The sequence below is a fragment of the Pseudomonas sp. GW821-FHT09C10 genome (genome assembly GCF_059418085.1).
The window spans coordinates 1-113934 of sequence record NZ_JBWKPE010000012.1 but is presented as its reverse complement, the minus strand read 5'-3'; the positions used below and the strand labels follow the sequence as shown (position 1 = coordinate 113934).

109 protein-coding genes and 1 riboswitch (1 of these 110 only partly in view) are annotated in these 113934 nt (G+C 61.8%); of the genes, 86 read left to right on the top strand and 23 right to left on the bottom strand.

The features are described from left to right. On the bottom strand, nucleotides 1-184 hold the beginning of the coding sequence (purN, locus tag AC07OT_RS22065) for a phosphoribosylglycinamide formyltransferase (RefSeq protein WP_027603795.1). Its footprint begins 467 nt before the window's first position; the window shows 184 of its 651 coding nt (coding positions 1-184); the start codon lies at nucleotides 182-184; its stop codon lies beyond the left edge, outside the window. Next, nucleotides 184-1242 (bottom strand): phosphoribosylformylglycinamidine cyclo-ligase, encoded by a 1059-nt coding sequence (purM, locus tag AC07OT_RS22060; protein WP_014719398.1) that lies wholly within the window; start codon nucleotides 1240-1242, stop codon nucleotides 184-186. Before purM ends, purN begins: the two co-directional genes overlap by 1 nt. A gap of 357 nt (nucleotides 1243-1599) precedes the next feature. Between purM and AC07OT_RS22055 the strand changes: the two genes are divergently transcribed. From AC07OT_RS22055 to AC07OT_RS22035, 5 genes are all read left to right on the top strand, one after another. Then, a complete protein-coding gene (locus tag AC07OT_RS22055; protein WP_092486597.1) occupies nucleotides 1600-2640 on the top strand; it encodes a DUF2066 domain-containing protein in 1041 nt (346 codons plus the stop codon). A 42-nt stretch (nucleotides 2641-2682) separates the two neighbouring features. After that, the gene (locus tag AC07OT_RS22050) at nucleotides 2683-3756 is read left to right on the top strand and encodes an AI-2E family transporter (RefSeq protein WP_065940599.1); all 1074 of its coding nucleotides are present in this window, start codon (nucleotides 2683-2685) and stop codon (nucleotides 3754-3756) included. A gap of 203 nt (nucleotides 3757-3959) precedes the next feature. After that, nucleotides 3960-4664 (top strand): DnaA regulatory inactivator Hda, encoded by a 705-nt coding sequence (gene hda / locus AC07OT_RS22045; RefSeq protein ID WP_027603798.1) that lies wholly within the window; start codon nucleotides 3960-3962, stop codon nucleotides 4662-4664. 209 nt (nucleotides 4665-4873) lie between these two features. Then, nucleotides 4874-5503 (top strand): C40 family peptidase, encoded by a 630-nt coding sequence (locus tag AC07OT_RS22040; RefSeq protein WP_027603799.1) that lies wholly within the window; start codon nucleotides 4874-4876, stop codon nucleotides 5501-5503. 144 nt (nucleotides 5504-5647) lie between these two features. After that, a complete protein-coding gene (locus AC07OT_RS22035; protein ID WP_027603800.1) occupies nucleotides 5648-6184 on the top strand; it encodes a C40 family peptidase in 537 nt (178 codons plus the stop codon). A gap of 122 nt (nucleotides 6185-6306) precedes the next feature. On the opposite strand, the gene AC07OT_RS22030 is transcribed toward AC07OT_RS22035, so the two are convergent. Further along, on the bottom strand, nucleotides 6307-7620 hold the full coding sequence (locus AC07OT_RS22030; RefSeq protein ID WP_495109032.1) for a PQQ-dependent sugar dehydrogenase: 1314 nt from the start codon (nucleotides 7618-7620) through the stop codon (nucleotides 6307-6309). Nucleotides 7621-7719: 99 nt separating this feature from the next. Beyond that, nucleotides 7720-7976: riboswitch (cobalamin riboswitch) on the top strand. Between the two features lie 73 nt (nucleotides 7977-8049). Between AC07OT_RS22030 and cobO the strand changes: the two genes are divergently transcribed. The 14 genes from cobO to AC07OT_RS21960 all read left to right on the top strand — a co-directional run bounded on the left by cobO (nucleotide 8050) and on the right by AC07OT_RS21960 (nucleotide 19688). After that, nucleotides 8050-8661, top strand: a complete 612-nt coding sequence (gene cobO, locus AC07OT_RS22025) for a cob(I)yrinic acid a,c-diamide adenosyltransferase (protein ID WP_065924919.1) — start codon at nucleotides 8050-8052, stop codon at nucleotides 8659-8661. After that, nucleotides 8658-10007, top strand: coding sequence for a cobyrinic acid a,c-diamide synthase CobB (locus AC07OT_RS22020; protein ID WP_495109031.1), 1350 nt, complete (start codon nucleotides 8658-8660; stop codon nucleotides 10005-10007). The genes cobO and AC07OT_RS22020 overlap by 4 nt, the downstream gene beginning before the upstream one ends. Beyond that, the gene (gene bluB / locus AC07OT_RS22015; protein WP_495109030.1) at nucleotides 10004-10654 is read left to right on the top strand and encodes a 5,6-dimethylbenzimidazole synthase; all 651 of its coding nucleotides are present in this window, start codon (nucleotides 10004-10006) and stop codon (nucleotides 10652-10654) included. The genes AC07OT_RS22020 and bluB overlap by 4 nt, the downstream gene beginning before the upstream one ends. Beyond that, entirely contained in the window at nucleotides 10651-11559 is a 909-nt protein-coding gene (gene cbiB / locus AC07OT_RS22010; RefSeq protein ID WP_065924922.1) for an adenosylcobinamide-phosphate synthase CbiB, read from the top strand. Before bluB ends, cbiB begins: the two co-directional genes overlap by 4 nt. Then, nucleotides 11552-12541, top strand: coding sequence for a threonine-phosphate decarboxylase CobD (gene cobD, locus AC07OT_RS22005; protein WP_141155715.1), 990 nt, complete (start codon nucleotides 11552-11554; stop codon nucleotides 12539-12541). The genes cbiB and cobD overlap by 8 nt, the downstream gene beginning before the upstream one ends. Beyond that, on the top strand, nucleotides 12538-13989 hold the full coding sequence (locus AC07OT_RS22000) for a cobyric acid synthase (RefSeq protein WP_495109029.1): 1452 nt from the start codon (nucleotides 12538-12540) through the stop codon (nucleotides 13987-13989). Before cobD ends, AC07OT_RS22000 begins: the two co-directional genes overlap by 4 nt. A gap of 406 nt (nucleotides 13990-14395) precedes the next feature. Next, nucleotides 14396-14917, top strand: coding sequence for a bifunctional adenosylcobinamide kinase/adenosylcobinamide-phosphate guanylyltransferase (gene cobU / locus AC07OT_RS21995; RefSeq protein ID WP_092355238.1), 522 nt, complete (start codon nucleotides 14396-14398; stop codon nucleotides 14915-14917). Further along, a complete protein-coding gene (cobT, locus tag AC07OT_RS21990; protein WP_495109028.1) occupies nucleotides 14914-15969 on the top strand; it encodes a nicotinate-nucleotide--dimethylbenzimidazole phosphoribosyltransferase in 1056 nt (351 codons plus the stop codon). The genes cobU and cobT overlap by 4 nt, the downstream gene beginning before the upstream one ends. Continuing rightward, nucleotides 15966-16541, top strand: a complete 576-nt coding sequence (gene cobC / locus AC07OT_RS21985; protein ID WP_495109027.1) for an alpha-ribazole phosphatase family protein — start codon at nucleotides 15966-15968, stop codon at nucleotides 16539-16541. The genes cobT and cobC overlap by 4 nt, the downstream gene beginning before the upstream one ends. 2 nt (nucleotides 16542-16543) lie before the next feature. Beyond that, entirely contained in the window at nucleotides 16544-17272 is a 729-nt protein-coding gene (locus AC07OT_RS21980) for an adenosylcobinamide-GDP ribazoletransferase (protein WP_495109026.1), read from the top strand. Nucleotides 17273-17314: 42 nt separating this feature from the next. Further along, complete coding sequence (locus tag AC07OT_RS21975; protein WP_027603812.1) at nucleotides 17315-17719, top strand: MarR family winged helix-turn-helix transcriptional regulator; 405 nt, start codon at nucleotides 17315-17317, stop codon at nucleotides 17717-17719. Nucleotides 17720-17782: 63 nt separating this feature from the next. Continuing rightward, nucleotides 17783-18982, top strand: a complete 1200-nt coding sequence (locus AC07OT_RS21970) for an MFS transporter (protein ID WP_253494002.1) — start codon at nucleotides 17783-17785, stop codon at nucleotides 18980-18982. Continuing rightward, a complete protein-coding gene (locus AC07OT_RS21965) occupies nucleotides 18979-19101 on the top strand; it encodes a hypothetical protein (RefSeq protein WP_256221084.1) in 123 nt (40 codons plus the stop codon). Before AC07OT_RS21970 ends, AC07OT_RS21965 begins: the two co-directional genes overlap by 4 nt. Nucleotides 19102-19136: 35 nt before the next feature. Then, nucleotides 19137-19688: a glutathione peroxidase gene (locus AC07OT_RS21960; RefSeq protein WP_090400088.1), complete on the top strand. Its 552-nt coding sequence runs from the start codon at nucleotides 19137-19139 to the stop codon at nucleotides 19686-19688. Between the two features lie 65 nt (nucleotides 19689-19753). Here AC07OT_RS21960 and AC07OT_RS21955 read toward each other — a convergent pair whose 3' ends face one another. The 4 genes from AC07OT_RS21955 to AC07OT_RS21940 form a co-directional block, all read right to left on the bottom strand. Beyond that, the gene (locus tag AC07OT_RS21955) at nucleotides 19754-21037 is read right to left on the bottom strand and encodes an OmpP1/FadL family transporter (protein WP_027603815.1); all 1284 of its coding nucleotides are present in this window, start codon (nucleotides 21035-21037) and stop codon (nucleotides 19754-19756) included. Nucleotides 21038-21183: 146 nt separating this feature from the next. Next, nucleotides 21184-21666 (bottom strand): hypothetical protein, encoded by a 483-nt coding sequence (locus AC07OT_RS21950; RefSeq protein ID WP_495109025.1) that lies wholly within the window; start codon nucleotides 21664-21666, stop codon nucleotides 21184-21186. Nucleotides 21667-21945: 279 nt separating this feature from the next. Then, the gene (locus AC07OT_RS21945; RefSeq protein WP_010563939.1) at nucleotides 21946-22167 is read right to left on the bottom strand and encodes a hypothetical protein; all 222 of its coding nucleotides are present in this window, start codon (nucleotides 22165-22167) and stop codon (nucleotides 21946-21948) included. Between the two features lie 444 nt (nucleotides 22168-22611). Further along, nucleotides 22612-22917 (bottom strand): hypothetical protein, encoded by a 306-nt coding sequence (locus tag AC07OT_RS21940; protein ID WP_065940586.1) that lies wholly within the window; start codon nucleotides 22915-22917, stop codon nucleotides 22612-22614. Between the two features lie 457 nt (nucleotides 22918-23374). Between AC07OT_RS21940 and AC07OT_RS21935 the strand changes: the two genes are divergently transcribed. Together AC07OT_RS21935 and AC07OT_RS21930 are read left to right on the top strand one after the other, a co-directional pair. Beyond that, nucleotides 23375-23698: an SEL1-like repeat protein gene (locus tag AC07OT_RS21935; RefSeq protein WP_065940585.1), complete on the top strand. Its 324-nt coding sequence runs from the start codon at nucleotides 23375-23377 to the stop codon at nucleotides 23696-23698. Nucleotides 23699-23873: 175 nt separating this feature from the next. Further along, nucleotides 23874-25238 (top strand): DNA recombination protein RmuC, encoded by a 1365-nt coding sequence (locus tag AC07OT_RS21930; protein ID WP_368961348.1) that lies wholly within the window; start codon nucleotides 23874-23876, stop codon nucleotides 25236-25238. A gap of 62 nt (nucleotides 25239-25300) precedes the next feature. Here AC07OT_RS21930 and AC07OT_RS21925 read toward each other — a convergent pair whose 3' ends face one another. From AC07OT_RS21925 to AC07OT_RS21915, 3 genes are all read right to left on the bottom strand, one after another. Further along, nucleotides 25301-28771: a hybrid sensor histidine kinase/response regulator gene (locus AC07OT_RS21925; protein WP_495109024.1), complete on the bottom strand. Its 3471-nt coding sequence runs from the start codon at nucleotides 28769-28771 to the stop codon at nucleotides 25301-25303. Between the two features lie 119 nt (nucleotides 28772-28890). Further along, entirely contained in the window at nucleotides 28891-29274 is a 384-nt protein-coding gene (locus AC07OT_RS21920) for a YbaN family protein (protein ID WP_027603821.1), read from the bottom strand. A gap of 20 nt (nucleotides 29275-29294) precedes the next feature. Then, nucleotides 29295-29882: a UPF0149 family protein gene (locus AC07OT_RS21915; RefSeq protein ID WP_027603822.1), complete on the bottom strand. Its 588-nt coding sequence runs from the start codon at nucleotides 29880-29882 to the stop codon at nucleotides 29295-29297. Nucleotides 29883-30161: 279 nt separating this feature from the next. On the opposite strand from AC07OT_RS21915, the gene recQ reads away from it, so the two are divergent. Together recQ and AC07OT_RS21905 are read left to right on the top strand one after the other, a co-directional pair. Continuing rightward, complete coding sequence (gene recQ / locus AC07OT_RS21910; protein ID WP_495109023.1) at nucleotides 30162-32288, top strand: DNA helicase RecQ; 2127 nt, start codon at nucleotides 30162-30164, stop codon at nucleotides 32286-32288. Between the two features lie 121 nt (nucleotides 32289-32409). Beyond that, a complete protein-coding gene (locus AC07OT_RS21905; RefSeq protein WP_027603824.1) occupies nucleotides 32410-32844 on the top strand; it encodes a MarR family transcriptional regulator in 435 nt (144 codons plus the stop codon). Between the two features lie 20 nt (nucleotides 32845-32864). Here the strand turns inward: AC07OT_RS21905 and AC07OT_RS21900 are convergent, their stop codons facing one another. Beyond that, a complete protein-coding gene (locus tag AC07OT_RS21900; protein WP_281112514.1) occupies nucleotides 32865-35054 on the bottom strand; it encodes a patatin-like phospholipase family protein in 2190 nt (729 codons plus the stop codon). A gap of 84 nt (nucleotides 35055-35138) precedes the next feature. Between AC07OT_RS21900 and AC07OT_RS21895 the strand changes: the two genes are divergently transcribed. Continuing rightward, complete coding sequence (locus AC07OT_RS21895; protein ID WP_065924939.1) at nucleotides 35139-35426, top strand: Rdx family protein; 288 nt, start codon at nucleotides 35139-35141, stop codon at nucleotides 35424-35426. Between the two features lie 41 nt (nucleotides 35427-35467). Here the strand turns inward: AC07OT_RS21895 and AC07OT_RS21890 are convergent, their stop codons facing one another. The 3 genes from AC07OT_RS21890 to AC07OT_RS21880 all read right to left on the bottom strand — a co-directional run bounded on the left by AC07OT_RS21890 (nucleotide 35468) and on the right by AC07OT_RS21880 (nucleotide 37614). Continuing rightward, nucleotides 35468-35749 (bottom strand): hypothetical protein, encoded by a 282-nt coding sequence (locus tag AC07OT_RS21890; RefSeq protein ID WP_115486749.1) that lies wholly within the window; start codon nucleotides 35747-35749, stop codon nucleotides 35468-35470. A 131-nt stretch (nucleotides 35750-35880) separates the two neighbouring features. Beyond that, nucleotides 35881-36765: a DMT family transporter gene (locus AC07OT_RS21885; protein WP_495109022.1), complete on the bottom strand. Its 885-nt coding sequence runs from the start codon at nucleotides 36763-36765 to the stop codon at nucleotides 35881-35883. A 99-nt stretch (nucleotides 36766-36864) separates the two neighbouring features. Then, nucleotides 36865-37614 (bottom strand): helix-turn-helix transcriptional regulator, encoded by a 750-nt coding sequence (locus AC07OT_RS21880; protein ID WP_495109021.1) that lies wholly within the window; start codon nucleotides 37612-37614, stop codon nucleotides 36865-36867. 137 nt (nucleotides 37615-37751) lie between these two features. Between AC07OT_RS21880 and AC07OT_RS21875 the strand changes: the two genes are divergently transcribed. Then, entirely contained in the window at nucleotides 37752-38561 is an 810-nt protein-coding gene (locus AC07OT_RS21875; protein ID WP_065924942.1) for a UDP-2,3-diacylglucosamine diphosphatase, read from the top strand. 136 nt (nucleotides 38562-38697) lie between these two features. On the opposite strand, the gene AC07OT_RS21870 is transcribed toward AC07OT_RS21875, so the two are convergent. The 3 genes from AC07OT_RS21870 to phhA all read right to left on the bottom strand — a co-directional run bounded on the left by AC07OT_RS21870 (nucleotide 38698) and on the right by phhA (nucleotide 41144). Next, on the bottom strand, nucleotides 38698-39891 hold the full coding sequence (locus tag AC07OT_RS21870) for an amino acid aminotransferase (RefSeq protein WP_495109020.1): 1194 nt from the start codon (nucleotides 39889-39891) through the stop codon (nucleotides 38698-38700). After that, nucleotides 39891-40247, bottom strand: coding sequence for a 4a-hydroxytetrahydrobiopterin dehydratase (locus tag AC07OT_RS21865; RefSeq protein ID WP_010208721.1), 357 nt, complete (start codon nucleotides 40245-40247; stop codon nucleotides 39891-39893). Before AC07OT_RS21865 ends, AC07OT_RS21870 begins: the two co-directional genes overlap by 1 nt. A 105-nt stretch (nucleotides 40248-40352) precedes the next feature. Then, a complete protein-coding gene (phhA, locus tag AC07OT_RS21860) occupies nucleotides 40353-41144 on the bottom strand; it encodes a phenylalanine 4-monooxygenase (RefSeq protein WP_253491640.1) in 792 nt (263 codons plus the stop codon). A 257-nt stretch (nucleotides 41145-41401) separates the two neighbouring features. On the opposite strand from phhA, the gene AC07OT_RS21855 reads away from it, so the two are divergent. From AC07OT_RS21855 to yegS, 59 genes are all read left to right on the top strand, one after another. After that, nucleotides 41402-42964: a sigma-54-dependent transcriptional regulator gene (locus AC07OT_RS21855; protein ID WP_495109019.1), complete on the top strand. Its 1563-nt coding sequence runs from the start codon at nucleotides 41402-41404 to the stop codon at nucleotides 42962-42964. A 232-nt stretch (nucleotides 42965-43196) separates the two neighbouring features. Continuing rightward, nucleotides 43197-43937: a flagellar basal body rod protein FlgF gene (locus AC07OT_RS21850; RefSeq protein ID WP_495109018.1), complete on the top strand. Its 741-nt coding sequence runs from the start codon at nucleotides 43197-43199 to the stop codon at nucleotides 43935-43937. Nucleotides 43938-44009: 72 nt separating this feature from the next. Continuing rightward, entirely contained in the window at nucleotides 44010-44795 is a 786-nt protein-coding gene (flgG, locus tag AC07OT_RS21845; RefSeq protein ID WP_027603835.1) for a flagellar basal-body rod protein FlgG, read from the top strand. Between the two features lie 53 nt (nucleotides 44796-44848). Next, complete coding sequence (flgH, locus tag AC07OT_RS21840) at nucleotides 44849-45544, top strand: flagellar basal body L-ring protein FlgH (protein WP_027603836.1); 696 nt, start codon at nucleotides 44849-44851, stop codon at nucleotides 45542-45544. A gap of 27 nt (nucleotides 45545-45571) precedes the next feature. After that, complete coding sequence (locus tag AC07OT_RS21835) at nucleotides 45572-46660, top strand: flagellar basal body P-ring protein FlgI (RefSeq protein ID WP_033901075.1); 1089 nt, start codon at nucleotides 45572-45574, stop codon at nucleotides 46658-46660. 4 nt (nucleotides 46661-46664) lie between these two features. After that, complete coding sequence (gene flgJ, locus AC07OT_RS21830; protein ID WP_027603838.1) at nucleotides 46665-47933, top strand: flagellar assembly peptidoglycan hydrolase FlgJ; 1269 nt, start codon at nucleotides 46665-46667, stop codon at nucleotides 47931-47933. 10 nt (nucleotides 47934-47943) lie between these two features. After that, nucleotides 47944-49992, top strand: a complete 2049-nt coding sequence (flgK, locus tag AC07OT_RS21825) for a flagellar hook-associated protein FlgK (RefSeq protein ID WP_141155703.1) — start codon at nucleotides 47944-47946, stop codon at nucleotides 49990-49992. 14 nt (nucleotides 49993-50006) lie between these two features. Next, entirely contained in the window at nucleotides 50007-51608 is a 1602-nt protein-coding gene (locus tag AC07OT_RS21820) for a flagellar hook-associated protein 3 (protein WP_027603840.1), read from the top strand. Nucleotides 51609-51882: 274 nt separating this feature from the next. Then, complete coding sequence (locus AC07OT_RS21815; RefSeq protein WP_065924951.1) at nucleotides 51883-52812, top strand: ketoacyl-ACP synthase III; 930 nt, start codon at nucleotides 51883-51885, stop codon at nucleotides 52810-52812. Nucleotides 52813-53086: 274 nt separating this feature from the next. After that, the gene (locus tag AC07OT_RS21810; RefSeq protein ID WP_027603842.1) at nucleotides 53087-54511 is read left to right on the top strand and encodes a flagellin N-terminal helical domain-containing protein; all 1425 of its coding nucleotides are present in this window, start codon (nucleotides 53087-53089) and stop codon (nucleotides 54509-54511) included. 74 nt (nucleotides 54512-54585) lie between these two features. Continuing rightward, on the top strand, nucleotides 54586-54939 hold the full coding sequence (locus tag AC07OT_RS21805) for a flagellar protein FlaG (protein ID WP_495109017.1): 354 nt from the start codon (nucleotides 54586-54588) through the stop codon (nucleotides 54937-54939). Nucleotides 54940-55019: 80 nt separating this feature from the next. Continuing rightward, a complete protein-coding gene (fliD, locus tag AC07OT_RS21800) occupies nucleotides 55020-56414 on the top strand; it encodes a flagellar filament capping protein FliD (RefSeq protein WP_053133214.1) in 1395 nt (464 codons plus the stop codon). Nucleotides 56415-56555: 141 nt separating this feature from the next. Next, nucleotides 56556-56960 carry a flagellar export chaperone FliS gene (fliS, locus tag AC07OT_RS21795; RefSeq protein ID WP_065924954.1) on the top strand — a complete coding sequence of 135 codons (405 nt, stop codon included), beginning with the start codon at nucleotides 56556-56558 and terminating at the stop codon, nucleotides 56958-56960. Between the two features lie 41 nt (nucleotides 56961-57001). After that, nucleotides 57002-57298: a flagellar protein FliT gene (gene fliT / locus AC07OT_RS21790; RefSeq protein ID WP_495109016.1), complete on the top strand. Its 297-nt coding sequence runs from the start codon at nucleotides 57002-57004 to the stop codon at nucleotides 57296-57298. A 168-nt stretch (nucleotides 57299-57466) separates the two neighbouring features. Then, nucleotides 57467-58942, top strand: coding sequence for a sigma-54 dependent transcriptional regulator (locus AC07OT_RS21785; protein ID WP_065940566.1), 1476 nt, complete (start codon nucleotides 57467-57469; stop codon nucleotides 58940-58942). Nucleotides 58943-59052: 110 nt separating this feature from the next. Beyond that, on the top strand, nucleotides 59053-60264 hold the full coding sequence (locus tag AC07OT_RS21780) for a sensor histidine kinase (RefSeq protein WP_495109015.1): 1212 nt from the start codon (nucleotides 59053-59055) through the stop codon (nucleotides 60262-60264). A gap of 4 nt (nucleotides 60265-60268) precedes the next feature. After that, complete coding sequence (locus AC07OT_RS21775) at nucleotides 60269-61645, top strand: sigma-54-dependent transcriptional regulator (protein WP_141155698.1); 1377 nt, start codon at nucleotides 60269-60271, stop codon at nucleotides 61643-61645. A 128-nt stretch (nucleotides 61646-61773) separates the two neighbouring features. Continuing rightward, nucleotides 61774-62103 carry a flagellar hook-basal body complex protein FliE gene (gene fliE / locus AC07OT_RS21770; RefSeq protein ID WP_010208741.1) on the top strand — a complete coding sequence of 110 codons (330 nt, stop codon included), beginning with the start codon at nucleotides 61774-61776 and terminating at the stop codon, nucleotides 62101-62103. 16 nt (nucleotides 62104-62119) lie between these two features. Beyond that, nucleotides 62120-63898, top strand: a complete 1779-nt coding sequence (gene fliF, locus AC07OT_RS21765) for a flagellar basal-body MS-ring/collar protein FliF (RefSeq protein ID WP_027603850.1) — start codon at nucleotides 62120-62122, stop codon at nucleotides 63896-63898. Next, nucleotides 63891-64907, top strand: a complete 1017-nt coding sequence (gene fliG / locus AC07OT_RS21760) for a flagellar motor switch protein FliG (protein WP_017527617.1) — start codon at nucleotides 63891-63893, stop codon at nucleotides 64905-64907. The genes fliF and fliG overlap by 8 nt, the downstream gene beginning before the upstream one ends. 10 nt (nucleotides 64908-64917) lie before the next feature. Next, nucleotides 64918-65682: a flagellar assembly protein FliH gene (gene fliH, locus AC07OT_RS21755; protein ID WP_495109014.1), complete on the top strand. Its 765-nt coding sequence runs from the start codon at nucleotides 64918-64920 to the stop codon at nucleotides 65680-65682. After that, nucleotides 65672-67030 (top strand): flagellar protein export ATPase FliI, encoded by a 1359-nt coding sequence (gene fliI / locus AC07OT_RS21750; RefSeq protein WP_495109013.1) that lies wholly within the window; start codon nucleotides 65672-65674, stop codon nucleotides 67028-67030. The genes fliH and fliI overlap by 11 nt, the downstream gene beginning before the upstream one ends. Nucleotides 67031-67033: 3 nt before the next feature. Continuing rightward, complete coding sequence (gene fliJ, locus AC07OT_RS21745) at nucleotides 67034-67483, top strand: flagellar export protein FliJ (RefSeq protein WP_027603853.1); 450 nt, start codon at nucleotides 67034-67036, stop codon at nucleotides 67481-67483. Between the two features lie 95 nt (nucleotides 67484-67578). Continuing rightward, nucleotides 67579-67884, top strand: coding sequence for an STAS domain-containing protein (locus AC07OT_RS21740; RefSeq protein ID WP_141155697.1), 306 nt, complete (start codon nucleotides 67579-67581; stop codon nucleotides 67882-67884). Next, complete coding sequence (locus tag AC07OT_RS21735; RefSeq protein WP_092355184.1) at nucleotides 67881-69599, top strand: ATP-binding SpoIIE family protein phosphatase; 1719 nt, start codon at nucleotides 67881-67883, stop codon at nucleotides 69597-69599. The genes AC07OT_RS21740 and AC07OT_RS21735 overlap by 4 nt, the downstream gene beginning before the upstream one ends. Before the next feature lie 30 nt (nucleotides 69600-69629). Further along, nucleotides 69630-69974, top strand: coding sequence for an Hpt domain-containing protein (locus AC07OT_RS21730; RefSeq protein ID WP_065940558.1), 345 nt, complete (start codon nucleotides 69630-69632; stop codon nucleotides 69972-69974). An 86-nt stretch (nucleotides 69975-70060) separates the two neighbouring features. Next, nucleotides 70061-71398 (top strand): flagellar hook-length control protein FliK, encoded by a 1338-nt coding sequence (locus AC07OT_RS21725; protein WP_495109012.1) that lies wholly within the window; start codon nucleotides 70061-70063, stop codon nucleotides 71396-71398. A gap of 293 nt (nucleotides 71399-71691) precedes the next feature. Next, complete coding sequence (gene fliL, locus AC07OT_RS21720) at nucleotides 71692-72198, top strand: flagellar basal body-associated protein FliL (protein WP_065924962.1); 507 nt, start codon at nucleotides 71692-71694, stop codon at nucleotides 72196-72198. A 9-nt stretch (nucleotides 72199-72207) separates the two neighbouring features. Beyond that, complete coding sequence (gene fliM, locus AC07OT_RS21715; protein WP_027603859.1) at nucleotides 72208-73176, top strand: flagellar motor switch protein FliM; 969 nt, start codon at nucleotides 72208-72210, stop codon at nucleotides 73174-73176. A gap of 38 nt (nucleotides 73177-73214) precedes the next feature. Continuing rightward, on the top strand, nucleotides 73215-73682 hold the full coding sequence (gene fliN / locus AC07OT_RS21710; protein ID WP_098478955.1) for a flagellar motor switch protein FliN: 468 nt from the start codon (nucleotides 73215-73217) through the stop codon (nucleotides 73680-73682). Nucleotide 73683: 1 nt separating this feature from the next. Then, nucleotides 73684-74118 (top strand): flagellar biosynthetic protein FliO, encoded by a 435-nt coding sequence (gene fliO / locus AC07OT_RS21705; RefSeq protein WP_495109011.1) that lies wholly within the window; start codon nucleotides 73684-73686, stop codon nucleotides 74116-74118. Beyond that, nucleotides 74118-74861 (top strand): flagellar type III secretion system pore protein FliP, encoded by a 744-nt coding sequence (gene fliP, locus AC07OT_RS21700; RefSeq protein ID WP_065940555.1) that lies wholly within the window; start codon nucleotides 74118-74120, stop codon nucleotides 74859-74861. The genes fliO and fliP overlap by 1 nt, the downstream gene beginning before the upstream one ends. An 18-nt stretch (nucleotides 74862-74879) precedes the next feature. After that, nucleotides 74880-75149, top strand: a complete 270-nt coding sequence (gene fliQ, locus AC07OT_RS21695) for a flagellar biosynthesis protein FliQ (protein ID WP_003214552.1) — start codon at nucleotides 74880-74882, stop codon at nucleotides 75147-75149. A 4-nt stretch (nucleotides 75150-75153) separates the two neighbouring features. Then, nucleotides 75154-75939, top strand: coding sequence for a flagellar biosynthetic protein FliR (gene fliR / locus AC07OT_RS21690; protein WP_027603864.1), 786 nt, complete (start codon nucleotides 75154-75156; stop codon nucleotides 75937-75939). Nucleotides 75940-75942: 3 nt separating this feature from the next. Continuing rightward, the gene (gene flhB, locus AC07OT_RS21685; RefSeq protein ID WP_065946824.1) at nucleotides 75943-77079 is read left to right on the top strand and encodes a flagellar biosynthesis protein FlhB; all 1137 of its coding nucleotides are present in this window, start codon (nucleotides 75943-75945) and stop codon (nucleotides 77077-77079) included. A gap of 127 nt (nucleotides 77080-77206) precedes the next feature. Next, on the top strand, nucleotides 77207-78523 hold the full coding sequence (locus AC07OT_RS21680; RefSeq protein ID WP_495109010.1) for a YncE family protein: 1317 nt from the start codon (nucleotides 77207-77209) through the stop codon (nucleotides 78521-78523). 149 nt (nucleotides 78524-78672) lie between these two features. After that, entirely contained in the window at nucleotides 78673-78876 is a 204-nt protein-coding gene (locus AC07OT_RS21675) for a S1 domain-containing protein (RefSeq protein WP_495109009.1), read from the top strand. Nucleotides 78877-78917: 41 nt separating this feature from the next. Further along, a complete protein-coding gene (locus AC07OT_RS21670; protein WP_495109008.1) occupies nucleotides 78918-79121 on the top strand; it encodes a cold-shock protein in 204 nt (67 codons plus the stop codon). A gap of 224 nt (nucleotides 79122-79345) precedes the next feature. Further along, complete coding sequence (gene flhA / locus AC07OT_RS21665; RefSeq protein WP_495109078.1) at nucleotides 79346-81460, top strand: flagellar biosynthesis protein FlhA; 2115 nt, start codon at nucleotides 79346-79348, stop codon at nucleotides 81458-81460. A gap of 12 nt (nucleotides 81461-81472) precedes the next feature. Continuing rightward, entirely contained in the window at nucleotides 81473-82789 is a 1317-nt protein-coding gene (gene flhF, locus AC07OT_RS21660; protein ID WP_065940552.1) for a flagellar biosynthesis GTPase FlhF, read from the top strand. Nucleotides 82790-82894: 105 nt separating this feature from the next. Beyond that, complete coding sequence (gene fleN, locus AC07OT_RS21655) at nucleotides 82895-83728, top strand: flagellar synthesis regulator FleN (RefSeq protein WP_003192912.1); 834 nt, start codon at nucleotides 82895-82897, stop codon at nucleotides 83726-83728. Further along, on the top strand, nucleotides 83725-84465 hold the full coding sequence (gene fliA / locus AC07OT_RS21650; RefSeq protein ID WP_015885174.1) for an RNA polymerase sigma factor FliA: 741 nt from the start codon (nucleotides 83725-83727) through the stop codon (nucleotides 84463-84465). Before fleN ends, fliA begins: the two co-directional genes overlap by 4 nt. A 170-nt stretch (nucleotides 84466-84635) precedes the next feature. Beyond that, complete coding sequence (locus tag AC07OT_RS21645; protein ID WP_160385018.1) at nucleotides 84636-85010, top strand: chemotaxis response regulator CheY; 375 nt, start codon at nucleotides 84636-84638, stop codon at nucleotides 85008-85010. Nucleotides 85011-85028: 18 nt separating this feature from the next. After that, entirely contained in the window at nucleotides 85029-85817 is a 789-nt protein-coding gene (locus AC07OT_RS21640; protein ID WP_027603869.1) for a protein phosphatase CheZ, read from the top strand. 11 nt (nucleotides 85818-85828) lie between these two features. After that, nucleotides 85829-88054: a chemotaxis protein CheA gene (locus tag AC07OT_RS21635; protein ID WP_495109007.1), complete on the top strand. Its 2226-nt coding sequence runs from the start codon at nucleotides 85829-85831 to the stop codon at nucleotides 88052-88054. A gap of 48 nt (nucleotides 88055-88102) precedes the next feature. After that, nucleotides 88103-89236: a protein-glutamate methylesterase/protein-glutamine glutaminase gene (locus AC07OT_RS21630; RefSeq protein ID WP_074847404.1), complete on the top strand. Its 1134-nt coding sequence runs from the start codon at nucleotides 88103-88105 to the stop codon at nucleotides 89234-89236. Next, complete coding sequence (locus AC07OT_RS21625; protein ID WP_027603872.1) at nucleotides 89236-89976, top strand: flagellar motor protein; 741 nt, start codon at nucleotides 89236-89238, stop codon at nucleotides 89974-89976. Before AC07OT_RS21630 ends, AC07OT_RS21625 begins: the two co-directional genes overlap by 1 nt. A gap of 15 nt (nucleotides 89977-89991) precedes the next feature. Beyond that, a complete protein-coding gene (motD, locus tag AC07OT_RS21620; protein WP_027603873.1) occupies nucleotides 89992-90879 on the top strand; it encodes a flagellar motor protein MotD in 888 nt (295 codons plus the stop codon). Nucleotides 90880-90930: 51 nt separating this feature from the next. After that, a complete protein-coding gene (locus AC07OT_RS21615; RefSeq protein ID WP_065924144.1) occupies nucleotides 90931-91719 on the top strand; it encodes a ParA family protein in 789 nt (262 codons plus the stop codon). A gap of 2 nt (nucleotides 91720-91721) precedes the next feature. Then, entirely contained in the window at nucleotides 91722-92516 is a 795-nt protein-coding gene (locus AC07OT_RS21610; protein ID WP_330215001.1) for a CheW domain-containing protein, read from the top strand. A gap of 81 nt (nucleotides 92517-92597) precedes the next feature. Next, the gene (locus tag AC07OT_RS21605) at nucleotides 92598-93080 is read left to right on the top strand and encodes a chemotaxis protein CheW (protein WP_005790025.1); all 483 of its coding nucleotides are present in this window, start codon (nucleotides 92598-92600) and stop codon (nucleotides 93078-93080) included. After that, the gene (locus tag AC07OT_RS21600; protein WP_092355175.1) at nucleotides 93081-93473 is read left to right on the top strand and encodes a DUF2802 domain-containing protein; all 393 of its coding nucleotides are present in this window, start codon (nucleotides 93081-93083) and stop codon (nucleotides 93471-93473) included. It begins immediately after the preceding gene. Nucleotides 93474-93661: 188 nt separating this feature from the next. Continuing rightward, on the top strand, nucleotides 93662-95407 hold the full coding sequence (locus AC07OT_RS21595; protein WP_495109006.1) for a ShlB/FhaC/HecB family hemolysin secretion/activation protein: 1746 nt from the start codon (nucleotides 93662-93664) through the stop codon (nucleotides 95405-95407). An 11-nt stretch (nucleotides 95408-95418) separates the two neighbouring features. Beyond that, on the top strand, nucleotides 95419-95940 hold the full coding sequence (locus AC07OT_RS21590; protein ID WP_065940548.1) for a toxin-activating lysine-acyltransferase: 522 nt from the start codon (nucleotides 95419-95421) through the stop codon (nucleotides 95938-95940). A 24-nt stretch (nucleotides 95941-95964) separates the two neighbouring features. Beyond that, nucleotides 95965-103740, top strand: coding sequence for a hemagglutinin repeat-containing protein (locus tag AC07OT_RS21585; RefSeq protein ID WP_495109005.1), 7776 nt, complete (start codon nucleotides 95965-95967; stop codon nucleotides 103738-103740). A gap of 11 nt (nucleotides 103741-103751) precedes the next feature. After that, nucleotides 103752-104060, top strand: a complete 309-nt coding sequence (locus AC07OT_RS21580; protein ID WP_053133393.1) for a hypothetical protein — start codon at nucleotides 103752-103754, stop codon at nucleotides 104058-104060. 24 nt (nucleotides 104061-104084) lie between these two features. Continuing rightward, the gene (locus AC07OT_RS21575; protein ID WP_495109004.1) at nucleotides 104085-104411 is read left to right on the top strand and encodes a hypothetical protein; all 327 of its coding nucleotides are present in this window, start codon (nucleotides 104085-104087) and stop codon (nucleotides 104409-104411) included. 33 nt (nucleotides 104412-104444) lie between these two features. Next, complete coding sequence (locus AC07OT_RS21570) at nucleotides 104445-104990, top strand: hypothetical protein (protein WP_495109003.1); 546 nt, start codon at nucleotides 104445-104447, stop codon at nucleotides 104988-104990. 96 nt (nucleotides 104991-105086) lie between these two features. Then, on the top strand, nucleotides 105087-106007 hold the full coding sequence (gene yegS, locus AC07OT_RS21565; RefSeq protein ID WP_495109002.1) for a lipid kinase YegS: 921 nt from the start codon (nucleotides 105087-105089) through the stop codon (nucleotides 106005-106007). On the opposite strand, the gene AC07OT_RS21560 is transcribed toward yegS, so the two are convergent. From AC07OT_RS21560 to AC07OT_RS21550, 3 genes are all read right to left on the bottom strand, one after another. Further along, the gene (locus tag AC07OT_RS21560) at nucleotides 105966-106625 is read right to left on the bottom strand and encodes a response regulator (RefSeq protein ID WP_495109001.1); all 660 of its coding nucleotides are present in this window, start codon (nucleotides 106623-106625) and stop codon (nucleotides 105966-105968) included. The genes yegS and AC07OT_RS21560 overlap by 42 nt on opposite strands. Further along, nucleotides 106622-107515 (bottom strand): sensor histidine kinase, encoded by an 894-nt coding sequence (locus AC07OT_RS21555; protein ID WP_495100730.1) that lies wholly within the window; start codon nucleotides 107513-107515, stop codon nucleotides 106622-106624. The genes AC07OT_RS21560 and AC07OT_RS21555 overlap by 4 nt, the downstream gene beginning before the upstream one ends. Nucleotides 107516-107869: 354 nt before the next feature. Continuing rightward, nucleotides 107870-108319: a hypothetical protein gene (locus AC07OT_RS21550; protein WP_174557005.1), complete on the bottom strand. Its 450-nt coding sequence runs from the start codon at nucleotides 108317-108319 to the stop codon at nucleotides 107870-107872. Between the two features lie 550 nt (nucleotides 108320-108869). Here AC07OT_RS21550 and AC07OT_RS21545 point away from each other — a divergent pair. Both AC07OT_RS21545 and AC07OT_RS21540 read left to right on the top strand, forming a co-directional pair. After that, nucleotides 108870-109805, top strand: a complete 936-nt coding sequence (locus AC07OT_RS21545; RefSeq protein ID WP_027603884.1) for a chemotaxis protein CheV — start codon at nucleotides 108870-108872, stop codon at nucleotides 109803-109805. A 39-nt stretch (nucleotides 109806-109844) separates the two neighbouring features. After that, nucleotides 109845-110651: an MOSC domain-containing protein gene (locus AC07OT_RS21540; protein ID WP_495109000.1), complete on the top strand. Its 807-nt coding sequence runs from the start codon at nucleotides 109845-109847 to the stop codon at nucleotides 110649-110651. Between the two features lie 63 nt (nucleotides 110652-110714). Here the strand turns inward: AC07OT_RS21540 and ppnP are convergent, their stop codons facing one another. The 3 genes from ppnP to AC07OT_RS21525 form a co-directional block, all read right to left on the bottom strand. After that, complete coding sequence (ppnP, locus tag AC07OT_RS21535) at nucleotides 110715-110999, bottom strand: pyrimidine/purine nucleoside phosphorylase (RefSeq protein WP_027603886.1); 285 nt, start codon at nucleotides 110997-110999, stop codon at nucleotides 110715-110717. 64 nt (nucleotides 111000-111063) lie between these two features. Next, the gene (locus AC07OT_RS21530) at nucleotides 111064-111606 is read right to left on the bottom strand and encodes a 3'-5' exonuclease (protein ID WP_065940541.1); all 543 of its coding nucleotides are present in this window, start codon (nucleotides 111604-111606) and stop codon (nucleotides 111064-111066) included. Nucleotides 111607-111680: 74 nt separating this feature from the next. Beyond that, nucleotides 111681-113564: an acetyl/propionyl/methylcrotonyl-CoA carboxylase subunit alpha gene (locus AC07OT_RS21525; protein WP_495108999.1), complete on the bottom strand. Its 1884-nt coding sequence runs from the start codon at nucleotides 113562-113564 to the stop codon at nucleotides 111681-111683. Nucleotides 113565-113934: the final 370 nt, after the last annotated feature.

Sequence of the window (113934 nt, the reverse complement as noted above, 5' to 3'; positions counted from 1 at the left end):
GATCCAGCGAGCGGGTTTCGATACCCGCGTCCCTGGCGCGTTGCAGGCCGTAGGCGTCGCTGCGGTTGGAGATCACCGCAGCGATGCGCACAGGGCTGTCGCCGGTGCGCGTGCTGTCGATCAGGGCCTGCAAGTTACTGCCGGTGCCGGAAAGCAGCACCACGACATCACAGGTCCGAGGCATCAGTGAGCCTTGAGGTTCTTCAGTTCAACCTGAGCCGCGCCTTCGGCAGCGGTGGCGATCTGGCCGATGACCCAAGGCTGCTCGCCGGCTTCACGCAATACGTTCAGCGCGGTTTCAACGTGTTCCTGCGCGACGCAGATCACCATGCCCACGCCGCAGTTCAGCACGCGGTGCATTTCGGTTTCATTGACGTTGCCTTTTTCCTGCAGCCAGTCGAATACCGCAGGACGCTGCCAGCTGGCCACGTCGACGATCGCCTGGGCGCCTTTTGGCAGTACGCGCGGGATGTTGTCCAGCAGGCCGCCGCCGGTGATGTGGGCCATGGCCTTGACCGCGCCGGTGTCCTTGATCAGCTTGAGCAGTGGCTTGACGTAGATGCGGGTCGGGGCCATCAGCAGGTCGGTCAGCGGCTTGCCGTCGAGCTGGATGTTCTCGATGTCGGCACCGGACACTTCGATGATCTTGCGGATCAGCGAGTAGCCGTTGGAGTGCGGGCCGGAGGATGGCAGGGCGAGCAGGGCGTCGCCGGCAGCCACTTTGGAGCCGTCGATGATCTCGGCTTTTTCCACCACGCCGACGCAGAAGCCGGCCAGGTCGTAGTCTTCGCCTTCGTACATGCCTGGCATTTCAGCGGTTTCGCCGCCGACCAGGGAGCAACCCGACAGTTCGCAGCCGGCGCCGATGCCGGTCACCACCTGGGTGGCGGTCTCGACGTTCAGCTTGCCGGTGGCATAGTAGTCGAGGAAGAACAACGGCTCGGCACCGCATACCACCAGGTCGTTGACGCACATGGCCACCAGGTCGATGCCGATGCTGTCGTGCTTGTTCAGGTTCAGTGCCAGGCGCAGCTTGGTGCCCACGCCGTCGGTACCGGAAACCAATACAGGCTGCTTGTAGCCGGCCGGGATCTCGCAGAGGGCGCCAAAACCGCCCAGGCCGCCCATGACTTCGGGGCGCGCAGTGCGCTTGGCAACGCTCTTGATGCGTTCGACCAATGCTTCACCGGCGTCGATGTCTACACCGGCGTCCTTGTAGCTCAGGGAGGGTTGCTTGCTCATGATCCAGGCCTTTAGGGGGGATTCAGGGGTAACGACCGAGCGGGCAGGCGCTTTTGGTAAAAGGCCCAGCCGTTGACGGTCTGCGAAGGCGCGCGATTTTATCAGGCTTGAGGGGCAGCGGCCATCCTCGGGCCGACGGGCAGGGCAGATAGATTTAAAAAAGCAGGTTAAAAAAATGCTGATCGGGTCTGTTCAGGCACGTATTAAGGTATAGCCTTTAAACCGCTGTCGTTAATGACATGGCGAAAACTTACCGGGACCCCGTGAATGTTTTAGTTGTCGCTGTGGTCACAGCCTGGCTATACCGATTTCACGCGGTCTGTTCCAGCCGCTAAATTTGTCGTTCGGGAATCTTCCATGCGTCTGTGTAATGTCTTTTTTGTAGGCTGCTTGTCGTTGATCAGCCTGGCGAGTCATGCCGAAACCCTCAATGGCCTGTACCAGGTACTCGAACCCGTCAGCAGCCAATCGCCGCAAGAGCGCGACCAGGCGACCCAGCGCGCGGTGGAGACCCTGGTGATCCGCCTGACCGGCGACGCCAAGGCCGCGCAAGGCCCGGGCCTGGCGGCGATTCGCAAGGATCCGCAGCAAATCATCACTCAATACGGTTACGACGCCGGCCCGCCCGAGAGCCTGCAAGTGGACTTCGACCCGGTCAGCACTGATCGCGCCTTGCGTGATGCCGGCCTGTCGATCTGGGGCAGCAATCGGCCATCGATCCTCGGCTGGTGGCTGAACGACTCCACCGAAGGCAGCAGCCTGGTCGGCGATGGCCAGGCCGCTGCCCAGGCGCTGCGCCGTGCGGCACAGCACCGTGGCTTGCCATTGCGCCTGCCCCTGGGGGACCTGGATGAACAGGTGGTCGCCACCGCGCCGAATCTTGAAAGCGCCGATGCCACGCCGTTGCGCGCCGCGTCCGAACGCTACGGTGCCGACGCCTTGCTGGCCGTGCATGCGCGCCAGGAAGGCAATCAATGGCAGGCCAAATGGCGCCTGTGGCTGGGTGACAAGAGCGAGCAGGGCACCGCGCAAGGCGCCGACACGGGCGCGCTGGCCGATGCAGTCATGCTGGCGGTCAGCCAAAAACTGGCGCCGCGCTTTGCGGTCAAGCCCGGTGTGAGTACCGAGCAACTGCTGGAAGTGCAGGGCATGAACCTGGAGCGGTACGCGGCCCTGGGGCACCTGCTTGAGCCGTTTGGCGGTCAGCCGCAATGGGTGGATGGCAATCGTATTGTGTATCGGGTCAACGGCAGCGCCGATCAGTTGCGTACCCAGTTGAGCCTGGCCAAGTTGCAGGAGGTGCCTGCCGGTGAGGCCCCGGCGCAGCAGCCTGCGGTCGATGGCACACAACCGCCAGCGGCACCTGCGCCCCAGGCGCAACTGCATTTTCGTTGGTAAAAGTTCTTCCTATATAGATAGAAGCAAATAATGGAGTGGTTTATGGCGGATACGCGTCGTTGGGTGTGGCTTGGCGGGATCGTCCTGCTGTGCGTTTTTGTGTTCCTGCTGCATTCGATCCTGACGCCGTTCCTGGTTGCGTTGCTGCTCGCCTATCTGTTCGATCCCGTGGTGGATCGCCTGGAAAAAGCCGGTCTGTCGCGGACCTTGGGCGTGGTTGCGGTGTTTGCACTGTTCACGTTGATCATCACCGCGCTGGTGCTGGTGCTGGTACCGATGCTGGCCAAGCAACTGTTTCGTCTCTATGAGCTGGCGCCGCAGATGCTCGACTGGCTGCAGCATACGGCGATGCCGTGGGCCCAAGCCAAGTTGGGTCTGTCGGATGGCTTCTGGAAATTCGACAAGGTCAAGGCGGCGATCAGCGAGCACATGGGCCAGACCACCGATATTGTGGGGGTGATCCTCAGCCAGGCGACCGCCTCCAGCCTGGCGCTGATCGGCTGGCTGACCAACCTGGTGTTGATTCCGGTGGTGGCGTTTTACCTGCTGCGCGATTGGGACATCATGATGGCCAAGATCCGCAGCCTGCTGCCCCGCAACCGTGAAGAGCGCATCGTGGCCCTGGCCGGCGAGTGCCATGAGGTGCTTGGCGCCTTTGTGCGCGGGCAGTTGCTGGTGATGCTGGCACTGGGGATCATCTACGCGGCGGGCTTGATGGCCATCGGCCTGGAGCTGGGCCTGTTGATCGGCCTGATCGCCGGCCTCGCCGCTATCGTGCCGTATATGGGCTTTGTGATCGGGATCGGTGCGGCGTTGGTGGCAGGGTTGTTCCAGTTTGGCGGCGACCTGTACCCGATGCTGGGGATTGTCGCGGTGTTCATGGTCGGCCAGGCCCTGGAAGGCATGGTGCTCACGCCGTTGCTGGTGGGGGATCGGATTGGCCTGCACCCGGTGGCGGTGATCTTTGCGATCCTGGCGGGCGGCGAGCTGTTCGGCTTTACCGGCATTCTGCTGGCACTGCCGGTGGCAGCGGTGATCATGGTACTGGTGCGTCATGTGCACGATCTGTACAAGGATTCCGACGCTTATACGGGGGTCGAAGACCCCGACCTGTAACCGCTGCGTCATAAACCCGGCTTCGGCCGGGTTTGTTGTTTATGAGGGTATGGCGTCAAACAATCCGCTCCAAACCGGCAAGTTAACGCAAACCTTTGATTTTGCTTGTGGTCTGCTGCATTGTGCGCCCGGCGTCACGGGTATAAACTTTGCAAACTTTACACAGAGGCCACTAACGGTTCGATGGGAGCCGTTCAGTCAGCATGAAACCGATTCAGCTGCCCTTAGGTGTGCGTCTGCGTGATGACGCTACCTTTATCAATTACTACCCAGGCGCCAATGCCGCTGCACTCGGCTATGTCGAGCGGCTCTGCGAAGCCGACGCCGGGTGGACCGAAAGCCTGATCTATCTGTGGGGTAAACACGGCGTCGGGCGTACCCACCTGTTGCAGGCCGCTTGCCTGCGTTTCGAGCAGATGGGCGAGCCGGCGGTTTACCTGCCCCTGGCCGAGTTGATGGATCGCGGCATCGGGATCTTCGACAACCTTGAGCAATACGAACTGGTGTGCCTGGACGATCTGCAGGCAGTGGCCGGCAAGGCGGATTGGGAAGAGGCGCTGTTCCATCTGTTCAACCGCCTGCGTGACAGCGGCCGGCGTTTGTTGATTGCCGCCTCCACCTCGCCACGGGAGTTGCCGGTGAAGCTGGCCGACCTCAAGTCGCGCCTGACCCTGGCGCTGATCTTTCAGATGCGCCCACTCTCCGACGAAGACAAACTGCGGGCCCTGCAATTGCGCGCATCCCGTCGCGGCCTGCACCTCACCGATGAAGTCGGGCACTTTATCCTCACCCGTGGCACCCGCAGCATGAGCGCGTTGTTCGATTTGCTCGAGCAGCTCGATCAGGCCTCCCTGCAGGCTCAACGAAAATTGACGATCCCTTTTCTCAAGGAAACGTTGGGCTGGTAACTGCTTGAATCTACGGGGTTCGGCAATTTCCAGGCGCCAGAAATCCTGCGTTTAAGCCACGTTGGCTACGCATGTGAACCGATAAATGGAATTACGGCTTAGATGTCATAGTCCAATCGCGAAGTCACATAGATCACGATTGAATTTGCAAATCGATGTGATAGAAGGCATAGTCTCGACTTCTTTACATACCAGCCACGGTCGTGCCCATGCTAAATCGCTTCGCACCCCTCGTGCCCCTCGCACTCGTTACCCTGTTGTTTGGTTGCGCCTCCCACCCTCAACAGGTGGTTGAGCAGCAAAAACCTCAACAACAGTCCCAGGCAAAATTCGTTGCTGCACAGTCTGCTTCTGTCTATGAAGAAGAGGTCGCAACCGAAAAGGAACTGGCCGATTTCTCCGGCAACAAGCCTTACCAGCTTCCAGTCCTGGCCGACAGCATCCTCGAACGCGGCATGTCCCTGATCGGTACCCGTTACCGTTTCGGCGGTACCTCTGAAGCCGGTTTCGACTGCAGCGGTTTCATCGGCTACCTGTTTCGTGAAGAAGCTGGCATGAACCTGCCACGCTCCACTCGCGAAATGATCAACGTGAAAGCACCGTTGGTCGCGCGCAACAACCTCAAGCCCGGTGATCTGCTTTTCTTCAGTACTGCAGGCCGTGGTCGCGTAAGCCATGCCGGTATCTACCTGGGCGATAACCAGTTTATCCACTCCAGCAGCCGTCGCAGTGGCGGTGTTCGAGTCGACAGCCTGGGTGACAGCTACTGGAGCAAAACCTTCATCGAAGCCAAGCGCGCACTCGCCATGGCCCCGACTACGGTTACCGCCAGTAAGTAAACTTAAAGTGATACTTGAAGTTTGACGTGTAAGCGCTAGAATCCCTGGACATTGTTGTAATCCGTTCGCGCGAGCTTTGCTTGCGCGTTCTGGTTTTCAGCGTTCGGCAGCGATAGCCGCATCCAGACCAGGATTGTTCTGCACATGTCGACCTCAGCCCGCCTGCTCCTTATTCTCTGCGCCGCGCTTATCAGCGCCTGCGCCAGCCGGCCGCCACCCGCTCCCGTTGCGGTCAAGCCCAAGCCGGTATTCAACTATTCCACCCAGAATTTCTCGCCTGCGGCCGAAGACGTACTCTTTCGTGCACTGGGCCTGGTCGGCACGCCTTACCGTTGGGGCGGCAACACGCCGGATTCGGGTTTTGATTGCAGTGGCCTGATCGGCTTCGTCTTCCGCGACGCCGCCGGCATCTCCCTGCCGCGCACCACTCGCGAACTGATCGTGATGCGCGCCCAGGATGTCAGCGAGCAGAACCTGCAGACCGGCGACCTGCTGTTCTTTGCCACCGGTGGCGGCTCCCAGGTCAGCCACGCCGGCATCTATGTGGGCGAAGGCCGCTTTGTGCACGCGCCGCAGACCGGCGGTACGGTCAAGCTGGACACCTTGTCCAAGGCGTATTGGCAGAATGCCTATCTGAGCGCCAAGCGTGTGTTGCCAGCAAACCTGGCACGTAATCCCTGAACCAAATGTGGGAGGGGGCTTGCCCTCGACAGCGAAGTATCAGTCACAGTATCTGTGCCTGACCCACTGCTATCGGGAGCAAGCCCCCTCCCACATTGGTTTTGTGATGCTTCTGGGGGCGTTTATTTAGCGGCCGACACCCGCCACACCTTATTCCCCACATCATCCGCCACCAGCAAATCCCCTTGCTGATCGATCACCACGCCCACCGGCCGGCCCATGGCGTTCTCATCTTTATCGAGAAACCCGGTCAGCACATCCACCGGCTGCCCTTTAGGCTGGCCTGCCTCGAACGGCACGAAGATCACCTTGTAGCCACTGTGGGGCTTGCGGTTCCACGAGCCATGCTGGCCGATGAACGCGCCGTTGCTGAATGGCGCCGGTAGTTTGCTGCCCTCGGCGAACGTCAGGCCCAAAGACGCGGTGTGCGGCCCTACCGCATAGTCCGGCACGATTGCCTTGGCCACCAGGTCCAGGTTCTGCGGCGTGACGCGCACATCCACATGCTGGCCGTAATAGCTGAAGGGCCAGCCATAGAACCCGCCATCCTTGACCGAGGTGATGTAGTCCGGCACCAGGTCGCTGCCGATCTCGTCGCGCTCGTTTACCGCGGTCCATAGCTTGCCGCTCTGGGGTTCCCAGGCCATGCCGTTAGGGTTGCGCAGGCCGGAAGCGAAAATGCGCTGCTGGCCGCTGGCGCGATCCACTTCCCAGATAGCCGCCCGGCCCTGTTCCGCCTCAAGACCGTTCTCACCGACGTTGCTGTTGGAGCCGACACTCACGTACAGCTTGCTGCCGTCCTTGCTGGCGATCACGTTCTTGGTCCAGTGATGATTCAGGGGCCCGCCCGGCAGGTCGACCACCTTGGTGCCAGGTGCCTTGATCGCGGTTTCGCCCGCTTGATAGGGGAAGCGCAGCAGTTTGTCCGAATCGGCGACGTACAGGTCATTGCCGACCAGTGTCATACCGAAGGGCGAATTGAGGTTTTCCAGGAACACTGTACGGGTCTCGGCAACCCCATCGTGATCGGCGTCGCGCAGCAGGGTAATGCGATTGGGGCTCGGCACCCCGGCACCGGCGCGGCCCATGACCTTCTCCATGACCCAGCCGCGAATGCCCTTGGAATCATCCGGTTTGGGCGGCGCATTGGTTTCTGCCACCAGCACATCGCCGTTGGGCAGCACATACAGCCAGCGCGGGTGGTCCAGGCCTTCGGCGAACGCCGCCACTTGGGTGCCGGCCGCTGCTGTCGGCTTCGCACCATGCGGCCAGCCGATGGCCGGGGCAATGTTCACCGTGGGAATCAGGGTTTTGTTCGGCTCCGGTAGCTGCGGCGACGGCCCGGTGCCGTCGGACACCTGCAGGGTGGAGCTTTCACCGCAGGCGGCGAGGGTGCCGGCGAGCATGATGAGTAGGGCGAGTCTGGTTTTATGCATGGTGTTCTCCTTGATACCTGTAAGGGTAGAGGAGGGCGCTGGTGCGATGGTTCAAGTGCAAGGCCAGCTTTAATTGACGCTCCACCCCCAACCCACTAACCTTCGCGGCTTGTTCCAGGTGCTCTGTGACCCATGGGTCGACCGAGTGAAACAGGGAAGCCGGTGAGCGAGCGCACTTGTACACAGTGCTGCCGCGATTCCGGCGCTGCCCCCGCAACGGTAAATGAGTCAAGACGGTGCCTTTTGCCACTGTATCGCCCGCGATATGGGAAGGCGCGCCGTCGGCGTGTTCGCTCTGTCGATGAGCCAGCGCACCACTCATGAGCCCGGAGACCGGCCTAGATCATCCAACAGCATCACGGTGGGCGATGCTTGGCTGTCTGTTTTTTCCTGCCTGCCGTTTTTGTCCAGCCCCAATGGAGAGCTGCCATGACCGATACCCCCGACCGCGACGAACGCCACCTGGCGCGCATGCTGCGCAAAAAAGCCGTGATCGACGAGCGCATCGCCAATTCCCCCAATGAGTGTGGCTTGCTGCTGGTGCTGACCGGCAACGGCAAAGGCAAGAGCAGCTCGGCATTCGGCATGCTCGCGCGCGCCATGGGCCACGGCATGCAGTGCGGTGTGGTGCAGTTCATCAAGGGGCGCAACAGCACCGGTGAGGAGTTGTTCTTCCGCCGTTTCCCCGAGCAAGTGCGTTTCCACGTGATGGGCGAAGGCTTCACCTGGGAGACCCAGGACCGCCAGCGCGATATCGCTGCCGCCGAAGCCGCCTGGGCCGTGTCCCGCGAACTGCTGCAAGACCCGCGCATCGGCCTGGTGGTGCTGGATGAGCTGAACATCGCCCTCAAGCATGGTTACCTCGACTTGGACCAGGTCCTCAGCGACCTGCAAGCCCGTCCGCCGATGCAGCACGTGGTCGTCACCGGCCGTGGCGCCAAGCCTGAACTGATCGAAATGGGCGACACCGTCACTGAAATGGGCATGCTCAAGCACGCGTTCCAGGCCGGGATCAAGGCACAGAAGGGCGTCGAACTTTGAATCAGCCCCGTCACTGCCCGGCCGTCCTGATCGCCGCACCGGCGTCCGGCCAGGGCAAAACCACCGTCACCGCCGCGCTGGCCCGTTTGCACCGCAACCTGGGGCGCAGGGTACGCGTGTTCAAATGCGGCCCGGATTTCCTGGACCCGATGATCCACGAGCGCGCCAGCGGTGCGCCGGTGTATCAATTGGACATGTGGATGGTGGGCGAGCAGGAAAGTCGTCGGCTGCTGTGGGAAGCGGCGGGTGAGGCCGACCTGATCCTGATCGAAGGCGTGATGGGCCTGTTTGATGGCACACCGTCCAGCGCCGACCTGGCGCGGCATTTCGGCGTGCCGGTGCTCGGTGTGATCGACGGCACCGCCATGGCCCAGACCTTTGGCGCCTTGGCCCTGGGCCTGGCGCGTTATCAGCCGGACCTGCCGTTTGCCGGGGTACTGGCCAACCGCGTCGGCACCCTGCGCCATGCGCAGTTGCTGGAAGGCAGCCTCACCGAAGGCTTGCGTTGGTATGGCGCCCTGTCCCGCGAAACCGGGATCGAACTGCCCAGCCGCCATTTGGGCCTGGTGCAGGCCAGCGAGCTGAATGACCTCGACGTGCGCCTGGACGCCGCCGCCCAGGCATTGGGCAGCAGCTGTGAAGTCGCATTACCGCCACCGGTGACCTTCGCCGCGCCGGAAGTGATCGTGGCCGAACCATTGCTGGTCGGTGTGCGCATTGCGGTGGCCCGTGACGAAGCCTTCGCCTTCACCTATGGCGCCAGCCTCGACCTGCTGCGGGCGATGGGGGCCGAGTTGCACTTCTTCTCGCCGATCCATGATCGCCAACTGCCCGAGGCCGACAGCCTGTACTTGCCCGGCGGTTACCCGGAATTGCACCACCAGGCGCTGTCGCAAAACACGCCGATGCTTGACGCCATTCGTAACCATCATGCCGCCGGCAAACCCTTGCTCGCCGAGTGTGGCGGCATGCTCTACCTGTTGGATTCGCTTACCGATGTCGACGGCACCCGCGCCGAGCTGGTCGGCCTGCTGCAAGGCGATGCGGTGATGCAAAAGAAACTCGCGGCCCTGGCCCTGCAAAGCGTCGAACTGCCGGAAGGCGTGCTGCGCGGACACACGTATCACCATTCCCTGACCAGCACCGAGTGCCAGCCGATTGCCCGTGGCCTGAGCCCGAACGGTGGGCGCGGTGCCGAAGCGGTGTTCCGGCAGGGGCGGATGACGGCCTCTTACGTGCACTTTTATTTCCCGTCGAATCCGACGGCGGTAGCCGCGTTGTTTGCCCCGGACCGAGCTGAAACCCCATCCACTGTGGGAGGGGGCTTGCCCCCGATAGGGCCATGACCGACAACGCTTTCCCCCAGGCCGACCGCAACGCCGTCTACCGCGCCATCGCCGAACGCCGCGACATGCGCCACTTCAGCGGCGGCAGTGTCGCGCCCGAATTGCTGCATCGCCTGCTCCAGGCCGCGCACCAGGCCCCCAGTGTCGGCCTGATGCAGCCTTGGCGGTTTATCCGCATCAGCGACCGCGCATTGCGCAGCCGGATTCAACAGTTGGTGGAAGAAGAACGCGTGCGCACCGCCGAGGCGTTAGGAGAGCGCTCCGATGCGTTCATGAAGCTCAAGGTCGAAGGCATCCACGACTGCGCCGAAGTGCTGGTGGCGGCGTTGATGGATGATCGCGAGCGCCACATCTTCGGGCGGCGCACCTTGCCGGAGATGGACCTGGCGTCGCTGTCCTGTGCGATCCAGAACCTGTGGCTGGCGGCGCGGGTCGAGGGGCTGGGCATGGGCTGGGTCTCGCTGTTCGACCCCCAGGCCCTGGCCGACCTGCTGGGCCTGCCGCCCGGTGCGAAACCCCTGGCGGTCTTGTGCCTGGGGCCGGTGACGGAGTTTTACCCGGCACCGATGTTGCAGCTCGAAGGCTGGACCGAGCCTCGGCCGTTGAGTGACATGGTGTATGAAAATGCGTGGGGAGTGAGTCAATGAGTGTGGCCTTGCTGTGTGTCGCTGCGGTGGCGCTGGATGCGCTGCTGGGCGAGCCCAGGCGCTGGCATCCGCTGGTGGCGTTCGGCAATTTTGCCGGGCGCATCGAGCAGCGTTTCAACAGCGGTGGCCGGGGCTGGCGCAGCCATGGCGTGACTGCGTGGGTTATCGCCGTGGTGCCGTTGACCCTGCTGGCCACCGCGTTGTCGTGGGCGCCGTATATCGGCTGGGTCCTGGAGATCCTCGCGTTGTACTGCGCCCTCGGCATGCGCAGCCTCGGCGAGCATGTGATCCCGGTGGCCCAGGCCCTGCGCAGCGATGACCTCGACGCGGCTCGCACACGGGTGAGCTACCTGGTCAGCCGCCAGACCAGTGAACTGGACCGCACCGAAGTCGCCCGCGCCGCCACCGAATCGGTGCTGGAAAACGGCAGCGATGCGGTGTTTGCCGCGCTGTTCTGGTTTGTCGTCGCCGGCGTGCCGGGCGTGGTGCTCTACCGCCTGAGCAATACGCTCGACGCGATGTGGGGCTATCGCAACGAACGCTTCGAGCGTTTCGGTTGGGCCGCGGCCAAAATCGACGATGTACTCAACTATGTACCTGCACGCCTGGTGGCCTTGACCTACGCCGTGCTGGGCAAAACCCGCCTGGCCCTCAAATGCTGGCGCACCCAGGGGCCGACCTGGGACAGCCCCAATGCCGGGCCGGTGATGGCATCCGGCGCTGGCGCGTTGGGCGTTGAGCTGGGTGGCGCCGCGATTTACCACGGCGAGGTGCACCAGCGTCCGCCACTGGGCGAAGGCCCGGCGGCGGATGCCGATTCCATCGATCGCGGCTGGCAGCTGGTGCAGCGCGGCGTATGGTTGTGGTTGCTGATTCTCTGCGTGGGGGGGCAATTTTATGCTTGAGCACGGTGGCCGGCTGCGCAAGGCAGCGATTCAGTACGGGATTGCCGAGGCCGATTGGCTCGACCTGTCCAGCGGCCTCGCGCCCTGGCCGTGGCCGATCCCGGAGATTCCGCTGCGGGCCTGGGCGCGCTTGCCGGAATCGGACGACGGCCTGGAACAGGCGGCCAGCGAGTATTACGGCGCCGCGCATCTGCTGCCGGTGCCCGGCTCCCAGGCGGCGATTCAGTTGCTGCCGCGCCTGCGCCGTGCCGGCAAGGTCGGCGTGCTGTCGCCGTGCTACGCCGAACATGCCGAGGCCTGGCGGCGTGCCGGTTACGTGGTGCGTGAAGTGCAGGAGCAGGAAGTCGACTTCTTCCTCGACGTCCTTGACGTGCTGGTGGTGGTCAATCCCAATAACCCCACCGGATTGAGCCTGGCCCCGCAACGCCTGCTGGATTGGCACGCAAGGCTGGCCCAGCGCGGCGGCTGGCTGGTGGTGGACGAAGCGTTCATGGATGTCACCCCGCAGTTGAGCCTGGCGAGCCAGGCCCATCAGGTCGGCCTGATTGTGCTGCGCTCGTTCGGCAAGTTTTTCGGCCTGGCCGGTGTGCGCCTGGGCTTTGTGCTGGCCGAGCGCAGGCTGCTCAAGTTGCTGGCCGAACAGGTCGGGCCGTGGGCCGTCAGCGGGCCGACGCGGGTGCTGGGCCAAGTGTGCCTGCGCGATACCGCCGGCCATGCGCGGCAGCGGGCACGCTGCATCGAGGCCGGCCAGCGTTTGTTTGAACTGCTCGAACGCCGTGGCTTTCAACCCCAGGGCGGCTGCGCGTTGTTCCAATGGCTGATCACCCCGCACGCCGAACGCATGCACGAATTCATGGCCCAGCGCGGCATCTTGCTGCGCCTGTTTGTGCACAACAGCAGCGTACGGTTTGGCCTGCCCGACACCGAGGCCGACTGGCTGCGCCTTGACGAAGCGCTGGCGGCCTACAAGGACGCCTCATGACGACGCTGATGGTGCAAGGCACCACCTCCGATGCCGGCAAAAGTACCCTGGTGACCGCGTTGTGCCGCTGGCTGGTACGCCAGGGCATCGCCGTGGTGCCGTTCAAGCCGCAGAACATGGCGCTCAACAGCGCCGTGACAGCCGAAGGCGGCGAGATCGGCCGTGCCCAGGCGGTGCAGGCCCAGGCGGCCAACCTGGCGCCCCACACCGATATGAACCCGGTGCTGCTCAAGCCCAACAGCGACACCGGCTCCCAGGTGATCATCCATGGCCGTGCGGTCACCAGCATGAATGCCGTGGCGTATCACGATTACAAAGCCATCGCGATGCAGGCGGTGCTGGCCTCCCACGCGCGGTTGAGCGAAACCTACCCGGTGGTGATGGTGGAGGGTGCAGGATCCCCGGCGGAGATCAACCTGCGTGCCAATGACATCGCCAACATGGGCTTCGCAGAGGCCGTCGACTGCCCGGTGCTGTTGATTGCCGACATCAATCGCGGCGGGGTGTTCGCCCATCTGGTCGGCACCCTGGAATTGCTCTCTCCCAGCGAACAGGCGCGGGTCAAGGGCTTCATCATCAACCGCTTTCGCGGCGACATCTCACTGCTGCAACCGGGCCTGGACTGGTTGCAGGCACGCACCGGCAAACCGGTGGTCGGCGTATTGCCCTACGTGATGGACCTGCACCTGGAAGCCGAGGACGGCATCGACCGGCGCCAAACCGATAAGGCAGCGCAGGTGCTCAAGGTGGTGGTGCCGGTGTTGCCGCGCATCAGTAACCATACGGATTTCGATCCGTTGCGCCTGCATCCCCAAGTGGACTTGCAGTTCATCGGGCCGGGCCAGCCGATTCCGGCCGCCGACCTAATCATCCTGCCGGGCTCGAAAAGCGTGCGCAGCGACCTCGCGTACCTGCGTGCCCATGGCTGGGACACCGCCGTGGCGCGGCACTTGCGCTACGGCGGCAAGGTGCTGGGGATTTGCGGCGGTTTGCAGATGCTCGGTGAGCAGGTGCACGACCCGTTGGGCCTGGAAGGACCAGCCGGTTCCAGCGACGGCCTGGGGCTGCTGGCGTTCAGTACCACCCTGGAAGCCGAGAAACAGTTGCGTAATGTACGCGGGCGCTTGTTGCTGGAGGACGCCGAGGTCAGTGGCTATGAGATCCATGCCGGCGTGACGTGCGGCGCGGCCCTGGCGAACGCCGCCGTGCTGCTGGAGGACGGTCGCTGTGACGGCGCGCACAGTGCTGATGGGCAGATTCTTGGCACGTATTTGCATGGCGTGTTCGAGACGCCGGCGGCCTGCGGTGCGTTGCTGCGTTGGGCCGGGTTGCAGGATGTGCAGGCGGTGGATTATCACGCCCTGCGCGAGCGCGATATCGAACGGTTGGCGGATCTGGTGGAGAACCATTTGGATACCGATTTGTTGCGCAAACTGTGTGGGGTTTAATCGTGTACACACGGTTCAAATGTGGGAGGGGCGGTGCGACGATTCGACTTGCCCCCGATAGCGGTGTATCAGGTGCTGAATTGTTCAGGTATACCGAGTACATATCCATTCCTGCGGTAACGGCCACTTATGGTTCCGCTCTTACAGCGGCTCACTTTTGGAAATGCCCAAAAGTAAGCAAAAGGCCTTCGCCCCACCACTCGGCACCTCGCTCCGGCTTGAATCCGTGGGCCGCCGCAATGGGCCATCCCTGGCCCAGTGCGGCTAACCCGGCGTCCTGCCGGGTTACCCACGGATTCAAGCCTGCGTTCGGCCAGCGTGGTTTACGGGGCGACCTCAGATCAAAAGCCAGATCAAAAACGACTCGCTGCGCATCGTGGATGGGTGGGTGGGCAGGGGGGGTCTTATGCTTCAACTGATTTTAGGCGGCGCCCGCTCCGGCAAAAGCCGCCTCGCCGAAAAGCTCGCCAGCGACAGCGCTTTGCCCGTGATCTATATCGCCACCAGCCAACCGCTTGACGGCGAGATGAATGCCCGTGTTGCCTTGCATCGCGAGCGTCGTCCTGATCATTGGGGTTTGATCGAAGAACCTGTCGAGCTGGCGCGTGTGCTGCGCGAAAACGCCGCGCCCGGTCGTTGCCTGCTGGTGGATTGCCTGACCCTGTGGTTGACCAACCTGCTGATGCTCGAAGACGCGCAGCGCCTGGCGTTCGAGCGCGATCAATTGCTGGAAAGCCTGGCCGTGCTGCCGGGTGAAATTATTTTTGTCAGCAACGAGACCGGTTTGGGTGTCGTGCCGCTGGGCGAATTGACTCGCCGCTATGTGGATGAAGCCGGTTGGCTGCATCAAGCCTTGGCCGAGCGCTGTCAGCGTGTTGTCCTGACGGTTGCCGGCCTGCCCCTGACGTTGAAAGGTACTGCGTTATGACTGACACCTGGTGGCTCAACCCTTGTAAGGCCATTGACGCCTCGGCGTACGAACAAGCCCTGGCGCGCCAGCAGCAATTGACCAAGCCGGCCGGTTCCCTGGGCCAGCTGGAAGCGCTGGCCGTGCAATTGGCCGGCTTGCAGGGCCAGGTCAAGCCGTCGGTGGACCGGCTGTGGATTGCCATCTTTGCCGGTGACCATGGTGTGGTTGCCGAGGGTGTATCGGCATTTCCCCAGGAAGTGACCGGGCAGATGCTGCATAACTTTGTCACCGGTGGCGCGGCCATCAGTGTATTGGCGCGGCAACTGGATGCGCAGTTGGAAGTGGTCGACCTCGGTACGGTGACCCCTTCGCTGAGCCTGCCCGGCGTCCGTCACCTGAATATCGGCGCGGGCACCGCCAATTTCGTCAAGGGCCCGGCAATGACCGGCGCCCAGGGCCGATTGGCATTGCAGGCGGGTCGCGACAGTGTGCTGCGCGCCCGTGAAAGCGGTGCGCAGTTGTTTGTCGGCGGCGAGATGGGCATTGGCAACACCACCGCCGCCAGTGCGCTGGCCTGCGCCTTGCTCGATTGCCAGGTTGCCGAGCTGACGGGCCCGGGCACCGGATTGAATGCCCAAGGCGTCAGTCACAAGGTGGCGGTGATCGAACGCGCGCTGACGCTGCATGCCGCGCAGCGTGGGGATGCGCTGCACACTCTGTTTAATCTCGGTGGCTTTGAAATCGCTGCCTTGGTGGGGGCTTACCTGGCCTGTGCCCAGGAAGGCATCGTGGTGCTGGTGGATGGGTTTATCTGCACCGTCGCGGCGCTGGTCGCCACGCGCTTGAACCCGGCGTGCCGCGACTGGCTGCTGTTCGGCCACCGCGGTGCCGAGCCTGGCCATCGCCATGTCTTGCAGAGCCTCGATGCACAACCGTTGCTGGAACTCGGCCTGCGCCTGGGCGAGGGCAGTGGCGCGGCGTTGGCGGTGCCATTGCTGCGCCTGGCCTGTGCGCTGCACGGGCAGATGGCGACGTTTGCCGAAGCGGCCGTGGCAGACCGTCCGGCATGACCTTGCACCTGGACCTGTTGCGCCATGGCGAAACCGAACTGGGCGGCGGCCTGCGCGGCAGCCTGGACGATGCATTGACCGCCAAGGGCTGGGAACAGATGCGCGCCGCTGTGCTGGCACAGGGGCCCTGGGAGCGGCTGATCAGTTCGCCGCTGCAACGCTGTGCGCGGTTCGCGGAGGAACTGGGCGCGCGGTTGAATGTGCCTGTGAGCCTGGAAAAGGACCTGCAGGAACTGCACTTCGGTGCCTGGGAAGGGCAGAGTGCGGCAGCGCTGATGGAGACCGACGCCGAAGGCCTGGGCCGGTTCTGGGCCGATCCCTACAGCTTCACGCCGCCCCAGGGCGAACCGGTCAGCGCGTTTTCCCAGCGGGTTTTGGGCGCTGTCCTGCGCCTGCATAAGGCGTATGCCGGTGAGCGTGTGCTGTTGATCAGCCACGGTGGGGTGATGCGTTTGCTGTTGGCCCAGGCTCGGGGGCTGCCCCGTGAGCAGTTGCTGAATGTCGAAGTCGCTCATGGTGGGTTGTTCAACCTGCAGGTCGGCGCCGATGGCGTGTTGAAGGAAGGAGTCTGAGCATGCTGCCGTTCTGGATCGCCGTGCAGTTCCTGAGCAGTTTGCCGATTCGCCTGCCGGGTATGCCGCAGCCGCAGGAACTGGGGCGCTCGTTGCTGTTTTATCCCGTGGTCGGGTTGCTGTTCGGCATGCTGCTGTGGGGCCTCAATACGCTGTTGACCGGATCACCGCTGTTGTTGCACGCCGCGCTGCTGCTGACGGCCTGGGTATTGCTCAGTGGCGGCTTGCACCTCGACGGCCTGGCGGACAGCGCCGATGCCTGGCTGGGTGGCTTCGGCGACCGCGAGCGCACCCTCAGTATCATGAAAGACCCGCGCAGCGGGCCGATTGCCGTGGTCACCCTGGGCCTGGTGTTGCTGCTCAAGTTCACCGCACTGGTGGCTTTGATCGAACAGCACAACGGTGTGGCGTTGATTCTCGCGCCGTTGATCGGGCGCGCGTCGATGCTCGGGTTGTTTCTCACCACCCGTTATGTGCGAGCGGGTGGGTTGGGCCAGGCGTTGTCGGATCATTTACCGCGCGTCGTCGGGCAACAGGTGCTGATCCTCAGTGGTCTGGCCTGCATCCTGATCGGTGGTTTCAGCGGTGGGGTCGCTGTGCTGCTCGCGGCCGTGTGTTTTATCGGCCTGCGCCAGCTGATGGTCAATCGCCTCGGCGGCACCACAGGCGATACCGCTGGCGCGCTGCTGGAGCTGCTGGAAGTGGCTGTTCTGGTCGGTTTGGCGTTGTAACACTTTCTTGCATTTCCTTAATCGCGGGTATATACACGTTCCATGCTCGCCTCCCAATGTTTATGTACCAACCTGCGACGTGCCGCCCGTGGCGTCAGCAGGCACTACGACGGCGCCCTCGACGGCTTCGGGATCAACGTCGCCCAGTATTCCTTGCTGTGCAACCTGCAGCGCCTCGATCAACCGAGCATTTCCAGCCTGGCCGACGCCATGGGCCTGGATCGCAGCACCTTGGGGCGCAACCTGCGGGTGTTGGAAGGTGAGGGCCTGGTGCGGATGGTGGAGGGCGATGACCTGCGCAACCGCCTGGTGCTGTTGACCGCCGCCGGTGAAGAGCGCCTGGCCGCTGCGTTACCCGCCTGGGAGGCGGCGCAACAGAAATTGATCGATCAACTCGGCGCGGAAAAACGCGAAACCCTGTTGGCCTTGCTGGATGAACTCGCCTGAACGCGGGTTTGTTCGAATACAAGCGGGTATATACCCGCGAACGGAGAATAAGAAATGACGTCGATGTGGCGCACCAGTGGTTGGATCCTTGTAGGGAGTGCGCTGATCCTGGCGTTGTCCTTGGGCGTGCGGCACGGGTTCGGCCTGTTCCTGGCGCCGATGAGCAGCGAATTCGGCTGGGGCCGTGAGACCTTTGCCTTTGCCATCGCCTTGCAGAACCTGATCTGGGGTCTGGCGCAGCCCTTTACCGGTGCCCTGGCCGACCGGTTCGGCGCCACCAAGGCGGTGTTTGTCGGCGGCGTGTTGTACGCCGCAGGCCTGGTGTTGATGGGCCTGTCGGATTCGGCGTGGTCGTTGTCCTTGAGTGCCGGCCTGCTGATCGGGATTGGCCTGTCGGGTACATCGTTCTCGGTGATTCTGGGCGTGGTCGGCCGCGCCGTGGCGCCGGAAAAGCGCAGCATGGCCATGGGCATTGCCAGCGCCGCCGGTTCGTTTGGCCAGTTCGCCATGGTGCCGGGCACCTTGGGCTTGATCAGTTGGCTGGGCTGGTCGGCCGCCTTGCTGGCGCTGGGCCTGATGGTGGCGCTGATCCTGCCGCTGGTGAGCATGCTCAAGGACCGCCCGCTGCCGGTCATGGCCGGCCAGCAGACCCTGGGTGAAGCCTTGAAGGAAGCCTGCTCCCACTCCGGGTTCTGGCTGCTGGCCTTCGGCTTTTTCGTCTGCGGTTTCCAAGTGGTATTTATTGGTGTGCACCTGCCGGCCTACCTGGTGGACCAGCACTTGCCGGCCACCGTCGGTACCACGGTGTTGGCGTTGATCGGGCTGTTCAATATCTTCGGTACCTACACCGCCGGCTGGCTCGGCGGGCGCATGTCCAAGCCGCGCCTGTTGACCGGGTTGTACCTGCTGCGTGCGGTGGTGATCATCCTGTTCCTGTGGGCACCGGTGACCGAAGTCACGGCCTACCTGTTCGGCATGGCCATGGGCTTTTTGTGGCTGTCCACGGTACCGCTGACCAACGGCACGGTCGCCACGTTGTTCGGGGTGCGAAACCTGTCCATGCTCGGTGGGATCGTGTTCCTTTTCCACCAGCTCGGCTCGTTCCTTGGCGGCTGGTTGGGCGGAGTGGTCTATGATCGAACCGGTAACTACGATTTGATCTGGCAAGTGGCGATCCTCTTGAGCGTGCTCGCCGCAGCCTTGAATTGGCCGGTGCGTGAGCGGCCGGTGGCGCGATTGCAGGCGCAGATGGAGGCGGCATGAGTTCGACCTGGTATTGGTGTGGCGGGGCCGCCGCGACCGCGCTGTTGCTGGCCCTGGCCTGGTGGGGCTGGCAGCGCGGTGGCCTGGCGTTGATGCAACTGGGTATGTCGATCTGTTAAGTTCGGTGCCTGAACTCTTTAAAGGACTTTTCGACATGCAGATGCGCTGGCTGGCTGTACCTGTGCTGATGGCTGCTTTTGGCGGTGTGGCGTTGGCTGCCGATTGCCCGCCGTTGCTGGAGGGTCAACTGCCCAAGTTGCGCGCCAAGGAATCCATCGACCTGTGCCAACGTTTTGCCGGCAAGCCCCTGGTGATCGTCAACACGGCGAGCTTTTGCGGGTTCGCGCCGCAATTCAAAGGCCTTGAAGCGCTGTATCAACGCTACAAGGGCGAAGGGTTGGAGGTGATCGGCGTGCCATCCGATGACTTCAAGCAGGAAGCCAAGACCGGCGAAGAAACCGCCAAGGTCTGCTACGTGAATTACGGCGTGACCTTCACCATGACCGAGCCGCAGAAGGTCAAGGGGCCGGACGCGGTGCACCTGTTCAAGGTATTGGCGCAGCAGAGCAATGCGCCGAAGTGGAATTTCTACAAGTACGTGGTCGACCGCCAGGGCAAGGTGATTGCCGATTTCTCCAGCTTGACCAAGCCGGACAGTCCTGACCTGATCAAGGCGGTGGAGCAGGCGATAGCGTCCAAACCCTGACCAACGCCCATTGAAAAGCCCCGCCTCCTTTGCAGGAGCGCGGGGCTTTTTTACACCCGCCTGGATCAGAAGGTGTAGGTCATGCCCAGGCCGAAACCGTTGGCACTGTTTTCGTATTTGGCGCTGTAGTTGGACGGCAGCGAGGTGTTATTGACCTTGACGTCTTCTTCCTTGAGGTAGGAGTACGCCAGGTCGACCGTCATGTTATCCATGACCTTGTAGCCCAGGCCCACACTGAAGATCGTCCGGTCGCCAGTAGGAATACGTGGCGAACGATCTTTGTTGTTGGTTGGCGACTGGTCGAAGGTCAGGCCGGTACGCAGTACCACCTGCTTGGTCAACTGGTAGGAGGTACCCACGGCATAGGCCCAGGTGTCGTGCCAGTTTTGTTCTTCGGTGATGTTGGCGATTCGGCTAGGGGCCAGGGCGCCACCGTTTGTCGCGGTCACACCTTCGTTGTTGACGGTGATCTCTTTCAGGCGGCTCCAGCGTGTCCAGGTTGCGCCGCCGTACAGTTTCCAGGCATCGGTCAGGTCTTGAGTGACAGACAGGTCGTAGGATTCCGGGGTCTCGATTTTCAAGGAGGCGTCGTAACGATTGTTGCGCAATGCGCCTTGAGTCTGGGCCGGACCACTGACGGTGGTGTGCCCCTCAAGCTTGTAGTTGACCTTGGAGTGGTAGGTCAGGCCAACTCGGGTAGTATCGGTTGCTTGTACAAGTACACCGACATTGAAGCCCAGTGCGGTGTCATCACCCTTGATCTTGACGTTGGTGTCAGAGAAAGGTGCGCCGATTACCAGCGTCTTGTCCGACTCCAACACCCCGGAGATGCGGTTGATGGTCGGACCAAAACCGATGGAAACCTTGTCGTTGAAGGCATAGCTGACAGTCGGCTGGAAGGTCATGACCTTCACTTCGCTCTTGCTGCCGAAGCCACGACCCTGGAAGCCGTTTTCATAGTCGGTCACCAGACCGAACGGTGCATAGACGCCGAAGCCGATGGCCCACTGATCGTTGAGTTTATTGGTGTAGAAGCCGAATGGCACCGCGGTGAACGGAACCATATCACCTTTGTTTGAGCCGCTTGGGCGGCCACTTGCGTCCTTGATATCGGTCGACGCATCAATGGCAGCGACACCACCGGTGATTTGCTGGCCATTCAGGCGCGACATACCGGCAGGGTTACCGTAGACAGTGCTTGCATCATCGGCAGAAGAGGAGCGACCTGCGAAACCCGTACCCATCCCGCTGACGCTCTGTTCGTTCAGTGCGAAACCGCTTGCGAACAGTTGGGAGGATGCCATGGCAACGGCGAGGCTAAGTGTGGTCTTGAGCATTACTTTTTTCATTATTAGAACTCCGTGGTGATCACCGCTGCGGAAAGTATCAATAAAATTAACATCGCGCTATAGGCTGTAATGCAGGAGATAGAGCTGTTTTGTAGGACAATCCGACCAAAATTCGGCTTTTTTGCCGAATCTTGCAAATTGCCCGGTCAGCAGGCCACGTGATTCAGGGGCGAAACACAGGTTTGCCAGGCCTGGGTGAAATCCCGCAGCCTTCCTTGAGGATGAAATATTTCTTTCCAGATACGCGCCATGGCTAAAACATCACCGGGTGGTGGCAGGGCAGGGCTGTGTTGTTCGACCAGGAGCCAGGCGATGGCCGTGGCATAACGCAGGTTTACGGTGAGTTCCAGTTGGGGTGCACTGAGAAAGGCGTGTTGGCTGGCGAGCCCGCGTACCAGGCTGGCACGCTCGGGGTCGAGCGCCAGGTAGTTGTCCCACAAGCCACGATGGCGAGGTTCGGTGATGCTGTACAGGCCGTGGCCGCGTCGATCATGCAGGGCGGAACCCAATTCCGACTGGCTGGCGGCGATACCCAGCAGCAGTGACTCAGCCGTGGGGCTCTGCTGGCCGAGGTACGTCAGCGTCGGCCGGATCACATAACGACACAATTCACTGGCTGCGATACCCATACATGCCTCAATCCGTGAAAAGGGTCGACGAGCCCTGAGAAAGGGGGCTTGGCAGCAGTGGATCGGCTCTCAGGCTCGTCGGAAGCGGATCATGCCGCTTGAGTTGAAGTGTAGTGTCATATTCATGAGGTAAAGGACTGTTTTTAAAACATCTTCTTCATCCAGTTATAACGTTTATATCGATTTGAAATTAGTGCAAATACTCGAGGCAAGAATGACGGGCAATAAAAAACCCTGTGTTTTAAACAGGGTTTTTTGTGTTTCAGCGACTCGGGTCGATCAGGCAACCAGTGCCTGACGGGTGCGCTCGATCACGGCCTGCAGCGGTTCAGCGCTGGAGTATTGATCGGGGTACAGGCGTTCGCTGTGACGGGCGATGCCGTGTTCGTTGACCAGGGTGAAGCTGAAGCAGCCTTTGCGAGCGGCCATGATCAGGCAGTTCATTGGGGCAAAAGCGTTGGTGAGGGTGCGAATGGCATCCTGAGTGTGGATAGCGGACATATTATTGGTGTTCCTACAAATGACACGGATAAGAACCGTGCAACGTTAAAACGTTCCAGTAACGTTGATCACCATTGATCGAACGAAGAACCCGACTGGAACAAAGCAGCCAGTTTGAAGCGCTTATTAAGTTAGGCGCGCTTGGGCTGGCAGGTAGGTACTTAGGAGGGCAGGCAACACAACAAGGGCAAAGGTTCTGGGCCCGGGGTGAAGATCCTGATCAATTTGCAGGTTGGTTCGGTCAGAGTATGAAAACTTCGCGGCACCCTTTGCTTGTTCAAAGGCAGTGTCGTCGCTAGTGATACCTGGAAACCATCGAGGTGGTCGATCCCGTGTTGTTCAGGGGAGTTGTTCGACCAGAATTGACTTTCAGCTTGGTACTAACGCTGCGGATAGTAACGGATTGAAACAGGCAATGGAAGCGTGTTAATCAAAAAACTTCAATCAGCCGCCCAGCAGGCCACGGTACACCAGCACCGTGACGGCGGCGGCGAGGGAACAACCCAATCCATAGGCGGCCAGGGTAAGGCGCAAGGATTGGCCGGTCTCGACCATCTTCATCACATCGCCCATGTCGTCGATACGGCCTTCACCCAGCTCGATGCACAAGCTCACGGCGGTGAACGCGGCCGATAGCAGGATGGCGATGGCAAACAACGCCCCATCCGGGGATGGCAGCGCGACATTGATCCCTAATGAAATGGCACAGATGGCCAGTAACAACACGGCAAATAACAGCATTCCTTTCATCGGCCCACTCAGCGTTGTGTTGTCCGTCGGGCAGTGTGGCGAGCGGGAAAAGATTTGAAAAGTCCCTGCTTTGCCTCGGCGGTAACATTTTTGAAGGCTATCGCTTCAAAAAAAGCCGGGGATATAACCATCGGATCGGTACTTGTGCACATTAGTTGCGCCGTGTGTAACCAGGCTGTCAATCGCTGGACAGGGCCGCCATTTGCCTGCAATGGAAATTTAAGTCAATGAAAAATCTGGCTTTTTTTTATTGGTGAAAAAATCGTCAGTTTGACTGCGGGCCCCGTTCCATGGGCCTTTGCGCGAGTTAAAGGCTGGTTGTCCACTGAGTTATCCACAGCTTCTGTGGATTGTCCCGAGCGCTTGCTCTAGAACGGGCGTGCAGGATTTTTTCAGCTTTACCTGTGCGAAAAAAAGAGTAGAGTGGCGCGCCTTCCGTTCTGTCCCACAGTGCTTTATGAAGTTTCGCTCAGTATCACCTTCTGTTACCGACATCCCCCAGACTGTTACCGCACCCAAGCGTTTTTCCTTGAAAGTCGCCCTGTGGTTGCTCGACAGCCCACGCCTGGGGCATAGCACCAACGTCAAACACTTCGCCGGGCGCTTGCTCAAGCAGCCGGCCCGTGAGGGCGTAGTGGCTGCGCAAAGCCGTCTGGGCCAATTGATGTGCCGCGAGTGCGGCAACGCCCGCGACCGCCGCATCGGCCACGATCTGCTGCGCCTGGCCGCCCGTGCCGGTGACCGCCGCGCCCAACGGGAACTGGGTCAGGTCGAAGACTGAGCTGTCCTCACGCTCTACGCTTGGTTAACCTTGCTCCTTTTCGGTGATGGCAGAAATGGCTATGGTTTTTGACTGGACCAGTATTGCCCTGGGCCTGGCTGGCGCCGCAGTGCCTTTATTGGCGGTGTGCTGGCAGCTTCAACGGCGGTTGACCGCGCGGACCACCGGCTGGGAACTGCTCGAAGAGCGCCTGGCCACTGCGCAACTGGCCCAGGAAGGCCTCGCCGCTCAACTGGATGCCAGTCGCGATGAAATCAGCGATCTGAGTCACGCCAACGCCGCCAAGCAAGCGGACCTGGCTGCAGTGCGCCGCGAGGTCGAGCTGTTGCAGATCGATCGCGACAACGCCCGCGACGCCGCCCACGCCTGGAACCTTGACCGCAGCGCCAAGGAAACCGAATTACGCCGCCTCGACGCACTGTCGGCCGCCTTGCGCGCCGAACTGCGTGAGCAGCAGGAAAGCCATCAGCAGCGCCTCGCCGACCTGCAGGGCTCGCGGGACGAGTTGCGTGCGCAGTTTGCTGAGCTGGCCGGCAAGATCTTCGATGAGCGCGAGCAGCGCTTTGCCGAGACCAGTCAGGAGCGCCTTGGCCAGTTGCTCGATCCCTTGAAGGAACGCATCCAGTCCTTCGAAAAACGCGTGGAAGAAAGTTACCAGAACGAGGCTCGCGAGCGCTTTTCCCTGGCCAAGGAGCTTGAACGTCTGCAGCAACTGAACCTGCGTCTGTCAGACGAAGCCACCAACCTGACCCGCGCCCTCAAGGGCCAGAAAACCCAGGGCAACTGGGGTGAGTTGATCCTCGAACGGGTGCTGGAACACGCCGGCCTGGAGAAGGGCCGCGAGTACCAGACCCAGGTCAGCTTGAAGGGCCCGGACGGTGAGCGCTTCCAACCGGATGTGCTGATCATGCTGCCCGGCGATAAGCAGGTGGTGGTGGATTCCAAGGTCAGCCTGACCGCGTACCAGCAGTATGTCGCAGCGGATGACGAGGTGATCGGCCAGGCAGCCTTGAAGCAGCACGTGCTGTCGCTGCGTAATCACGTCAAAGGCTTGGCCGGCAAGGATTACAAACGCCTGGAAGGTTTGCACAGCCTGGATTTCGTGTTGTTGTTCGTGCCGATCGAAGCCGCTTTTTCCGCGGCCTTGCAGGCCGAACCGAATCTGTTCCAAGAGGCTTTCGACCGGCATATCGTGATCGTCAGCCCAACGACGCTGCTCGCCACCCTGCGGGTGATCGACAGTCTCTGGAAGCAAGAGCGTCAAAGCCAGAACGCCCGCGAAATCGCCGAACGCGCCGGGTGGCTGTACGACAAGTTCGTGCTGTTTATCCAGGACCTGGACGAAGTGGGCAATCGTCTACAGCAATTGGACAAGGCTTACAGCGCGGCGCGGAACAAGCTGACGGATGGGCGCGGAAACCTGGTCAGTCGCACCGAGCAATTGAGGTTGCTCGGTGCGCGTGCCAGCAAAAGCCTGCCGGCGGATTTGCTGGAGCGGGCGATGACCGACGCCGACGGCGTCGCGCACCTGCCCGAATAAACACAATCCGAAAGGTGGAAGGGGGCAAGCTCCCTCCCCAATTTTGACTGAGTACATCCGGTTTACAGCGGTAAGTGCCGACTCAGCAGCGCCCGCAGCGCGGCGGGCTTCACCGGTTTGGCGAGGTAATCCAGCCCTGCCGCGTGCACCTCTGCCACCATCTCCGGGCGGCCGTCGGCACTGATGACCACACCGGGAATCGGCTCCGCCATTTGCGCCCGCAGCCAGCCCATGAGCTCGGTGCCGGTCTCGCCGTGGTCGAGGTGGTAATCCACCAGCGCCAGTTGCGGGCGTACGCCTTGCTCCAGCAGCGCCGCACATTGCGCCTGGTCGGTGGCGGTCCACACTTCACAGCCCCAGCGTGTCAGCAGGCTGCGCATACCGATCAGGATGCTCTCTTCGTTATCCACGCAGAGTACTTGCGCGCCGCTTAACGGCAGGCCGTTCTCCTGGGTAGGCTTGGCCTGCGGGCTGGCCTGGTTGCGTGCCATCGGCACACGCACGCTGAACACGCTGCCCTTGCCCGGCCAGGAGCGTACGCTCAAGCGATGGCCCAGCACCCGGCACAGGCCGTCGGCAATCGCCAGGCCCAGGCCCAGGCCTTTCTCGGCGCGGGTCTGGTGGCTGTCCAGGCGCTTGAACTCTTCGAAGATCACCTTCTGTTTATCCAACGGGATGCCAGGGCCTCGGTCCCAGACTTCCAGGCACAGCTCGCCCTTGCGCCGGCGTACGCCCAGCAGCACCGGGCCGTCGGCATACCGGAAAGCGTTAGTCAGGAAATTCTGCAGGATCCGCCGCAGCAACTTGATGTCACTGTCCACGCGCAAGCGGCTGCCGCGCAGGCGAAAACGCAGGCCTTGTTCCTGGGCCAGGGCCTTGAATTCCGCGCCGAGGGTGTCGAACAGTTCGTTGAGCACAAAGGGCTGGCGCTGCGGGTTGATCTTGCCGTTTTCCAGGCGCGAGATATCCAGCAGGTCGCTGATCAGGTCTTCGGCCGAACGCAGTGAGCTGTCCAGGTGCTGTACCAGTTGCCGGGCTTCGCTGGACAGGCCGTCGTTCTGGTGGGAAAGGGCGGCGGAGAACAGACGGGCGGCGTTCAGCGGTTGCATCAGGTCATGGCTGACGGCCGCGAGGAAGCGGGTCTTTGACTGGCTGGCGGACTCGGCAACGCCCTTGGCATCGGTGAGCGCCACATTGAGCTGCGACAGTTCGTGGGTGCGCTCGGTCACCCGTTGTTCGAGGCCTTCGTTGGCCTCGGTGAGTGCCTGCTCGGCCTCGCGGAACGCGGTAATGTCGGTGAAACTCATGACGAAGCCGCCGCCGGGCATCGGGTTGCCGATCAGCTCGATCACCCGCCCATTCGGGAACAGCCGCTCTGACGTATGCGCGCGGCCCTGGCGCATCCAGTGCAGGCGGCGCGCCACGTGCACCTCGGCTTCGCCGGGTCCGCACAGACCGCGCTCGGCGTTGTGGCGGATGATGTCGGCAATCGGTCGGCCTACGCTGATCAGCCCGTCCGGATAATTGAACAACTCCAGGTAACGCCGGTTCCAGGCCACCAGTTTCAGGGACTGGTCCACCACACTGATGCCCTGGGTGATGTTCTCGATGGCGCCTTGCAGCAAGGCACGATTGAATTGCAGCACTTCGGACGCTTCGTCGGCGATGCGTACCACGTCTTCCAGCTGCATTTCCCGCCCTTCGATCGCCGCTTTCACCACGGCCCGGGTCGAGGATGCGCCGAGTACGCCGGCCAGCAATCGCTCGGTGTGGGCGATCCAGTCGTTGTCGGCATTCTGGTTGGGATTAAAGCCTTTGCCCTGGCGATAGGCGAAGCGGATAAAACTCTGCTGGGCCCGTTCTTCGCCGACAAACCGCGCGGCCAGGCTGAGCAGGTCGCTGATCTGTACCGACAGCATCGAGCGGGCATTGGCGCGCTGGCTGATTTCCTGGCCGATAAAGCGCCCGGCTTGCCAGTGTTCCGACACACGTGTGCGCGACAGCATCGACACCCACACGAACAGCGTGAAGTTACCTGCCAGGGAGAACACGGTGCCCAGGGTCAGTGAGGTGACGGACAAACCGAGCGGGTGCGAATGCATCCACGTCAGCCCCGGGAAAATGGCGAGAGACCACCCCAGGCTTTTCGCGGTAACCGGCAGGACCAAGGTGTAGAACCACAGGAACGTACCCGCCGCCAGCCCCGCAAATACACCGCGTCGGTTGGCTTGCTTCCAATACAGTGCGCCCAGCATGGCCGGGGCCAGTTGAGTCACCGCGGCAAACGCGATCTGGCCGATGGTCGCCAGGCTCGCGGTGGAGCCCAGCAGGCGGTAGCTGACATACGCCAGCAGCAGGATGATCACGATGCTGACCCGGCGCACCGACAGCATCCAGTGGCGGAACACTTCGAACGGGCGCTCGGCGCTGGAGCGGCGCAGCAGCCAAGGCAGCAGCATGTCGTTGGAGACCATGGTCGACAAGGCGATGCTCGCCACGATCACCATGCCGGTGGCCGCCGACGCACCGCCGATAAACGCCAGCACGGCGAGGGCCGGGTGAGCCTCGGCCATTGGCAGGCTGATCACGTAGGAGTCCGGCAGCACCGAGCCGGGCAGCATCATCTTGCCACCCAAGGCGATCGGCACGACAAACAGCGCGGCGAGGATCAGGTAGGCCGGAAACACCCACTTGGCCAGGCGCAGATCCTGGGGGTCGATATTCTCGACGACCGTCACATGGAACTGCCGGGGCAAGCAGATGATCGCCATCATGGCGACGCCGGTCTGCACCACCATCGACGGCCAGTTGATGGTTTCCTTCCAGTATTCCTCCAGGCGTGGCGCGAGCATCGCCTGGCTGAACAGGTCGCCGAAACCGTCGTACAGGCCGTAGGTCACAAACGCCCCGACCGCGAGAAAGGCGAACAGCTTCACCAACGATTCAAACGCAATCGCCAGCACCATGCCGCGGTGGTGTTCGGTGGCGTCGAGGTTGCGGGTACCGAACACAATGGTGAACAGCGCCAGCACCAGGGACACGATCAAGGCGGTGTCCTGGGCTCGGGTGCCGGTGGTATCGGCACCTGCGCCAATCAGCAGGTTGACCCCCAGCACAATGCCTTTGAGTTGCAGGGCGATATAAGGCAACACGCCCACCAGGCAGATCAGCGCGACCACCACCGCCAGGGACTGGGATTTGCCATAGCGTGCGGCGATGAAGTCGGCGATGGAGGTGATGTTTTCCTGCTTGCTGATCAGGATCATCTTCTGCAGGACCCAGGGTGCCAACACCAGCAACAGCACCGGTCCCAGGTAGATCGGTAGAAACGCCCACAGCTGTTCGGCGGCCTGGCCTACGGCGCCGAAGAAGGTCCAGCTGGTGCAGTAGACGGCCAGCGACAGGCTATAGACCCAGGCACGCATGCGCGGCGGCAGCGGCGCATGGCGGCGGTCACCGTAGAAGGCGATGGCAAACATAATGGCCATATAGGCCAGGGCAACGGCGGCGATCAGCCCGCTGGACAGCGTCATGGTAACTCCGAGCATGAGAACACCCAGGCATTCCAGGCCCGGTTGGACAGTCTCGCATGATGCCTGGGGTTAGTCAGTGTCGACCAAGGTCGTGTGGGATCTAATGTCGCAGTGGGCGCTCAGCGCGGTGGCAGGGTTTTCTGGCGCAGGATGTAGATTGTCACCAGTACGGCGCTGGTCAACATGAAGCCACGTGCCCATGGCAACGGAACCAGGTAACAGGAAAAACCGATACTCAGCCACATCAGGCCGATGGCGTAGACCTTGCCCTTGAGCGGGATGCCGTTGCCGTCCAGGTAGTCACGAATCCAGGGGCCCAGGCGCGGGTGTTCCACCAGCCACTGGTAGAAACGCGGGGAGCTGCGAGCGAAGCAGGCGGCGGCGAGCAGGAGGAAGGGGGTGGTCGGCAATACCGGCAGGAAAATACCGATCACTCCCAACGCTACGCTCAGCCAGCCGATGGCCAGCAGCACGTAGCGCAGGAGCAGCGAGCGATTGCCCATGGGTGTCACGGGCAAGCGACTCAGTGGTGGCGTGGCTTGAGGATCGCCGGTTTTTCGTCAGGGGCGTTGCACAGCAGGTACAGGGCGGTCAGGGCTTCCGGGATCTGTACGATCATGTCGTCCATCAGGTTGGCGTCGGCGGCGATGTCGGAAAATTCAGCTTCTTCCTCGAACAACCCCGAACCGACCATGATCGGCAAAAGCATTTCGCTGACTTCTTCCTCGGCGGTTTCGAACCAGGCGGCTTCACGCAGGAACACACCTTCCATGAAGCCGATGCACCAGCCGCGCAGGTCGGAGTCGTCCGGCTCTTCGCCCAGGTCCAGCTCGCACGGCAACTCGAACTCTTCATCGGAGGCCAGTTGGCGCGAGATGTGGGCCTTGAGGGCCAGCAGGGTGGATTCGATTTCTTCGCGCTGGGCGGCGTCGGCGTAGTGCGGCTCTTCGGCGAACAGTGCGTCGATCCATTCACGGTCGGGAACGACCTCGGAGCAGATCGACAGGGCGGTCAGGTAGCCGTGGGCGGCCACGTAGTCCAGCGCCTCGTCATGCAGCTCATCGGCGTCGAGGAAGGCTTGCAGGCGGGTTAGTTGCTCAGCGAAGGACATTGAAGGACTACCTTGGGAATAAACGATGCTGAATTCTAGGCTTTCTTGCGCGCCCAAGCCAGTCGGCATGCATATTTGCCAGGTTTTAGAGACGGGCTGCAATTCGTCAGCGGCGCCCTTTGCCGGATGACGCTCGGGTATACTGCCGCGTTTTGTGATGCCCCTGCAGGCCAAGCGCCAGGTCGAGAAAACTTCGCTTACGGATTATTTTCCGTGAGCCCGTATTTTTTCGACCAGCCTGTACAGAGGGATTTCGGCACTATTTTGTTGGAGTTATACATGCTCGATCAGGCTCAACGCGTCCTCAAGGACATCTTCGGCTACGACAGTTTTCGTGGCCGCCAGGGTGCGATCATTGAGCGCGTGGCCAAGGGCGGTGATGCCCTGGTCCTGATGCCTACCGGTGGTGGCAAGTCGTTGTGCTTCCAGGTGCCGGCGTTGTTGCGCAACGGCCTGGCAGTGGTGGTGTCGCCCCTGATCGCGTTGATGGACGACCAGGTTGCGACTCTGGAAGAACTTGGCGTCGCTGCCGCTGCCTTGAACTCCACCCTCAGTGCGGAGCAGCAACGCGACCTGGCCGCGCGGATCAAGCGCGGTGAAGTGAAGATGCTTTACCTGGCACCTGAGCGCCTGGTGCAGCCGCGCATGCTGGCGTTTTTGCAGAGCCTGGAAATTGCCCTGTTCGCCATCGACGAAGCCCACTGCGTATCGCAATGGGGGCATGATTTCCGCCGCGAATATTTGCAGCTCGGTCAACTGGCGGAGCTGTTCCCGGACGTCCCGCGCATCGCCCTGACCGCCACGGCCGACAAGCGCACCCGTGAAGAAATCGTCGAGCGCCTGCACCTGCAGAACGCCGAGCGGTTCCTGTCGAGCTTCGACCGGCCGAATATTTTCTACCGCATCGTGCCCAAGGAGCAGCCGCGCAAGCAGTTGCTGGCGTTCCTCTCCGAGCGGCGCAGCGATGCGGGCATTGTCTATTGTCTGTCGCGCAAGAAGGTCGATGAAGTGGCTGCGTTCCTCTGCGAGCAGGGCTACCCGGCGCTGCCGTACCACGCCGGCCTGCCCAACGAAACGCGCGCTGCCCACCAGAAACGCTTCCTCAACGAGGAAGGCCTGATCATGGTGGCCACCATCGCGTTCGGCATGGGCATCGACAAATCCAACGTGCGCTTCGTGGCGCATATGGATCTGCCCAAGTCCCTTGAGGCCTATTATCAGGAGACCGGACGTGCGGGTCGTGATGGCCTGCCGGCGGATGCCTGGATGGTCTACGGCCTGCAGGACGTGGTGATGCTCAAGCAGATGCTGCAGAACTCCGAAGGCGATGAGCGCCACAAGCGCCTGGAGCAGCACAAGCTCGACGCGATGCTCTCGTTGTGTGAAGAGACCCGCTGCCGCCGCCAGACCTTGCTGGCCTACTTCGACGAGGACATGCCGCAACCGTGCGGCCACTGCGATAACTGCATCGATGGTGTACAGACCTGGGACGCCACCGAGCCCGCGCGCCAGGCGCTGTCGACGATCTACCGCACCGGTCAGCGTTATGGCGTCGGTCATCTGGTGGATGTATTGCAGGGCAAGGACAACGAAAAAGTACGCAGCTTCGGCCACGAGAAACTCTCGGTCTACGGCGTCGGTAAGGCCCGTGCCGAGGGCGAGTGGCGTTCGCTGTTCCGGCAGATGGTCGCGCGCGGCCTGGTTGACATCGATATCGAAGGGTATGGCGGCCTGCGTCTGAACGACAGCTGCCGGCCGCTGCTCAAGGGCGAGGTGAGCCTGGAGCTGCGCCGCGACCTCAAGCCGCAAACCACCGCCAAGACCAGCACCAGCCAGGCCAGCCAGCTTGTACGGGGTGAGGAGCGCGAACAGTGGGAAGCCCTGCGGTCCCTGCGACGCAAACTGGCCCAGGAACACAGCGTGCCGCCGTACGTTATTTTCCCCGACTCCACGTTGCTGGAAATGCTGCGCGAGCAGCCCACCACCATGGCCGAAATGGCGCGGGTCAGCGGCGTCGGTGCGCGTAAGCTGGAGCGCTACGGCCAGGCCTTCCTCGAAGTGCTCGGTGGCCAGGCCGAAGCGCCGAAGGAAATTGCCGATATTCGCCATGAACTGATCAGCCTGGCCCGCGCCGGCATGACCCCGATCCAGATCGCCGGCCAGTTGCAATGCACGGAGAAAAACGTCTACACCTTGCTGGCCGAAGCCATCGGCAAGCAGCAGTTGTCATTGGAGCAGGCGCTTGATTTGCCGGAAGATTTGCTCGGCGAAATTCAGGATGCATTCCTGGACGGAGAAGGCGAATTGCCACCGGTTGCGGAGATTGCACCGCTGTTTACCGGGCGTGTTCCTGAAGGGGTTTTGTACTGCGTGCGGGCCGCTTTGCAGTCTGAATTCGAAATTTAGTGTGCCAATTACGACAATGTAACGAATCAGTACATAGCAACTCTTGCCTAGTGACATGGCTCATGCTTAGCTGACTAATAATTAGCCATACTTTATTTTCAGTCTAAAACATGAGTTTTTTATGCCGTTAACCGATCAACACCGTTTTGGCATGCAGCTGGCGCAAATGTCCCGAGGTTGGCGCGCCGAGCTCGACCGCCGTTTGGCCGGGTTGGGCCTGTCCCAGGCGCGCTGGCTGGTGCTGCTGCACCTGGCCCGTTTTGAAGAGGCCCCCACCCAGCGTGAGTTGGCGCAAAGCGTCGGCGTAGAAGGGCCGACCCTGGCCCGGTTGCTCGACAGCCTCGAAGGCCAGGGCCTGGTGCAACGCCAAGCCGTGGTGGAGGACCGTCGCGCCAAGCGCATCCTGCTGTGTGACACCGCCAAGCCGTTGATCGAGCAGATTGAGACGATCGCCACGGCGTTGCGTCACGAGCTGTTTGTGGGCATTGACGAAGAAGATATGCGTGTCTGCATGCGGGTGCATGGGCACATCCTGGCAAACCTGGAAAAGTCCTGATCCGAGCCTCGTAGCAAGGGTTAGAAGGTTTGCCCGAGGTTCAGGTACACCGCCTTCTGATTATCATCGTTGAACCCATAGCTGAAATTCAGCGGTCCCAGCGGCGTATCAAACCCGAGGAAAATACTCGCGGCGTTGATATAGCCGCTGTCGAACTCATTGTCGTTGTTCCACGCCCGGCCCCGTTCCAGGGACGCGCCCAGGTACAGCGGGAAATCCAGCGGCAGGTAGGAGCGCGGTGTCAGCCGGCGGTAGTACACCGCGCGCATCAGGCTGATGTTCTGCCCGGAAATCGCATCCTGGCGGAAGCCCGACAATTGCCGCGCACCGCCCAGCAGGAAGCTGGAAATCACCACGTCCGAATCATCCAGGGTGCGCCCGTAGCGCCCGCCCAGCACCAGGGTGTCCGGACCGTGGCTCATGGCCTTGTCCAGCTTGAACTCCCATTGTCGATAGCGCTGATCCGAGCCCAACCCCGGTTCGAATTCGCGAAACGCCAGGCCAATGTCCTCGCCGCTGTGGGGGAAGTACACGTTATCCAGGGAGTCGAAGGAATACTTCAGTTCATAGAAGCCTTCGCTGAAGCTCACACTTGGCAGGTCGCGGTCGCCGATGCGCACATCCGCCTTGCCCCAGGCCTCGCCGACACCGAAGCGGATCTCGCCGCTGTTGCCGATCTGCCGCCCCACGTTGAGGCCGAAACCGTAGCGTTCCAGGCGGTATTCGGAGATGGGGTCGTTGTCCAGGATCAGCTCGACGTTCTGCGCCTGGGCGCTGATATACGGCGCGACAAAGTAGCGCGAACCGGTATCCATCGGCTGGTAGAACTCGCTGTAAAGCTCCTGCCGATCACCGATCTGCACCCGCGTCAGCCACTCGGCACCCAGGCGATTGATGCCGTTCATGCGGTAGCTGGCGCCGAGGTTGAAGGCGCTGTCGCCGCGCATGTCGTCCGACAGGTTCAGGCCCAGGCGCAGGTAGTCGGTGCCGCTGCGTTTGCCGCGCGCGCTGATCACCAGGGTGTTGTCCTGGCCCTTTTTCACCACGCGGTATTGCACCTGCTCGAAGTAATCCAGGCCATACAGGGTGCCCATGTCGGTCTGCAGGCGGCCAAGTTCCAGCGGTTGGCCCAGCGGTTGGCGGATGTAATAGCGGATTACGTCGTCGCTGACCTTCGAGTCGTTCTCTACCTTGATCGCGGTAATCACCGGGGTGCGTTCGCCCGCGGTGCGCGCGGCCACCAGTTGCGGGTCGATCGGCTCGGCGGGGCGCAAATGGGCCAGGCGAACGTCGAGGGCGCGGGTGGCGCGGTAGCCGGCATCGATCATGTCCTTGGCGCGGCCGAAATCCGTCACGCCATAAGCGGCCAGCGGTGGCTGGATCAGGACGTCCTTGGGCTGCAGGGCCTTGAGTTGTTCTTCGGAGTTGCGCCGGGTCATCAGGGTGATGGACTGGTTGAGCACGTCCACCACCGTTGCCAGTTGCTTGCGTGAACGCAGCGGGGTGCCGATGTCGACCACGATGGCGATGTCCACGCCCATCTCACGCGCCACATCCAGTGGGATGTTATCGGTCATGCCGCCATCCACCAGCAGGCGTCCATCCAGCTCCACCGGCGCGAACACGGCCGGGATCGACATGCTGGCGCGGATCACCTGGGGCAGGTGGCCCTTGCTGAATACCACTTTCTCGCCGGTGGTGATGTCGGTGGCCACGGCGCGAAAGGGGATCGGCAGCTTGTCGAAATTACGCGTGTTGCTGGTATGGGCGAACATGCTTTCCAGCAACAGCGCCAGGTTCTGGCCCTGGATCACGCCAAGGGGCAGGCCGAGGCTGCCGTCATCGCGGAAGCTGAGCTTCTGCTTGACCAGGAAATCCCGGTCATCCTGCTTGCGTCGAAACGGCACGTCTTCCCGTGGCGGTGCGTCGGACAGCGCCTGTTGCCAGTCGATGCCCAGGGCCAGTTTTTCCAGTTCATCGATCTTGTAGCCCGACGCATACAGCCCGCCAATCACCGCGCCCATGCTGGTGCCGGCAATCGCGTCGATGTGAATACCCTGTTCCTCCAGGGCCTTGAGCACGCCGATATGGGCCAGGCCTCGGGCGGCACCGCCGGACAGCACCAGGCCGATTTTGGGGCGGGGCGTTTCTACGGCGTCGGCAAGAAGCGGGAGCAGGCACAGGAACAGGCAGGACAACAGGCGGCGCATCATGAATCTCGAGGCTGGGCGATAAAGGCCGGTATTATAGCCATCCGTTCCACCGAGCCCGTTACGCCAGGAGCCTCTCAAATTATGTCGCTGAGCAAACCCGAGATTGTCATCACCTATTGCACCCAGTGCCAGTGGCTGCTGCGCGCCGCGTGGCTGGCGCAGGAGTTGTTGAGTACGTTTGCCGATGACCTCGGCCGGGTGGCGCTGGAGCCGGCCACCGGCGGTGCGTTTCGGATCACCTGCGACGGTGTGCAGATCTGGGAGCGCAAGGCGGACGGCGGCTTCCCCGAAGCCAAGGTGCTCAAGCAACGGGTGCGCGACCAGATCGACCCACAACGGGACCTGGGCCACAACGACCGTACGCCATGAAGGTCACCGCCACAGCCGGGCGGTGACCCCTTGGTGCGCCGCTATTTGGCGGCCATCTTGCTTTTGATGAAGCCCACGACCCAGGTCAGCACCAGGCCGCCGACACCGCCGCCGACGATGTTGCTGCCCACCGCCGCCACATCCAGGGCTTCGCCGCCGGAGGTGCCCGTGAGTGCCGCGACAACCTGACCCAGCACCAACCCACCGATACCGCCAAGCATGGTATTGAGGCCGGTCCCCAGGCTCTGTTTGGTCATACCGGCCAAATTGCCACCGACGGCACCGCTGATGATCTGAACCAACAAGCTGATGAACATTTCCATGATGAAACCCCTGCATCGCGTTGATGGAGTGACCACTCGCGTGCAGCAACTTCAGGAAACGCCATGGCTGTCGTCGAGGAGTCTGTATCCGTTGAACGACGGCTGACTGTTGCGGATGTTTAAAGTATAGATCAGGCCGTTGCAGCGGGCTGCTTGGCCTGGCTGGCGCTGCCCATCAGTCCGGAAAGCACGATGGCGACGATGATCAACGCGCCGCCCAGCAACATGCGCAGGGTCGGGGCTTCGGCAAACAGCAGCCAGGCCACGGTGATGCCGTAGACCGGCTCCATGGCGAACACCACCGAGGCGGTGCGCGCCTTGATCACCGCGAGGCTGGCGACAAACAGGCTGTGGGCGAGGCCGGTGCAGAACACCCCAAGCAGGCCGATCCACAACCAGTCCAGCGCGCGCACGTCCGCCAGCCCCGGCGCGGCCACGGGCAGCAGGCACACCGCGACCACCACGTTCTGGCACAGCGCCGCCTGCACGGCGGGGATGCGTCCGGAGCTGGCGCGGTTATTCAGCGACAACAATGAGAACAGCAAGCCCGAGACAATCCCCCACAGCAGGCCGCCCGTGGCTTCGCTGGCGAGATTGAAGTCCGGCGTCACCAGCACCAGGCCAACGGTGACCAGGGCCACCAGCACGATTTCATTGGCGCGGATACGCTCGCGGAAGATCAGCCCTTCGAGGATCACGGTAAACGCCGGGAATGCGGTGAACCCCAGCGTGGCGACGGCCACGCCGGCGACTTTGACCGCAATGAAGAACGTCACCCAATGTGCCGCCAGCAACACGCCGCTGACCAGCAGGCGGCGCCAGTCATGCAGCGCCAGGGTTTTCCAGGGGGCGTTGCTGGCGAAGCGCGCAAACACTGCGAGGGCGATCACGGCAAACGCGGCGCGCCCGAACACGATGATGGCCGGCGAGGCGGCCGCCAGCTTGCCGAATACGCCGGTGAGGCCAAACATCAGTGCGCCGATATGCAGGGCGCCGAGGGCTGAGCGGGGAGTCATTGCGATCCTTGAACCAACGGGAGTGACAGGTTCGCAGTCTAGAGGGTGCCGGTGTGTGCGTCTGTCGTGGGGCTCGCGATTTTTAGCGCAAGGCTCGCCCTATGGGGCACGCCGCAACGCGCCGGGAGAGGCGCCGAATTCGCGCAGCATAGCGGCGGCAAAGGCACTTTGTGAGGTGTAGCCAACCCGCTCGGCGACTTCACCGATGGGCAGCGGCGTCTCGCGCAGCAGGTTCAGGGCCAGTTGCAGGCGCCGACTGCGGATGTAATCCATGGGCGTCTGCCCGCATTCGGCGATAAAGCGCGCATGCAGGCGCGCCACCGACAGGCCGGCGATACGCGCCAGGTCGGCGACCTGCAACGGATGCGCGACGTGTCGCTCGATATGCGCATTGAATGCCGCGTACGGCAGGCGGCGGCCCGGCGGCTGCGGGGCCTGCGGATGATTGAGGCTGGCCAGCAACAGCACCGCACCCTGCTGGACGATCAGTGGATCATCCACAGGACCGTGCGCCAGCCATTGCACCAGTTGGTGTTGCCGGGAGTCCAGGGCCAGGCGTGCCGGTTGATCGAGCAGGCGGCGGCTGGCGTCGGCGTGTTCGCCCAGGGATTGCAGGAGCCAATGCTCCGTGGGCACATCCAGCACCAGGCAACGGCTGCCATCGCGACTGCCACAGGCGTGGTGGGCGGAGAAGGGCAGCACCATCACGCTGCTTTCGCGCACCTGGCTGCCACGGCCGTCGACTTCCAGGTCCAGGTGGCCGGACAGGCCGAACACCAACTGCGCATGGTCATGGCTGTGGGCGATGGGCGCTTCGAGGTAGTGGCGTAGCGTGAGCGACGGTCTCATCGCGGTCTCCTGGGCGGCAGGGCGCCAGTCTACAACGCTTCGCGGCCGGCGGGCGCTGTCATCGGACTGACGCACGACTGTCATGGGCTATTAATCGCCAGGGCGCAAGCTCGCGAAAACAGCGTCGAGGGATGCCCATGACCAGTGCCGAGTTCACCAAGCCCAGCCGCAAGCAGCGGGTTCGTACCCTGTGGATTTCCGACGTGCACCTGGGCACCCGGGATTGCCAGGCCGAACACCTTTCGCAGTTCCTCAAGGGCTACCACGCCGATAAGGTCTACCTGGTGGGCGATATCATCGACGGCTGGAAAATGCGCGGCGGCATGTATTGGCCCCAGGCCCACACCAACGTGATCCGTCGTCTGCTGACCATGGCCAAGCGCGGGACCGAAGTGATCTACGTCACCGGTAACCACGACGAGTTCCTGCGCCGCTACTCCAAGCTGATCCTGGGCAATATCCAGTTGGTGGATGAGGCGGTGCATGTGACGGCTGACGGTCGTCATCTGCTGGTGATCCACGGCGATCAGTTCGATGTGATCACCCGTTACCACCGTTGGCTGGCGTTCCTGGGCGACTCGGCCTACGAGTTCACCCTCACCTTGAACCGCTGGTTGAACCACTGGCGCGCCCGCTACGGCTATGGCTACTGGTCGTTGTCGGCGTACCTGAAACACAAGGTCAAAACCGCCGTGAGCTTTATCAGCGATTTTGAAGAGGCCATCGCCCACGAAGTGACCCGGCGCGAGTTGCATGGCGTGGTGTGCGGGCATATCCACCATGCGGAGATTCGCAAGGTGGGCGAGGTGGATTACCTCAACTGCGGAGATTGGGTGGAGTCGTGCACGGCGTTGATCGAGCACTGGGACGGGAGCATCGAGTTGTATCGGTTGGCGGATGCCCAGGCGAAAGAAGCGCAGTTGAAAGCTGAGATGATCACAAACTGAAGGCCAACCACAGTCCAACTGTAGGAGCGAGCTTGCTCGCGAAAAACGTCAACGATAACGCGTGCAGCCTGAATAGGCGCGGTGCTTATGAGTTCTTCGCGAGCAAGCTCGCTCCTACAATTGGTTTTGTGTTTCTTCAGTTGGAGACGTCGGCGATGGCTTCGGCCAGGAGCGTCAGGCGTGTCGCATCAATACCCGCCACGTTAGCCCGCCCCGAACTGACCATGTACACGCTGTGCTTCTCGCGCAGTTGCTTGACCTGCTCGGCACTCAAGCCGGTGTAGGAAAACATCCCGCGTTGCGCCCCGATGTGCGCAAACTGCTCCGCCAGACCATGGGGCGCCAACGCCTCCACCAGTCCGGAACGCAACTGCGCGATTCGCGCACGCATGGCTTCGACTTCCTCGCTCCACTGCTGTTTCAACTCGGCATCCCCCAGGATGGTCGCGACCACTGCCGCACCATGGTCCGGCGGCGTCGACCACAGGTTGCGCGCGGTATTTGCCAACTGGCTGCGTACATCCTTCAGCTTCTCGGCGTCCGCCGCACACACGATCAGCGCGCCGACCCGGTCGCGGTACAGGCCGAAGTTCTTCGAGCACGAACTGGTGATCAATACTTCCGGCAGTTCAGCCGCCAACAAGCGCACCGCCCAGGCGTCCTGCTCCAGGCCGTCGCCAAAGCCCTGGTAGGCGAAGTCGATCAGCGGCAGCAACTGGCGCTCGCGCACGATGTGCAGCACCTGGCGCCAGTCATCCTGGGACAGGTCGAAGCCGGTCGGGTTATGGCAGCAGGCGTGCAGCAAGACCACGTCGCCCTTGGGCACGGTGGAGAGGGTTGCCAGCATCGCCGCCACATCCAGGCGGTTGTCCGCGCCCACGTAGGGGTAATGGCTGACCTTGAGCCCGGCCTTGGTAAAGATGGTTTCGTGGATCGGCCAGGTCGGGTCGCTCAACCACACGCCACGGCCGGGCAGGTTGTGGGCGATAAAGTCGGCGCTCAGGCGCAGGGCCCCGGTGCCGCCTGGGGTTTGAGTGGCGCCGGCACGGTGTTCGCGCAGCAGGGCGGAGTCGGCGCCCAGCACCAGTTCGCTGATCAGGCTGCCGAACGCTGCATCGCCGTGGCCGCCGATATAGGTCTTGGTGGCCTGGGTATCGACCAGACGCTGCTCGGCGCGCTTTACCGACGGTGGAATCGGCGTCAGGCCCTGGTCGTCCTTATAGACGCCCACGCCAAGGTCGAACTTGTTCGGGTTGGCGTCCTGGGCATACAGGTCCATCAAGCCGAGGATCGGGTCGCCGGGCACACGGCCTATGGCATCGAAATGCATTACTTGCGGCCCTCGGCGTCCTTGGCCACTTCGTCGGTGCGCGCGGCCATGATGAAGTCGTTGCGGTGCAGGCCCTTGATGGAGTGGCTCCACCAGGTCACGGTGACCTTGCCCCATTCAGTGAGCAGGCCTGGGTGATGGCCTTCGGCTTCGGAGATTTCACCCATGGCGTTGGTAAAGGCCAGGGCGAACTTGAAGTTCTTGAACAGGAAAACCTTTTCCAGCTGCATCACGCCATCGCGCACTTCGATGTTCCAGTCGGGGATCTGCTTGAGCAGCACCGGCAGTTCTTCATCGCTGACTTGCGGGGCATCGGCGCGGCAGGCTTCGCAGTGGGCTTGGTTCAAGGTGGTCATGTGATGGTGTCCTGAATTCGAGTGTTTAAAAACGGTCGTCAGTGGCGTCACCCTAAAGCAACGCGGGGCCAGGGAACAGACTCACCTGGCCTTAAAAGCCACGGTTCACGCGGCCTTGGGTTTTGGCGGGAATTTCGGCGCATGCAACCCAAGCTGCATGCCGCGCTCGACCATGCCCATGATGTCTTCCTGCGCCACTTCGAACAGGCGCTTGAGGTTGGGCAGCACGAAATACAGCGGTTGCAGGATATCGATGCGATACGGCGTGCGCATCGCTTCCAGCGGGTCGAAGGCTTGATGTTCAGGCTGGTCGGACAGGCAGTAAACACTTTCCTTGGGCGACGACAAAATCCCGCCACCGTAGATACGCCGACCGTCGGGGGTGTCCACCAGGCCGAACTCGATGGTCATCCAGTACAGGCGCGCCAGGTACACCCGTTGCTCCTTGCTGGCCGCCAGGCCGAGCTTGCCGTAGGTGTGGGTGAATTCGGCGAACCAGGGGTTGGTCAGCAGCGGGCAATGGCCAAAGATCTCGTGGAAAATATCCGGTTCCTGCAGGTAATCCAGTTCTTCGCGGGTACGAATAAAGGTCGCCACCGGAAACTGCTTGTTGGCGAGCAATTCGAAGAAGGTCTGGAAGGGGATCAGCGCCGGCACGCGGGCAACTTGCCAGCCGGTGGTCGCGGCCAGCACCTGGTTGATTTCACCCAGCTGCGGGATGCGATCCAGGGGCAGGCCGAGCTTGTCGATGCCATCCAGGTATTCCTGGCACGCGCGGCCCTCGATCACTTTCAACTGGCGGGTGATCAGGGTGTTCCACACCGCGTGCTCTTCCGCCGGGTAGTGGATAAAACCTTGCGCATCGGGCTCGCGGGCCACGTAGTGCGTCTGCTTCATACGGCTCTCCTGCTAGGCATTCGTTCTTGTTATGTCCTCGGATGAGCCTATTGATACTCCGTGCGGGGCAAGATTCCATCGGCTTCAAAAGCGCTCATGTAGGAAAATTTACCGATTTTCGTAAAGTATTCGTTACGCTTGCTTGGCTCAATACGGTATTGGGCTGGGAAAAGCCCCTAAGCTGTCACATAATCTTGACGACTATCTGCGCCCAGCGACAAAAAGACGCGGCGCCTACCCACTTTTCGAGCCTTTTCATGCGTATCAAAGTGCACTGCCAGAACCGCATCGGCATCCTGCGGGACATCCTCAACCTGTTGGTGGAGTACGGCGTCAACGTCGCCAAGGGTGAGGTGGGCGGCGAGCATGGCAACGCCATTTACCTGTTCTGTCCGAACCTGGTGAACATGCAATTCCAGGCGCTGCGCCCGCAGTTCGAGGCGATTGCCGGGGTGTTTGGCGTCAAAAGGGTAGGGCTGATGCCCAGTGAGCGTCGGCATATGGAACTCAATGCGCTGCTCGGTGCGCTTGAGTTTCCGGTGTTGTCCATCGACATGGGCGGCTCCATCGTCGCCGCCAACCGTGCGGCCGCGCAGTTGCTCGGGGTGCGGGTGGACGAGGTGCCGGGCATTCCGCTGTCGCGCTACGCCGAGGATTTCGACTTGCCGGAACTGGTACGCGCGAGTAAATCGCGGATCAATGGTCTGCGGGTCAAGGTCAAGGGTGACGTGTTCCTGGCGGATATCGCGCCGCTGCAATCCTCCGAACATGACGACAGCGAAGCCATGGCCGGTGCGGTGCTGACCCTGCACCGTGCCGACCGCGTGGGCGAGCGTATCTACAATGTGCGCAAACAGGAGCTGCGCGGTTTCGACAGTATTTTCCAAAGCTCCAAGGTCATGGCCGCCGTGGTGCGTGAAGCCCGGCGCATGGCGCCGTTGGATGCGCCTCTATTAATAGAAGGCGAAACCGGCACCGGCAAAGAGTTGTTGGCGCGCGCGTGCCACCTGGCCAGCCCGCGCGGGCAATCGCCGTTGATGGCGCTTAACTGCGCCGGGTTGCCCGAGTCGATGGCCGAGACCGAATTGTTCGGCTACGGCCCCGGCGCGTTTGAAGGCGCGCGGGCCGAGGGCAAGCTCGGGCTGCTGGAGCTGACGGCCGGCGGTACGTTGTTTCTCGATGGCGTCGGGGAAATGAGCGCGCGCTTGCAGGTGAAATTGCTGCGCTTCCTGCAGGACGGCTGTTTTCGGCGCGTGGGCAGTGACGAAGAGGTGTACCTGGATGTACGGGTGATCTGCGCCACCCAGGTGGACCTGTCCGAACTCTGCGCCCGTGGCGAATTCCGCCAGGACCTCTATCACCGCCTCAACGTGCTGTCCTTGCATATCCCGCCCCTGCGCGAATGCCTCGACGGCCTTGCGCCCCTGGTCGAGCACTTTCTCGACCAGGCCAGCCGGCAGATCGGCTGCCCGTTGCCCAAGCTGGCGCCTGCCGCCATGGACAAGCTCAGCCACTACCACTGGCCAGGGAATGTGCGGCAGTTGGAAAACGTGCTGTTCCAGGCGGTGTCGCTGTGTGACGGCGGGACGGTCAAGGTCGAACACATCCGCCTGCCGGACTACGGCGTGCGCCAACCCCTTGGCGACTTTTCCCTGGAGGGCGGTTTGGAGGCAATCGTCGGACGCTTCGAGAAGGCGGTGCTGGAGAGCCTGTATGCCGAGCATCCCAGCAGCCGGCAGTTGGGGAAACGCCTGGCGGTGTCGCACACCACCATTGCCAATAAGTTGCGCGATTACGAAATCCTCAAGGCGGACAAATAACCAACTGCCCCTCCCGCATTGGTTCTCTGTCACCCGTAAAACGGGTACTTGCCGTAAGCGGCATAAGTCCGCCGTTTTTTCGACTCGCACCCGGTCGTCATTTATGGGGGGCCGCCTCCAAACCCCCGGCCCGCCTGGACTTTCCGTTCTTTTTAAAAGTTGGTTCGCAAATTGCTTAAGCCTCATCAGTACAGCGGTGGGCGGCAAGCCTGCGTCAGAAAGAGGAAAGAGCGTGGACAAGTACCTTTATGTGGCAATGACCGGCGCCAGCCAGAATGCACTGGCGCAGAAGGCCCATGCCAACAACTTGGCGAACATTTCCACCAACGGTTTTCAACGTGACCTGGAACAGGCGCGTTCGATGCCGGTGTTCGGTGACAGCTTTCCGGCGCGTGCGTTTGCCATGACCGAACGTCCCGCGACCGACTTCAGCCCCGGCGCCATGATCGAGACCGGTCGCGACCTGGATGTGGCGGTGAACGGCAATGGCTGGATGGCGGTGCAAACCCCCGATGGCGGTGAAGCCTACGTGCGCAGTGCCAGCATGAACGTCGATGCGCTGGGTGTGCTGCGCGCCGGCAACGGCATGCCGATCATGGGCAACGGTGGCCCGATCGCCGTACCGCCGCAGCAGAAAGTCGAAGTGGGCGCCGACGGCACCATCAGCATCCGCGCCATGGGCGAAGGCCCGCGGGTGATGGCTGAAGTGGACCGTATCAAGCTGGTCCAGCCCGATCTCAAGAATATGAATAAAGGCCTGGATGGCACCATCCATACCAAGGATGGCCAGCCGGCCGTGGCCGATGCGAACGTTACGCTGACCTCGGGTTTCCTGCAGGCGAGCAACGTCAACGCGGTTGAAGAGATGACCGCGGTCCTGGCGCTTTCCAAGCAGTTCGAGTTGCACGTCAAGATGATGAACAGCGCCAAGGAAGACGACCAGGCCATGACCCGCGTGATGTCGATGAGCTGATAGCCACGTTATTGACCGACTACCAATTTTTGCAGCGCAGCGCCAACAAACAGGCGCACGAAGGAGAACAGCATGCTTCCGGCTCTATGGGTTGCCAAAACAGGCCTGTCCGCCCAGGACACCAACCTGACCACCATTTCCAACAACTTGGCCAACGTGTCGACCACGGGTTTCAAACGTGACCGCGCCGAGTTCCAGGACTTGCTCTATCAGATCAAGCGCCAGCCAGGCGCCCAGTCGACCCAGGACAGCGAATTGCCGTCGGGTCTGCAACTGGGTACCGGTGTGAAGATCGTCGGCACCCAGAAGAACTTCAACGCCGGTAACCTGCAACAAACCGGGCAGCCGCTGGACATGGCCATCAACGGCAAAGGGTTCTTCCAGATCCTGCAGCCGGATGGGACCACTTCCTACACCCGTGACGGTACCTTCCACCTGGACTCCAATGGCCAGATCGTGACAGCCAACGGTTTTGCCCTGGAACCGGCTATCGTCGTGCCGAACAACGCCCAGACCTTCACCGTCGGCAACGACGGCACCGTATCGATCACCGTGGCCGGTAACCCGGCGTCGCAAGTGATCGGCAACCTGCAAACCGCCGACTTCATCAACCCGGCCGGCCTGCAGGCGATGGGTAATAACCTGTTCCTGGAAACCGCTTCCAGCGGCGCGCCGCAAATCGGCACCCCAGGCCTGAACGGTTTCGGCACCACGCTGCAAAGCACCCTGGAAACCTCCAACGTCAGCACCGTGGAGGAGATGGTCAACATGATCACCACTCAACGGGCCTACGAGATGAACTCCAAGGTGATTTCCACCGCCGACCAGATGCTTTCGTTCGTAACGCAGAATCTGTAATCAAGTCTATGGGGCGCTCCTGAGAGCGCCTGCAACACCGTGAGGTAAGGGTCATGAATCGCTATGTTTCCGTTCTGGCATTGAGTGGGATTGCCGTGCTCGCGGGCTGTGTCGCCCCGACGCCAAAACCCAATGATCCGTACTACGCGCCGGTGTTGCCGCGCACGCCGTTGCCGGCGGCGGCCAACAATGGCTCGATTTACCAGGCCGGTTTCGAACAGAACCTGTACAGCGACCGCAAGGCGTTCCGCGTGGGTGACATCATCACCATCACCCTGAACGAGAGAACGACGGCCAGCAAAAACGCCAACTCCCAGGTGGACAAGACCAGCACCAACAGCATTGGGCTGAGCTCGTTGTTTGGTGCCGTACCGAATACCAACAACCCGCTGGGCAGCGGCGACTTGAGCCTCAACGCAGGGTACAGCGGCAACCGTGCCACCAACGGCAAGAGCGCCGCAGGGCAGGGCAATAGCCTCACCGGCTCGATCACCGTGACTGTCGCGGATGTGTTGCCCAACGGCATCATCGCCGTACGCGGTGAAAAGTGGATGACCCTCAATACCGGTGATGAGTTGGTGCGTATTGCCGGGATGGTGCGGGCCGATGACATTGCGACTGACAACACTGTGCCCTCGACGCGCATTGCCGATGCACGCATTACCTACTCGGGTACGGGTTCGTTCGCTGATGCGAGTCAGCCGGGCTGGTTCGACCGTTTCTTCCTTAGCCCGCTGTTCCCTTTCTAGGTGGCCACTTTGAAACTCAAACAGCTGATGGCGGCGGCACTCCTGCTGAGTCTGAGCGCAGTCGCCCAGGCCGAACGCCTGAAAGACATCGCCAGCATCTCTGGCGTGCGTTCCAACCAGTTGATCGGCTACGGCCTGGTGGTGGGGCTCAATGGCACGGGCGACCAGACCACCCAGACCCCGTTCACCCTGCAGACCTTCAACAACATGCTCTCGCAGTTCGGCATCAAGGTGCCGGCGGGTTCGGGCAACGTGCAGTTGAAGAACGTCGCGGCGGTGTCGATCAGTGCCGACTTGCCGGCGTTTTCCAAGCCGGGCCAGGTGGTCGACATCACCGTGTCGTCCATCGGTAACTCCAAAAGCCTGCGTGGCGGCACCCTGCTGATGACGCCGCTGAAAGGGATCGACGGCAACGTCTACGCCATCGCCCAGGGCAACCTGGTGGTGGGCGGGTTTGACGCCGAAGGTCGCGACGGTTCGAAGATTACCGTCAACGTGCCGTCGGCCGGGCGTATCCCGGGTGGCGCTACGGTTGAACGTACGGTGCCGAGCGGTTTCAATCAGGGCAACAGCCTGACCTTGAACCTCAACCGTTCGGACTTCACCACCGCCAAGCGCGTAGTCGACAAGATCAACGACATGCTCGGCCCTGGCGTGGCCCAGGCTATCGACGGCGGCTCGATCCGCGTCACCGCGCCGCTGGACCCCAGCCAGCGTGTGGACTACCTGTCGATCCTGGAAAACCTCGAAGTCGATCCGGGCCAAGCGGTGGCCAAGGTCATCATCAATTCGCGTACCGGTACCATCGTGATCGGCCAGAACGTCAAGGTCTCGCCGGCGGCAGTGACCCACGGCAGCCTGACCGTGACCATCACCGAAGACCCGATCGTCAGCCAGCCTGGGCCGTTGTCCAATGGCCAGACGGCGGTGGTCCCACGTTCGCGGGTCAACGCCCAGCAAGAAGCCAAGCCGATGTTCAAGTTCGGCCCCGGCACCACCCTGGATGAGATTGTGCGTGCGGTGAACCAGGTGGGCGCAGCGCCAGGCGACTTGATGGCGATCCTCGAAGCGTTGAAGCAGGCCGGCGCGTTGCAAGCCGACCTGATCGTGATTTAAGGCCATGGCCATGGACATGCGTAACAGCGGCCTGACCAGCACGGCGGACTCGGGTTCGTATTCCGACCTGAATCGCCTGAACCAACTGAAGGTCGGCGACAAGAACAGCGAAGGCAACATGCGCAAGGTGGCGCAGGAATTCGAGTCGCTGTTCTTGAGCGAGATGCTCAAGTCCATGCGCTCGGCCACCGAGGCCCTGGGCAAGGACAACCCGATGAACACTCCGGCCGCCAAGCAGTATCAGGAAATGTACGACCAGCAACTGGCGGTTTCCATGTCCCGCGAAGGCGGCGGCATCGGCCTGGCCGATGTGCTGATGCGCCAGATGCAGAAGAACAAGCCGGTGGACGCCCAGGCGGCCACCTTGCAGGGCCCGGCGGCGGCCGAGGCGGTCAAGAAAGTCGATGTGCCGACGCAAATTGCCGCCGGAACCCAGGCCGAGGGCCCGCTGGGGCGTTCCAATGGCCAGCGTCCACTGTGGGCCTATCGCGTGGCGGAGCCCCAGGCGGGCGCCGCAGCGGCCCACAGCAACGACATCGCACTGATGAACCAGCGCCGTATCGCCTTGCCGAGCAAGCTGACCGATCGCCTGCTCGCCGGTATCGTGCCGAGCACCGACACCACCACCGTTGCCCAGGCGGCGCCGCTGCGTAACAGCGCGGCCGCCGACAATGTGGTCAACAGCACCGCGCGCACGTTTGCCGTGCCGAGCGGGCGCATGCAGGTCTACGGCCGCGCCGTGGCCCAGCCGCCATTGGCACCGGTGAAGAAGGCGTTCAGCTCCCAGGATGAGTTTGTCGCGACCATGTTGCCGATGGCCAAGGCGGCCGCCGCGCGTATCGGTGTCGATCCGAAGTACCTGGTGGCCCAGGCCGCCCTGGAAACCGGTTGGGGCAAGTCGGTGATGCGCGCCGAAGATGGCAGCAGCAGCCATAACCTGTTCGGCATCAAGGCCGGCCAGAGCTGGCAGGGCGGCCAGGCCCGTGCGATCACCAGCGAGTTTCGTGATGGGGCGATGGTCAAGGAAACGGCGCAGTTCCGTTCCTACGCCTCCTATCAGGACAGCTTCCATGATCTCGTGACATTGCTGCAAAGCAATGATCGCTATAAAGAAGTTGTGAAATCGGCCGATAACCCCGAACAGTTTGTACGCGAGTTGCAAAAAGCCGGGTACGCCACGGACCCGGCCTACGCCAGCAAGATTTCGCAGATCGCAAAAACCATGAACAGTTACCAGAATTACGCTGCCGCGGGCGCGACCACTCATTTATAAGGTCTGAACCATGAGTTTGCTCAATATCGGGATGTCGGGGCTTAACGCCGCTCAAGGATCGTTGTCGGTCTTGAGTAACAACATCGCCAACGCCAATACCGCGGGCTATTCGCGTCAGCAGACCACCCAGAGCGCAAATGCGTCGAACCAGTATGGCGGCGTGTTCATCGGCAGCGGTACCACCCTGGCCGACGTGCGTCGGGTGTACAACGAATACCTGGACACCGCCTACCAGAACAGCACCTCGCTCAACAGCGATGCCAAGGCTTACCTGGATCAGGTCAGTGCCGTCGACAAGACCTTGTCGGACAAGACCACTGGCATGTCGGCGGTACTCAGTTCGTTCTTCGCTGCTGTGCAGACCGCCTCGGCGAACCCCAACGATACCTCGGCCCGCCAGATCCTGCTCACGAACGCCCAGACGCTGAGCAACCGGTTCAACTCCATTTCCAGCCAGTTGAGCCAGCAGAAAGAGACCATTAACAGCCAGTTGTCCTCGATGAGCGATCAGGTCAACCAACTGACTTCGTCGATTGCCTCTCTCAACAAGCAGATCGCCCAGGTGCAGGGTTCGTCGAACACCACCCCGGCCAACCTGCTGGACTCGCGCGCCGAAGCCGTACGCTCGCTCAATGAGCTGATCGGTGTGACCGCCACTGAGAAGAACGGTGTGTTCAGCGTCAGCACCGGTAGCGGCCAATCCCTGGTGCTGGGTGATAAGTCCAATACCATTTCCGCCGTACCGAGCAAGAGCGACACCAGCCAGTACACGATCCAGCTCAATGCGGCCGGCGGTACGACGATGGACCTGGGTAACGTGATCAGCGGCGGCAGCATCGGCGGCCTGTTGCGCTATCGCAGCGACGCGTTGATTCCTGCGATCAATGATCTGGGGCGCATCGCGATTGCCACCGCCGATACGGTCAACAGCCAGTTGGGCCAGGGCCTGGACCTCAATGGCGAGTTCGGCGCCTCGATGTTCACCGACATCAACAACGCAGCCTCGGTTGCCCTGCGTAGCCTGGCTGCCCAAGGCAACCTGGGCGACGGCGCCCTGGGCGTGACGATCAAGGACACCACTCAGCTGACCAACTTCGATTACAAGGTCAGCTTCAACGACGGTACCGACCTCAACAAGGTCACGGTACTGCGTTCCGACGGCAAGGCCATGGGTACCTATGACCTCAGTGCCACGCCGCCTCCGGTCATCGATGGGTTCACCCTGGCGGTCAAGAGCGGTGCGGTGCAGGCCGGTGACAGCTTCAAGGTCAGCCCCACCGCCAACGGCGCCAAGGAAATCGGCACGGTCCTCAGCGACCCCAGCAAGATTGCCTTTGCCGCGCCGTTGCAGGGCGAGGCCAGCAAGACCAACCAGGGCACCGGCACCTTCACGCCGCCGACGCTCACCGTGCCCCTGGACATACAGGGTGGTGCCGATACGGCACAACTGCGTACCGGCATCGAATACTCGATGCCGGTGAAGATGGTTTTCGGTAAACCGGCGGCCGATGGCACCCAGCCTTATACGCTGAGTAACGCCCAGGGCGATCCCATCGGTTCCGGCACCATCATTCCGGGACAGGCCAATAAGATCAGCATCAGCGTGCCGATGCGTGATGCCAGCGGTGCCTTGGTGTCGCCAGCCAAGAGCTTCAGTTTCGACACCACGGTGGGCGGTTCGCCGGCCAACGGCGACGGCACCTCGTTCTCGTTCAATGCCACTGGCAAGTCCGACAATCGCAACGCCCAGGCACTGCTCGACCTGCAGACCAAGGCAACCGTGGGCCTGGCGGCCGATGGCAGCGGCGGCACCAGCCTGGTGGGTGCCAACAGCAAGCTGGTCTCCACCGTCGGCGCCAAGGCCGCTTCGGCCGGCACTGACAACACCGCCACCGGTGCGCTGCTGACCGCCAACAAGAACGCGCGCAACTCCGTATCCCAGGTGAACCTGGATGAAGAGGCGGGCGACATGATCAAGTTCCAGCAGTACTACACGGCGTCGTCGCAGATCATCAAGGCTGCGCAAGAAACCTTCAGCACGCTGATCAATAGTCTTTAAGGGAGTCTGGGACGATGCGCATTTCTACACAGCAGTATTACGACACCAGTGCCGTCAAGTATCAGAACAACTATTCCAGCGTTGTGAAGGCCCAGGAACAGGCGAGCTCCGGCGTGCGTGTACAGACCGCTTCGGATGATCCGGTTGCCGCCCAGCGCCTGCTCATGCTGCAACAGCAAAAAGACATGCTGGCCCAGTACAGCGGCAATATCACTAGCATTCAAAATACCCTGACGAACGAAGAAAGCGTGCTGGAGGCGATCAATACCACCATCCAGGCCGGCAGCCAGTTGGCGCTGCGCGCGGGTGGCGTGACCAGTGATGCTGACCGCAAGTCCATCTCGGTCGAGGTGGGCGCGCTGGAAAACCAGTTGCTGGGTTTGCTCAACAGCAAGGATGCGGCGGGCAACTATCTGTTCTCCGGTTCCAAGACCGACACGCCGCCGTACTCGCGCAACAATGATGGTACTTATAGCTATCAAGGCGACGAAAACGAGCTGAGCCTGCAGGTTTCCGAGACGCTGAAGGTGCGCACCAGCGATACGGGCAAGACCATCCTGGAAGGCGCGGTCAACACCAGCCGCACCCAAGCCACCTACACGACGCCTGCAACGGTGGATGACCACAAGGTCGCGATCTCGGCAGGCCTGGTAACGTCGGGCATCGATTACACCAAGCAGTTTGCCGACGGCCAGCCCTATAAGGTGACCTTTACCAGTAGCACGCAGTACGTTGTGACCGACAAGGACAACAACGACATTACTTCGCAGCTTCCAGGTAATGGTACGTTCGACTCCACCAAGGAAGGCAGCGCCAGTATCAATGTACGCGGGGTCAAATTCGATATCACCGCGGACCTCACCGGCGTGGCCACCGGGCCGGATGCCGATGCGTTGGTTGCAGGGCGTGAGTTCACCCTGGCCGCCAAGCCGGACGCGTTCAATGTCTCTCGCACCGCAAGCAACACTTCGGCGGCGCAACTGACCAATGCCCGCGTCAGCAGTGCAGCCGACTACTCCAGTACGTTTCCCAACAGCGGCGTACTGATCAAGTTCGACGATGTCGACCCGACTGCTTATAAGGTGTATGCCCAGCCGTATACCCCCGACAGCAAGCCGATTGTCGATAATGGCGTGATCGTCAGCGGTACGCCGCCAGCCAAGGACACGATCACCGCTGCGGGTGTCACCTTCGAGTTGAGCGGTACGCCGAACACCGGCGATCAGTTTTCGGTCGGCAACACCACCCAGAAAACTCAGAATGCCCTCGACACCCTGAGCCAGCTGCGCCAGGCCCTGGAACAGCCGGCGGATGGTATTCCCGGTGCGCGGGTCAAGCTTCAGGATGCCCTGAACGCCGCGGTCAGTAACCTGACCAACTCGGCCGACCAGGTGGACAACGTGCGTGGCTCCATCGGTGCGCGACAGAATGCACTCACGGTGCAGTCCAGTGAAAACACCAGTGTCGGTCTGGCCAACAAGACCACGATGAGTGACCTGGCCAACATTGACATGGGCGAGGCAGCGATCAACCTGACCCTGCAGCAAACCATGCTGGAAGCCTCGCAGCTGGCTTTCGTGAAAGTCTCGCAGTTGAGCCTGTTCAACAAGATGTAAGTGGCGTCAAGTCAAGCGGCCCGCTCTGGAAACAGGGCGGGCCGCTGCCGTTTCTGGGACTTAATTGTTTGAAGGTTTTGCACAAAGCACACACAATTGAGTGACCTGTGAGTCATAAAGCGCATCTTCACTGTATCGTGTGAAAAGGATAAGTCGTCACAGGGTCCTTGCGGGGCGGCTTTCAGCGAGATTTTTATGGGGTTATCCCCTTTATTGTCAGCACTCCAGGCCACGTCTGGGGTGTTCTCCAGCTATTTAGTATTGGGAAGCCACAATGATTGGCATAAAAAGCATCGCCAGTTACGTGCCGGCAGACGGGATCGATAACTACGCCCAGGGTGCCAAGTTCGCCAAGGATGAAGAATTCATCATCGGCAAGATCGGTTCGGCGTTCCTGCCGCGCAAGGAAGCCGCGCAGGAAACCTCCGACCTGTGTGTCGAGGCGGTCAACGCTTTGTTTGCCAACAACCCGGATTTGAAGCGCGAGTCCATCGATGCCCTGATCGTCGTCACCCAGAACGGCGATGAAGAGGGTTTGCCCCACACGGCTGCGATCGTCCAGGACAAACTCGGCCTGCCCACCCACGTGGCGGCGTTTGATATTTCCCTGGGCTGCTCCGGCTACGTCTACGGCATCTACGCGATGAAGGGCTTCATGGAAGCCACCGGCCTGAAAAACGGCCTGTTGGTCACCGCCGACCCGTATTCGAAGATCGTCGACCCGGAAGACCGCAACACCACCATGCTGTTCGGCGATGCCGCCACCGCCACCTGGATGGGCGAAGACGCGCCGTGGTTGCTGGGCAAGTCCAAGTTCGGCACCGACGGTTCCGGCGCACCGCATCTCAAGGTCAGCGATGGCGTGTTCTTCATGAACGGTCGCCAGGTGTTCAACTTCGCCTTGCTCAAGGTGCCCGCGCATTTGCACGAGCTGCTCGACGAGTCGGACCTTGCGGCCGATGACATCGATGCGTTCTGCATTCACCAGGGCAGTGCGGCGATTGTCGACGCCGTGGCCCGTCGTTTCGAAGACGCGCCGGTGGAGAAGTTCATCAAGGACATGGTCGAGACCGGCAACACCGTGTCGTCGAGCATTCCGTTGCTGCTGGAAAAGCATGTGATGGACGCCACCTGGAAGCGCGTGGCAATCAGCGGTTTTGGCGTGGGCCTGTCGTGGGGATCGGCGATTCTCTATCGTCCGTGACGCTTCGATAGACTGCTTTCTGCGTAAAAGCAAACGCCGATGCTCGAAAGAGCATCGGCGTTTTTTATTTGGCGCCAGAAAACCCAATGAAATATGGGTTTTTGGCCGTCGTAAGCCCTTGAATTACAAGGGGTGGCACGGCGCCATTAAAAAAATCAAAAAAAATCCTCAAGCAACCGGCTACCACGACGATAACTATTACGTAGGTTCTCAGGCCACACCCGGCGGTTGCCAGGGCCGGAAGCCGCAGTATCCATCCAACGAGGATTTCGTCATGGCTTTAACAGTAAACACCAACATTGCTTCGATCACTACTCAGGGCAACCTGAACAAAGCCGGCGGCGCCCTGGCCACCTCCATGCAGCGCCTGTCTTCCGGCCTGCGTATCAACAGCGCTAAAGACGACGCAGCCGGCCTGCAGATCGCTAACCGCCTGACCAGCCAAATCAACGGCCTGGGCCAAGCAGTAAAAAACGTGAACGACGGTATCTCCATCGCTCAGACCGCTGAAGGCGCGATGCAGGCTTCGACCGACATCCTGCAAAAAATGCGTACCCTGGCTCTGTCTTCCGCGACTGGCTCCCTCAGCGCTGACGACCGTAAGTCGAACAACGACGAATACCAGGCCCTGACTTCGGAACTGACCCGTATCTCGCAAACCACTACTTTCGGTGGCCAGAAGCTGCTGGACGGTTCGTACGGTACCAAAGCTATCCAGGTTGGCGCTAACGCTAACGAAACCATCAACCTGAGCCTGGAAAACGTTGCAGCCAACAACATTGGTTCGCAGCAGATCAAAACCAAGGCCATCGTGCCTAGCGCAACTGGCCTGGCTGGCGGCGACATCACTGTTACCGGCAACGGTCAGACCAAAACCGTAACTTACGCTGCAGGCGCTTCGGCTAAAGACATCGCTGCGGGCCTGAACGGTTCGATCGGTGGCCTGACCGCTACCGCCAGCACTGAAGTCAAACTGGAAGTAGGCGCTGCCACTCCGTCGAACTTCAAACTGGCTGTAGGTAGCGGTAATGCTGTTGATTTCGTCGGCGTGAAGGACCTGGCCGGCCTGGCTGACCAGCTGAAATCGAACGCTGCCAAACTGGGCATCAGCGTTAACTACGACGAATCCAACAAAACCCTGTCGGTTAAGTCGGATTCCGGCGAAAACCTGTCGTTCTCTGGTGCTGATGCCAACGCCCAGACCAACATCCTGGTTGGCGCTAAAGACGGCGCTGGCGCATTCGCCACCCCGGCTGCTCTGGGTGCTGCTGCAATCGTTGTGACCGGTCAGGTTTCCCTGGATTCGGCTAAAGGCTACTCCCTGAGCGACGCTGGTACTGGTGTATCGGACTTGTTCTCGGCTGCTACCGTTTCGTCGACCAAGACCACTATCTCTAACACCGACGTGACCGACGCTACCAATGCTCAAAACGCGCTGGCTGTTATCGACAAGGCCATCGGCACCATTGACGGCGTTCGTTCGGGCCTGGGTGCTACTCAGAACCGTCTGACTACCACTGCAGACAACCTGCAGAACATTCAGAAGAACTCCACCGCTGCACGTTCCACCGTTCAGGACGTCGACTTCGCTTCCGAAACCGCCGAACTGACCAAGCAACAAACCCTGCAATCGGCCTCCACCGCGATCCTGTCGCAGGCTAACCAGCTGCCATCCGCTGTACTGAAGCTGCTTCAGTAATTCCAGCGCTTGGTAACTAACGGAAGGGCGCGTCTACGTGCCCTTCCGTTTTTTCGGTTTAGAGGAGATTGGACATGGACATGAGTGTAAAGCTGAACCAGTCTTATCCGCCGGTTGCACCTAAAAGCGCGCCTGCACCGATAGCAGCAACTGACAAAAGCGCCACCAAAGTCCAGGAAACACCGGCCACAGGCAAAGAGCCTGAGCGTGCCGACCTGGAAAAAGCAGTCACTGATATTCGCGAATTCGTACAAGCGGCCCAGCGCAAACTGGACTTTTCCATTGATGACTCCACCCACCGTGTGGTGGTCAAGGTCATCGCCACCGACAGTGGTGAAGTGATTCGCCAGATCCCGTCGGAAACGGCATTGAAGCTGGCACAGAACCTTTCCAGCGCAAGCAACCTGTTGTTTGACGACAAAGTCTGAGCTGGCATGAAACTTGTTGCTGTCGTGGCTTGAGGCGTAATAAGTCAAGATAACGGCAGCCACCGAACAGGAGATAGATGATGGCGGGTTCAACGGTAAGTGGTATCGGTTCGAATATCGATACGCAAGCGATCGTGACATCCTTGGTTAACGCCGAAAAGGTGCCCAAGCAGACGCAGATCAATACCGCGTCCGCGAAAGCGACCACCACGCTGTCTTCGATCGGCAAGGTTCAAGCTGCACTGGATGCGTTTCGTGGTGCCCTGGACTCCATGACCAAGGACAGCAGCTTCACCGGTTTGACCGGTTCGTCCTCGGATGAAAAGACGGCGACCATGACGGCCAGCAATACGGCCTCGAACGGCAGCTTCCGGCTGATCGTCGACCAACTGGCCCAAGCGTCCAAGCTGTCGAGTAAAAACTTCAGCGGTGGCACCTCGACAGTGGTCAACACCACTGATAAGCCGACGACGCTGACCATCAGTCAGTCCGGCAAGGCTTACGATCTCAGCGTTCCAGCCGGCGCGACCCTGCAGCAGGTACGTGACTCGATCAATACCCAGTTTGGTACTTCGGGGCTCAGTGCCAACATCCAGACCGACTCCAATGGCTCTCGATTGATCCTGACGTCGACCAATATGGGGACGGGCTCGGACCTTACGCTGTCTGGCACCTCGGGGCTGGATGTGGGGGCCACGGTCGTTGATCCGCCCAAGGATGCGCTCTACAGCATCGATGGTGTTTCTTCTGTGTCCAAGACCAACAGTATCGAAGGGGCGCTCAGCGGGGTGAACATCAAGTTGGTGGCCATCTCGACGCTCAAAACGGGCACGACGACCAATGAAAAAAACGCCACGCTCATCACCGTCAGCACCAACAACACGGCGCTCAAGTCCGGGGTCAAGGGGTTCATTGATAGCTACAACGCCCTGATCACGGCAATGAACGCTGAAACCAAGGTCACCACGAACCTGGACGGCAGCACCACGGCGGCAGCGTTGACGGGTGACTCGACCATGCGTTCGTTGCAGAGCACGATCCGTAACGAGTTCAACGCGCTGTCGGGCACTGGTGCCTTCAAGTCCCTCGCTCAGTTCGGTGTGACCACCAGTTCGAGTACTGGCCTGCTGGCGATTGATGACAAAAAGTGGGATGCGGCAGTTAAAACCAACGCCGCCGACATCAACAGTATGTTCAGTGGCAAAGACGGCATGCTGGCGCGGATGAAAAGCGCCACGGATGACTTCGCCAAGGCAAGCACCGGGATCCTGGCGACGCGCTCTACCTCCTTGTCGAACACGTTGAAGGATCTGACCAAGGATCAAGCCACGCTCGACGAGCGCATGACCCTGCTCACCAGCAGCCTGTCGGCCAAATACAACGCCATGGACACCCTGGTCGCCCAATTGCGTCAGCAAAGCACCAGTGTCATGACCACACTCAATGCGTTGAACAACGTCAAAACCAATTCTTGATCCCCTGCTGATGCAAAAAGGCCAGGCAAACTGCCTGGCCTTTTTTTATCGAAGCCCGACTGGCCCTAAAGCTTTTCGCGAGCCAGTCGACATATTGGTTACTAGAATCCTTTTCGCTGTCGCCTGTCACGAGGTAGAAACATGAATCCCATGAGAGCCCTTCGCCAATACCAGAAGGTCAATTCCCATGCTCAGATCTCCGAAGCCAGCCCTCATCGCCTGGTGCAGATGCTGATGGAGGGCGGGCTGGACCGCATGGCCCAGGCCAAGGGTGCGCTGGCGCGTGGCGACATCGCCCAGAAGGGCCTGATGCTGGGCAAGGCCATCGATATCGTGATTGGCCTGCGCGACGGCCTGAATGCTGAAAAGAGTGACAACCCGGCTTACGTCCAGCAGTTGGAAAGTCTGTATGCGTACATGACCAACCGTCTGATGGAAGCGAACCTGCATAACGATGCCGACATGATCGACGAAGTCGCCCGTTTGCTGATTACCGTGAAAGAAGGCTGGGATGCCATCGCCGCGCCACAGGCTGCAACCGAGTAAGGCGCAGCAGAGAAGGGCCTGAGGGCCTTGAGGAATACGTCATGAGCCAAGCACTGCAACGCATTGATGAAACCCGCGAAGCGCTGATCGGCGCGCTGGCAGACCGTAACTGGGACGCCATTGGCGAGCTGGACATGGGCTGTCGCAACGTGATCGACGAGGTGCTCAGCGAAGTGCCGGTGGATGAGGATGCGTTGCGTGAAAAGCTTGAGAGCCTGTTGGCGGTATACCAGCAGTTGCTTGAGGTGACGACGGGCGAGCGCCAGGCGATTTTTGAAGAGATGTCGCAGATCAACCAAGCGAAAAATGCGTCAAAGGTTTACCATTTGTTCGGCTGAACAGACGCAGTTAATCCGAACGGCGCGTCATAAATTTGACCGTGCCAGCTTTTTTGACTTAACTAGTGCTGTTTTCAGATTTCAGACGTCTATAAAGTAAGAAGTCTTACGGCCGTCTCGATTGCCCTTACACTGGGCAGAGCGTTTTACTAGGGAAGTTGCTATTGCATGTGGCGTGAAACCAAAATTCTGCTGATCGATGACGATAGCGTCCGCCGCCGCGATTTAGCGGTGATTTTGAATTTTCTTGGCGAAGAAAATCTGCCCTGCGGCAGCCATGACTGGCAGCAGGTAGTCAGCTCATTGTCATCGAGCCGTGAAGTCATCTGTGTGCTGATCGGGACGGTAAACGCTCCTGGCGCTGTTTTGGGCTTGTTAAAGACACTGTCTACCTGGGATGAGTTCCTTCCGGTGTTGCTAATTGGTGATATTTCTTCCATCGAGTTGCCGGAAGACCAGCGCCGCCGCGTGCTTTCCAGTCTGGAAATGCCCCCCAGCTACAGCAAATTGCTTGATTCCCTGCACCGTGCCCAGGTCTATCGCGAGATGTACGACCAGGCCCGCGAACGCGGTCGCCACCGCGAGCCCAACCTGTTCCGCAGCCTGGTCGGCACCAGCCGTGCCATCCAGCACGTGCGCCAGATGATGCAGCAGGTGGCCGATACCGACGCCAGCGTGTTGATCCTCGGCGAATCGGGCACCGGCAAGGAAGTGGTCGCGCGCAACCTGCATTACCACTCCAAGCGCCGCGACGGGCCTTTTGTGCCAGTCAACTGCGGCGCGATCCCGGCAGAGCTGCTCGAAAGCGAACTGTTTGGCCACGAGAAGGGCGCCTTTACCGGGGCGATCACCAGCCGTGCCGGGCGTTTCGAGCTGGCCAACGGCGGCACCCTGTTCCTCGACGAAATCGGCGACATGCCGCTGCCGATGCAGGTAAAACTGCTGCGCGTCTTGCAGGAACGCACCTTCGAGCGCGTGGGCAGCAACAAGACCCAGAGCGTCGACGTGCGCATCATTGCCGCAACCCACAAGAACCTCGAAAGCATGATCGAGGTCGGTAGCTTCCGCGAAGACCTGTACTACCGCCTCAACGTATTCCCGATCGAGATGGCCCCGTTGCGTGAGCGCGTGGAGGACATCCCGCTGCTGATGAACGAACTGATCTCGCGCATGGAGCACGAAAAGCGCGGCTCGATCCGTTTCAACTCGGCCGCGATCATGTCCCTGTGCCGCCACGGCTGGCCCGGTAACGTCCGTGAGCTGGCCAACCTGGTGGAGCGCATGGCGATCATGCATCCCTACGGTGTGATCGGCGTGGTCGAGCTGCCGAAGAAATTCCGCTACGTCGACGACGAAGACGAGCAACTGGTCGACAGCCTGCGCAGCGATATGGAAGAGCGGGTCGCCATCAACGGCCACACCCCGGACTTCGGCTCCACCGCCATGCTGCCGCCTGAAGGCCTGGACTTGAAAGACTACCTCGGCAACCTCGAGCAGGGGCTGATCCAGCAGGCCCTGGACGACGCCAACGGCATCGTCGCCCGTGCCGCCGAGCGCCTGCGCATCCGTCGAACCACCCTGGTGGAGAAGATGCGCAAGTACGGAATGAGCCGCAAAGAAGGTGATGAACAGGCAGATGATTGACGCCTGTTTTTCAAGCCGCTGATATTTCAGCGGTTTTTTTTCGGCACAACTATTGCTATAGCCCTCGCAACGTTCCGTTTAACTGACGGTCAGCCAAGCGAGAGAGCATCATGCCCCACGCCGCCCAACTATCTTCGGCCCCTGCCATCCAGGGGCTGGTTCCGCCTGTCGAGCCGCCGACCCGCCAGGGTCTTGAACAGGCGTTCTCGCAGTTCAGCCAGATGTCGAGCCAGCTGACCGACTCCTACAGCCTGCTGGAAGCCCGGGTTTCCGAGCTGAAAGGCGAACTGGCCGTGGTCAGCGCCCAGCGCATGGAAGAGCTGGCCGAAAAAGAGCGCCTGGCCAACCGTTTGCAAAACCTGCTGTCGCTGTTGCCTGGTGGCGTGATCGTCATCGATGAAGAAGGCCGTGTGCGTGAAGCCAACCCGGCGGCCTGCGACATGCTCGGCCTGCCGCTGGAAGGCGAGCTATGGCGCCATGTCATCACCCGCTGCTTTGCGCCGCGTGAGGACGATGGCCACGAAATCTCCCTGAAGGACGGGCGCCGCCTGTCCATCGCCACCCGCTCCCTGGATGCGGAGCCGGGCCAGTTGGTGTTGCTTAACGACCTGACTGAAACCCGGCACCTGCAAGACCAGTTGGCGCGTCATGAGCGTTTGTCCTCGCTGGGGCGGATGGTCGCTTCGTTGGCGCATCAGATCCGTACGCCGTTGTCGGCTGCGTTGATCTACGCCAGTCATTTGACTGATGAGCAATTGCCCGCCGCCACGCACCAGCGCTTTGCCGGGCGCCTGAAGGAGCGCCTGCATGAATTGGAGCACCAGGTCCGCGACATGCTGGTGTTTGCCCGCGGCGAATTGCCGCTGACCGACCGCGTGACGCCTGCCCAGCTGATGCAGGCCCTGCAAGCGGCGGCCGCTGCCCATATCCAGGACGTGCAAGTGCGTTGGCAGTGCGACAGCCACCTCGGCGAGCTGCTCTGCAACCGCGACACCCTGGTGGGCTCGCTGCTCAACCTGATCGAAAACGCCACCCAGGCCAGCGGCCCCGGCGCGCGGCTCAAGGTGCACCTTTACAACCGCGGACAAACCCTGCGCCTGTGCATCAGCGACAGCGGCAGCGGTATCGACCCGGTGGTGCTCAAGCGCCTGGGTGAACCCTTTTTCACCACCAAGGCCAACGGTACGGGCCTGGGCCTGACCGTGGTCAAGGCGGTGGCGCGTGCCCATCAGGGAGAATTGCAGCTGCATTCCCGCGTTGGGCGTGGCACCTGTGCATTGATGACCTTGCCGCTGTTTTCATGCGCGGCAAGCGCGGAGTAAGGATATGGCTATCAAGGTTCTGTTGGTGGAAGACGATCGCGCCCTGCGTGAAGCATTGGCTGACACGCTGTTGTTAGCGGGCCATGACTACCGGGCGGTCGGTTCTGCCGAGGACGCCTTGGACGCGGTGGAGCAGGAAGCCTTCAGCCTGGTGGTCAGCGACGTGAACATGCCCGGCATGGATGGCCACCAGTTGCTCGGCCTGCTGCGTGCGCGCCAGCCGCAACTGCCGGTGCTGCTGATGACCGCCCACGGTGCGGTGGAACGTGCCGTGGACGCGATGCGCCAGGGCGCCGCGGATTACCTGGTCAAGCCCTTCGAGCCTAAAGCCCTGATCGAACTGGTGGCGCGTCACGCCCTGGGGGTAATCCCGGCCAACGAAGGCGAGGGCCCGATCGCCTTCGAACCGGCCAGTGCACAATTGCTCGAGTTGGCGGCTCGTGTGGCGCGCAGCGACTCCACCGTGCTGATCTCCGGCGAGTCCGGCACCGGTAAAGAGGTGCTGGCGCGTTATATCCACCAGCAGTCGACCCGCGCCCAGCAACCGTTTATCGCCATCAACTGCGCGGCGATCCCCGACAACATGCTTGAAGCCACCCTGTTCGGTCATGAGAAAGGTTCGTTCACCGGTGCCATCGCGGCCCAGGCGGGCAAGTTCGAACAGGCCGATGGCGGCACCATTTTGCTGGATGAAATCTCGGAAATGCCCCTGGGCCTGCAAGCCAAGTTGCTGCGGGTGCTGCAAGAGCGCGAAGTGGAGCGGGTGGGTGCGCGCAAGCCGATCCAGTTGGACATCCGTGTGGTCGCCACCACCAACCGGGACCTCGCCGGCGAAGTGGCGGCGGGGCGCTTTCGGGAAGACCTGTTCTACCGTCTCTCGGTGTTCCCCCTGGCCTGGCGCCCGTTGCGTGAGCGCCCGGCAGACATCATTCCACTGGCCGAGCGCCTGCTGAACAACCACGTCAAAAAAATGAAGCACGCCCAGGCGCGGCTATCGGCGCAAGCCCAGGCCTGCCTGGTGAGTTATCCATGGCCCGGCAACGTGCGGGAATTGGACAACGCCATCCAGCGCGCGCTGATTCTGCAGCAGGGCGGCTTGATCCAGCCCCAGGATTTCTGCCTGGCCATGGGCAGTGGCGCGGCGCCATTGCCGACGTTGGCGCCCGCGCCGGTGGTTGCAGAGGCTGAATCGGCCGGCGCCCTCGGCGACGACCTGCGTCGCCGCGAATTCCAGATGATCATCGACACCCTGCGCGCCGAGCGCGGCCGGCGCAAAGAGGCCGCCGAGCGCCTGGGCATCAGCCCGCGCACCCTGCGCTACAAGCTGGCGCAGATGCGTGACGCTGGAATGGATGTGGAAGCGTATCTATTCGCCACGTAACCGGTAAGAAGGTCGACAATGTTTGTCGCCTTTTCTTACGAGCTGATGCGGATCTGGCACCCTTGTTGCTACCTCCCCTAGTAATCGCTGCGTAGTGTCAAAAAATTGCAGGTTGGAGAGAGAAGGTCATGAGCCAGGGTATTGAGTTCAATCGGTTGATGTTGGATATGCGCGCCATGCAGATGGATGCCATGGCTCAACCGAAATCCGTCGCGCCAGCGCCGGAATTGGGCCAAAGCAGCTTCGCCGACATGCTCGGCCAGGCCATCAACAAAGTCAGTGATACCCAGCAAGCTTCCAGCCAGTTGGCCAATGCGTTCGAGATCGGCAAAAGCGGCGTGGACCTCACCGATGTGATGGTCGCCTCGCAAAAGGCCAGCGTTTCCTTCCAGGCCCTGACCCAAGTGCGTAACAAGCTGGTTCAGGCCTATCAAGACATCATGCAGATGCCGGTTTAAGGGCGAGATTTAAGTCATGGCAGAAGCAGTCTCCGACAACGTACCCGCCAAGACAGACGGCAAGCCGCCGCTGTTTGGCCTGTCGTTCCTGGAAAACCTCTCGGAAATGACCATGCTGCGTCAGGTGGGCCTGATGGTCGGCCTGGCTGCCAGCGTGGCGATTGGTTTCGCCGTGGTGTTGTGGTCGCAGCAACCCGATTACCGACCGTTGTACGGCAGCCTGGCGGGCATGGATTCCAAGCAGATCATGGAAACCCTCGCCGCCGCCGACATCGCCTACACCGTGGAGCCCAACTCCGGCGCCCTGCTGGTCAAGGCCGACGATGTGGCCCGTGCGCGCATGAAGCTGGCTGCCGCCGGCGTGACCCCGTCCGACAGCAATATCGGTTTCGAGATCCTCGACAAGGACCAGGGCCTGGGGACCAGCCAGTTCATGGAAGCCACCCGCTACCGTCGTGGCCTTGAAGGCGAGCTGGCGCGCACCATTTCCAGCCTGAACAACGTCAAGGGTGCCCGCGTGCACCTGGCCATTCCGAAAAGCTCGGTGTTTGTGCGCGACGAGCGCAAGCCAAGTGCGTCGGTGCTGGTCGAACTGTTTTCCGGCCGCTCCCTGGAGCCTGGCCAGGTGATGGCGATCATCAACCTGGTGGCCACCAGCGTTCCCGAACTGAGCAAGTCGCAAATCACCGTGGTCGACCAGAAGGGCAACCTGCTCTCCGACATGGCCGAAAACTCCGCGCTGACCCAGGCCGGCAAGCAGTTCGACTACAGCCGCCGCATGGAAAGCATGCTCACCCAGCGCGTGCACAACATCCTGCAACCGGTGCTGGGCAATGACCGCTACAAGGCGGAAGTGTCTGCCGACGTGGACTTCAGCGCCGTCGAGTCGACCTCCGAGCAGTTCAACCCGGACCAACCGGCCCTGCGCAGTGAGCAATCGACCAGCGAACAACGTACCGCCAGCAATGGTCCGCAAGGTGTGCCGGGTGCCCTGAGCAACCAGCCGCCGGCCCCGGCCTCGGCGCCGCAAACCACCGGTGGCGCCGCAGCCACCGCGGGCGCGATCCAGCCTGGCCAGCCACTGTTGGATGCCAACGGCCAGCAGATCATGGACCCGGCCACCGGCCAGCCGATGCTCGCGCCGTACCCGGCGGACAAGCGTAACCAGTCCACCAAGAACTTCGAACTCGACCGTTCCATCAGCCACACCAAGCAGCAGCAGGGTCGCGTCAATCGCCTGTCGGTGTCGGTGGTGGTGGATGACCAGGTCAAGGTCAACGCCGCTGACGGTGCTGTAACACGTGCACCGTGGAGCGCCGACGAATTGGCGCGCTTCACACGCCTGGTGCAGGACGCCGTTGGTTTTGACGCCAGTCGGGGTGACAGCGTCAGCGTGATCAACATGCCGTTCTCCGCCGAGCGTGGCGAAGTGATCGCCGAAGCGGCGTTCTACACCCAGCCGTGGTTCTGGGACATCGTCAAGCAAGTGCTGGGTGTGTTGTTCATCCTGGTGCTGGTGTTCGGCGTGCTGCGCCCGGTGCTCAACAACATCACCGGCAACGGCAAGAAACAACTGGCGGCCTTCGGTGGCAGCGATGTCGAGTTGGGTGGCATGGGCGGCCTGGACGGCGAACTGGCCAACGACCGCGTCAGCCTCGGCGGCCCGCAAAGCATCCTGTTGCCGAGCCCGAGCGAAGGCTATGACGCGCAGTTGAACGCAATCAAAAGTCTGGTAGCAGAAGACCCGGGCCGTGTGGCCCAGGTCGTGAAAGAGTGGATTAACGCAGATGAGTGATCGAGCCGCTGTTGCCAAGCTCTCCCGGGTCGACAAAGCCGCAGTCCTGCTGCTGTCCCTGGGGGAAACCGACGCCGCCCAAGTGCTGCGCCATATGGGCCCCAAAGAGGTCCAGCGGGTGGGCGTGGCCATGGCGCAAATGCGCAATGTGCACCGCGAGCAAGTCGAACAGGTGATGAGCGAGTTCGTCGAGATCGTCGGCGACCAGACCAGCCTGGGCGTCGGCTCCGACAGCTACATCCGCAAGATGCTCACCTCGGCCCTGGGCGAAGACAAGGCCAACGGCCTGATCGACCGCATCCTGCTGGGCGGCAACACCAGTGGCCTGGACAGCCTCAAGTGGATGGAACCGCGCGCGGTCGCCGACGTGATCCGCTACGAGCACCCGCAGATCCAGGCAATCGTGGTGGCCTACCTCGACCCGGACCAGGCCGGTGAAGTGCTTGGCCACTTCGACCATAAGGTGCGCCTGGACATCATCCTGCGCGTGTCGTCGCTGAACACCGTGCAGCCGGCGGCCCTGAAAGAACTCAACACGATTCTCGAGAAACAGTTCTCGGGCAACTCGAACGCCTCGCGCACCACCCTGGGTGGTATCAAACGCGCGGCCGACATCATGAACTTCCTCGACAGCTCGGTCGAAGGCCAGTTGATGGACTCGATCCGCGAGATCGACGACACCCTGTCCGGCCAGATCGAAGACCTCATGTTCGTGTTCAACAACCTCTCCGATGTCGACGACCGTGGCATCCAGGCGTTGCTGCGCGAAGTGTCCTCCGACGTGCTGGTACTGGCCCTCAAGGGCTCGGACGAAGGCGTCAAGGAGAAGATCTTCAAGAACATGTCCAAGCGTGCCTCCGAGCTGTTGCGCGACGACCTGGAAGCCAAGGGTCCGGTGCGCGTCAGCGACGTGGAAACCGCGCAGAAAGAAATCCTCACCATTGCCCGCCGTATGGCCGAAGCCGGAGAAATCGTTCTCGGTGGGAAGGGCGGCGAAGAAATGATCTAAGGCGCTCCCCATGTCGAACAAAGATGAGGCGCCCAGCGATCTGATTCGCGCACGGGACGTCGGTGGGTTCGACATCTGGTCGTTGCCCAGCTTCGATCCGCATGTGCCCGAGCCCGAGCCGGAACCGGTTGAAGAGCCGCCGGTGGAAATGGAAGAAGTGCCGCTGGAGGAAGTCCAGCCACTGACCCTGGAAGAGTTGGAAAGCATCCGTCAGGAGGCCTATAACGAAGGCTTCGCCGCTGGCGAGAAAGACGGTTTTCGCAGCACCACCCTCAAGGTGCGCCAGGAGTCCGAGGCGGCGCTGAGCGTCAAGCTGGCCAGCCTGGAGCGCCTGATGGGCAACCTGTTCGCGCCCATCGCCGAGCAGGATTCGCAAATCGAAAAAGCCATGGTCGGCCTGGTGGAGCATATCGCCCGCCAGGTGATCCAGCGCGAACTGGTGCTGGATTCCAGCCAGATCGAAAGCGTGATGCGCGAAGCCCTCAAGCTGCTGCCCCTGGGCGTCGGCAATGTACGGCTGTACATCAACCCGCAGGACTTCGAACAGGTCAAGGCCCTGCGCGAACGCCATGAAGAAACCTGGCGCATCGTCGAAGATGCGGCGCTGCAGCCCGGCGGTTGCCGGGTCGAGACCGAGCACAGCCGCATCGATGCCACGGTGGAAACCCGCATCAGCCAGATCATGGCCAAGCTCTTCGACCAACTCCATGAACAAGCCCTGCACCCGGCCGAGCCGGACCTGAGCGTGGACCTGGACGCCGCCGATGCGCCTTGACCGTACCAGCTTCGCCAAGCGCCTGGGCGGTTACGCCGAGGCCACCGAGTTGCCTGGCCAGCCGATTCTCGAAGGGCGCCTGTTGCGCATGGTTGGCCTGACCCTCGAGGCCGAAGGCCTGCGCGCCGCCATGGGCAGCCGCTGCATGGTGATCAACGACGACAGCTACCACCCGGTGCAGGTCGAAGCCGAAGTGATGGGCTTTTCCGGCAGCAAGATTTTCCTCATGCCCGTCGGTAGCCTGGCCGGCATCGCCCCTGGCGCCCGCGTGGTGCCCCTGGCCGACACCGGCCGCCTGCCCATGGGCATGGGCATGCTCGGCCGGGTGCTGGACGGCGCCGGTCGCGCGCTGGACGGCAAGGGCGGCATGAAAGCCGAAGACTGGGTGCCGATGGACGGCCCCACCATCAACCCGCTCAACCGCAACCCCATCAGCGTGCCGCTGGACGTGGGGATTCGCAGCATCAACGGTTTATTGACGGTCGGCCGCGGCCAGCGTCTGGGCCTGTTCGCGGGTACGGGGGTGGGTAAGTCGGTATTGCTCGGCATGATGACGCGCTTTACCGAGGCCGACATCATCGTGGTGGGCCTGATCGGCGAACGGGGCCGCGAGGTGAAGGAGTTCATCGAACACAGCCTCGGCGAAGAAGGCCTCAAGCGCTCGGTGGTGGTCGCATCCCCCGCGGACGATGCGCCGCTGATGCGTCTGCGCGCGGCCATGTACTGCACACGCATCGCCGAATATTTTCGCGACAAGGGCAAGAACGTCCTGTTGCTGATGGACTCGCTCACCCGTTTCGCCCAGGCCCAGCGGGAAATCGCCCTGGCCATCGGCGAGCCCCCGGCCACCAAGGGCTACCCGCCGTCGGTGTTCGCCAAGCTGCCCAAACTGGTGGAGCGCGCCGGTAATGCCGAGGCCGGTGGCGGCTCGATCACCGCGTTCTACACCGTATTGTCCGAAGGCGATGACCAGCAGGATCCCATCGCCGACTCGGCGCGGGGCGTGCTCGACGGCCACATCGTGCTGTCGCGGCGTCTGGCGGAGGAGGGGCACTACCCGGCCATCGACATCGAAGCGTCCATCAGCCGGGTCATGCCGGCGGTGGTCACGCCGGAGCATATGGCCCGCGCGCAGCAGTTCAAGCAGCTGTGGTCGCGTTATCAACAGAGCCGCGACTTGATCAGCGTCGGCGCTTACGTGGCCGGCGGCGACCGCGACACCGACCTGGCGATCGCCCTGCAACCGCAGTTGGTGACCTACTTGCGCCAGGGTCTCAACGACAAGATCAGCATGGGTGAAAGCGAAGCGCACCTGGGTTCGATCTTCGCCCCTGCGCCGGGCGGCTAAGCCATGGCCAACAGCCGCGCTGCGCGCCTGGCCCCGGTGGTGGACATGGCCGAAAAGGCCGAGAAAACCGCGGTCCAGCGCCTGGGGTATTTCCAGGGCCAGGTGCGTTTGGCGGAAAGTAAGCTGGGCGACCTGGAGCGCTTTCGTGGCGAGTACCAGCAGCAATGGATCGAGCGCGGCACCCAAGGTGTGTCGGGGCAATGGCTGATGGGTTACCAGGGCTTTCTCAATCAGCTCGAGACGGCCGTCGGCCAGCAGCGCCAAAGCCTGGCCTGGCACCAGAACAACCTCGACAAGGCCCGCGAGAGCTGGCAGCAAGCCTTCGCCCGCGTCGAGGGCCTGCGCAAACTGGTGCAGCGCTACATCGACGAAGCGCGGGCATTGGAAGACAAGCGCGAGCAGAAATTACTCGACGAATTGTCCCAGCGCCTGCCGCGCCAATCACAATACTGACGGTGGCCCGCCTGCCACATTTGATCTGCCGTGTTGCTGGTATCCCATTCGCCTGCTACACCTTGTGTCTATGCCTATGACAAGGAAGCAGTCGCATGTCAATCGAGTCAGAAGTATCCCTGGACGGGAAGAAGTTGACGATCGCAATCAAGGGTCGGTTCGATTTCAGCAGCCACCAGACATTTCGTGATGCTTACGAGCGTTTCTACAAGGTCCCTGAGTCGTATGTGGTCGACCTGAAGGAAACCACTTATATGGACAGTTCGGCCCTGGGCATGCTCCTGCTGTTGAGGGACCACGCCGGCGGCGAGGAGTCGGAGGTCCAGGTGATCAACACCAACTCCGATGTGCGCAAGATCCTCGCCATCTCCAACTTCGACAAATTGTTCGACATCAATTGAGCGCCCTGGCCCCCGCGGTTGAGCCGCTGACGATCCTGATCGCCGAAGACAGCGCCGCCGACCTGCTGTTGCTGTCGACCATTGTGCGACGCCAGGGGCACCAGGTGCTCACTGCAACCAATGGCGAGGAGGCCGTTGAGCTATTCGCGCGCGAGCGCCCGCAACTGGTGTTGATGGACGCGATCATGCCCGTGATGGATGGCCTGACCGCCGCGCGGTGGATCAAGCAGTTGGCGGGGGAGGAACTGGTGCCGATCATCTTCCTCACGTCCCTGCGCGAGAGTGCCGCCCTGGCCGAGTGCCTGGATGCCGGCGGCGATGATTTCCTGCCCAAGCCCTATAACCAGTTGATCCTGGCGGCCAAGATCAACGCCATGGACCGCCTGCGCCGGCTGCAGGCGACGATGCTGCAGCAGCGCGACCAGATCGCCCGGCACCATGACCACTTGCTGCATGAGCAGCGGGTGGCCAAGGCGGTGTTCGATAAAGTTGCCCATTCCGGCTGCATCAACGCGGCGCCGAATATCCGCTACCTGCAATCGCCCTATGCGCTGTTCAACGGCGACCTGCTGCTGGCGGCGTATACGCCGTCGGGCGACATGCACGTGCTGCTCGGCGATTTCACCGGCCATGGCCTGCCGGCGGCGGTGGGCGCCATGCCCCTGGCAGAAGTGTTCTATGGCATGACTGCCAAGGGCTACGGCCTGGCGCAGATCCTGCGGGAGATGAATGCCAAGCTCAAGCGCATCCTGCCGGTGGACATGTTCTGCTGCGCCACCCTGCTGTGCCTGAGCACGCAGCGGCGGGTGGTGGAGGTGTGGAACGGCGGCATGCCCGAAGGCTATGTGCATGAAGTCGCCAGCGGCAGGCGCACGCCGCTGCAGCCACGGCATTTGCCGTTGGGGGTGCTGTCGGCTGAGGCGTTTGATGATCGCACCGAGGTCTGGCCCATGGCGCTGGGTGACCGCGTGTTCCTGCTCTCCGATGGTGTGCTGGACACCGCCGACGCCAATGACCAGCTGTTTGGCGTCGAGCGCTTGCAGCAGGTGTTTGCCGCCAACCGTGAGCCCGACCGGCTCTTCGACGACATCGAGCGCGCCCTGGCGGCTTTTCGCGGTGAGGCGCGGGACGATGTCAGTCTGGTGGAAATCATCCTGCAGCCCGGGCAGCCGCTGCGTGCGACCGGGCTGCTGTATGCCGACAGCGGCCAGACATGCCCGCTGGATTGGTCGGTGAGTTTCGAATTCCGGGCCGAAACCCTCAAGCGTTACAACCCCTTGCCCTACCTGCTGCAACTGCTGCTGGAGATCCAGGGGCTGCGCGAGCAGAGCGGGGCGCTCTACAGCGTCATGGCCGAGTTGTATTCCAATGCGCTGGAACATGGCGTGCTGGGCCTGGACTCGCGGCTCAAGCGCGATGCCCAGGGTTTTGCCGAGTATTACCGCCAGCGCAATGACCGCCTGGCGCAGTTGAGCAGTGGCTATGTGCGCGTGCATGTGCAGGTGGTGCCCACCGAGGCGGGCGGCAAGATGACCCTGCGCCTTGAAGACAGTGGGCCAGGGTTTGACGTGGAGCAGGTGCTGGCCCGGCCGCTGGACATCGATGGCCTGTCCGGTCGAGGCCTGAGCCTGGTGCGTCAACTGAGCAGCCAGGTGCGCTGGTCCGACGGCGGACGCAGTGTCTGCGTAGAGTTTTGCTGGGGGGCTCTGGCATAATCCGCCGATTCTTGATCAAGGAGCGAGCAAGTGGCTGAGATTCATATGGACCCGGACGTGTTGTCGGGTTTGCAGGAGGTCATGGAAGGCGAGTATCCCAAGTTGCTCGATACCTTCCTCGATGACTCCCAGAAACGCGTCGAAGCGCTGCGCAAGGCGCGGGACGACGCCAAGGCACTGGGGCGTATCGCCCATAGCTTCAAGGGCAGCAGTGGCAACCTCGGCGCAGTGCGGTTGGCGCACCTGTGCCAGCGCTTGGAGGCGGAGTCCGCTGAGGCCGCGGCGGACCTGGGGGCGCTGGTGGACCAGATCGATCATGAGTTTGCCTTGGTGAAGCCGATGTATGAGTCGGAACGGCAGCGGTTCCAGATTTGATTCCATCCGTGTGAAAACCTGGCCCGACTCTTGCTCTACCTCCTGATACTGCATCCCCGATCCCCATGCAGTGGAGACCTTTACCTATGCCAGTCGCCCCGAATTCGCTTCTCCAGGCTACCCCTGCGGCCAAGCCTCAAGCGCCTGCCGTCAATCCACCGGCAGTGGCTGCGGACCCACGGGACAAGGGCCCTGGCTTCGCTCAAGTGTTCGCCAGCCAAGGTTCAAAACCTACGGTCAAGGCTGATGACAACTCGGCCAAGCCCACGCGGGACAAGCCTGCCGATGCCAGCGCCAAGCCTGCGGCGGGCAACGACAAACCTGCCGCCGCCACGCCAGCGGTTGCCGATAGCGGCAATACCTTGCCTGCCAAGCCTGCGGCATCGTCCGACGACACTGCCAGCAAGGATGACGCTGCACCTGTGGATCCGGCCCTGGCGCAGCAGCCTCCCGTGGACCCGGTGGTCGACCCGGCATTGATTGCCACGGTCACCCCGGTGGTGGTGCCGGTGCCGGTGGAAACCCCGGCCCCCGCAGCCGCTGCCAAAGATGACAAGGCCGCCCCCGTGGTTGCAGCGCCAATCGCAGCGACCGAGGACGCCACGCCGGCCTTCGACCCTGAGGCCGATCCCCTGGACGCCATGCCGGCCGTACGCCTGGCAATGGAGCAGGGTGGGCACGTGTCGGCCAGCAGCCAGGCACCGGCCAAAACTGCCCCGCCGACCACCCAGGACCAGCCAACCGCCGCGCAGAACTTTGCCGCCGGCCTGGCCACCATGGTCGACCAGCAAGCCACCAAGGACAGTACGGACCAGGGTGGCGACAAGGCCTTCAGCGGCTTGATCGAAGGCGGCCTCAAGGACTTGAAAGAGGCCAGCAGCGACACCCGCGTCGATGACTTCGCCAACCGCCTGGCTGCGTTGACCCAGGCGGCCACGCCGAAAACCGCAAATGCCTTGCCGCCGGTGACGAATGCGCCGCTGGCCATGCACCAGAGCGGCTGGACCGACGAGATCGTCAACCGCGTGATGTACCTCTCCAGCGCCAACCTCAAGTCGGCGGAGATCCAGTTGCAACCGGCCGAACTCGGGCGCCTGGACATCAAGGTCAACATGACCGCCGACCAGCAGGCCCAGGTCAACTTCATGAGCGCCCACCCGGTGGTGCGGGAAGCCCTGGAAAGCCAGTCCGGTCGCTTGCGCGAGATGTTCGCCCAGCAGGGCATGGGCCAGGTGGATGTGAATGTGTCCGACCAGTCCCGTGGCCAGGAGCAGCAGCAACAGCAGGCGCAGACGGGGGGCGTTAGTCGCAGCGGGCGGGGTGGCGACAGCGGCGACAGCGGCAGCCATATTGAAGTGGCCGAAGCCGTGGCGCCGGTGACTTCGACGGTGATCGGCTCCAGCGCCGTCGACTACTACGCCTGATGTGAGCCTGGCATAGGCCAAAATGTGGGAGCGGACTTGCTGTGGTGGGTCGGCTTGCTGTAGTGAGCGGGCTTGCTGTGGTGGGTTGGCTTGTTGTGGTGAGCGGGCTTGCCCCGCGCTGGACTGCGCAGCAGTCCCATTGTCGGTGAACAAGCCCACCCACCACAGCCCCCCCCCTTCCACATTTTTTTGTGGCGTTCCTCTGTCTGCGTTCAGCCAGACAACTCTGGCATAACACTTGCTCTTGCCTTTCCGTAGATCTATGAATCCCCGAATAGTGACGGATTATTGGCATGGCGAAGAGCGACGACGCAGCAAAAGCACCCGCACCCGCAGGCAAAGGCAAGCTCAAGCTTATCCTGATGATTGTCGTAGGCCTGCTCCTGGCCATCGGCGCCTCGGTGGGCGGCACCTGGTACATCATGCACAGCAGTGCCAGCAAGCCGGCACCTGCCGCCGAAACCGCCACGAACGCCAAGCAACCGGCGATCTTCGAGCCGATGCTTCCGGCCTTTGTCGCCAACTTCAACCAGAACGGTCGTCAACGCTACCTGCAGGTGAGCATCACCTTGCTGGCGCGTAACCAGTCGGACCTGGATGCCCTCAAGGTGCATATGCCGGTGATCCGCAACAACCTGGTGATGCTGTTCTCCGGGCAGAGTTTCGACACCCTGGCCACCCCGGTGGGCCAGGAAATGCTGCGCCAGAAGGTCACTGCCAGCGTGCAGGAAGTGGCCCAGAAGGAGCTCGGCAAAGTCGTGATCGAGCAGGCGCTCTTCACTAATTTCGTATTGCAGTAGGATCACCCCATGGCCGTGCAGGACCTACTGTCCCAGGATGAAATCGACGCGCTGTTGCATGGCGTCGACGACGGTCTGGTACAGACTGAAATGGCTGCCGAGCCCGGCAGCGTCAAAAGTTATGACCTGACCAGCCAGGATCGCATCGTCCGTGGACGCATGCCGACCCTTGAGATGATCAACGAACGTTTCGCCCGTTACACCCGGATCAGCATGTTCAACATGCTGCGCCGCTCGGCGGACGTGGCGGTGGGCGGCGTGCAGGTGATGAAGTTCGGCGAGTACGTGCACTCGCTGTACGTGCCCACCAGCCTCAACCTGGTCAAGATCAAGCCATTGCGCGGTACCGCGCTGTTCATCCTCGACGCCAAGCTGGTGTTCAAGCTGGTGGACAACTTCTTCGGCGGTGACGGCCGTCACGCCAAGATCGAAGGCCGTGAATTCACCCCTACCGAATTGCGCGTGGTGCGCATGGTGCTGGAGCAGGCCTTCATTGACTTGAAGGAAGCCTGGCAGGCGATCATGGAAGTCAATTTCGAGTACATCAACTCGGAAGTGAACCCGGCCATGGCCAACATCGTCGGGCCGAGCGAGGCCATTGTCGTGTCCACGTTCCACATCGAGCTCGATGGCGGTGGCGGCGACCTGCACGTGACCATGCCGTATTCGATGATCGAGCCGGTGCGCGAAATGCTCGACGCCGGCTTCCAGTCCGACCTGGACGACCAGGACGAACGCTGGGTCAAGGCCCTGCGCGAAGACCTGCTGGATGTCGACGTGCCGCTGAGCGCTACCGTGGCCCGGCGCCAGTTGCGCCTGCGGGATATTTTGCACATGCAGCCGGGGGACATTATCCCGGTCGAATTGCCGGACGAAATGATCATGCGCGCCAACGGCGTGCCGTCGTTCAAGGTCAAGCTGGGGTCCCACAAGGGCAACCTCGCTTTGCAAGTGGTTGAGCCGATCAACCGTCGCTGATCCCTATTTATGAATGTTTGCTCCGCCGAGGACATGTAATGGCTACCGAACACGAAAACACTTCCGCCGAAGACCAGGCCCTGGCTGACGAGTGGGCTGCGGCCCTGGAAGAGACCGGCGATGTTGGCCAGGACGATATCGACGCACTGCTGGCCGCCGACGCCGCCACTGCGCCGGTGGGTAACCGCTTGCCCATGGAAGAATTCGGCAGCGTGCCGAAGAACAACGATCCGGTGACCCTCGATGGGCCGAACCTGGACGTGATCCTCGACATCCCGGTGTCGATCTCGATGGAAGTGGGCAGCACCGACATCAACATCCGCAACCTGCTGCAACTCAACCAGGGCTCGGTGATCGAGCTGGATCGCCTGGCCGGTGAGCCACTGGACGTGCTGGTCAACGGCACTCTGATCGCTCACGGCGAAGTGGTGGTGGTCAACGAAAAGTTCGGCATCCGCCTGACCGACGTGATCAGCCCAAGCGAACGCATCAAGAAGTTGCGCTGATATGAAACGGCTGATGGTGGGACTGTTAGCCGCGCTGCCATTGGTGGCGTGGGCGGCGGAGCCGGCGGCCCAAGCTGCCGCTGCGCCCGTCGGCGGCAGCGTTGGCGGGCAACTGACGCAGTTGGTGCTGGGCCTGTTGCTGGTGGTCGGCTTGATCTTCGTGTTGGCCTGGCTGATGCGTCGTGTGCAGAGCATCGGCCCGGGCAATGCCCAGGTCATCGAAATGATCGGCTCGCGCGCCCTCGGCCCGCGAGACCGGCTGGTGCTGGTGCAAGTGGGCGAGGAACAGATCCTGCTGGGCATTACCCCCGGCCGAATCACGCCGCTGCACGTGCTCAAGACCCCGGTGCCAACCACCCAATCCCAGCCCGCCACGCCAGAATTCGCCCAGCGCCTGATGGAATTGCTGGGCAAGGATCAGAAGGATAAGAAGTAATGCGCGTTTTATTGACGCTCATGCTGTTGCTGGCCGCGCCATTGGCGCTGGCCGCCGACCCGTTGTCGATCCCGGCGATTACGCTGGGTACCAACGCGGCGGGGGCCCAGGAGTATTCGGTCAGCCTGCAGATCCTGCTGATCATGACCGCGCTGAGCTTTATCCCGGCGTTTGTCATGCTGATGACCAGCTTTACGCGGATCATCATTGTGTTCTCGATCCTGCGTCAGGCCCTGGGCCTGCAGCAGACACCGTCGAACCAGATCCTCACCGGCATGGCGTTGTTCTTGACGATGTTCATCATGGCGCCGGTGTTCGACAAGGTGAACCAGCAAGCCCTGCAGCCGTACCTGGCCGAGACCATTACGGCCCAGGTCGCGATTGACCGGGCGCAAGGGCCGATCAAGGATTTCATGCTGTCGCAGACCCGCTCCAGCGACCTTGAGCTGTTCATGCGCCTGTCCAAGCGTACCGACATCGCGACCCCGGACCAGGCGCCGCTGACCATCCTGGTGCCGGCGTTCGTCACCTCGGAACTGAAGACCGCGTTCCAGATCGGCTTCATGATCTTTATCCCGTTCCTGATCATCGACCTGGTGGTGGCGAGCGTGCTGATGGCCATGGGGATGATGATGCTGTCGCCGCTGATTATTTCATTGCCGTTCAAGATCATGCTGTTTGTGCTGGTGGACGGTTGGGCGCTGATTATCGGCACGCTGGCCGGCAGTTTCGGAGGAGTGTGATGTGTTAGGTGAAGCAGCATGACCCCAGAAGTCGCCGTCGACCTGTTCCGTGAAGCACTGTGGCTGACCACCATGATGGTTGCCGTGCTGGTGGTGCCGAGCCTGTTGGTGGGCCTGCTGGTGGCGATGTTCCAGGCCGCGACCCAGATCAACGAACAGACCTTGAGCTTCCTGCCGCGCCTGCTGGTGATGCTGATCACCCTGATTGTCGCCGGCCCGTGGCTGGTGCAAACCTTCATGGAATACATCCTGCAGCTGTACGGCAGTATTCCGCAGTTGATCGGCTGACCCGATGCAGTCCTTGCTGGCATTGACCGACACCCAGATCAGCACGTGGGTGGCCTCGTTCATCCTGCCGTTGTTCCGGGTGACGGCGGTGCTGATGAGCATGCCGGTGTTCGGTACTACCTTGGTGCCACGCCGCATCCGCCTGTATTTCGCGGTGGCGATCACCGTGGTGCTCGTGCCTGGCCTGCCGCCGATGCCCCCGGTCAACGCACTCGACCTCAGTGCCTTGATGCTGATTGCCGAGCAGATCCTGATCGGCTCGCTGCTGGGTTTTTCGCTGCAACTGTTCTTCCAGGCATTCGTGATCGCCGGGCAAATCATCTCGATCCAGATGGGCATGGGCTTCGCGTCCATGGTCGACCCCACCAACGGCGTGTCGGCGGCGGTGATCGGGCAGTTCCTGACCATGCTGGTGACCTTGTTGTTCCTGGCCATGAACGGCCATCTGGTGGTGTTCGAGGTGTTGACCGAAAGCTTCACCACTTTGCCGGTAGGCTCCGGGCTGGTGGTCAATCACTTCTGGGAGCTGGTGGGGCGTCTCAGTTGGGTGCTCGGTGCCTCGCTGTTGCTGGTACTGCCGGCGATCACCGCCTTGCTGGTGGTCAACATCGCGTTTGGCGTCATGACCCGCGCGGCGCCACAGCTGAACATTTTCTCCATTGGTTTCCCCTTGACCCTGGTGCTGGGCATGGGGATTTTCTGGGTCGGCCTGGCTGACATTCTCAATCAGTATCAACCGCTGGCGACCGACGCCTTGCAGTTCTTACGTGATCTGGCACGGGCGCGCTGAGCCATGGCCGAGAGCGAGAGTGGTCAGGACAAGACAGAAGACCCCACGGAGAAACGTAAAAAGGACTCCAGGGAAAAGGGCGAGATTGCTCGCTCCAAGGAACTCAACACCGTTGCGACCATGATGGCTGGGTCCGGTGCCTTGCTGATCTATGGCGGTGGCCTGGCGCTGGACTTGATGGAGCTGATGAAGCACAACTTCACCTTGCCCCGCGATGTGCTGCTCAACCCTGGCTCCATGGGTCAATACCTGCTGCACTCGGGCAAGATCGCGATATTGGCGGTGCAGCCGATCCTGATCACCCTGCTGCTGGCCGCGCTGATCGGCCCGGTCGCCCTCGGCGGCTGGCTGTTCGCCGCCGGCAGCATGGCGCCCAAGTTCAGCCGCATGAACCCTGCGGCAGGGCTCAAGCGCATGTTTTCCGCCAAGGCCCTGGTGGAGCTGCTCAAGGCCCTGGCCAAGTTCATCCTGATTCTGTTCGTGGCGCTGATGGTGTTGTCGTCCGACATCGACGACTTGCTGCGCATCGCCCATGAGCCCCTGGAGTCGGCGATCATCCACAGCGTGCAGGTGGTGGGCTGGAGTGCGCTGTGGATGGCCGCCGGGCTGATCATCATCGCGGCGGTGGATGCGCCGATCCAGTTGTGGGAAAGCCACAAGAAACTGCTGATGACCAAGCAGGAAGTGCGCGACGAGCACAAGGACCAGGAAGGTCGCCCCGAGGTCAAGCAACGCATCCGCCAGCTGCAGCGGGAAATGTCCCAGCGCAAGATGATGGCTTCGGTGCCCGACGCCGACGTGGTCATCACCAACCCGACTCACTACGCCGTGGCCCTCAAGTACGACCCGGAGAAGGGCGGCGCACCGATGCTGCTGGCCAAGGGCAGCGACTTTACCGCGTTGAAAATCCGTGAAATCGCCGTGGCCCACGACATCCTGCTGCTGGAGTCGCCAGAGCTGGCGCGGTCGATCTTCTACTCCACCGACCTCGACCAGGAAATCCCGGCGGGGTTGTACCTGGCCGTGGCCCAGGTGTTGGCGTATGTCTATCAGATTCGCCAGTACCGCGCGGGCAAGGGCAAGCGCCCGGATCCGCTCAAGGACCTGCCGATCCCGCCGGAGTTGCGCCGCGATTCCTGAGACAGGGCTGGCGCGCCTGCGGTGTTCCGTTTGTCGGGAAGTGTTCTCTACCTGTCAAGTTTGACAGTTGTGAGTGTGCACCTCTGCGCGTTACATGGGGTTCCCATCCATGCAGAGGGATTTCCCCATGACCGGCTCTTCAACCAAAGCCAATCACCCCCTTGCGATCAACCTTCCTGGCCAGCGGCGGCCTGTCAGTGCTGCCGACAGGCAGGCTGCCCGGCACGGTTTTTACCCGAACAAAGGTCTCGATGTGCATGTGCGCGAAACCTTCAGCCATGCCGACAGCGCCGTTGAACTGACATTGGACGGCCAGGTGATTGCTGCTCATAAGCTCAAAGGCGACGCAACGCAAACCGGGATCAAGTTTTCGGTACCGGCCGAACGGCTCACCCATGGCCGGCATGTGTTGAGCTATCAGGTCAAGCAAGGTCGCTCGGGCCTGCGTCAGGCCACCCGCCAAGCCATCGTCAGCGTGCATGCCCAGCGCCTGTTGTACTTGGGGGTGCCCGTGAAGAAGAGCGATGAACGCGTCTATGTGAACATCGATATCAGGGTCGAACCCTGCATTGCCACCCTCACGACGGCCGCCGAAGTGGTTCATATGATTGAGGGCAACATCGGCAGCTTTCTGTTCAGTCCGGATGGCAGGTATCTGCATGCCGAATGGGTCAACGGCATTGCGAAGATCGATCTTCAGACAATCAGCCTCGTCGATAACTATCCCGTTTTCATTGAAAAGCTGGGAGGGTTCAGTCCCGATGGGCGGTTTCTATATGCGTGCAATTGGTTATATAACAATTTGTTTATCGTTGATGTGCAGGAAAAAGAGCTTTTGCCAGGCGCTGTTATCGATGAGTACGCCACGGGGCTGGTGCTTGGTCGCGATGGCGGCCAGATTTATGTTGGCGTGTGGGGTGGCCCTGGGAACGCTGAAGCCTCGCTGATCATTGTCGACAGGGCGTCGCAGGAAGTGATCAAGAAAATACCGGTTGGGGCCATCACGTTCGACACCGTGGGCAATCCGCACGATGGCCATGTCTATGTGGCTTGTCTTGGCGTGCTGGGCGAAGGGGCAGGGGTCTATAGGTTCGATCCTGTCAGTGAGCGCGTCGAAAAAATATCCAAGCACCCGGCCTGGGGGCTGACCTTGAGTGCCAATGGCGAGCGGCTGTATGCATACGGTGGTGACATTATCAGTGTCATCGACACGAAGACGGGCAGAGAGAAGGAGAATCATCGTTTGTCTGTGCGGTCATTGGCCGTGAGTCCGGATGGGAAGTGGGTATACACCGGGTCCTATGAAGAGCACGGACGGATTGACGTGTATGACGCGCAAGGCTGGACGTTGGATCACAGTATTCCTATTTTCAAACCCTTCATTCATCGCATGGAAACCCAGAAGTCCAACGGCGACCTGTGGGTTTGCTTCTCCAATGCGTAATGACGTAACAACCGAGGCAGGCGAGGGGCCAGCCATTCGTCGTCACTCCTTGCCTACCTGTCAAGTTTGACAGTAGCCAACTTGCCATTCTCGCGGTTCCATACCATCAGGTACTGCGCGCACGCTGTTAATAGATGCAGGGAGTGGCGATGGCTGTGGTGACGGGAACGATCAAATCTTATGACCCGAAGACCCGCAAGGGGGTGATTGTGCTGGATGATTGCGCAGCGGAGGTGTTGGTGGATTCGCTCGGTTCGCAAGGGGTTCGGCTTTCAGTGGGTTTGAAGGTCGAGCTTCAGATGATCCATCGACCCGATGGTGTGTATGCGTCTAGGGTCAGGCGTATCTTGTGACACCGGCGCAGGTTCTTGAGTGAAATCTAGGGAGAACGGCAATGGCAACGGGCACGGTGAAGTGGTTTAACGCGGAGAAGGGGTTTGGGTTTATTTCTCCCGACGACGGCAGTGCGGATGTATTTGTCCATTACTCCGCTATAGACAGCGCGGGCTTCAAAAGCCTGGATGAAAAGCAAAAGGTCGAATACGACGTGACTCCGGGTCAAAAAGGGCCGCAGGCGGCCAATGTGAGGCCGTTATAGAAAGGTCTCGTGCAGTAAATGCAAACGGATCCAACGGTGGGGCGGGAGCAGGCTTTCTCTAACCGTTGGAGTGTTTACATCCGATAGAACTCGGGCGCCTGTAGCGATCCACCTCCTCAAAAGCAAAGTTGGAAGGCTTCTTGCAATACCGCCTCCAGGACGCCTTCCGGCGTCAAAAGTTTGCTTCAAGGAAACGAGGAATACCGGTGGTGGATCGCTCTCAAATGTTCAGCACGGCCCGTGGCACCCTGACTGACCTCTCGCGGGGCAATCTGGGTGTGCCGTTGTTGCTGCTGGTCATGCTGGCAATGATGATGTTGCCGATGCCGCCGTTCCTGCTGGACGTGTTCTTCACCTTCAACATCGCCCTGTCCGTCGTCGTGCTGCTGGTGTGCGTCTACGCCTTGCGGCCGCTGGATTTCGCGGTGTTCCCGACGATCCTGCTGGTGGCGACCCTGCTGCGCCTGGCGCTGAACGTGGCGTCCACCCGTGTGGTGATGCTCCACGGCCAGGACGGTCACGCCGCTGCCGGTAAGGTGATCCAGGCCTTCGGTGAGGTGGTGATCGGCGGTAACTACGTGGTCGGTATCGTGGTGTTCGCGATCCTCATGATCATCAACTTCGTGGTGGTGACCAAGGGTGCCGGGCGGATCTCCGAGGTGAGCGCGCGCTTTACCCTCGACGCCATGCCCGGCAAGCAGATGGCCATCGACGCCGACCTCAACGCCGGCCTGATCGACCAGAACCAGGCCAAGGCCCGCCGCTTGGAAGTCGCCCAGGAAGCCGAGTTCTACGGTTCCATGGACGGTGCCAGCAAATTCGTGCGCGGTGACGCCATCGCCGGCCTGCTGATCCTGTTCATCAACCTGATCGGCGGCATGGCGGTCGGGATCTTCCAGCACGGCATGACCTTCGGCGATGCGGGCAAGGTGTACGCCCTGCTGACCATCGGTGACGGTTTAGTGGCGCAATTGCCATCACTGTTGTTATCTACAGCTGCCGCCATCATGGTGACCCGTGCTTCGGGCTCCGAAGACATGGGCAAGCAGATCAGCCGCCAGATGTTTGCCTCGCCCAAGGCCCTGGCCGTGGCGGCCGGCATCATGGCGATCATGGGGATCGTGCCGGGCATGCCCCATGTGTCGTTCCTGAGCATGGCGGCCCTGGCCGGCGGCGCTGCCTACCTGTTCTGGAAAAAGCAGAATGCGGTCAAGGTCCAGGCCCAGCAAGAGATCGCCCGCCAACAGGAACTGCTGCCGTCCCCGGCCCGCGCCCAGGAAACCAAGGAGTTGGGCTGGGACGACGTGACCCCGATCGACATGATCGGCCTGGAAGTCGGCTACCGCTTGATTCCGCTGGTGGACCGCAACCAGGGCGGCCAGTTGCTCGCGCGGATCAAGGGCGTGCGCAAGAAGCTGTCCCAGGACCTGGGCTTCCTGATGCCCACCGTGCATATCCGTGACAACCTCGACCTGGCCCCGAGTGCCTACCGCCTGACCCTGATGGGCGTGATCCTGGCCGAAGCCGAGATCTACCCGGACCGCGAGCTGGCAATCAACCCCGGCCAGGTGTTCGGCACCCTCAACGGCATTACCGCCAAAGATCCGGCTTTTGGCCTGGAAGCGGTGTGGATCGAAATCAGCCAGCGCAGCCAGGCGCAGTCCCTGGGCTACACCGTGGTGGACGCCAGTACCGTGGTCGCCACCCACCTCAACCAGATCCTGTACAAGCACTCCCACGAGCTGATCGGCCACGAAGAAGTCCAGCAATTGATGGGTTTGCTGGGCAAGGCCTCGCCAAAACTGGCAGAAGAGCTGGTGCCGGGCGTGCTGTCGTTGTCGCAATTGCTCAAGGTGCTGCAGGCGCTGCTGGCCGAACAGGTGCCGGTACGCGACATTCGCAGCATTGCCGAGGCTATCGCCAACAATGCCGCCAAGAGTCAAGATACCGCCGCGCTGGTGGCGGCGGTGCGTGTCGGATTGTCCCGCGCCATCGTGCAAAGCATTGTAGGGCTTGACTCCGAGCTGCCTGTGATCACCTTGGAACCAAGGTTGGAACAAATATTGCTCAATAGTATTCAGAAGGCAGGACAAGGCCAGGAAGAGGGCGTTCTGCTGGAGCCAAGCATGGCTGAGAAACTGCAGCGTTCGTTGATCGACGCCGCACAGCGCCAGGAAATGCAGGGCCAACCGGTGATTCTGCTGGTGGCGGGTCCGGTCCGGGCGATGTTGTCGCGGTTTGGACGTCTGGCAGTACCGAATTTGCACGTTTTGGCTTATCAGGAAATTCCTGACAACAAGCAAGTGACTATCGTCGCGACAGTAGGGCCCAACGGCTGAGGGTAGTGGGTTATGCAAGTTAAGCGTTTTTTCGCCGCCGATATGCGTCAGGCCATGAAACTGGTCCGCGATGAGCTGGGCGCCGATGCCGCGATTATCGGTAATCGTCGTATTGCCGGCGGTGTCGAGCTGACGGCTGCCCTGGACTACACCCCCTCGGCATTGGCGCCGCGTGTGCCGAACATGGAGCTCGAAGACGAGCTGCGCAAGACCGCTTCGCGCATCGTCTCGGCCCAGGCTGAACTGAGCATGCGTGGCGACAGCGATGCCTCCACCAATCGCCAGTTGTTCGCCGGCCTGCCGCTGACCGCCGCCGAGCCGCTGGTTGAGCCAACGTTCATCGAACCGCCGCGTCCTGCCGCGCCAGCCCCGGCTGCAGCAGTCGACCAGCGTGTCTTCGACTCGATGCGTTTTGAACTCAACGGCCTGCGCGAGCTGCTGGAAGTGCAACTGGGCTCGCTGGCCTGGACCCAACTGCAAGGCAGCAAACCGCACCAGGCCAACCTGTGGCGCCGCCTGCAACGCATCGGCCTGTCCGGCCCGTTGTCCCGCGACCTGCTGGCCCTGACCACCGAAATCGAAGAGCCTCGCCAGGCCTGGCGCATGTTGCTGGCCCACCTGGCGCGGATGATCGCCACCCCGGAAATCGAACCCCTGGAAGAGGGCGGTGTGATCGCCATGGTTGGCCCTGCCGGCATGGGCAAGACCACCACCCTGGCCAAGCTGGCGGCGCGCTATGTGCTCAAGTACGGCGCGAACAACATCGCACTGGTGAGCATGGACAGCTACCGCATCGGCGCCCAGGAACAGCTCAAGACCCTGGGCCGTATCCTCAATGTGCCGGTCACCCACGTCGACCCGGGCCAGTCCCTGGCCAACGCGCTCGATCCGTTGCTGCGCAAGCGCGTGGTGCTGATCGACACCGCCGGCCTGCAGGCCAGCGATCCGGCGTTGCGCCTGCAACTGGAAAGCCTGGCCGGGCGTGGCATCAAGTCGAAAAATTACCTGGTGCTTGCAACCACCAGCCAGAAACAGGTTCTTACCGCTGCGTACCATAGCTACAAGCGTTGCGGTCTGGCCGGCTGCATCCTGACTAAACTGGATGAAACCGCCAGCCTGGGCGAAGTGTTGAGCCTGGCTATCAGCCATGAACTACCGGTTGCCTACCTGACCGACGGGCCGCGGATCCCGGATGATTTGCATCTGCCGCGCCGTCATCAGCTGGTCAGCCGCGCCGTCAGCGTGCAAATGCAAGAAGAGCCTAGCGAGGAAGCGATGGCCGATATGTTCGCCGACCTTTACCACAACCCGGCAAAACGGGTGGGTTGAGGTGCGATGAACACCGTGAAATGTACCTACATCGATGGTCTGCAAGCGATTCACGCGGCCAAGCCATGTAGCCTGCGTCTAAGCAAGACAAGGTAAAGAAATAAAATGGGCAGCATGCATCCCGTACAGGTGATCGCGGTGACCGGCGGCAAAGGTGGCGTCGGGAAAACTAACGTGTCAGTGAATTTGTCCCTGGCCCTGGCAGAGCTTGGCCGTCGCGTCATGCTGCTGGATGCTGACCTGGGGCTGGCGAACGTCGACGTTCTGCTGGGACTGACGCCCAAACATACCCTGGCCGATGTGATCGAGGGGCGCTGTGAGCTGCGCGACGTGCTGCTCCAGGGCCCTGGCGGGATCCGCATCGTGCCGGCCGCCTCCGGTACCCAGAGCATGGTGCACCTGAGCCCGGCGCAGCATGCCGGCCTGATCCAGGCATTCAGTGACATTGGCGACAACCTCGACGTGCTGGTGATCGACACCGCCGCCGGGATCGGCGAGTCCGTGGTCAGCTTCGTGCGCGCGGCGCAGGAAGTCTTGTTGGTGGTCTGCGATGAACCCACCTCGATCACCGACGCCTACGCCCTGATCAAACTGCTTAACCGTGACTACGGCATGAACCGCTTCCGCGTCCTGGCCAACATGGCCCAGAGCCCGCAGGAAGGCCGCAACCTGTTCGCCAAGTTGACCAAGGTCACGGATCGCTTTCTCGATGTCGCCTTACAATACGTCGGTGCAGTTCCCTACGACGAGTGTGTGCGCAAGGCTGTGCAAAAGCAGCGTGCAGTCTACGAAGCGTTCCCTCGTTCCAAGTGCGCATTGGCGTTCAAGGCTATTGCCCAGAAGGTCGATACCTGGCCGTTGCCTGCCAACCCTCGGGGGCATCTGGAGTTTTTCGTCGAGCGATTGGTGCATCAGACGAGTGCAGGACCGGTGCTATGACAGCGAACGGCTATAACGCTTACAAGAAATCTGCCCGTGACAGCCAGGGCGAGTTGATCGAGCGCTATGCGCCACTGGTCAAGCGCATCGCCTATCACCTGCTGGCACGTCTGCCCGCCAGCGTCCAGGTCGAAGACCTGATCCAGGCGGGCATGATCGGTCTGCTCGAAGTGTCGACCAAGTACGACGCGAGCAAGGGCGCGAGCTTCGAGACGTATGCGGGTATCCGCATCCGTGGCGCGATGCTCGACGAAGTGCGCAAGGGTGACTGGGCGCCGCGTTCGGTGCACCGCAATACACGCATGGTCAGTGACGCAATTCGTGCAATTGAAGCAAAAACCGGTCGCGACGCTAAAGATCACGAAGTTGCGGCCGAACTCCAATTGAGTCTCGACGATTATTACGGGATTTTGAACGATACCTTGGGCAGCCGCCTGTTCAGTTTCGACGACCTGTTGCAGGACGGCGAACACGAAGGGCTGCACGAGGACGGCGCGAGCGCGCATATGGAGCCGTCCCGTGACCTGGAAGATGAGCGTTTCCAGGGCGCGTTGGCGGACGCCATTGCCAACTTGCCGGAGCGCGAGCGGTTGGTATTGGCGCTGTACTACGACGAAGAGCTGAACCTCAAGGAAATCGGTGAGGTCCTGGGGGTCAGCGAATCCCGTGTCAGCCAGTTGCATAGCCAGTGCGCGGCCCGCTTGCGGGGGCGTCTGGGAGAGTGGCGAGCGCGCTGACAGGCAGTGTGGGGAGCATTGCAAAGCGATACCGCGAAGGTGATAGGCCTTCGCGGGCTCGGGCCGTGGTGCCCTTGGCAGTCCTTTTTGTGTAATGCCTGTTGATTGAAATGGCGCGTCCAGGTGCTGGGCGCGTTTAAGACTGCTTGGAGGTCGAATTGGACAAGAACATGAAAATCCTCATCGTTGATGACTTCTCAACGATGCGGCGGATCATAAAAAACCTGTTGCGTGACCTTGGGTTCACAAACACGGTCGAGGCGGATGACGGCCTTACGGCGATTCCGATCCTCAACAGCGGGAGCATCGACTTTCTGGTAACGGACTGGAACATGCCGGGCATGACCGGCATCGACTTGTTGCGCCACGTGCGTGCCGACGAAAAATTGCGCAGCCTTCCCGTGTTGATGGTGACCGCCGAAGCCAAGCGTGAACAGATCATCGAAGCCGCCCAGGCCGGGGTCAACGGTTACGTGGTCAAACCATTCACTGCACAGGCCTTGAAAGAGAAGATCGAAAAGATCTTCGAACGCATCCACGGCTGATGCCATCGCGGGGGAGCTATGGAGCATAAAGAAACGTCACAGGGAGACTTTGAGTCGACCCTGAAAAAGCATGCTCACCAGTTGGTTGACAGCCTTGAAAAAGGCCAGTTCGGCGACGCGGTGCAGTTGATCCATGAGCTCAACCAGACCCGTGACCGCGGCCTGTACCAGGAAGTGGGCAAGCTCACACGCGAGCTGCACAGCGCGATCGTCAATTTCCAGATTGACCCGCACATGCCCCAGGCCGAAGAGATTTCGCAGATCACCGACGCCACCGAACGCCTGTCCTATGTGGTCAGGCTGACCGAGGCGGCGGCTAACCGCACCATGGACCTGGTGGAAAACGCCACGCCCCTGGTCAACGGCATGGCCACGGAAGCCCACGCCCTGAGCGTTGACTGGGGCCGCTTCATGCGCCGTGAAGTCGGTGCGGAAGAGTTTCGTGAGCTGGCCCGTCGGGTCGAAGGGTTCTTGTCACGCAGCGAGCAGGAAAACCGCATGGTTTCCAGCAACCTCAATGACATTCTGCTCGCCCAGGATTACCAGGACCTGACCGGTCAGGTGATCAAGCGTGTGACCCAGTTGGTCACCGAAGTGGAAAGCAACCTGCTCAAATTGGTACTCATGGCCGGCCAGGTCGACCGTTTTGCCGGCATCGAACATGACCGCGAAGCGATCCTCTCTGAAAAAGATCCACAAAAACATCTCGCCAAGGGTGAAGGTCCGCAGATTCATGCCGATAAACGTGAAGACGTTGTGTCAGGTCAGGATGACGTAGATGACCTGTTATCCAGTTTAGGCTTCTAAGGAGCACCCACATGAGCTTCGGCGCCGATGAAGAGATCCTTCAGGATTTCCTTGTAGAGGCCGGCGAAATTTTAGAGCAACTGTCCGAACAACTGGTCGAGCTGGAAAGCCGCCCGGATGATGCGAACCTGCTCAATGCAATTTTTCGCGGTTTTCATACTGTAAAAGGGGGCGCCGGCTTCCTCCAGCTCCATGAGCTGGTGGAGTGCTGCCACATCGCCGAGAACGTGTTCGACATCCTGCGCAAGGGTGAGCGTCACGTTGATTCGGAGTTGATGGACGTGATTCTCGAAGCACTGGATGCGGTCAACGGCATGTTCAGCGAAGTGCGCGAGCGTGCCCCGATCACCGCAGCCACTCCGGAACTGCTGGCCGCCCTGGCGCGCTATGCAGAGCCGGCCGACACCTCGGCAGCGCCGGTGGTCGAAGCCGCACCCGAGCCGGAACCGGTGGCGGAGCCTGATGTGACGGACAGCGAGTTCGAGCAACTGCTCAGCTCCCTCAGTGCCGTCAAGGCCGAAGCCGAAGCGCCGGCTGCGGTTGCCCCGGCTGCCCCGGCTGCCGCGCCGACCAGCGAGGACATTACCGACGCTGAGTTCGAGTCCCTGCTCGATCAATTGCACGGCAAGGGCCAGTTCGCTGCCGACGCCGTGGCGCCTGCCGGTGCCGCCGCCGATGCTGCGGATGCGCCTGCCGCTTCTGCCAGCACCGACATCACTGACGATGAATTCGAAGCGTTGCTCGACCAGTTGCATGGCAAGGGCACCTTCGCGGCCGATGCCTTGCCGGCCGTCGCCGCTACGGCTGCGGCCCCGGCATCACCCGCTGCCGGCGCCAAGCCTGCGGACGATGGGTTGATCTCCGATCACGAATTCGAAGCACTGCTGGACGATCTGCACGGCAAGGGCAAGTTCACCGAAGTCGCCCCGGCCGCTGCTGCAGCCACGGCGGCACCGGTTGCCGCCAAAGCCGCCGCGCCCGCCGCCAAGCCTGCGCCTGCGCCGGCTGCTGCCCCGGCTCCAGCGCGTGCCGCTGCCGCACCGGTCGCGGAAAAACCGGCCAGTGAGGCCGAAACCACCGTGCGGGTCGATACCGCGCGGCTGGACGACATCATGAACATGGTCGGCGAGCTGGTACTGGTGCGTAACCGCCTGGTGCGCCTGGGCCTGAGCAGTGGCGATGAGGCCATGCAGAAGGCCGTGTCGAACCTCGACGTGGTCACCGCCGACCTGCAGACCGCGGTGATGAAAACGCGCATGCAGCCGATCAAGAAAGTCTTCGGTCGCTTCCCGCGCCTGGTTCGCGACCTCGCGCGCCAGCTGAAGAAAGAGATCAACCTGGAACTGGTGGGTGAAGAAACCGACCTCGACAAGAACCTTGTCGAGGCCCTGGCCGACCCGCTGGTCCACTTGGTGCGCAACGCTGTCGACCACGGTGTCGAAACCCCGGAAGAACGCGAGGCCTCGGGCAAGTCCCGTGGCGGCAAAGTGATCCTGGCGGCCGAGCAGGAAGGCGACCACATCCTGCTGTCGATCACCGATGACGGCAAGGGCATGGACCCGACCATCCTGCGCAATATCGCGGTCAAGCGCGGCGTGATGGACAAGGACGCCGCCGACCGCCTGACCGACACCGAGTGCTACAACCTGATCTTCGCCCCCGGCTTCTCGACCAAGACCGAGATTTCCGACGTGTCGGGCCGTGGCGTGGGCATGGACGTGGTGAAGACCAAGATCAGCCAGCTCAACGGCTCGATCAACATCTACTCGACCAAGGGCCAGGGCTCCAAGATCGTCATCAAGGTGCCGTTGACCCTGGCGATCATGCCGACCCTGATGGTGATGCTGGGCAACCAGGCATTCGCCTTCCCGCTGGTCAACGTCAACGAGATCTTCCACCTCGACCTGTCGCGCACCAACGTGGTCGACGGCCAGGAAGTGGTGATCGTGCGGGACAAGGCGTTACCCCTGTTCTACCTCAAGCGCTGGCTGGTTGCATCGGCAGCCCATGAAGAGCAGCGCGAAGGCCATGTGGTGATCCTCTCCGTGGGCACCCAGCGTATCGGCTTTGTCGTCGATCAACTGGTGGGCCAGGAAGAAGTGGTCATCAAGCCTTTGGGCAAAATGCTGCAGGGAACCCCGGGCATGTCGGGCGCGACCATCACCGGTGACGGTCGGATCGCGCTGATTCTCGATGTTCCGAGCATGCTCAAGCGTTACGCCGCTCGGCGTATTTGATTCTGGTGGGGCAGGGCGGTATTGCCCGCCCCACCTAACGGAGTGTTTATGGCAGTCAAGGTCCTGGTGGTGGACGATTCGGGTTTCTTCCGCCGCCGCGTCTCGGAAATTCTTTCCGCCGATCCAAGCATCCAGGTGGTCGGCACGGCCACCAACGGCAAAGAGGCGATTGATCAAGCCATTGCGTTGAAGCCGGACGTGATCACCATGGACTACGAGATGCCGATGATGGATGGCATCACGGCAGTCCGGCACATCATGCAACGCTGCCCGACCCCGGTATTGATGTTCTCCTCGCTGACCCACGAAGGCGCCCGAGTGACCCTCGACGCGCTGGATGCGGGGGCGGTGGACTTCCTGCCGAAGAATTTCGAAGACATTTCGCGCAACCCCGAGAAGGTCAAGCAACTGCTGTGCGAGAAAGTCCACAGTATTTCCCGCAGCAACCGCCGCAGCCTGTTCAGCGCGCCAGCCCCTGCGCCGGCACCGGTTGCTGCGCCGGCGGCGCCTGCCGGTTCCACGTTTGGCCGCCCGGCACCTGCGCCGGTTGCACGGCCTGCCGCGCCGCCGGTGCGGACGTCGGCACCGGCGGCTGCCCATTCGCCTGCGCCCAAGCGCAAGGCCTATAAACTGGTCGCCATCGGCACCTCCACCGGCGGCCCGGTCGCCTTGCAGCGCGTGTTGACCCAATTGCCGGCCAACTTCCCGGCGCCGATCGTGTTGATCCAGCATATGCCCGCCGCGTTCACCAAGGCCTTCGCCGAGCGCCTGGACAAGCTCTGCCGCATCAGCGTCAAGGAAGCCGAGGATGGCGACATCCTGCGTCCTGGCCTGGCGTTGCTGGCTCCGGGCGGCAAGCAGATGATGGTCGACGGCCGTGGCGCGATCAAAATCCTGCCGGGCGATGAGCGCCTCAACTACAAGCCGTGCGTGGACATCACCTTCGGTTCGGCGGCCAAGTCCTATGGCGACAAAGTTCTGGCGGTGGTGCTCACCGGCATGGGCGCCGACGGCCGTGAAGGCGCGCGCCTGCTCAAGCAGGGCGGCAGTGCGATCTGGGCCCAGGACGAAGCCAGCTGCGTGATCTATGGCATGCCCATGGCCATCGTCAAGGCTGACCTGGCCGACGCCGTCTACAGCCTGGACGACATCGGCAGGCATCTGGTGGAGGCCTGCCTCTGATGGATGTATTGAGCCTGATCGGCATCATCCTGGCGTTTGTCGCCATTATTGGCGGCAACTACCTCGAAGGCGGTCACCTGGGCGCCCTGGCCAACGGCCCGGCGGCGCTGATCGTGATTGGCGGCACGGTGGGCGCCGCGTTGCTGCAGTCACCGATGAGTTCGTTCAAGCGCGCGATGCAGATCCTCATCTGGATCATTTTTCCGCCGCGTGTCGACCTGGCCGGTGGCATCGATCGTGTGGTCAACTGGAGCCTCACCGCGCGCAAGGAAGGCCTGCTGGGCCTCGAAGGCGTGGCCGATGCCGAACCCGACAGCTACTCGCGCAAAGGCCTGCAATTGCTGGTGGACGGCGCCGAGCCGGAAGCGATCCGCAGCATCCTCGAGGTGGATTTCTACACCCAGGAAAGCCGCGACATCAACGCCGCCAAAGTGTTTGAAAGCATGGGCGGCTACGCGCCGACCATCGGCATCATCGGCGCGGTGATGGGCCTGATCCACGTGATGGGCAACCTGGCCGATCCGTCGCAGCTGGGCAGCGGCATTGCCGTGGCGTTCGTTGCCACCATCTACGGGGTGGCCAGTGCCAACCTGGTGCTGTTGCCGGTGGCCAGCAAGCTCAAGTCGATTGCCATGCGCCAGTCGCGCTATCGCGAGATGCTGCTCGAAGGCATCCTGTCGATTGCCGAGGGCGAGAACCCGCGCTCCATCGAATTGAAGCTCCAGGGCTTCATGGATTGATGGGGAGTATTGCCAATGAGCCGTCGCCGTCGCGAGCCTGAAGAACACGTCAACCACGAGCGGTGGCTGGTGTCCTATGCGGACTTCATCACCTTGCTGTTCGCCTTTTTCGTGGTGATGTACTCCATCTCGTCGATCAACGAAGGCAAGTACAAAGTCATTTCCCAGGCGTTGATCGGCGTGTTCAACGACGCCGACCGTTCGCTCAAGCCGATCCCGATTGGCGAAGAGCGGCCCAGGACCGTGACCCCGGCCAAGCCGCTGGTCAACGACAGCGACGAAACCGCTGCCGGCGTGGGCGGCACCAGTGATCCGCTGAAAAGCATCGCCGATGACATCAGTGCCGCGTTCGGCGACCTGATCAGCTCCAACCAGATGACCGTGCGCGGCAATGAGTTGTGGGTGGAGATCGAGCTCAATTCCAGCCTGCTGTTCGCCAGTGCCGATGCATTGCCCAGCGACCAGGCGTTCACCATCATCGACAAGGTGGCGGCGATCCTCAAACCGTTTGAAAACCCGATCCACGTTGAAGGCTTTACCGACAATGTGCCGATCAGTACCGCGCAGTACCCGACCAACTGGGAGCTGTCATCGGCCCGTGCCGCAAGCATCGTGCGCATGCTCGCGATGCAGGGCGTGAACCCTGGACGCCTGGCGTCGGTGGGGTATGGCGAGTTCCAGCCGGTGGCCAATAACGCCACGCTCGAAGGCCGCGCACGCAACCGTCGGGTGGTGCTGGTGGTGTCCCGAAACCTGGAGGTGCGCCGTAGCCTGACCGGCACCGGTACCGCCAATGCAACACCGGATGCGGCCTTGAAGCGCGCTGGCACACAAACTGCACCGGCCCCTGCAAAGCCGCCGGTTCAGCAGAGTGCCGTCAATTCTCCGTCGCCGGCTCAATAACCTTATGCAATGTCTCGGTCGCGCGTGTGCCCACCGGGAGGAACCATCCGAATGAGAGTCTGGGCAGTTGCCAATCAAAAAGGTGGAGTCGGCAAGACCACCACCTCCATCGCTTTAGCCGGCTTGCTGGCCGAGGCGGGCAAGCGTGTGGTCGTGGTTGACCTCGACCCCCACGGCTCGATGACCAGCTATTTCGGCTACGACCCGGATGCGCTGGAGCACAGCAACTACGACCTGTTCCTGCACAAAGGCAACGTACCGGCCGACCTGCCCGGGCAATTGCTGCTGCCTACCAGTAACGAAAGCATTTCCCTGCTGCCGTCGAGTACCGCGCTGGCGACCCTGGAGCGCCAGTCGCCGGGGCAGAGCGGCCTGGGCCTGGTGATCGCCAAGACCCTGGCGCAACTGTGGCAGGACTTCGACTACGCGATCATTGACAGCCCGCCGTTGCTCGGCGTGCTGATGGTCAACGCTTTGGCGGCCAGCCAGCAACTGGTGATCCCGGTGCAGACCGAGCACCTGGCGGTCAAGGGCCTGGAGCGCATGGTCAGCACCCTGGCGATGATCAACCGTTCGCGCAAACAGGCGTTGCCGTACAGCATCGTGCCCACCCTGTTCGACCGCCGCACCCAGGCGTCACTGGGCACCTTGCGCGTCCTGCGCGATGCCTACCCGGAGACTATCTGGAACGGCTACATCCCGGTGGACACTCGCCTGCGTGATGCCAGCCGTGCCGGGCTCACACCGTCGCAGTTCGACGGCAAAAGCCGCGGTGTGCTGGCCTACCGGGCGTTGCTCAAGCACCTGCTGTCCCAGCAGCTTGTGGCACAGGTGGCCTGATGATGAACCGTCCCGTCGAACTCAAGGTCAAGACCCGCCCGCAACTGGCACTGGAATCCTACCTGGATGCCTTGCTGCAGGACGCGACCGCAGAAGAATTGCCGGAACCGATCCTGGTGCTGGAGCCGGCGGTCGAAGTGCCGTCCTCGAGCAGCCTGGACGAGTTCCAGTTGGCTGTATTGGAAGAGCAGGCCCGCGATGCACTCGTCGTCCCGGTCAGCGTCCCGGTGGTCGCGCCCGTCGTGCCTGTGGTGGTCGAGCCGGTCGTGGAAGTGCACCTGCCACCGAGCATCACGCCACCGCCGGTGAGCGGCGATGATCGGCCGGCCTGGGCGGCCGAGCCATTTGAATGTCTGCTGTTCGACGTCGCCGGGTTGACCCTGGCGGTGCCGTTGGTGTGCCTGGGCTCGATCTACTCGTTGGAAGGCCAGGAATTGACGCCATTGTTCGGGCAGCCGGAATGGTTCCTGGGCATCCTGCCGAGCCAGGCCGGTAACCTCAAGGTGCTGGACACCGCGCGCTGGGTGATGCCCGACCGCTACCGCGATGACTTCCGCCAAGGCCTGCAATACGTGATCTCGGTGCAGGGCTACGAATGGGGGCTGGCGGTGCATCAAGTCAGCCGTTCGCTGCGCCTGGACCCGAATGAAATCAAATGGCGCAGCCATCGGGGCCAGCGGCCCTGGCTGGCAGGCACCGTGATCGAACACATGTGCGCGTTGCTGGACGTTGCCGAACTGGCCGAGTTGATCGCCAGCGGTGCGGTTAAAGCGATGCCGGTGAACAAACGCAGTTGATGGGACAACAAGGGCCGCACGAGTGTGCGGCCAAAAGAAGTACACACGCCGCCTACATCGGCATTTGAAGGGGTCAGAGATATGAACAAGTCAGCGTCCGCACAAGGTTTGGATGATCCGATCCTGCAATGGGTTACCTTCAAACTGGACAACGAAACCTACGGTATTAACGTGATGCGCGTGCAGGAAGTGCTGCGCTACACCGAGATCGCTCCGGTTCCCGGTGCGCCAAGCTATGTGCTGGGCATCATCAACCTGCGCGGCAACGTGGTGACGGTGATCGACACCCGCCAGCGTTTTGGCCTGGACACGGTCGAAGTCAGCGACAACACGCGTATCGTCATCATCGAGGCCGACAAGCAAGTGGTCGGGATCATGGTCGACAGCGTCGCGGAAGTGGTCTATCTGCGCCAATCGGAAGTGGAAACCGCGCCGAACGTGGGCAACGAGGAGTCGGCCAAGTTCATCCAGGGCGTGTGCAACAAGAACAACGAACTGTTGATTCTGGTTGAACTGGACAAAATGATGAGCGAAGAAGAATGGTCGGAACTGGAGAGCATCTGATTGTTCCTTGAGGTCGCGGTGATTGTCCTGGCCCTGTTGTGGGCCGGGACCCTGGGTTTTCTGCTGCGCTACATACGCCAGCAGCGCGAGTTGGCGATGCAGCAGGCCGAGCGCGATGCGGTGCGTGATCGACGGGTGCTGGAGCTGGTCAAGCGGGTCGATCACTTCCAGCAGAGTGCGGTGAGGGTCGGGGACGAGGTGCATGAACTGCGCGCCATTCTCGCGCCGTTGCCGGACAAGCTGGCGCAGATCGAGCAGCGCGACCCTTCCAGCCTGTCATTTGCCCAGGCGGCGAAGCTGGTGGGCATGGGCGCTACCGTGGATGAACTGACCCAGTCGTGTGGCTTGACCCAGGCTGAGGCGCAGTTGATGAGTAAATTACACAAAAGCTGATTGCGCTGTGTAAACCCTGAAAAACCTCTGTATGCCTTGAGCTAGAGCCTTCAGGCTTGAGGCTCAAGGGTGTCGGCTGTGGCCGATTGTGTCGAATGTGTCACATTGCCATGCTCTTCCATGGCACTTTTACGTCTTTGTGATGACCAACCTGCGCATGTAGGAAGTTTCATTCACAAGGATGCGAAATGTCTGTCGACGCTCTCTCTCGAACAAAACCCTCTGTTTTGCTGCAATCTTGCGTCGCCGCCTGCTCCTTTGTTGGTTTCTTTACCAGTGTTGCGGTGCTGGCGGCTGAGCCCCAGGCGCCTGCGCAACAATTGCTGTTGCAGCAACAACGTGAGCGCGCCCAGCGCGAGCAGTTGGAGCCGTCTCCCGACGTACGCCTGCAAGCGCCACAAGACAACGCCGGTGGCCTGCGTTTGCCGCGTAATGAAACGCCCTGCTTCAAGATCGACCGCGTGGTGCTCACTGGCGACCAGTCCGAGGATTTCCAGTGGGCCCTGCGTGCGGCCAACCCGGCCGATGATCCTGTGCAAGGACGTTGCGTCGGTGCCGGCGGCATCAACCTGACGATGAAGCGCATCCAGAACGCGATTATCGCCAAGGGCTTCATCACCACCCGCGTACTCGCCCAAGCCCAGGACCTGAACCAAGGTACCCTGTCGCTGGTGCTGGTGCCGGGCCGGATCAAGCACATCCGTTTTGCCGAAGGCACCTCCGCACGCGCCCACTATTGGAACGCCATGCCCGCGTCCGCCGGCGACGTGCTCAACCTGCGCGATATCGAACAGGCGCTGGAGAACTTCAAGCGCGTGCCCACCGCCGAAGCGGATGTGCAGATCACCCCGGCCGAGGGCAACGACGCGCAGCCTGGAGAAAGCGACGTGGTCATCGCCTGGAAGCAGGCCATACCGGTGCGGGTCAGCTTGTCGGTGGACGACTCCGGCAGCAAGCAGACCGGCAAGTACCAGGGTAACGTCGCCTTGTCACTGGACAACCTCGCCACCCTCAACGACCTGTTCTACATCAGCTTCAACCACGACCTGGGCGGCGGCCAGAGTGGCGACCGCGGTTCCAAGGGCCACACCGTGCATTACTCGGTGCCCTACGACTATTGGCAGCTGAGCCTGACCTCCAGCGAGTACGACTACCACCAGACGATTGCCGGGGTTAACCAAGCGTATTCCTACAGTGGCCGCAGCCGTACCAACGAAATCCAGCTGTCGCGGGTGATCTATCGCGATGCGGTGCGCAAGACCACCGTGTCTGTCGGCGGCTGGAGCCGCACCTCCAGTAACTATATCGAAGACACCGAAATTGAACTGCAGCGCCGGCGCATGGCGGGCTGGATGGCCGGGATCAACCACCGTGAGTTCATCGGTGCCAGCACCCTCGACCTCGGCGTCGGCTATCGCCGGGGCACCGGTGCCCGTGACGCATTGCGCGCGCCCGAGGAAGAGAACGGCGAAGGCACCTCGCGCTCGCAGGTGATTTCCGCCAACGCGCAACTGCAACTGCCGTTCACCCTGGGCGAGCAGCGGCTGCGCTACATCGCCGGCTGGCGCGGACAGTGGAACCGCACGCCGCTGATCCCGCAGGATCGTTTTTCGATTGGCGGGCGCTACACCGTGCGTGGCTTCGACGGCGAGCAGATCCTGTCCGCCGAGCGCGGCTGGACGTTCAGCAACGACCTGGGCCTGAGCCTGGCCAATACCGGTCAGGAGCTGTACCTGGGCGTGGACTACGGCGAAGTCGGCGGCCACTCCACCCAGTACCTCTCGGGGCGACGCCTGGCCGGTGCGGTGGTGGGCCTGCGCGGCGGCTACAAGCAGTTTTCCTACGACCTCTACACCGGCAAACCCCTGGAAAAACCCAAGGGGTTCCAGACCGCCGACGTGACCAGTGGCTTCAGCGCCAACTGGTCATTTTGAAGGAGACCACCATGCGCTACGACACCCTGCACGTGCTGGCCCCCGAACGGGCCGACAGCCCCATCGACGAAGCCCAGGTGCTGGGCTCGGCGGTCTGGCTGTGGATGCACTCCACTGCACACCGGGATGCGCCGTTGCACAGCCTGTCGACCCTGTTGCTGCCTGCCATCAAGCAGCGCCAGTTCATTTTGATCAGCGAAGACGGGCGCCCGGTGTTTTTCCTGTCGTGGCTGAACCTCAGTGCCGAGGCCGAAGCGCGTTACTTGCGCGAGCCGGCGGTGTGCCTGCCGCCGGAGGACTGGAACAGCGGCGAACGCACCTGGGTCAACGACTGGGTCGCGCCGTTTGGTCACACCCCGCGTGTCATGAGCTTGTTACGTCGGCGCCTGTGGCCCAATCGCATCTGCCGTTCGCTTTACCACCGAGGCGATGAGCGCGGTTTACGCGTCATGAATTTCCAGGGGATCGCCGTCCTGGATCTGGAGGCGAAAGCCTGGTTTGCCACTCACCCGTTACCCAGCGACGCGCTCTGATCAGCCTCCGCGCAAAGGACTTGCATGAATAAGCATCTATTTCGAATTGTATTCAACAAGGCTCGCGGCCTGCTGATGGTGGTGGCCGAGAACGTCAAGAGTGCGTGCAAGGCACCCGGCACCACGAGCGCCGTGTCCCGGGCCGGTACCGCCGTGGTGACCCTCACACCGCTGCGGTTTGCGCTGATGGTGGGGATGGGCTGGGTCGCTCTGGTGATGCCGGCGCAGGCCCAGGTGGTGGTCGACGGTTCTGCGCCGGCCGGTCAACGCCCGACGATTGGCGCCGCCGGCAACGGCGCGCCCGTGGTGGACATCACCACGCCGAGCGGGGCAGGGGTGTCGCGCAATACCTATACGCAGTTCGATGTGGACAAGCGCGGCGTGATCCTCAACAACGGCGTGACCAACAGCCAGACCCAACTGGGCGGTTGGATCGAAGGCAACCGCGCGCTGGCCAACGGCAGTGCACGGGTGATCCTCAACGAGGTCAACTCCAGCAACCCCAGCCAATTACGCGGGTTTGTCGAAGTGGCAGGCTCCAAGGCCCAGGTGGTCATCGCCAACCCGTCCGGGATTGCCTGCGACGGTTGCGGCTTTATCAACGCCGACCGGGCGACACTGACCACGGGCCGCGCGCAGTTCGAGAACGGCCTGATCAGCGGCTATCAAGTCTCCGGGGGCAAGGTCAGCATCGGCGGCGATGGCATGGACAGTACTCGGGCCGACTACACCGAGATCATCGCGCGCACGGTTGAAGTCAACGCGGGGATCTGGGCGAAGGACTTGAGCATCAAGGCAGGGGCCACGGATAAAACCCAGGCCGACGCCCCCGCCGTCGCCATCGATGTGGCGCAGTTGGGCGGCATGTATGCCGGCAAGATCACCCTGGTGGGCAACGGTGCCGGCGTCGGCGTGCGCAACGCCGGGCAGATCGGTGCCAGCGCCGGTGAGGTGGTGATTGGCAGCGACGGCCGCATCGAGAACAGCGGCCGGGTCAGCAGCGCCACCCAACTGACTGCCCAGGCGGACAAGGGCATCGACAACAGCGGTACGCTGTTTGCCCAGGGCGACCTGGCACTGAGTGCTGCCGGGGATATCGACAACAAGGGTATTGTGTCCGCCCAAGGGAATACGCGCCTGACCACCACCGGCGCGCAGTCGGCGATTCGCAGCCAGGCCGGTTCCGCACTGGCCGCCGGCGTCGACAGCAGCGGCAAGTTGGGCAGCAGCGGCTCGCTGACCCTGACGTCTGCCGGCACCTTGACGGCCAAGGGGCAGAACCTTGCGGCGCAACACTTGAGCGCCACCGCCGCAACGGTCGACCTCAGTGACAGCCAGACCTCGGCCCAGAGCGTGGCGTTGACCAGCACCGCCGGCAACCTCGATGTGCGCCGCAGCCGCGTCACCGCCGGCCAGGGCCTGACCGCCGACGCCAAGCAAACCTTGCTCAGCGATGCCGCGCAGGTGGGCGCCGCGCAGATCACCGCCACGGCGCTGGACCTCTCCAACGTCGGCGGCAAGTGGGTGCAGACCGGCAGTGCGGGCATGCGCATGACCGTCTCGCACAGTCTCGACAACAGCCGTGGCACCCTCGCCAGTGGTGGCCGCCTCGACGTCAGTGCCGACACCCTGGGCAACCAGCATGGCCTGGTGCAATCCGGCGGGCTCGGCGACTTGCACGTCACGGCTCGCGAGCACCTGGACAACCAGCAGGGCAAGCTGGTCACGGCTGCGCAGTTGTTCCTCGACGGCGGCAGCCTCGATAACCGTAACGGCCAGATCACCGCCGGCGGTGCGCTGGACGTCGACGCCGGGCAGTTGAATAACGCCCAGGGCACGGTCGCGTCGACACAGACGCTGACGGTCAATGCCGACAGCATCCTCAACCAGGGCGGCACCCTCGGTTCGGTCGCCGCCGACCTGATCCTCAACAGTCGCGGGCAACAGCTCGACAATCAGGGCGGCCGCCTTGAGGCCGCCAAAGCCTTGACCGTCAACGCCCAGGGTTTGAACAACCAGAGCGGCGTGGTGACCGGCGCGCAGTTGCTGATCGACACCCACGGCCAGCAGTTGGATAACGGCCAGGGCATGCTCAATGCCAGCGATACGCTGACGGTCGACAGTGGCGTGCTGAACAATGACGGCGGCACCGTGCAGGCGAAGTCGGCGCTGACCCTGGACACCCATGGCCAGTTGCTGAGCAATCGTAATTCCGGCACCCGCGGCGGCATTCTTGGCCAGGCTGCGGTGACGGTGCGCGCCGGGCAATTGCTCAACGACCAGGGCTTTATCGGCAGTGCCAAGACCCTGCAAGTCAATGCTCTGCAGGTGAGTAACCAGGCGGGCCTGTTGCGTGCCGACGGCCATCTGGCGCTTACGGCTGCGCGTGTCGATAACAGCTCGACCCAGGGCGCCAACCAAGGCGTCAAGGGGCAGTCGGTGGCCATCGACGCTGATGACGTGACCAACCGCGGCGGCTCGATCGTCTCCGATGCGGCACTGAGCATCACCGGCAGCGGCACCCTGGATAACGAGCAAGGGATTGTTTCCGCCGGCAGTGCGCTGACCGTGGCCGACCGTGACCTGGCACAGAAACGCCAGGCAGTGAGTAACGTGGCGGGCACGCTGATTGCCGGGCAATCCCTGCTGCTCGACAGTGCTCGTTACAGCGGCAGCGGCAAGGCCTTGAGCCTGGGCGACCTGACGTTTCGGCTGACCAACGACTTCGTCAACAGCGGCCTGTTCCAGGCCAACGGCGGCCTGACGGTAGAGACCGGCGGGCGCTTGACCAACCAAGGCAGCTTCCAGGCCGGTGATCTTCTGCGCCTGAACGTCAACGCCCTCGACAACGCCGCCAGCGGTTTGATCAGCGCGCGTCAGGTCGAGGTCAATGCGGGCAGCCAACTGGATAACCGTGGCTTGATCGACGCTGAGGTCACGCGGATCAACACCGCGACGCTGAACAACCTGGGCACCGGGCGTATTTACGGCGATCACCTGTCCATCGCCGCCGCGACCCTGAACAACACCCTCGAAGGCGGTGTTGCCGCGACGGTTGCAGCGCGCAACCGCCTGGATATTGCCAGCCAGGTAGTGAACAACCGCGAGCACGGTCTGATCTTCAGTGCCGGCGATTTAGCGATTGGGGCGACCCTGGATACCAACGGCAACGCCAGCGGCCAGGCGCAGGAATTGAATAACGCCAGTGCAACCGTCGAGGCGCTGGGCAGCCTGAATGTGAACGCCAGGGTTATCCGCAACACCAACGAGCACTTTGCTACCGAGCAGGTGGTGGCGTCCCGTGATGTGCTGCAGGAGTTCCAGCTGTCTGGCTCCACCAACCGCTATACGCCGGATCAGGTCTCGACCTACAACAATGAGGTCCTGCACCTGGTCACCCCGGAGGGCTATGACGATCGCTGGAACCGCTACGACTACACCCGTGAGGTGACTGAAACGCGGATTACCCAATCCGACCCCGGACAACTACTGGCGGGCGGCAACCTCACCCTGATCGCCGACCAGGTAATCAACGACAAGAGCCGGATCATTGCTGGTCAGGCCCTCAACGCCAATGTCGGCAGCGTGATCAATACCGAGGTGGATGGCCAGCGCATCACTACTGATAAAGGCACGCTGAGTAATTTCTATCGTATCCAGCGCAAGGGCCGCGACCGTCAGGGCCGCAGCGTCACCACCTATACGCCGGCACCGCTGATTCAGCAGATCAAGCTGACACCGACCATGTTTACCGAGTACGCGGCCATCAATGGCACCGGTACGCAGGTCGGCGCGCTGGTGTTGGCCAAGGTCGCGGATAACACCGCCGGCACCGGCGATCTCTCGGGTGTCGGCAGAACCTACGCCGTCAGCCCGATCAGCCAGGTCGAAGCACTGACCAAGCAGAATGCCGCTGGCGCGGTGGAGCAGATCCGGACCGGTGGCTTCAACCCGGACCTGCCCAACAGCAGCCTGTTCCACACCAACCCCGGCAGCACCGCCGGCTACCTGGTGGAGACCGACCCGCGTTTTGCCAACTACCGTCAGTGGTTGTCGTCGGACTATATGCTGCAACGCCTGAACCTTGACCCGGCGGCGACCCAGCAACGTCTGGGTGATGGCTTCTACGAGCAGAAGCTGATCCGCGAGCAGGTGGCACAACTTACCGGGCGGCGGTTTGTCGACGGCTACGCCAGTGACGAAGAGCAGTATCGCGGCATGATCGACAGTGCCGTGACCCTGGCCGATCAGTGGAAGTTGATTCCGGGTGTGGCGCTGACCGCCGAGCAAATGGCGCAGCTGACCAGCGACATCGTCTGGCTGGTGGCCAAGGACGTCACCCTGGCCAGTGGCGAAGTCCGCCAGGTGCTGGTGCCGCAGGTGTATGTGCGGGTCCGTGAGGGCGACATGGATGGCTCCGGTGCCTTGATGGCCGGACGCACGTTGAACCTCGACGTGCGCGGTGACCTGGTCAACGCCGGTAGCCTGTCCGGGCGCGATGGCGTCAACATCAGCGTGCAGAACCTCAATAACCTCGGCGGCCGGATCCAGGGCAACGAGGTGGCGCTCAGTGCCAGCCAGGACATCAACAACATCGGTGGCCTGATCAGCGCCAACAACCGCTTGTCCCTGAGTGCCGGCAATGACCTGAATGTGCGGTCCACCACCACCGACAGCCAGAGCGAGCAGGGCACCCGCACCGGCCTGTCGCGCGTGGCCGGGCTCTATGTCTCGGCCCCTGCGGCCAACCTGATAGCCACCGCCGGCAACAACATCAACCTGCAAGGCGCCGAGGTCAAAAACACCGGTGTGGGCGGTAAGACCGCGTTGGTGGCGGGTAACGACATTACCCTGAGCACCGTGAGTGAATCCTATACCCAGGCCAACCAGTGGGACGGGAGCAATTGGCGCAAGGAAGCCGGGCGCAATGAAGTCGGCAGCGCCGTGCAAGGCGCCGGCGATATTCGCCTGGGGGCCGGGCGTGACGTGAATGTGCGCGGCGCGCAAGTCGGCAGTGATGCCGGCGCCGTGGTCGTCAGCGCCGCGCGGGACATTAACGTAGAGGCCGGCGAGCGCTTCAACAGCGCCGATGAAGCGCACAAGGTTACCGGCAGCAACGGCATGTTCTCTAAAAAGACCATCACCACCCGCGATACGGTGAGCCAGACCAGCGCACAGGCGGCGACACTCAGTGGTGAACAGACGGTGCTGCAAGCCGGCAACAACATTGCGATCACCGGCAGCAATGTGGTCTCGACCTCGGGGACGCTGCTTTCGGCAGGCAATGACATCAAGGTGCAAGCCGCCACCGAGCACCTCAGCGAAGAACATACCAAAGACGTGAAAACCAGCGGCATGTTCAGCGGCGGCGCCATTGCCGTCACCATCGGCTCGCAGCGCCAGACCAATGAGGAGCGTTCGCGCCAGAGCACGGCGGCGGCCAGTAATATCGGCGCCACTGACGGCAATGTGCTGGTCAGTGCGGGCGGCGAGTACCGCCAGGTGGGCAGTAACGTCAATGCGCCCAAGGGGGATGTGTCGATCGACGCGTCCGAGGTCAACATCCTCGAAGCGCGCAACCTCAGCTCGATGCAGACAGAGCAGCGCTTCAAGCAGACGGGCGTCAGCCTGACCCTGACCAACCCGATCGTGAATGCGGTGCAGACCGGCCAGCGCATGAACAAGGCCGCCGAACGTACCGACGACAAACGCATGAAAACCCTGGCGGCGTTGAATACCGCTTGGGCGGCCAGCGATGCCTATACCCAGGTGGCGGCTGATCCGGCCGCCATGGGCGGGATCAACCTGAGTATTTCCCTGGGCACCAACCAGAGTTCGAGCAAGAGCGAACAAAATGGCAGCACCGCGGCCGGCTCGACCGTTGCGGCGGGCGGGGATGTGTCGATTGTGTCCAGCGGCGGCACACGCAACAACGACCTGACGGTGCAGGGCAGCCAGATCACGGCGGGCAACGATGCGTTGTTGAAAGCCGACGGCAATATCCTGCTGGTGGGCGCCCAGAACACCATGGAGCAGCACAGCACCAACAAAAGCATCAGCGGCAGCATTGGCATCGGCATCTCCTTTGGCGGCGAGAAAAATGGCCTGAGCTTCAATGCCTCGGCGTCCCAGAGCCGCGGCAATGCCGATGGCAACGACCTGGTCTGGAGCAACACCCACCTGACGGCGGGTAACCAGGTCAGCCTGATTTCCGGCAAGGACACCACGATTCGCGGCGCCGTGGTGTCGGGTGACAAGGTCAAGGCTGACGTCGGTGGCGACTTGAATATCGAGAGCCTGCAGGACACCAGCACCTTTGCTTCCCAGCAGAAAAGCATGAGCGCCGGTATCAGTATCTGCATCCCGCCGGTCTGCGCCGGCGCCGCTACGGCGAGCTTCAGCTCGACTAACACTAAGCAGAAGTCCAACTTTGCCAGCGTGATCGAGCAATCGGGCATCCGCGCCGGCGACGGTGGTTTCGACATCAACGTGCGCGGCAATACCGACCTCAAGGGCGGTGTGATCGCCAGTTCCGACAAGGCCATCGCTGACGGTAAGAACAGCCTGACCACCGGTACGCTGACCGTGTCCGACATCCACAACTTTTCCGAAGCCAGCGCCAAGACGTCAGGGGTCGACCTGAGTTCGGACATGCTCGACGGCAAACTGGGCACGGCCAAGGCGCTGCTCGCCAACAGCCTCAACAATGGCTCGGATTCCGACTCCGAATCCAGCGACACCCGCAGCGCGATCAGCGCCGGTACCCTGGTGATCACCAACGCCGAGCGCCAGCGCGTGGTCGGCGGCATGACTGTCGACCAGACAATTGCCAACCTGAACCGCAACACCGAAGCCGCCCATGCCGCCGTGGAGCGCCTGGATGTGGCAGAAATGGGGCGCAAGGTCGAGGCCGAGCAGGAGATCAAGCGTGAGTTCTATCATCAGGTCTCGTTGTTGGCGGATGAGGCGTATCGCAAGATCTTTATCGAGAAGGCGCGGGTGTATGAGGTCTTGAAGGACAAGGATGGCAAGGCGTTGATTGATAAAGACGGCAAGGTTGAACGTCGCGAGTTGAGCGACGAAGAGAAACAGCACCTCAAGAAAGGGCCAGACGGCAAGGTGCATATCGCTAACAACGGCATTTTCAACGACATCGATGGTGCCGCTAAATATGCTAACCAGCACAGCACCGCCGATACCGGGCCGCAATATTTGATCCACTTTGAGAAAGCCAACAATTTCACGTCCGAGCTGATGATCGCGGCGTATCAGAAAAACCTTGAAAATGACTTCTGGGGTTTATCCAATGCCACCGTGCAAACCAAGGACTACATGGTCCAGTTCGGTCAGAGCGGGTTGCATATCGACGGGCACAGCCGGGGCACGCTGACCACCGGCAGTGCGATGGAATCATTGGCCCGTGATCCGGCCAACGCTGGCGTTCTGGGTCAGACGTCGATGAACTTCTTTGGTGCAGCCTACGGGGTGCAAAAGGCTGACTCGCTGTTGGGGATATTGCAGAACCGCTCAACGTTCAGTTCTGAGGAGCAACGCGAGGCGATGGCGCTGCAGTACCAGAATCATAATTTCGACCCCGTTGCGCGAACACCCGGCGTAGGGTTTAACGCTGGCACAGGCGGTACGATCCCGGAGGGAAGCGTTCGTGTATGGGAGTGGCTGAAGGTGCTGGGCGGCGAAAACACCGTGCACAACTGTTATGGCGATGGCGGACCAGCCTGCCAGCCTTTCTGGCGGGATTCACCCGACGGTGTCTCACACTTTGTTCGAGTTAAACCATGAGGAAGAACGCCATGTTCAGTCGGTGTCTGCTGTTAAGTTTTTGCGCGGTGTTAACGACCGGCTGCACGGGCAGGGGCTTTCAACCTCCGCCGCCTGATTTTACCTATTGGCAAAAGAGCGGGGTGTCGGTTGAAGGCGTCAAGAGCAGCATGCTCGCGTGCGGGTACGCCAATGTGGCGGGCACGGGCGGCGGCTCAATCGATGAGAAACTGAAGCACTTCTATTGCATGAAGGACGCTGGCTTTACCCGCAAGGATAATCTGGATCTGTGCAAGCTTGGCCGCATTGGCGAATCTCCAGTGTGCGAAGGCCGTCGCTGAACCATCACTAAAAGGAAGCAAGGCATGAACGATCTACGCAATGGACTGTACGGCGTCGCGCTGGCATTGGCGTCGGCAGGGCTGGGCGGTTGCGCCTCGTCGATGACGGTCACCGGCGAGCCGGGGGTGAAGATGGGCCAGAGCTACGCCCAGGTGCTCGCCGTGGTCGGCCGAAACAACGCTGTGACCAAGCAGGTCGATGGCCAAGGCTTCCGGGCTGAGGGTTATTCGCCGATGTTCAAGGACTGCCGGATCAAGTACTTCATCTTCCAGGGCGCTGATGGCTTGCAGCAGGTGAAGTACGAGCCGGCGCCAGAGCTGTCGGTCAACCAGAATTGCCGTCAGCCGTAAGCGGCCCTTTATTCCTCTGCGAGTTGACTGCTGATGAGCCTTTTACGTGTGTTTCCCGTGGCGTTGCTGGTACTGCTGACCGGCTGCGGCCAAGTGGCGAACATCCGCTCCCTGTCCACCGGCTACGTTGCACCGCAGACCGGCGAGACCGCCCGCGTGCGGTTGATCACCGATGGTCTGGTGCGCGCGGTGCCGGGGCGTGATTGCCTGGACTGGAACGTGCCGGGCGCCGGGGTGATGGCGTCGACGAAAGCGGGCTTCCCCGATCACAACGGTGAAAGCCTGGGCATGCCTGGGCCGATTTATTCGTGGGCGGCTGCGGTGTCGTCGGAATTGGTGGTGCCGGCGAACACGCCGATCGCCTTTCATTACCTGGGGCAATTGCAGTATTCCCGGCAATGCTCCGCCAGCATGGCCTTCGTGCCTCGGCCCGGGGTGGATTACATGGTGCAGGCGTCCATGTATGCCAATTGTTCGATCCAGTTGCATGAACTGCCGGCGGGCGCCACGCAATGGGTCGCGGTGGAGCCTGCGTCCAAGGGCAAGCTGTCGATGTGCAACGCGATGGATAACTTCTAGTGAGTCGCGGGATTAATTTTCAACGCCTATGGCTTTTTTTCAGTCGCCCAAGGTCCACATCCTTCAAGCACCTTTGAATCCAGGAGTAAGCCACCCATGACCACCCCCAAGGCACTGTTGATCCTCCACGGCAAGCAGGCCCTCAACGAGGACGTGCGCAGCGCCGTGCTGGCGCGGCGCGATCAGGGTTGGGAGCTGGCGGTACGGGTGACCTGGGAGGGTGGTGACGCAAAGCGCCTGGTCAAGGAGGCCTTGGAGGGCGGCTACACCCACATCATTGCCGGCGGCGGCGATGGCACCTTGCGCGACGTGGCCGAGGCCATGGCGCAGGCCAAAGGTGAGGCCAGCCTGGTGCTGATGCCTCTGGGGACCGCCAACGATTTCGCCAAGGCTGCCGGCGTGCCATTGGAGCCCGCCCGGGCCCTGGCGTTGCTGGATGTGCCGCCCCGTGCGATCGACCTCGGCCAGGTCGGCGGGCAAATCTTCCTGAATATGGCCACCGGCGGCTTCGGCAGCCAGGTCACCGCCAATACTTCCGAAGACCTGAAGAAAGTCCTGGGTGGCGCCGCCTACCTGTTCACCGGCCTGACGCGCTTCAGCGAGTTGAAGGCCGCCTATGCCGAGCTGGACGGGCCGGATTTCCACTGGAAGGGCGAGCTGCTCGCCCTGGGCATCGGCAACGGTCGCCAGGCGGGCGGTGGGCATGTGCTGTGCCCTGGCGCATTGGCCGACGATGGCTTGCTCGACATCAGTATCCTGCCGGCGCCCCAGGAAGTGGTGGGCACCTTGCGCGAGCTGATGGGTAACGGTTGGGAGCTGGACGCGATGTTCGTGCGGGCACGCCTGCCGTGGGTCAACATCAAGGTCGCGCAGGGCTTGTACATCAACCTCGATGGTGAGCCGCTGGAAGGTGACGACCTGCACTTCGAGGCCTTGCCCAAGGCCCTGCGCGTGCATCTGCCGGTGGGTTCGCCCCTAGTCGTCCAGGCTGATGATCTGCTCGCGCACGGCAAATAACACCAGGCCCGCCACGTCGAATATCTGCAGGCGCTTCATGATTTGCGAGCGGTGGGCTTCTACGGTCTTGATGCTCAGGCCCAGGCCGTGGGCGATCTCGCGGGTGGATTTGCCGCGCACGATCAGGCGCAGGATTTCCAGTTGGCGGGCCGTGAGGTTATGACTGTGGCGTGCGGGCGTGGCGGGTTCCTGGCTGCGCACCAGCGCCTGGTTGATCACGGTATGGGCGATCGCCGGGCTCAGGTAGCGCTCGTTGTTGCGCAAGGCCCGCAACGCGTGTTCCAGCTCGTTGGCAGTGGTGTCCTTGAGCAGGTAGCCGTGGGCGCCTGCCTCCAGCGCGCACATGATCAGCTCCGGGTCGGTGTGCATCGACAGGATCAGCACCTTGCTCCTGGGGTGCGCACGCTTGAGTTGCTGTAGCGCATCGAGGCCGCTGGTGTGCTTCATGGACAGGTCCAACAGCACGATATCCGGCAGCAAGGTATTGAACTGCTCCAGCAACTGCGCGCCATCGCTGGCTTCGCCGGTCACTGTGTAGCCGGGAATATCCTGGATCAGCGCACGTACGCCGGCCCTGATCAGTGCATGGTCATCCACCAGGAGTAATGTGCAGGTCACTCGATAACCTTAGGGGCGCTGGCCCGTTCCAGAGTGCGGGGTGCCCAGGGGAAAAGCGCGTCGATCCGTGTGCCGTTGCCTGGTTGGCTGCTGACGGACAATGAACCGCCAAGCTGGTCAATGCGCTCGGACATGCCAGCCATGCCCCGTTGACCTTCCAGGCCGGGGTTGATGGCGGGCGAAAAGCCCTGGCCGTCATCACAGATGGTCAACGACAGGCCCTCGGGCAGGCGTTGCAGGCGCACCAGTAGATTGCGCGCCTGGGCGTGGCGAAGCATGTTGGTCACGGCTTCCTGGGTAATGCGAAAGGCCGCCACGGCCATTTCTTCAGGGATGCCGGTCAGTCGTTGCTGGCATTCGAGGCTCCAGTGCACCGGGGTGTTTTCCAGGGTCTTGAGCAGGTGCGCGCGCAGGCTGGCTTCCAGGCCCAGGCTGGCGAGCTGCCGGGGGTTGAGGATGGCGGATACGTCGCGCACCTTGGCCAGGGTCTCGTTCAAGGTGTTGCACAGCACGGTGCACTGGCTTTGCAGCTCCTCCGGCAGGCGGCGCTTGAGCCATTCGCTTTGCAGCTTGGCGGCGGTCAGCAACTGGCCGATATCGTCATGCAGTTCACGGCTGAGGCGATGACGTTCGTTTTCCTGCACTTGCAACAGGCGATCGGCCAACTCCTGGGGCTGGAACTTGATGGATTTACGCGAGCGCCACTGTTGCAGGCCAACCACTACCAAGATGGCCAGGTTGAGCAGCAGCACCAGCAGTGGCAGCGGCGCGGAGCGGCTGTAGGCCCACAGGCTCAGCAGCAGCGAGCCGAAGCACAGGGCGAGGATCAAACGGCGTGCGTTACTGCGGGACGCGGACCTTGCGATGAATGTCTTGAGGCTGGCATGCATAGCGGATGGAGCCAATGAAGGTTCGCTGCGGGAAGACCGGTCGCGGCTGACCGGGCTCTGTTTGGAATACGTTCTTGAATCGTTCTCAAGCAGGCTGAAGTTGAGTCACTTCAAGCGGGGGCATAGTACCACCACTCTTACCGTTGGTCGCCAGGTGCCGTGCCTGGCGGCCTATTTAAACGCGCAAGAACGCGGGGAATGATAATCCCGGCGTTAATGAAGTGAGGTTGTATTATTTCAAAGGGTTTGTATCGTTAATAGCTAATTGATGTTAAATCGCCATTTTGCTCCAGCGAGTTAGTTGGCGCTGTCGTTTTTAGATAACCCCGTGCTTGAATGCGACCTGAGAGCGCCTCAAGACAAATGATGCATACGTTGTTGCGGATTGTAACTGAAACCCTTTTGCGGAATTTGCAGGGTGACGGTGTCAATCAACTTGGTCTGTTCTTCTTTATCCAGGGTCAGTTGGCCTGTTTTTGCATCGATCAATTCCAACTGCCAGGCCAGCAATGTCAGGCAGTCATGCAGGGCCCCCAGGGCTTGATCGTGTAACTGCAACGGGTTTTCGGCGTTGGCGATCACGTCCTGGATATGCCGCGAGAACTCGCTGATCGCTTGCAGGGCCAGGCAATCGGCCTTTTCGGCGAGCTTGATCAGGCTGATTTTCATGCAGTCGATGGCGTCACTGTCGTTGCGAATCAGATGCAGATGGCTCAGGCATTCTTCCGACTTGGCCAGCAGCTTTTCAGCCTCGCGCAGGAACTCAGGAAGTGCAAGTTGCCACTCGTTACCGTCGTTCATCATGCAAGTCTCCACAACATAAGGTCGGGTGATGAGAGGTCGCACCGGGTGAATGGCGTAAAACTACCGCTGAAAGATAACGGGAATCTGTAGGTCGCTTCTGAGTTTTCAGTAGGACGTTTATTTGAATGACGGCGACGGCTGCGCGTGGCCCTCGTGAGTGGGCTCGATTGCACACCTTCAGTTGCCGCGACGTGAGCGTCTGGAAAACCCATAAGACGAGGGCTGTGGATGGCAAACAAAAGCCTGACTCCATTCATGCAATGAGAATGGCGTCACATTAATGGCTATTAGATATTGCGAATATCAGGTTGGGCCTGATTGTGTATAGGGGAATCCCTTACATGGCGGAACCTTGCGTCGATTTGAGTGTCGCGCAATGTCGCTGCACCGCCATATGAACAGGCCTCAGCAGTAAAGCATGATGTCAGTGTGACATCAATGAATTTACATGGCATTTTACTGGGGTCAAGGTCCGGCGTTTGCCGCCGATAACAAGCTAACTGCACAAACACTTCGCGCATTACTTTCCAGCGCACACCAGGAGCTCTTAATGGCCGGCATTCTCGACACGGTAGACCAACGCACGCAACTGGTGGGTGAGAATCGCCTGGAGATCCTCATGTTCCGCCTGGCCGGGCGGCAGCTGTTCGCCATCAACGTGTTCAAGGTGCAGGAAGTCCTGCAACTGCCCAAGCTGACCCTGATGCCCCAGCGCCACCCCTTCGTGTGCGGCGTGGTCAACCTGCGGGGCCAGACCCTGCCGGTGATCGACTTGTCCCAGGCCATCGGCATGCGTCCGCTGGTGCCGGGCCCCAACAGCACCATTATCGTCACCGAGTACAACCGCTCGGTGCAGGCGTTCCTGGTAGGTGGCGTGGACCGCATCGTCAACATGAACTGGGAAGCCATCCTACCGCCGCCGACCAGCGCCGGGCGCCAGCATTACCTCACCGCCATCAGCAAGGTCGACGACCAGTTGGTGGAAATCATCGACGTGGAAAAAGTTCTCGCCGAGATCGTGCCGTACAACGCCAAGGTCTCCCGCGAAAAACTCGACGACCCGGTGCTGGAACGCGCCCGTGGCCGCGAAGTGCTGCTGGTGGACGATTCCAACGTGGCCCTGTCGCAATTGCGCGACACCCTTGGCCAACTGGGCGTGAAGATGCACATCGCCAGCGACGGTCTCAAGGCGCTGAACATGCTCAAGGCCTGGGCCGACGCCGGCCATGTCATGACCGACAAGCTGCTGATGATCTTCACCGACGCCGAAATGCCCGAGATGGACGGCTACCGCCTCACCACCGAAATCCGCAACGACCCACGCCTGCGCAAGCTCTACGTGGTACTGCACACCTCGCTGTCGGGCAGCTTCAACGACTCGATGGTGAAGAAGGTCGGCTGCGACAACTTCCTGTCCAAGTTCCAGCCGGACAAGCTGGTGGATGTGGTACGTCAGCGCCTGATGCTGGACGAAGCGTCCGCTTGACCTTAGGGTGACGGCTTTGCCCCTCAGGAATGTTGGCCCATGCTTCGTCTCAGCGCGTTGTACCGTTACCCCTTGAAGTCCGGCAAGGCCGAAACCCTGCAACAGGTCGGCCTGGATAAACTCGGGTTGGACGGCGATCGACGCTGGATGCTGGTGGATGAGGCCAGCGGGCGTTTCCTCACCCAGCGCGCCGTAGCGAAGATGAGCCAACTGTCGGCGTTGTGGAACAGCAGCGGTGGCCTGACCCTGAGTTCGCCTGGCTACGCGCCGCTGGACGTGGCGTTGCCCGGCAGTGCGGCCGAGCTACGTGGCGTGACCATCTGGCGCGACACCTTGCGTGTGCCGGACGCCGGCGACGAAGCCGCCGCCTGGGTCAGCGCCTTTATCGGCAAGCCCACGCGGCTGGTGCAGATCCCCCTTGAACGGGCGCGCACCACCCAGGCAGGTTACGGCCGCGATGATGACCAGGTCGCGTTCGCCGACGGATATCCGTTGCTGGTGATCGGGCAAGCGTCCCTCGACGACCTCTCGCAAAAAGTCGGCCGTCCCATGGACATGCTGCGCTTTCGCCCCAACCTGGTGATCGAAGGCAGCGACGCCTTCGCCGAAGACGGCTGGAAGCGCCTGCGCATCGGGGATGTGGAGTTCCGTGCAGTCAAGCCCTGCTCACGCTGTATTCTCACCACCATCGATCCGCACACTGGCGAGCGCAGCGCCGACCGTGAGCCTTTTGTGACGCTGGAGGCCTACCGCAAGACCGAGGACGGCGCGATTTTTGGCCAGAACCTGGTCAATGATGGCGTGGGCCGCCTGGAAGTGGGCATGCCAGTGATCATCCTCGAATAAGCCATGGGCCCATAAAAAATGCCCGTCTCCCAGGAGACGGGCATTTTTTTTGCGGCGCAGCGATCAGCCGCGGTATTCGCACAGGTAAGCGGTGTCCACCGCGACCTTCAGCTGGAACTTGCTGTTGGCCGGTACGTTGAACTGGCTGCCGGCGGCGAAGGTTTCCCAGTCGTTGGCGTCGGGCAGCTTGACGCTCAGGGCGCCGGACACCACGTGCATGATTTCACGCTGGGCGGTGCCGAATTCGTATTCACCCGGGGCCATCACGCCGATGGTCGCCGGACCTTCTGCGGTGCCGAAAGCGATCGACTTGACGGTGCCGTCGAAGTACTCGTTGACTTTGAACATGGGCGAATCCTCGGAAAAAGGGTCTGGAAAGGTCGGCCAGTATGCCCAAGGCCAGGGAAGCTGCCTAGACCGGCAAAATCAACGGTAACAGGCGCGCGGTGTTGCGTGCATCTTCCAGCGCTCGATGTTGCTGGCCCTGGAACTGCATCCCCGCCAATTGCAGGGCGCCATTGAGCCCCAGGGGCTTGTCCAGGCGCCGGGCCTTGGCGAAGCGTTGCTTGAGGTTGACATGGGGCGTGGGGGCCATGGCGCTGGCCAGGCCATGGCGCTGCCATTCGAGCTCCAGCTGCACGCGGTCGTAGTCACCCCAACTGGCCCAGCCTTCCAGGCGCGCCTGATGCTGGCCCAGCCAGCGCTCGAACAGCGGCCACACCTCGGTGAACGGTGCAGCGCCGTCGATGTTTGCCTGGGTGATATGGGTCAGCTGGCGACAAAAGGGCGTGAGCAAGGGGCGGCGCAGCGGCCGCACAAAGCGCTGGAAGTGGTCCAGTTCGCGGCCCTGGCGGTTCACCAGGCTCGCGCCGATCTCGATGACTTCCATCTCCGTCACGGGCCAGCCGCCTTCATCCGTTGTGGCTTCAAGGTCAATAATCAGCCAATGAGGCATCGCGCAGGTTCCCGTACTCGTCCTTTCCTGTTGGGGATAGAGCGTAGACCGGCCTTGTAGTTCCGACTAGGGGGTTATTCGATCTCCAGCAGAACCTGGCGATTGCGTACCTGATCGCCCGCCATCACCTGCACGGCCTTGACCACGCCGTCCCTGTCGGCCTTGAGTGGATGCTCCATTTTCATGGCTTCGAGCACCAGCAGCAGTTGGCCTTTAGTCACCTGTTCACCGGTGCTGACGCGGACGTCGACGATGGCACCGTCCATCGGTGCCTTGACCGTGCCGCTGCCGGCGTCGGCCTGGCGCCCGGCAACTTGCTGGGTGCAGTTGTTGACGATAAGGCCAGGCAACCACAGCCGAGAGCCCTCCAGGTGATAGGCGATACGGCGGCGAATGCCGTTGAGCACCAGGGTGGCGTGACGGCCATCGGTGCTGAGTGGCAAGGGGGCGGCGGTGACGGTGTGGGTTTCGCCGTCGGCCTCCAGGCGAAAGGTGCAGGGAACCCGGGCGTTGTTGCGCCATCCCGCGAGGCCGTGGGGATGCTGGTCGGCGCTGTGTTGGTAAAACAGTGCGGCGGCGAGGGCGAGTTGATCACTTGTCGCGGGCTGGTGCGGTATTTCGCTGAAGTGCTCGGCGATAAATCCGGTGCTGAAATCACCGTCGATAAACCCTGGGTGCTTGAGCAGTTCAGCCAATAAGCGCTGATTGGTCGTCACCCCCAGCAACAACGTGTCTTCCACCGCCCGCAGCAGTTTGCGCCGGGCTTCTTCGCGGGTGGCGCCATGGGCGATGAGCTTGCCGAGCATCGGGTCATAGAACGGGCTGATGGTTTCGCCTTCGCACAGCCCATGGTCAACCCGTACGCCCACGGCCGGTTCCCAGCGCAGTACCTCACCGGTTTGCGGCAGGAAGCCCTGGGCCGGGTCTTCGGCATAGAGGCGCACCTCCATGGCGTGGCCGCTCAGGCTCACCTGCGCCTGCTCGAGCGGCAGCGGCTGGCCGGCGGCGACCTGCAGTTGCCAGGCCACCAGGTCGAGGCCGGTGATCAGCTCGGTGACCGGGTGCTCCACTTGCAGGCGGGTGTTCATTTCCAGGAAGTAGAACCGGCCGTTGCGGTCGAGCAGGAACTCCACGGTACCGGCGCCGAGGTAATTCACTGCGCGTCCGGCCTTGAGCGCGGCCTCGCCCATGGCCTGGCGCAGTTCGGGCGTCATCACCGGGCAGGGCGCTTCCTCGATGACTTTTTGATGGCGGCGCTGGATCGAGCAGTCGCGTTCGCCGAGGTAAATCAGGTTGCCGTGGCGGTCGCCGAACAGTTGGATCTCGACGTGGCGCGGCTCGATCAGTGCCTGTTCGAGGATCAGCTCGTCACTGCCGAACGCATGCCTGGCCTCCGAGCGGGCGCTGTGCAGGCTTTCCAGCAGCGCCTCCGGCTGGTGGACCAGACGCATGCCACGGCCACCGCCGCCGGCGCTGGCCTTGATCATCAACGGGTAGCCGATGCGCTCGGCTTCACGTTGCAGGCAGGTGTCATCCTGGGCGCTGCCCTGGTAGCCGGCGATGCAAGGCACGCCGGCCTCGAGCATGGCGAGCTTGGACCGGCGCTTGCTGCCCATCAGTTCGATGGCCTCGGCGCTGGGGCCGATGAAGGTCAGGCCGGCGTCCTGGCACGCGCGGGCGAAACCGGGGTTTTCCGAGAGGAAACCGTAGCCGGGGTGGATGGCGTCGGCGCCGGTTTTTTCCGCGGCCTCGAGGATGGCCGGGATGTTGAGGTAGGACAGTTGTACCGCAGCGGGGCCGATGCGTACGGCTTCGTCGGCCATCTGCACATGCAGGGCCTGGGCGTCGGCGTCGCTGTAGACGGCGACGGTGCGGTAGCCCAAGGCCTGGGCTGTACGCTGGATGCGGCAGGCGATTTCGCCGCGGTTGGCGATCAGGATTTTTGTGAACTGCGGCATTTTTTGCTCCGTGTGTATATCCGTTATTTAGGTAACGGCCACTTAGGGTTCCGCTCTTACAGCGGGTCACTTTTGGAAGGACCCAAAAGTAACCAAAAGGTCCTCGCCCCAACACTCGGCACCTCGCCTAGGCTCGGTGTGCCCTCACTCCGGCTTTGGAGCGTGGGCCGCCGCGATGGGCCATCCATGGCCCAGCGCGGCTAACCCGGCGTCCTGCCGGGTTACCCACGCTCCAAAGCCTGCGTTTGGCCAGCGTGTTTGACGGGGCGATTTGAGATCAAGAGCCAAAGCGCGGCGGCCTTAGAGCCGACCGGAGTTGGGTCTGGTGTACTCGGTAAAAAATGTGGGAGGGGGCTTGCCCCCGATTGCA

Excerpts from the sequence above, each read along its gene's own strand:
- flgK (WP_141155703.1), top strand. The coding sequence starts at position 47,944 with ATGAGTTTGCTCAATATCGGGATGTCGGGGCTTAACGCCGCTCAAGGA.
- fliM (WP_027603859.1), top strand. The coding sequence starts at position 72,208 with ATGGCCGTGCAGGACCTACTGTCCCAGGATGAAATCGACGCGCTGTTG.
- AC07OT_RS21530 (WP_065940541.1), bottom strand. The coding sequence starts at position 111,606 with ATGCCTCATTGGCTGATTATTGACCTTGAAGCCACAACGGATGAAGGC.
- AC07OT_RS22035 (WP_027603800.1), top strand. The coding sequence starts at position 5,648 with ATGTCGACCTCAGCCCGCCTGCTCCTTATTCTCTGCGCCGCGCTTATC.
- fliT (WP_495109016.1), top strand. The coding sequence starts at position 57,002 with ATGAGCCAAGCACTGCAACGCATTGATGAAACCCGCGAAGCGCTGATC.
- fliD (WP_053133214.1), top strand. The coding sequence starts at position 55,020 with ATGGCGGGTTCAACGGTAAGTGGTATCGGTTCGAATATCGATACGCAA.
- AC07OT_RS21570 (WP_495109003.1), top strand. The coding sequence starts at position 104,445 with ATGAGCCTTTTACGTGTGTTTCCCGTGGCGTTGCTGGTACTGCTGACC.
- fliS (WP_065924954.1), top strand. The coding sequence starts at position 56,556 with ATGAATCCCATGAGAGCCCTTCGCCAATACCAGAAGGTCAATTCCCAT.
- AC07OT_RS21550 (WP_174557005.1), bottom strand. The coding sequence starts at position 108,319 with ATGATGAACGACGGTAACGAGTGGCAACTTGCACTTCCTGAGTTCCTG.
- cobC (WP_495109027.1), top strand. The coding sequence starts at position 15,966 with ATGACCTTGCACCTGGACCTGTTGCGCCATGGCGAAACCGAACTGGGC.
- AC07OT_RS21645 (WP_160385018.1), top strand. The coding sequence starts at position 84,636 with ATGAAAATCCTCATCGTTGATGACTTCTCAACGATGCGGCGGATCATA.
- fliA (WP_015885174.1), top strand. The coding sequence starts at position 83,725 with ATGACAGCGAACGGCTATAACGCTTACAAGAAATCTGCCCGTGACAGC.
- AC07OT_RS22030 (WP_495109032.1), bottom strand. The coding sequence starts at position 7,620 with ATGCATAAAACCAGACTCGCCCTACTCATCATGCTCGCCGGCACCCTC.
- fliL (WP_065924962.1), top strand. The coding sequence starts at position 71,692 with ATGGCGAAGAGCGACGACGCAGCAAAAGCACCCGCACCCGCAGGCAAA.
- AC07OT_RS21605 (WP_005790025.1), top strand. The coding sequence starts at position 92,598 with ATGAACAAGTCAGCGTCCGCACAAGGTTTGGATGATCCGATCCTGCAA.
- AC07OT_RS21855 (WP_495109019.1), top strand. The coding sequence starts at position 41,402 with ATGCGTATCAAAGTGCACTGCCAGAACCGCATCGGCATCCTGCGGGAC.
- AC07OT_RS22000 (WP_495109029.1), top strand. The coding sequence starts at position 12,538 with ATGACGACGCTGATGGTGCAAGGCACCACCTCCGATGCCGGCAAAAGT.
- hda (WP_027603798.1), top strand. The coding sequence starts at position 3,960 with ATGAAACCGATTCAGCTGCCCTTAGGTGTGCGTCTGCGTGATGACGCT.
- AC07OT_RS21880 (WP_495109021.1), bottom strand. The coding sequence starts at position 37,614 with ATGAGACCGTCGCTCACGCTACGCCACTACCTCGAAGCGCCCATCGCC.
- AC07OT_RS21680 (WP_495109010.1), top strand. The coding sequence starts at position 77,207 with ATGACCGGCTCTTCAACCAAAGCCAATCACCCCCTTGCGATCAACCTT.
- flgH (WP_027603836.1), top strand. The coding sequence starts at position 44,849 with ATGAATCGCTATGTTTCCGTTCTGGCATTGAGTGGGATTGCCGTGCTC.
- purM (WP_014719398.1), bottom strand. The coding sequence starts at position 1,242 with ATGAGCAAGCAACCCTCCCTGAGCTACAAGGACGCCGGTGTAGACATC.
- fliF (WP_027603850.1), top strand. The coding sequence starts at position 62,120 with ATGGCAGAAGCAGTCTCCGACAACGTACCCGCCAAGACAGACGGCAAG.
- AC07OT_RS22040 (WP_027603799.1), top strand. The coding sequence starts at position 4,874 with ATGCTAAATCGCTTCGCACCCCTCGTGCCCCTCGCACTCGTTACCCTG.
- AC07OT_RS21865 (WP_010208721.1), bottom strand. The coding sequence starts at position 40,247 with ATGACCACCTTGAACCAAGCCCACTGCGAAGCCTGCCGCGCCGATGCC.
- AC07OT_RS21615 (WP_065924144.1), top strand. The coding sequence starts at position 90,931 with ATGAGAGTCTGGGCAGTTGCCAATCAAAAAGGTGGAGTCGGCAAGACC.
- AC07OT_RS21940 (WP_065940586.1), bottom strand. The coding sequence starts at position 22,917 with ATGAAAGGAATGCTGTTATTTGCCGTGTTGTTACTGGCCATCTGTGCC.
- AC07OT_RS21595 (WP_495109006.1), top strand. The coding sequence starts at position 93,662 with ATGTCTGTCGACGCTCTCTCTCGAACAAAACCCTCTGTTTTGCTGCAA.
- AC07OT_RS21945 (WP_010563939.1), bottom strand. The coding sequence starts at position 22,167 with ATGTCCGCTATCCACACTCAGGATGCCATTCGCACCCTCACCAACGCT.
- AC07OT_RS21610 (WP_330215001.1), top strand. The coding sequence starts at position 91,722 with ATGAACCGTCCCGTCGAACTCAAGGTCAAGACCCGCCCGCAACTGGCA.
- AC07OT_RS21785 (WP_065940566.1), top strand. The coding sequence starts at position 57,467 with ATGTGGCGTGAAACCAAAATTCTGCTGATCGATGACGATAGCGTCCGC.
- recQ (WP_495109023.1), top strand. The coding sequence starts at position 30,162 with ATGCTCGATCAGGCTCAACGCGTCCTCAAGGACATCTTCGGCTACGAC.
- fliP (WP_065940555.1), top strand. The coding sequence starts at position 74,118 with ATGCGCGTTTTATTGACGCTCATGCTGTTGCTGGCCGCGCCATTGGCG.
- flhB (WP_065946824.1), top strand. The coding sequence starts at position 75,943 with ATGGCCGAGAGCGAGAGTGGTCAGGACAAGACAGAAGACCCCACGGAG.
- AC07OT_RS21585 (WP_495109005.1), top strand. The coding sequence starts at position 95,965 with ATGAATAAGCATCTATTTCGAATTGTATTCAACAAGGCTCGCGGCCTG.
- fliJ (WP_027603853.1), top strand. The coding sequence starts at position 67,034 with ATGGCCAACAGCCGCGCTGCGCGCCTGGCCCCGGTGGTGGACATGGCC.
- AC07OT_RS21630 (WP_074847404.1), top strand. The coding sequence starts at position 88,103 with ATGGCAGTCAAGGTCCTGGTGGTGGACGATTCGGGTTTCTTCCGCCGC.
- AC07OT_RS21740 (WP_141155697.1), top strand. The coding sequence starts at position 67,579 with ATGTCAATCGAGTCAGAAGTATCCCTGGACGGGAAGAAGTTGACGATC.
- fliN (WP_098478955.1), top strand. The coding sequence starts at position 73,215 with ATGGCTACCGAACACGAAAACACTTCCGCCGAAGACCAGGCCCTGGCT.
- AC07OT_RS21635 (WP_495109007.1), top strand. The coding sequence starts at position 85,829 with ATGAGCTTCGGCGCCGATGAAGAGATCCTTCAGGATTTCCTTGTAGAG.
- AC07OT_RS21935 (WP_065940585.1), top strand. The coding sequence starts at position 23,375 with ATGAAGTTTCGCTCAGTATCACCTTCTGTTACCGACATCCCCCAGACT.
- AC07OT_RS21980 (WP_495109026.1), top strand. The coding sequence starts at position 16,544 with ATGCTGCCGTTCTGGATCGCCGTGCAGTTCCTGAGCAGTTTGCCGATT.
- cobU (WP_092355238.1), top strand. The coding sequence starts at position 14,396 with ATGCTTCAACTGATTTTAGGCGGCGCCCGCTCCGGCAAAAGCCGCCTC.
- AC07OT_RS21895 (WP_065924939.1), top strand. The coding sequence starts at position 35,139 with ATGTCGCTGAGCAAACCCGAGATTGTCATCACCTATTGCACCCAGTGC.
- AC07OT_RS21670 (WP_495109008.1), top strand. The coding sequence starts at position 78,918 with ATGGCAACGGGCACGGTGAAGTGGTTTAACGCGGAGAAGGGGTTTGGG.
- fliE (WP_010208741.1), top strand. The coding sequence starts at position 61,774 with ATGAGCCAGGGTATTGAGTTCAATCGGTTGATGTTGGATATGCGCGCC.
- AC07OT_RS21870 (WP_495109020.1), bottom strand. The coding sequence starts at position 39,891 with ATGCATTTCGATGCCATAGGCCGTGTGCCCGGCGACCCGATCCTCGGC.
- AC07OT_RS21835 (WP_033901075.1), top strand. The coding sequence starts at position 45,572 with ATGGCGGCGGCACTCCTGCTGAGTCTGAGCGCAGTCGCCCAGGCCGAA.
- AC07OT_RS21915 (WP_027603822.1), bottom strand. The coding sequence starts at position 29,882 with ATGTCCTTCGCTGAGCAACTAACCCGCCTGCAAGCCTTCCTCGACGCC.
- flgG (WP_027603835.1), top strand. The coding sequence starts at position 44,010 with ATGCTTCCGGCTCTATGGGTTGCCAAAACAGGCCTGTCCGCCCAGGAC.
- fliG (WP_017527617.1), top strand. The coding sequence starts at position 63,891 with ATGAGTGATCGAGCCGCTGTTGCCAAGCTCTCCCGGGTCGACAAAGCC.
- AC07OT_RS21805 (WP_495109017.1), top strand. The coding sequence starts at position 54,586 with ATGGACATGAGTGTAAAGCTGAACCAGTCTTATCCGCCGGTTGCACCT.
- fleN (WP_003192912.1), top strand. The coding sequence starts at position 82,895 with ATGGGCAGCATGCATCCCGTACAGGTGATCGCGGTGACCGGCGGCAAA.
- cbiB (WP_065924922.1), top strand. The coding sequence starts at position 10,651 with ATGAGTGTGGCCTTGCTGTGTGTCGCTGCGGTGGCGCTGGATGCGCTG.
- AC07OT_RS21580 (WP_053133393.1), top strand. The coding sequence starts at position 103,752 with ATGTTCAGTCGGTGTCTGCTGTTAAGTTTTTGCGCGGTGTTAACGACC.
- AC07OT_RS21640 (WP_027603869.1), top strand. The coding sequence starts at position 85,029 with ATGGAGCATAAAGAAACGTCACAGGGAGACTTTGAGTCGACCCTGAAA.
- AC07OT_RS21675 (WP_495109009.1), top strand. The coding sequence starts at position 78,673 with ATGGCTGTGGTGACGGGAACGATCAAATCTTATGACCCGAAGACCCGC.
- AC07OT_RS21960 (WP_090400088.1), top strand. The coding sequence starts at position 19,137 with ATGCAGATGCGCTGGCTGGCTGTACCTGTGCTGATGGCTGCTTTTGGC.
- cobT (WP_495109028.1), top strand. The coding sequence starts at position 14,914 with ATGACTGACACCTGGTGGCTCAACCCTTGTAAGGCCATTGACGCCTCG.
- phhA (WP_253491640.1), bottom strand. The coding sequence starts at position 41,144 with ATGAAGCAGACGCACTACGTGGCCCGCGAGCCCGATGCGCAAGGTTTT.
- fliI (WP_495109013.1), top strand. The coding sequence starts at position 65,672 with ATGCGCCTTGACCGTACCAGCTTCGCCAAGCGCCTGGGCGGTTACGCC.
- AC07OT_RS21900 (WP_281112514.1), bottom strand. The coding sequence starts at position 35,054 with ATGCGCCGCCTGTTGTCCTGCCTGTTCCTGTGCCTGCTCCCGCTTCTT.
- AC07OT_RS21625 (WP_027603872.1), top strand. The coding sequence starts at position 89,236 with ATGGATGTATTGAGCCTGATCGGCATCATCCTGGCGTTTGTCGCCATT.
- cobO (WP_065924919.1), top strand. The coding sequence starts at position 8,050 with ATGACCGATACCCCCGACCGCGACGAACGCCACCTGGCGCGCATGCTG.
- AC07OT_RS21815 (WP_065924951.1), top strand. The coding sequence starts at position 51,883 with ATGATTGGCATAAAAAGCATCGCCAGTTACGTGCCGGCAGACGGGATC.
- bluB (WP_495109030.1), top strand. The coding sequence starts at position 10,004 with ATGACCGACAACGCTTTCCCCCAGGCCGACCGCAACGCCGTCTACCGC.
- fliO (WP_495109011.1), top strand. The coding sequence starts at position 73,684 with ATGAAACGGCTGATGGTGGGACTGTTAGCCGCGCTGCCATTGGTGGCG.
- AC07OT_RS21955 (WP_027603815.1), bottom strand. The coding sequence starts at position 21,037 with ATGAAAAAAGTAATGCTCAAGACCACACTTAGCCTCGCCGTTGCCATG.
- AC07OT_RS21780 (WP_495109015.1), top strand. The coding sequence starts at position 59,053 with ATGCCCCACGCCGCCCAACTATCTTCGGCCCCTGCCATCCAGGGGCTG.
- flgJ (WP_027603838.1), top strand. The coding sequence starts at position 46,665 with ATGGCCATGGACATGCGTAACAGCGGCCTGACCAGCACGGCGGACTCG.
- AC07OT_RS21555 (WP_495100730.1), bottom strand. The coding sequence starts at position 107,515 with ATGCATGCCAGCCTCAAGACATTCATCGCAAGGTCCGCGTCCCGCAGT.
- AC07OT_RS21905 (WP_027603824.1), top strand. The coding sequence starts at position 32,410 with ATGCCGTTAACCGATCAACACCGTTTTGGCATGCAGCTGGCGCAAATG.
- AC07OT_RS22055 (WP_092486597.1), top strand. The coding sequence starts at position 1,600 with ATGCGTCTGTGTAATGTCTTTTTTGTAGGCTGCTTGTCGTTGATCAGC.
- flhA (WP_495109078.1), top strand. The coding sequence starts at position 79,346 with ATGTTCAGCACGGCCCGTGGCACCCTGACTGACCTCTCGCGGGGCAAT.
- AC07OT_RS21920 (WP_027603821.1), bottom strand. The coding sequence starts at position 29,274 with ATGGGCAATCGCTCGCTGCTCCTGCGCTACGTGCTGCTGGCCATCGGC.
- AC07OT_RS21950 (WP_495109025.1), bottom strand. The coding sequence starts at position 21,666 with ATGGGTATCGCAGCCAGTGAATTGTGTCGTTATGTGATCCGGCCGACG.
- AC07OT_RS22050 (WP_065940599.1), top strand. The coding sequence starts at position 2,683 with ATGGCGGATACGCGTCGTTGGGTGTGGCTTGGCGGGATCGTCCTGCTG.
- AC07OT_RS21810 (WP_027603842.1), top strand. The coding sequence starts at position 53,087 with ATGGCTTTAACAGTAAACACCAACATTGCTTCGATCACTACTCAGGGC.
- AC07OT_RS21970 (WP_253494002.1), top strand. The coding sequence starts at position 17,783 with ATGTGGCGCACCAGTGGTTGGATCCTTGTAGGGAGTGCGCTGATCCTG.
- AC07OT_RS21885 (WP_495109022.1), bottom strand. The coding sequence starts at position 36,765 with ATGACTCCCCGCTCAGCCCTCGGCGCCCTGCATATCGGCGCACTGATG.
- AC07OT_RS21545 (WP_027603884.1), top strand. The coding sequence starts at position 108,870 with ATGGCCGGCATTCTCGACACGGTAGACCAACGCACGCAACTGGTGGGT.
- AC07OT_RS21820 (WP_027603840.1), top strand. The coding sequence starts at position 50,007 with ATGCGCATTTCTACACAGCAGTATTACGACACCAGTGCCGTCAAGTAT.
- AC07OT_RS21575 (WP_495109004.1), top strand. The coding sequence starts at position 104,085 with ATGAACGATCTACGCAATGGACTGTACGGCGTCGCGCTGGCATTGGCG.
- AC07OT_RS21775 (WP_141155698.1), top strand. The coding sequence starts at position 60,269 with ATGGCTATCAAGGTTCTGTTGGTGGAAGACGATCGCGCCCTGCGTGAA.
- AC07OT_RS21525 (WP_495108999.1), bottom strand. The coding sequence starts at position 113,564 with ATGCCGCAGTTCACAAAAATCCTGATCGCCAACCGCGGCGAAATCGCC.
- ppnP (WP_027603886.1), bottom strand. The coding sequence starts at position 110,999 with ATGTTCAAAGTCAACGAGTACTTCGACGGCACCGTCAAGTCGATCGCT.
- AC07OT_RS21725 (WP_495109012.1), top strand. The coding sequence starts at position 70,061 with ATGCCAGTCGCCCCGAATTCGCTTCTCCAGGCTACCCCTGCGGCCAAG.
- fliR (WP_027603864.1), top strand. The coding sequence starts at position 75,154 with ATGCAGTCCTTGCTGGCATTGACCGACACCCAGATCAGCACGTGGGTG.
- yegS (WP_495109002.1), top strand. The coding sequence starts at position 105,087 with ATGACCACCCCCAAGGCACTGTTGATCCTCCACGGCAAGCAGGCCCTC.
- AC07OT_RS21925 (WP_495109024.1), bottom strand. The coding sequence starts at position 28,771 with ATGACGCTGTCCAGCGGGCTGATCGCCGCCGTTGCCCTGGCCTATATG.
- fliH (WP_495109014.1), top strand. The coding sequence starts at position 64,918 with ATGTCGAACAAAGATGAGGCGCCCAGCGATCTGATTCGCGCACGGGAC.
- cobD (WP_141155715.1), top strand. The coding sequence starts at position 11,552 with ATGCTTGAGCACGGTGGCCGGCTGCGCAAGGCAGCGATTCAGTACGGG.
- AC07OT_RS21540 (WP_495109000.1), top strand. The coding sequence starts at position 109,845 with ATGCTTCGTCTCAGCGCGTTGTACCGTTACCCCTTGAAGTCCGGCAAG.
- AC07OT_RS21965 (WP_256221084.1), top strand. The coding sequence starts at position 18,979 with ATGAGTTCGACCTGGTATTGGTGTGGCGGGGCCGCCGCGACCGCGCTG.
- AC07OT_RS21890 (WP_115486749.1), bottom strand. The coding sequence starts at position 35,749 with ATGGAAATGTTCATCAGCTTGTTGGTTCAGATCATCAGCGGTGCCGTC.
- AC07OT_RS21875 (WP_065924942.1), top strand. The coding sequence starts at position 37,752 with ATGACCAGTGCCGAGTTCACCAAGCCCAGCCGCAAGCAGCGGGTTCGT.
- motD (WP_027603873.1), top strand. The coding sequence starts at position 89,992 with ATGAGCCGTCGCCGTCGCGAGCCTGAAGAACACGTCAACCACGAGCGG.
- AC07OT_RS21975 (WP_027603812.1), top strand. The coding sequence starts at position 17,315 with ATGCTCGCCTCCCAATGTTTATGTACCAACCTGCGACGTGCCGCCCGT.
- flhF (WP_065940552.1), top strand. The coding sequence starts at position 81,473 with ATGCAAGTTAAGCGTTTTTTCGCCGCCGATATGCGTCAGGCCATGAAA.
- AC07OT_RS21590 (WP_065940548.1), top strand. The coding sequence starts at position 95,419 with ATGCGCTACGACACCCTGCACGTGCTGGCCCCCGAACGGGCCGACAGC.
- fliQ (WP_003214552.1), top strand. The coding sequence starts at position 74,880 with ATGACCCCAGAAGTCGCCGTCGACCTGTTCCGTGAAGCACTGTGGCTG.